We start from the raw sequence: 115343 nt of genomic DNA on the forward strand, positions 1-115343 counted from the left end.
TGAGGTGACCGGCCGTACATCGACCTGAGTGCCGAAGCGCAGCACTCGCGGACCGACCACGCCCGCACCGGGAGCGCTCAGCCGCACCCGACCGGCAACAGCCCGTACCGCGGCCATCAGGAGCGGCACGGTCGCCCCAGCCGGGCGGAGCCGAGCCAGGGCCGTCCGGACCGTCGAGCCGGATGACGGCATGGAAGTGAATTAGTCCCCGCCGCTGGTACTCGGCGACTTTCGCGTACGAGAGCCGGGCGACCTCCCCGAACCGAGCGCGTCAAACCGGCCCGCCGGGCGACCTCCCGCCGCAGCTCCAACCCGAACCGGTGCCAGAGCCCACCGGCGAGCGCGTGCCACAGCACGGCTCCCGCGTAGTCGTAGCAGCGTGGGCAGACCGGTCCCCCGAGACGGGGATCGTCCGCCGGGTGCCGGCCTCGGCATCCGGCCGGGTTGCCGTGCGGACAACGCTCCTCGATCCGACGAGGCCGGCAGACCCGCACATGCCCGTCCCGTTCCCGGCGGGTGTGGACCGGGCCGAAGCCGGGAGCGGTGAGCGTGGCGAACACCTGCGGGTGACCGCCTACCGCCTCCGGCACCTCCTTACCTCCCACGAGACCGGCGCGGACGAGTTGGTACGTGTCCGCCCGGTACACAGCCGAACAGGCCGGGCAGACCGTCGCACGCCGGTTGCCGCACGCGGTGAGCAGCCGCCCTCCATAGACGTCGGAGCTGTAGGAGAGAAGGGCTGCGCCGGTCGTCGCGTCGTAGACGGTTGCCGCGCCGACCAGATGAATCGGGTTGGTACAGCCCCCGAGACGGATGATGTTCCGGCGCCAGGCCGTGAACTCCGAATCCGACGCCTTGCCTACGAGAGCCGCAACGCCCTGCGGAAGCGCAGTGGTCATCGGCGACCACCCCCGCCGCCGAACGCCTGCCCCATCACGGCCGAGATCCCCTCGGGCCGAGTCTTGGCGCTGAAGCGAAGCGTCGGGTCCGTGAGCCAGACGGCCGCCGCGTGCGCGGGGCACAGCCACTGCTCGGTTCCGTCGAATTCGACGAGAATGATCTGTTCCCGTCCGGCGCAGGTCACGACCTGCGCGTCACGCTGCCAGAGTTCGCAGTCGAGGAACGGGGATGCGCGCGAATGGTGCGCGGTGGACAAAGTGTGAGTGCTCCTTTCACTGCTCACGTGGCGGATGGAGTGAATTCCTGACGGGGTCGGGTTTGGCGACTTCGCGCCCCGTCGGGAGCCCGTCGTACGGGCGATCACTGCCGTTCCCCGGGAGGGACCCCGACGACGCCGTCCGATGTACACGTACGACGCCTTGCAGACCGCGGATCACGGCCAGCTCCGCCAGCTCCACCGCACGTACATCCCGTTCTCGGTACTGATCGACACCAAGTACGAGGAGGAGGCACCACCGCCGGCGCCGGAGCTCTACACGGCGCTAACGGGCCTGGGCCACGAACTCCACTTCACGGAGTACGTCCGCACGCGCATGCCCCTACCGGACCAGGCCCAAGCGCTGCGCCTGGCCGACGGGGTCCCTCTGCTCCACGCCATCCGCGTGACCCTCACCGCGTCAGATAGGCCTCTCGCCCTGGAGGAGTTCCACCTTCCCGGGGACGAGCTGGAGTTGTCGTTCCGGCTGTAGCACGGCCCGAGTTGGCTCAGATTTTCTCCACGTCATCAAGGTGACTCGCTCCGCTCCCCGCGAGCGGCCCGCCCCCGGCCGGGCCTGCGCTCCTGCCTCCGTCCCGCTCCAGCCCGGTCGGCACCCGTGCCGCGGCGTAACAGTCGGCCGTCCGACGCCAGAGCTCCACGGCTTTGCGTAGCCGCCTCGGCACGAGCCTCGCTGGCTCTAGTTGCCAAGTGCCGGAACAGTCAGGAGTCGTAGACTGCTCGGCCCCAGCACCTTTACTGTGTAACAGTGACACCACTGAGCGTGCAGGGGGGGTACGTCATCAAGCGCGACGTGCTGAAGGATTTTTCACTCGGACAACGAGTGGCCGAAGACGAAGTCGATGAACTTGCGACCTACTTCGTCGAGACCGAGCAATGGAACCGTGTGTGGCGCGGTGACGTGGACGTGGTCTATGGCCCTAAAGGCTCTGGAAAAAGTGCCATCTACTCAACGCTCGTTTCTCGAGAAGACCAGCTCTTCGATCGCGGAATCCTGATCCGCGCTGCTGAGTCACCCCGTGGAACACCCGCCTTCTCTAGCCTGGTGGAGGATCCTCCGCTCAGCGAAGTTGAGTTCATGAGTCTATGGAAACTCTACTTCTTGGGCCTGATCGCAGATGCTTTCGAAGAGTACTCAGTCAAGGGTGAAGATGCAAAGCGCGTAATTCGACTTCTGAATGATGCGCGACTTCGCCCTGCTGGAAAAATCTCGCTCCGCACGCACGTTAAGAACGCTCTGGATTACGTCCGTAGAATACTGCGACCTACAGAGGTTGAGCCGACTCTTGCGCTCGATCCGGCCACAGGTGGCCTAACTGGCTTGAGTACGCGAATTCAGTTCAGTGAACCTAGCTCTGCAGAGCGAGCCCAGGGCGACATCTACATTGATGAGCTCTACGCCGCAGCAGACCGAGCCCTCGCAGATGATGACGTCGACATCTGGCTCCTCCTCGATCGACTCGACGTAGCATTTGTGGGAAGTCCCGAGTTCGAAAGAAATGCGCTAAGGGCACTCTTCAAGGTCTACTTGGATCTGAACGACCTACAGCACGTCCGTCTCAAAATATTTCTGCGGACTGACATCTGGAAGGCAATTACCAGCTCGGGATTTAGGGAAGCAAGCCACATCACCCGCGAATTGGTATTGAAGTGGGATAGAGGCGCCCTGCTTCAGTTGGTTGCCCAGCGGCTTGTACGCAACCCAGGACTCGTCCAGCACTACAATGTGTCGCCTTCTGACGTGAAAACCGACACCCAGGCGCAGACTGCTCTCTTCAAGAGGGTTTATCCACTCCAAGTTGAAGGCGGCCCGAACAAGCCACAGACCTTCGACTGGTGTCTTAGTCGTACGCGTGACGGTAGTCGGTTGACCGCTCCGCGGGAACTGATCCATTTGCTCACCGAGACGCGTGATGTCCAGATGAAATGGCTGGAAATTGGCGAGGCGGAGCCCGAAGGAGAGCCTCTTTTTCAGCGGGGCGCTCTAAAGGAAGCACTTCCCGCCGTTTCGGATGTTCGCCTAACGAAAACTCTTTACGCTGAATACCCACATCTTCGCAACTACTTGGAAATGCTGGAAGGGCAGAAGACGAATCACAGCGTGCAGAGCCTGACTGCAATCTGGAGAGAATCAGAAGAGAAGGCTAAAGAGGTCGCGCTAAGGCTAGTGGATATCGGCTTCTTCGAGAAGCGGGGAACATTCATCGACCCCGAATTTTGGGTGCCATTCCTGTATCGTCCAGCCTTGAATTTGGTCCAGGGTACAGCCGAAGGCGTGACGATTGAGGTGAATGATGAAATCGAAGAACAAGGTTGAATAACCTCGCCTCGCGCGCTCCCATCCTCTCGACCGAGATCGACAGCACACTCTGTTTGGGCCTACCACGCTACCCATCTGAGCCCTCCCTGGCCGCCGAATCTATAGGCCGTCGCGGGTTGCTGTAGTCGGCAGCCCGATAGCGCGGCCGAGGTCGGTTGGCGCCCCTACAATCTTGGCTGACTGTCGGCGGTTGAGGTTCGTGCCACAACCGTGCCAGATGCAGGGGTCAGCCACGGCAAACATCACCATTCGGTGCGCCGCAGATCATGAGGCCACTGGTGTCCAGAGAACGGCAAGCTCATGGAGTCGGCCGGCTCGGGGTTCACTGAGCAGCAGGGCGGACTGTCAGCTCTTCGAAGGCAGTCGATTCAGACGCGTCATAGTCACTCAGGCCTCCCGCCTCGTTGCTGAACCACAATGGACGTAGCTGGGCACTTAGGTGGTAAGGACCACTCCGTGACAGAAAGAGCAGCTAACTCGATCAGCTCCTCCGTGATTCCTAGCCTGTACAAGGGCGTCTCCGAATATCGCTGCAGCCACTTAATCCGCCTTTTCCTCTCCGCCTCATTAATTTGAACCCAGACGTCCACCACGACGCCTATTCGGGAACTGCTGCTTCCATCTTCAATCCGTAGTCGACGCACGTAAGGAAGGGATGCCGGATCCTGAGCTAGCAATACCAGGCACCATGCTGTTCTGTAATCAAGCGATGGACCGTGATGTTTCACTAATCGATGAGCGCGCCACTGGCTTATCGGTGCCAGCAACCACCGCCACATTGCAATCACGGACTCTTCTCCGTAGGCTCGCCAGCGTGCTTAGCGGGATTTAACTGGCTCGTTCCTCGCGAGCCGAGCTGGACTGCTCTAGTTGCAGTTCACGCTTTCGCTGCTCTTCCTTAAGGTGCTCCACGCATCTCGCGAACAGACGCAGACGGTCCGCTTCAGCCAAGGGAGTTCCGTTCTGGCTCGCGTAATCATCAAGCATAAATTGAGAAGCGTTGTAGTGCTTTTCGATCTCATCTGCGGTGGATTGCAGGTTGTAGCCGCGCTCCCGAAACTTGAAGTATCCCGTAACACCAGCCGAGATGCCGACCAAAGCACTTAGGGCCGAAGTGGCGACAGCGAGAGCTTTGTTACTGCCTTCATTCATGGCGGTGAGCGTCGATGTTACGATCGAACCACTGATGATCACCAGCTGGAATATGTTATGTACACGCCTATTCCGGCTGGCCCCCTTTCGGTATTGGGCGATCAAATCGAGTGATGCTTCGCGGTAGATTCGAAGCCCAGATGGAGAGTCCAGCGGCAGGCGGGCTGCGGCTGTCTGTCGGTCTTGCAAGGCATTACGGAGGGATCCGGCGCGATCAACAATCTTCTTGCGGTTCTTCCAAATGGTCCAGGTTAGGGCAACCCAGAGCCCCAGGACAATTACCAGTCCAGCCCAGCGTGTAAACTCTGGCTTCGATTGCCAAAGTCCAACTACAACCGTGTATCCCAGCAAAAAGGCTAGCGCGATAGCACCGAATAAGCATAGGACGAAAATGCGCTGAAAGGTTCTCGAGGCGCGCAAGTCGTCTTCGATCTCGTCGAAAACTTTTACGCGCTGCCGGTACTCTTCTTGCAGGCTTCTTTCTTCCTCGTCCGTCAACGCAGGAGGAGTGGGTGTAGCTCCTCCGGTCAAGTGCGCGTGCCCCCCTGTACCGCCCTGTCCGTCGGTCACAGCGCCCCCGTACTCCGAATCGCTGATTAGATGCGTTGGGAGAGTACGGATAGTTTCACTGGGTCACAAGGCCGTATTGTCGCTTGAGGGAAAATAAGTAATCGGTGTTGCGGATGTTTCTCAAGTTTTTTACTAGCTGGGAGTATTCACGCCATGTCAAGCCTTTATCTCCTCTTGTCATGGCAGCAGACGCACAGGGGGCGCATGGGGGTGCTCAACAGGCGTGCCCCGTCGGTGTCCAGCCGCTCTGAGACGACCAGGTCTTGGTGCGTCGCGAACTATCTGCGGACAAGCCCGGACCAGCCGCACGGGCCCTCCCGAGTCGTGTGCCGCTCCACTCGCCGCGGAGGGACTGGCCGGCGACATCCGGTAGCGTGGCTGGGGTAGGTGGGGGTGCAGCGAGGCATACGCGTGCCTGGTAGGTCGGCGCACCCGCCGTCGAGGCTGGCTTTCATGGGCTGAGGTTCGTGCCACAACCGTGCCAGATGCAGGGGTTAGCCATGGTCAACACCGGTGCCCCGCGGTTCAGTAGCCGCTCGCTCCCTCGGCCAGCGAAGCCGCAGCTCAGCCCGCAGATCACCCAGCCTCTCTCCTATAGAGGTTGTCCCGCTTGCTCATCGAGCCTAGACGCGCTGGAACTCTGGGCCGGGATTGGGGCTGCTGCAGGGCGGCAACCGCCCTGATGTATGGCCGAAGGCACTGAGTTTGACTCTCCTGCAGGGAAGAGCGATCTGGAGCTGTCCAGATATCACCCCAGTGTGGCGCGGGTAAGTGCCTGACCAACCTCTTCGGTTAATGCCTCATCTTCCTGACGAGCGGCGTCCGTCAGGGTCCTGTAGACCTCGGCGAGTTCGGCGATGCCATGTTCGTCACCCAGGTCGAGGAACAGTTGACCGACATGGAAGCGGACCTCGAGCAGCAGGCGGTCGTCAGGTGACCGGGACCGCAACTCATCCGCGAGTGCCGTGAGGGTCTTGAGGGCCTCTTCCAGGTAACCGAGGTGCCTCTGGCACCGCGCGAGACCGAAGCGGCACCGCACCACGTCTTCGGAGTGCTCCGGACCGAGATCTGCCAGGTCTTGTGCGAGGCGGGCGTACGCCAGCATGGCTTGTGCAATAAACCCCTGTTGAAAGAGCGCTTGCGCGCGTGTGATCCGCACGGCAGTGGAGAGCGACTCGAGCGTCGGACCGGCTGGGTCGGAGAGTGGAGGGAGCAAGTGGGAGGAGGCGGGCGGGGAGGTGGCGAGGGCCTCGTGCGGCGACTCGAGTCGTCTCCGGAATTCGCTGGCGCTGGCCGGACGGTCGCTCGCCCGTTTCGCCAGTCCGGCCATGATGACGGCCTCCAGCGCCGGCGAGACACCGGGACGCAGAAGACTGACCGGCTCCGGCATTTTGTACCGATGATGATGCATGGCTCGGGCGACGTCCACGTCGGGGAAGGGCGTTATGCCGGTGAGCAGTTCGTAGAGCACGCAGGCAAGGGAGTACAGGTCGCTGCGCGGATGGACCTCGCGTCCCTCACACTGCTCAGGCGACATGTAGGCGACGGTGCCCAGGACCCGGTTGTTCTGGGTCAGCCGTGTCTGATCCGTCCTGAACACCTTGGCCACGCCGAAATCCAGCACCACGACTCGGTTACGGTCTGTCAGCATAATATTTGCGGGCTTGAGGTCCCGGTGGATAACGGGGATCGCGTGGGTGTGTTCGAGGACGTCGCAGATCTGGACAGCAAGGGACACGACTTCGTCCTCGGACAAGGGGGGCCCTTCCGCGATGACCTGGGTAAGGTCCCTCCCGAGGACATGCTCCATCACCAGGTAGGCGTCACTTGCGACGGAATCCACGCGTGCGTCGAGGAACGCCGGGATGCCCGGGTGCTTCCAGCCCGCCAGCAGATTGGCCTCAAGCGTGAAGCGCCGGATCAGTTCCCCGGGGTGATGAGGGTCGAGGAGTTCCCGATGGATGCCTTTGACGGCCACTGCTCGCCGTGATCGGCGGTCGTACGCCCGCCAGACCTCCCCCATGGCGCCACGGCCGAGTCGTCGGCGCAGCTCGTAGCGCTCGTCCAGGACCTGCCCCTCACTCCACACCAGGACCGTCGCCCGCCGCTTCCATGTCCGCCAGCAGCTCGCCGGCGAGATCGGCCAGTGTGCCTTCGCCAGGCAGGTACCACCGCCTCGTACCTTGCACTGCCGCAGGCTGTTCAGCCCACTCGGCCATTTCCCAGATCCTTAGCACGAGTCCGGACGGTGAGTAACGTTGGCCGTCCAGCGCCCAGATCAGGGGTTTGCGCGCGTCGTTGACCCAGGCGGCCAGGTACCGCTCAGGGCCCCCGCTGAGCCACTCGCTCACGGCGTCCCGCTCCGTGACGGTGCCCGGACGGTAGATCAGCTGGGCACCATCGTCGATGAGCCGATACTGGACGAGGAGGGGCACTGCGTTGGGACGTCGCCCACGGTTCGGACGCGGCGGAGCGACGAGTCTTCTTCCCGCTCCGTGTCGCAGGGTCTGCAAGACGTCCGAGACGAGGTGTCGGCAACTCTGCTCGTCGCGCAAGATCCTGGTGAGGAAGGCGTGCTGGCCATAGCGAGCGTCCAGGTGGTCGGTCAGAGCGGCAAGGACCTCGGCGGTGCGCTTCACGGCGCCCTGGCCCCGGGCTTCCCAGTCATCCCCCGGCTCATCGATTCCGTCGCCGCCGATCAACTGGAAGACTGCGTGAGCGACCAGCAGTCCGGCTCGGTCGGCGACCACGCGCTCGCGTCCTTCCAGGCCATCGGCCAGGACCGCCAGCTCGTCACGGACATGGCGCAACAGGTTGACGGAGCGCCAGATCTGCAACGCGCCCGGTCGATTGTCGAACAGCCGGGAGTAGAAGCCGCCCGAGCCGCGGCGCCACATGACATCGCCGTCCGCCTGGTACCGGGCGAGCAGAGCGGCATCGGGGTAGGCACAGGTTAGGGCGAGCGCCGCCTCCGCCATGGTGCACCCTGCGGCTGGTGACGGCTCCGGGCCGCCGCGTTTGAGGACGTATGACTTGCCCAGCGACAGGGCGAGGTCCTGACGGATGAGCTCCTGCTGGGGGTCCAGCGCGGCGAAGTCCCGCGCTTCCACGTGGTTCTGCGTGTTGGTCGCTCGAGTGATCCGCTGTGCCAGGTCGTTCGGCGCCCCGTCCAGGCAGATGAGGCGGACCGCGACGAGCGCGTCGGCAAGCGCCTGCGGTTCCCGCTCGTATGCCTGACGGGCGGCGGCTACCGTCTGCGCACCGTTCACGACCCTTGCGTTACCCAATTCCAGTTGAACCGGTTGACCTTGAGCGCGTCGGGCGACATACGTGGTCCGGACAGAGTCGCACAACACCGTGATGCCGTTGTTGAGATACCAGAACTCCTGCGGGGCGTTAAGCAGGCTGTCGACCATGGTCGCGTTGACGTCGGTTGCACCCAGTGGGAAGCGCACGTTCTGATCGAAGAGCCGCATGCCGAACTGCTCGTACCACCCGACCATTTCCTCGGCGCTCACCGTGCCGAGATACGTCTGATAAGGGGTCGAGTTCATGTGCCAGCCGTCCGACAGCGTGGCGGTGATCGTCGCGGGCTCGGGCAAGGACTCCCTCCGTACGATGGCGTGCAAGTCAGGCACGCCCAGGATCCGGAAGTCCAGCAGCTCCCCGAACTGATTGAACGCCGTTACGCCTTCGCGCAACAGGTCGTCTGCCTCAAGCGAGATGCCCTCGTCGCCCAGGACGGCGAAAACCAGGTGGACCCGAAGGGCTGCCTCGCTGAGCAACGCATCGATCCTGGGGACCAATTGTTGGAGCTTCGTGTTGAACTGGTCGTACCGGAAGTCGAGGAGTTGCTGGACACCGTGGAGAAACTGCTGGACGGCGACGCTGTCCAGCCGGGCGGTGCCCTGCTCGCTCCACTTCGCCTGAATCAGCCAGATCTCCGTGGTTGCTGGTGAGACGAACACGGCGTCGATACCTTGGTCGTCCGCTCCGTCGACGACCGCTGCAGCCGCCTCCGCCGCCGTACAGTCCGCGACCAGCTGCACCGCCTTCGCGGCCAGGGTCCGGGAAAGAAAGGCCCTCTCGCGCTGTGCCGGGGATCCGGGCGTGACGTCGGTCATGTCGAGCAGGCCGACGAACTCCCGTAGCAAGGCGGCACGGATCTGCCGGACCTCTAGGGGAGTACCGCGAAGGGCCTCACTCCCGTGTTCCATGGCGTGCTCCTTCTGGAACGCTTCGGCTCCGCGCGGCGCGTTCCTCGGCTCCGCCCGGCCGGCACACTAGCTGACGTACTCCACGAACAAGGGGCTCGCAACCAAACAGCTTCCCTCGGTGGCCGTCGCGGGCAGCAGGGCACTCACCCGGGCATAGCCGATCATGAGTGCGGAGGTGCTGACCTCGGCACTCTCGGCGTCGAGGGCTGTCAGGAGCTCGCGGATGCCGGCCCGGGACAGGGATGTGGCCGGTCCTAGCGGACTGTCGCCGTCCCGTGCGTCGGGGCCGAGCGGACCCTGGGCCTGGGCCAATGCCGCGAGGACGTGCCCAGCCTGCGTGACGAATAGAGTACCGGCACTGTGGCCTCCGCCTTCTAGGTCTGTCAGCGCGGGTCCGTCGATCTGGACGGGGGGACGGCCGCTCAGGTGTCGGGCTGGCCCGTGGAGCAGCAGGCGACGGGTGACGCCAGCTTCGGGAGGACTGGGGGCCGGGTCCACGAACAGCACGAGGTCCTGGTACCTGCCGCGGAGCGTGATCCAGCTCAGCGGGGCCTCGAACTGCACCCAACGGCCGGGAGCAAGGTCAGGCTCCAGGTGTGAAGGCGCGTGCCGCTCCAGCTCCTTCTCCACTCGTTTGAGGTGGCGCAACAGGTCCCGGTCGTGGTCCGGCCCGGGGCTCTCCACGTTGATCCCAGCAATCGATACGCCGGCGTGCAGTTTGATGGTGGGAAGGGCCCGCCGGGGCTCCGGCAGGAACCCGCTCAGCTTGCCCTCGGACAAGTAGACAACCTCGCGCACTGGCGCTGCCCCCCGGCTGTTCCGCTTTTCGGTCTATCAGTCACGCGACTACGGGCTCATCTTGCCATTTCGCACCCACAGCGGCCTCATCGATCGCCCGTGTCCCAAGGACGTAATCAAGCCAGTTGAAACGACCCCTGAAGCGGTAGCCGCCAGCGGGGCGACAGGACAATTCAGACGGCCGCCCGTGCCAGACGCGCGCCAGATCGTGCGGGGAACAACGGGGAATGGCGGAGACTAGGCCGCCGGTCAGTCAGGCCCCCGGCTCGCTCCGCCGCAGGTCAGCCCTGCGACCAGCCATAGAGGAGCCGAGCTTCCCAAGCTGATGTCATACACGGCCTGCCGTTCGTCCGGGCTGCGGCGCTGGGCGCCGGTCCCGGCCGAGCGGCAGGCCATGGAAAGCACCGGAGAGCACCAAGGGGCCCGGTCGTCTGAATGCGGGGACTGCCTCCAGATGAGGCGCAACCGGCGTCCGGGCAGCGGTTCAAGCAGCCGGCGTTTCTCGTCGAGTGGTCATAGGCGCTTCACCCATCGGGCCACGGTGCGCCGCTTCCAGCCCTGCCATGATCAACCGTGCCAGCAGTTCGGCCGCCTCAGGGCGAATGGCTCCCAACTGCACCAACCCATCACCGGAGACGTTGACGTCAGCCGCCAGGCCGGGGAAGTCACAGTCCAGTCCGAGCAGCACCAGTTGCTCGGCTAGAGTCCCAGCGCTTCGCCGAGCGCGGTTCCAGCCGCGGACGTAGGGCACGCCAAGCGAAAGGTCCTCCGCGCACTTGGCCACCACTCCTCGCCGGTCGGTCATGACGTCAGGTCCTTCCCCTGTGCTCATCGGTAGTGTTCTGCGCAGCTTCAGAGACGTCGCGGTCCGCGCCCAGGCCGCATGCCAGCGCCAAGCGCAAGAGCTCCGCGAGGCGTTCGGCCGTGTCGGGGGACACTCGGCCCAGCTCGACGAGGCCGTGCCCGAAAGCGTTCAAATCCGCACGCAGGTAGGGGAAGTCCTTCTCCAGACCTGCGCGTACCAAAACGTCCCGTAGTGCCGTGGTGGCGGTTCGGGCCGCGTACCATCCGTCGCTGTCGAGGGGCGACCACATGGCGAAGTCGTGCCCGCTGGTCGGCTCATCCCGCATCGGTGGTGGTCTCCTCGGGGAGTGCAGCGACCGCCGCATACGGAGTCGGGTACTGCTCGTCGAAGCGGTCGATCCTCGCCAGGAGTTCCGCGGAGGCCACAAGAGCCGTCGCGAGGGCGACCGGGCGCAGCGGGTTGGCGTCCGGCCGGCGCGTCGGCGCGCGGAGCCACTGGTATCGGTCCGCGGAGAGCGGGATGGGTCCAGGCACTACGACGGCGGAACCATGGCCGAGGTACCGGTACGGCGGCGGGGAGGGCGTTTCTCGTCCGAGGAAGTGCGAGAAAGTGTCGCGGCTGTTCGAGCCGAGGAAGAAGCCAACGCGCTGTGCTTTGCGGTCGACGACCGAAGGGCCGAACGGCAAGCCACTGCGCAAGAGCCGGTCGAACATCTCCAGGCCGAGGCGCTGGTCTACGCTCACCACGTCGAAGAGGCGCCCCGTCGCGAGCAGGCAAGGCATCCTCGGATCATCCGCCCAGATCTGCCGGCACTGAGCGGGATCGTCCGCTGCCGCAGACAGCCACTCGATACCGCGCCTGGTCATCCTCTGCATGACGTCTCACCTTCAGTCGGACTACGTTGCGGCCCCGGTGCCGCAGCACTTCCAGACTTCCGGTCCGGCCCCTGGTCAGGGCAGATGACGAGGGGTGACGGGGGATGACGCGTCCACGCGCAATGCGTCACCCCCCGTCCTCCTCTTCTCTTGCAGATGATCTCCGGTTACTGCCTGCACGAAGCGATGACCAGCACGTACATTCAGTAACAGAACCCCGAGTTGTCGCACCGGCATCACGCAGGGAGTGAAAGGCGCCTTGAAGCCGAGCAGTGTCCTCTTACGTGAGGCTCGCACGGGTCGAGGCTGGAGCCAGTCGCGATTGGTAAGGGAACTACGGCAGGCTGCCGCCCAGCGCGGGCACCAACTCCCCTCAGAGGCCAGCGTGAAGCGCCGTATCGCCAGTTGGGAGAACGGCCACAGCGCCCCGGACGACTTCTACGGCCCACTTCTGTGTGACGTCTTCAGCACCAGCGCGGCTGAGCTCGGCTTGAGTCACGGAGAAATCACCGACAGCGCTCTACTTGACGCCGCGTATCCCGCGAGCCCGCATGATGCCATTCGGACGGTCGGCCAGCTGTGGCGTGCCGACCTCAATCAGTACGACCCATTGCTCACCGCGAAGCCGTCCGCGCCCGCATGGAACGAAGCGTCCCTCCGATGGTTGGTCGCCCCCGAGCCCAGCATCCCCCAGCCTCGGACAGAAGGCGCCCGAGTCGGTCTCGGCGACGTGGCAGCCATAAAGACCACGGCGGATATGTTCGCCCAGCTCGACGACCAGTTCGGCGGAGACCACGCCCGTCACTCTGTCATCCAGTACCTCAACAACGATGTGGCCCCACTCCTGCGAGGCCGGTACACCGAGCAGGTAGGACGAGCTCTCTTCTCCACCGTGGCGGAAGCGACTCTCCTCGCCGGCTGGATGTCCTACGACGCCGGTTACCACGGACTCGCGCAGCGGTACTTTCTCCAGGCCCTCCGGTTCGCCCAGGACGCCAACGATCGTCGGCTTGCGGGCAGCATCCTGTCAGCGATGAGCCACCAGGCGACCTTCCTGGGGCGGTACACCGAGGCCGCTACTCTCGCGCGGGCCGCCCTCATGGGCATCTCTCCGGTAGCTACACCGACGTTGCGCGCACAGTTCCATGCAATGGAGGCCCGAGCCCTGGCGCGTACTGGCGATGTCGCCGCCTGCGAGGCTGCCCTGAGCGCGGCGACCAAGGCCCTCGAAAGCCGGAACAACGACGACGAGCCGGAGTGGATCAGCTACTTCGACGAAGCCGAGCTTGCCGCCGAGGCCGCCCATTGCTTCCGTGACGTGAACAGCGCCCGCCGAGCCGTCGCCCACGCCGAGAACGCCATGAGCGGCAGCCACGTACGGAGCGACTTCTTCGCCACCACGGTCTTGGCCGACGCCCACCTTCGGGCCGGAGACGTCGAGGAGGCTTGTCGCGTGGCGCTCGACGCGTTAGATCTCGGAGAGCAACTCAAGTCGGCCCGATGCATCAGCTATCTCGCCGAGTTCCGCCGCAATCTCAGCGCGGCCGGCCGAAGCGGCGCGGCGCATGAGCTTGCAGAGCAGGCCCGCGAACACAGGTTGTGGATTGCTTCGGAGCAGTACAGCTGACCATGCGCTGACGCGAGCATCGTCTGGGCGCCCTCAGAAGGGTTTCCACGCCTCGCGTCCCTCGCCCGTCCGCAGTGACCGCACACGCCGGGCGAACTCGGCGGCAGAACGTTCACTCGTTCCGGCCTGGTGACCGACCCATGCCACCATCATGAGTTCTCGGAGGTCGGCCAAGGTCTCGTAGCCTGGCCAGTTCATGAGGTCGAAGCCGTACCGGTGGACGAACTCCGCGTACTCCGTCTTCGAGTGCCACCCGTATCGGTCGTGGTAGATCGCCGTCAGGATCAGGTCCCACTCGCGTGGAGCAAGCGCGAAGCCGTCCAGGTCGATGAGTACCGCTTGTCCCTCGCGGTGCCGGAGGATGTTCCCGATGTTGGCGTCTCCATGGATCATGCCGAAGGGAAGGACGAAGTCCAGCCGGTCATAGTCCTTGGAGAGCCTGGCCGCTCGCTCCTCCAGAAAGGCCCTGTCTTCCTCGGCCACGCCGTCCAGCCCGTCGAGGGACGCCATCAGCTTGGCCATCGGATCGAAGTACGGCAGGCCGAGCGACTCAGGTTCTTCCAGCCAGTGCAGGCGGCGCAGCAGGTCGGCCAGCTCGCCGAGCGTCGCGTACTCCTCGTTCTCCTGAACGCTCTCCCAGAAGGTGACCACCAGGCCGCCGACGACCACCGGCTGACTCACCGAGGCCGGCACTCGGGCAGCCGGAAAGCTCTCTGCCTCCAGCCATCGGGCCACGTTCACGGCCCGTTCCATCTCCGCCAGCACCGCCGGATCGCATGCGATACGGACGATGACCGGCAACGAGGCCAAGCGGTAGACCGCGTTCGACCCCAGCCGCAGCAACTCGGCGCCACGGGAGTCAAGTCCGGCCGTCTCGCACGCCTCATGGAGGATGGGCGCCAGGCCCTCCGCCGTGAAGTCCGTGCCGCCGTCGACCGGTCCCCCATCGCTGCCCGAGATCATGCTTCGAAGATACGGCCCGGAGTCCCCAGCCGACAGGCGGCCCACGTAATAGGGGCGTAATGATCTTGCTTGGCGCCTGCCTGCTCAGAGCCTCCGGTGCAGTCGGGGCCCCGGCGGAGTCCTGCTCTCACCTGGCCTCCGGAGCCGTGTGGTTGGAGGTGACCACCAGCAAGGACTTCGGGGTGTCCGCGTGTTCGGCCGCTATGTGCAGGGCGACCAGGCCAGGCCTTGGACGTAGGTCGGCCTGCGTCGCAGCCTCCAGCGGTAGGCCGTGCCGTCGACGACGACGAGCCGCGCGCCCTTGCGTCCCAGTGTCATGCCGCAACTCTCCCCCACCGGTACCGAGGATGCCACTGGCACCTCCGCTCCGACGTCCGTGGGAGATTCGCGCGTGCGGACCGTTCGTCCGGTCGCTCTTCCGGGCTCGTAGCCTGGTGTGGTGGAGCGGATTTTGGTGAGTGCCTGTTTGCTGGGCAGGCCCGTGCGTTATGACGGGGGTGCCAAGCCGGTCGGGGACGCGGTCGTCGGGCGGTGGCGGGACGAGGGGCGGGTGGTGGTCTTCTGCCCGGAGGTGTCTGGTGGGCTGCCCGTGCCTCGGCCTGCGGCGGAGATCGTGGGTGGGGACGGGGCTGACGTGCTGGACGGTGTTGCCCGGGTGCTCACCGAGGGTGGGGAGGATGTCAGCCGGCACTTTGTTCGGGGGGCTCGTCTTGCGCTGGAGGCCGCCCGGGGAGCCGGGGTTCGTGTGGCGTTGTTGAAGGAGTCCAGTCCGTCCTGCGGGTCGCTTCGTGTCTATGACGGGCGCTTCGCGGGGGCGCGGGTGCCGGGGCAGGGTGTGACCACGGCGCTGTTGAGGCGGGCGGGGGTGCGGGTCTTCAGCGAGGAGCAGATTCCCGAGGCGGTGGCGTGCCTGCGTGAGCTGGAGGGCTCCGGCGGGTCGCGTTGACCGCAGGCGCCTCCGGTGACGTCAGCGTTCGCCCGGGGGCGTCGCGATCGCCTCCGTCAGGGGCTTGCGGGTCAGGTCCGGGACCTCGCAGTCGGGGGATGCGTAGCCGACGGGGAAGAGGATGTACGGGCGTTCGTTGGCGGGGCGTTCGCAGATTCTGGTGAGGAAGGCCATCGGGTTGGGGGTGTGGGTGAGGGTGCTCAGGCCCATCGTGTGCAGGGCCGTGATGAAGAGGCCGCAGGCGATGCCCACGCTCTCGTTCACGTAGTAGTTCTTGCGCAGCGAGCCGTCCGGCATCGCGGTGCTCTTCTCGGCGAAGCAGACCACGATCCACGGCACGACGTCGAGGAAGCTCTTGTCCGAGTCCGTTTCGAGGCGGGCGAGTGCGGCGCGCCACTCGGGCGGGATGCGGCCGCCCTCGTAGTTCACCCGTTCCTCCGCCTCCGCGGCGACCCGGATGCGGTGTTTGGTCTCGGCGTCGCCGATCACGGCGAACTTCCACGGCTGGAAGTGGGCGCCGGAGGGTGCGGTGTTGGCCGCGGCGATCGCCAGGTCGACGCACTCGCGCGGGACCGGTTCGTCGCTGAAGAAGCGCACACTGCGTCGGCGGTCGACGAAGGAGACGAAGTCCCTGCCCCGGCGGAGCATCTCGGCTTCGTCGTAGCGCTTCGGCCGGTACGGGATGAACGGGTGCGTGTGCTGCCTCACGGGTCTCACCGGTTTCATGGGGCTCACGGGTCTCCTCGTGGACTGGAGCACTTAGGGTGAGGCAGCCTGTGTCGGATGGGCAACAGGGGAGCGAGTCCATTGCCCATTCGGCAGGGAAAGTGGTTTCTCAGTGCCTTTTTGGTGGCAGATCGGCAGGTTCTACGGTGGCGGCACGGCGCGGGCTCGATCAGCTTGACGGGCGGATGTTGCGGCTGCTCCGGGAGCGTCCGCGGGAGGGGCTGCTGGAGGTCGCCCGGCAACTCGGGGTCGCCCGCGGTACGTTGCAGGCGCGGCTCGATCGGCTGGCCGGTGCCGGTGTGGTGACCGGGTACGGGCCGGACGTGGACGTCGCCGCGCTCGGGCACGGGGTGCAGGCGTTCACGACGTTCGAGGTGGACCAGCCGGCCCGTGCGGCCATCGCGGCGCGGCTGCGGGGGGTTCCGCAGATTCTCGAGGCCCATGTCGTGACGGGGCCGGGGGACATCTGGTGCCGTATCGCCGGGACCAGCAACCAGCACGTCCAGCAAGTGATCGACCATGTGCTCGCGGTGCCTGGTGTGCGGCGCAGTACGACGGTCGTCGCGCTGAGTGCGGTCGTTCCGTATCGGGTCCAGCCTCTGATCGATGAGGTGTCCGGTCTGCCGGAGTCCCAAGGGTGACTTGCGGCTCCGTTGTCGGTGGCCGGTGGCAGCATGCGGGCATGAGCGGTATTTCTTCCGACGGGTCTTTCAACTGGCGCGAGTTCCTCGGGCGTTGGCAGGAGGAATGGATGCCCCGGCTCGACCAGGAGGAGGACGGCGGGTCCCGGTCCGTCGTCCTGGGGCGGGACGGGGCCGGGGAGGCTGCGATCGTCGCGGCGGAGGAGCGGCTGGGGCGGCGGTTGCCGCCGTCGTACCGGGAGTTCCTGGCCGTGAGCGACGGGTGGTACGTGGATCAGATGGCCGGCGTGTACCGGCTCGGCGGTGTCGCGGACATCGACTGGTTCGGGGATCCGTACGACATGACGTCCGTGTACGAGGGGTTCCTGGACGACGATCCGTCGCGGGAGGCGGTTCTGCTGGCCGGGATGTGGCGGCGGGCGCTGCGGCTGGAGACGGACTCCGACACGTCGTACGCGCTGCTCGATCCGGGGGACCGGGACGAGGAGGGTGAGTGGGCGCTCTACGTGTACCAGGGCTGGGGCGGTGAGTTCCCGGACCGGTACCCGTCCTTCCGGGCGTACATGGAGGCCATGTACCGCCACTTCCACGCCACCCGCGCCGAGCGGTCCGACTTCGTGAACGCGACCACGCGGGAGCAGGATGCCCGGGTGGAGCGGGCGCGGGTGCTGGTCCTGCGCGGGCGGTACGAGGAGGCCGTGCCGCTGCTGGAGGAGGCGGCCGGGTTCGGGCGGCCACACAGTGCCGATCTGCTGGGCCAGATACGGCACTTCCTGGCTCCGGGCCAGTCCCGGAGCCACGGCGGCCTGGTGGCCGACCGGCGCTACCTGCCGGAGGTGCTGCCCGTGGAGGCCCTCGGGCCGGCTCAGGAGCAGTGGCGGGTGGGCGGTGACGAGCACTGGCTGGGGATGATGGCCGCCCGTGGCGCCGGGCGGGAGGCGGCCGAGGCGGCGCTGGGCGCGGTGCGGGACGGGACCTACCGCTATGCGCCCGCCGGTGCCTGGGGGCGGGCCGTCGGCGAGGCTCGCAAGGCGGCCCGGTGGGGTGCGTGCGACGCGGCGTGGCGGGTACTGCGGGACGCGCTTCCGCGGTGGGAGCAGCCCGGACCGCTGCTCGTCGTTCCGCTCGGGCTGCTCGCCGATCCGGTGCTGGGGCCGCTGGTCACTCCGGAGCGGGGGCGAGAGGTTCTGGCGACGCCTCGGGGCGGGCAGACGGGCCCGGTCCCGGAGCCGGTGCCGGATCTCGATCCGCCGGGGCTCGCGTGGCTGGCGGAGCCCGGCGGGTTCCGTGGGTCGTTCGGTGGTGCGTACCGCTGTGTCTGGGTCGAGGGGGTCGGGCCCGAGCGGCTGCCCGAGCTGATCGGGGAGGACGGTGCGGTGCTGAGCGGTCCCGTGCGGCCGTTGGACGTGGCCCGGTCGGCGCGCAGGCCGCACGAGCGGGAGGACGAGGGCGTGGAACTGTGGGAGGACCGGGCCGTGGTCGCCGTCGGGCGGTCGGAAGGGGCGTGGTCCTTCGCCTTCGACGGGTACGGGCTGCATCACATGAGTCAGCTGTTCCGGTCGCCGGTCGCGGACGCCTCCGCCGGCGGGCGGGCCGTGGTGGTGTGGTGCGAGCCGGGGCACGCGTCCGCCGGGGGCCGGCCGGACGCGTTTCATCTGTCGGTGGCCGAAGGGGGCGAGCAGCTGTACGGGTTCACCCTGTGGGGCGCGGACGTCGAGCGGTCCGGTGCGCTACCCGAGGCGCTGGATCCGGACCGGCTGTTCCGCCCGGGGGACTCCGGGCAGGAGGGGCATCTGCGGGCGCTGAAGGCCCTGCACGGCGAACTCGGGCTCTCCCTGCCCCGCTTCGCGCTCACCCACGGCCGGCTCCCCACCTTCACCACCCGGTCCTGGACGCGGGCGCCCCGGGAGGGCGAGGGGTTCGCGTACCTCGCCTTCCACCGGACTTGGGGGTGACGGTGGGGAATGCCGTGGAGACGCCGGCCGAGACGCCGGCCGGCCGAGGCGTCGACCGGTCCGCGACCGTGCGGACCTCAGGTGCGCGCCAGTACCGTCGCCACCACCTGGCGCAGCATCGCCTCCGGGTCGGGTGCGGGGCCCGGGGAGCGCCAGGCCACGAAGCCGTCGGGGCGGATGAGGACCGCGCCGCCCCGGGTCACTCCGTGGGCCCGCGCCCAGTCGGTCTCCTCGTCGTCCGGGACCAGGTCGGCGCCGGGGGTGCCGCCCACGCGGTACGGCTTCAGCGGGACGCGCAGTGCCGCGGCCACCTCGGTCGCCGCCTCGTGCCAGCCGGTGGGCTGGGCCGCGTCGCTGAGCAGGACGAGGGAGTCCTCGTAGAGGTCCAGGGTGGACAGGCGCTCCTCGCCCCGGCGGAGCCAGAGGTGGGGTGCCCTGCTGCCGGGGGCGCCGGTGAGGTCGAGGCCCTCGGGGACCACCGGGGTCGCCGGGTCGGCGCCGACCACGGCGCCCTGGGGGTAGCGGTAGCCGAGGGCGACGTTGAGGATGCCGCGCTGCGGGCCGCCGGGAGGACCGGCCGGGGCGCCACCAGGAGCACCGGCGGGACCGCCACCCCCGGGCGCACCGCCAGGCGTACCGGCGGGACCGCCACGCCCGGGTGCGCCGCCCGGGCCGCCGCGAGCCGCACCGCCGGGAGCTCCTGACGCGCCGGGACCGCCACCCCCGGGCGCACCGCCAGGCCCACCCGAGCCCCTGCCGCCCCCGGGCGCACCGTCCGGGCCCCCGGCGCCCCCCATCCCCGCCGGCGGCGCGAACCCCGGGTGGCTGTGCTCGACCGAACGATGGGCGGCGCGGGCGCTGGTGGCCTCCGCTACCGGGCGGCGTTCCGTGTCGTAGGTGTCCAGGAGGGGCTCGCCCGCCCAGCCCTCCAGTACCGCCGCCAGCTTCCAGGCGAGGTTGTGGGCGTCCTGGATGCCGGTGTTGGAGCCGAAGGCGCCGGTGGGGGACATCTCGTGGGCGGAGTCGCCGGCGAGCAGGACGCGGCCGGAGCGGTAGCTGCGGGCGACGCGCTGGGCGGCGTGCCAGGGGGCCTTGCCGGTGATCTCGACGTCGAGGTCGGGGTCGCCGACGGCGCGGCGGATGTGGGCGGCGCAGCGCTCGTCGGTGAAGTCCTCCACCGTTTCGCCCTGTTCGGGGTGCCAGGGGGCGTGGAAGACCCAGTTCTCGCGGTTGTCGACGGGCAGGAGGGCGCCGTCGGCGTTCTCGTCGGTCAGGTAGCAGACGATGAAGCGGCGGTCGCCCACGACGTCGGCGAGGCGGCGGGAGCGGAAGGTGATGCTGACGTTGTGAAAGAGGTCGCCGGGGCCGCTCTGGCCGATGCCGAGCTGTTCGCGGACGGGGCTGCGGGGGCCGTCGGCGGCGACCAGGTAGTCGGCGCGGATGGTGGTGTGCTCGCCGGTCTCCCGGCTCTTCACGATCGCCGTCACGCCGTCGGCGTCCGTCTCGAAGGAGAGCAGCTCCGTGCCGAAGCGGAGGTCGCCGCCGAGGTTGACGGCGTGGGTGAGGAGTTCCGGTTCCAGGTCGTTCTGGCTGCACAGGCACCAGGAGCTGGGGCTGAAGCGGGCCAGTCCGTTGCCGGGGTCGATCTGCTTGAACAGCCACTCCCCCGCGTCGCCGACCAGGGTGGGCGTCTGCAGGATGCCGTGGTTGTCGGCCAGGGTGGCGGCGGCCCGGCGGATGTCGGGCTCGGTGCCGGCCACCCGGAAGATCTCCATCGTGCGGACGTTGTTGCCGCGTCCCCGGGGGTGGATGGAGGTGCCGGCGTGGCGTTCGACCAGGGTGTGCCGGACGCCCAGCCGTCCCAGGAACACCGACATCGACAGGCCCACCAGGGACCCGCCGACGACGAGGACCGGGACGCGGTGGGTCCGGCCGGCCCCAGGGGCGGCTCCGGGATCGGTACCGCCGGACCGGTCGGCTCTTTCGTTCATGGTTGCTCGTCCTCCGTTGCGACAGACGTGAGTGACATACGTGGATGAGGGACGTGGGTGACGGACGCACCCCGTGACACACGCGCCCCGCGACAGCCCTGTGTGAGTGACGGGCACGCCCCGCGACAGGTGTGCGCCGGGGCCTTCATGCATGCCCCGTACGGGGCGCCGGGGCCCGCCGCGGCGCAGGCTTCACCCGCTTAACCCTCCTGGTTCGCGGACCCCGCGGGCACGGCTCACGATCGTGCTTACGCGGCCGTCGCGCCCCGCCTGCCCGGTGGGCGCCGCCGACGTTCGCCCCAGTCCACGAGGAAGACCCCGAGAAGAGGTGGGCCGGATGACGGTCTCTCCCGTCGTAGCGACGGATGCCCCGACCACGGATGCCACGGACGCGACGGACGCCATACGCACCACCAGGGCCGTGGCGGCGGACGCGGGCGGCGTGTCGATATCCGCGTTCGACGGATCCCGCGTGCGGGTCGTCCTGATGCTGGACGTCCACGACGGAATGCAGCAGGAGTTCCTGGACGCCTACGAGCGCATCCGCGACCGGGTCGCCGCCGTTCCGGGACACGTCAGCGACCAGCTGTGCCAGTCCCTGGAGAACCCGACCCAGTGGCTGCTGACCAGCGAGTGGGAGAGCGCCGCGCCCTTCCTGGCCTGGGTCAACAGCGATGAGCACCTGGACACCGTCGAGCCGCTGGCGACCTGCGTCCGTGACACCCACTCGCTGCGCTACAGCGTCCTGCGGGAGACCGAGGGCGGGCAGCCGGCGCCCGGTGAGCCGCGCTCGGCGCCCCGGATCGGCGGCAACGTCGTACGGCACGCGCTGACCTTCACCGTACGGCCCGGCAGCGAGGCGGAGACCGCCCGGCTGCTGTCCGAGTACGTGTCGCCCGACGCGCACGTGGACGGTTCCACGCGGCTGCTGCGCACCTCGCTCTTCATGCAGGGCAACCGGATCGTGCGCGCGGTGGAGGTGCGGGGCGACCTGCAGACCGCGCTGCGCCATGTCGCCCGGCAGCCCGGCGTACGGGCGGTCGAGGAGGCCCTCAACCCGTATCTGGAGCAGGACCGGGACCTCGCCGACCCGCAGTCCGCCCGGCGGTTCTTCACCCGGGCCGCCATGCCGGCGGTCCACCACGCGACGTCCGTCCACCACGCGACGTCCGGTGACCGGGCCGGGGCACGCACCGAGCGGCTGGCGCTGCTCTACCCGGTGCGCGCCGGTGCCGGCGGGGAGCTGGCCCGGCTGCTGGCCCGCCAGGACGCGTCCGCCGCGCAGGACCCGGACGGTCCCGTGCTGGCGGCCACCGTCTTCCACCGCGACGACCTCGTCGTACGGCTCGTCGACGTGGCCGGTGACCCGGAGGCCGCGCCCGCCGCCGTCCTGGGCCTGCACGGGCCCGAGGGCGCCGCGGCCGCCGAGCGGCTGCTGGACACGGCCGCGGTCGGCGTCGACGGGTCGCCGGGCGAGGCGGCCACGCTCTCCCGGTTGCTGGGGCGAGTCCGTATGACGCCGCTCACCGACCGGCGTTCCGCCGGTTCCTGAACCACTCCCCCGACCGCGCGGCCGGCGGGCCCGACGGTGTGCCCGCAGGTGCGCGCGGATCCCCCTACCCATGGCTTCTCCCGGCCTCTCCCGGCCTCTTCTCCCCCACTTCCTCCCGTCACCCCGGAGTGAACGACATGACAGACCAGCAGGTACGCATCGTCTCCCTCGGCGACATCGCGCCCAACCGCCGCCGCGGCGGAGACCTCCGCGCCCTTCTCACGCCCACCACCGCCGGGTCGACCAGCGGCTTCATGGGCGTGGCCATCGTGCAGCCCGGCGACCGCATCGCCGAGCACTACCACCCGTACTCCGAGGAGTTCGTGTACGTCACGGAGGGCGCCCTCGAAGTGGACCTGAACGGGGTGCCGCACTCGCTCGCCACCGGACAGGGGCTGCTGATCCCGCAGGACATGCGCCACCGCTTCCGCAACACGGGGGACGTCGAGGCGCGGCTCGTGTTCCACCTGGGGCCCCTGGCCCCGCGGCCGGAGCTGGGCCACGTCGACACGGAGGACGCGCAGGGCAACCCGCTCCCGTGCGACGGGGCGCACGCGCACGCGGGTGGTGCCGGGCACGAGCGGCCCGCCCCGGCGGCCGAGGTGGTGTCATGACCCGGCGCCGGGTCGCCGTCACGGGCATAGGCGTCGTCGCCCCGGGCGGGATCGGCGTGCCCCAGTTCTGGGGGCTGCTGTCCGAAGGCCGTACGGCGACGCGCCGCATCTCCCTCTTCGACCCGGCCGGGTTGCGCTCGCAGATCGCCGCCGAGTGCGACTTCGAGCCGTCCGACCACGGGCTCGGCCTCGCCACCGCCCAACGGTGCGACCGGTACGTGCAGTTCGCGCTCGTCGCCGCCTCCGAGGCGGTCCGGGACGCCAACCTCGACATGAACCGTGAGGACCCCTGGCGGGCCGGTGCCACCCTCGGCACGGCGGTCGGCGGCACCACCCGGCTCGAACACGACTACGTCCTGGTCAGCGAGCGCGGCTCGCGCTGGGACGTCGACGACCGGCGGGCCGAGCCGCACCTGGAGCGCGCGTTCACGCCCGCCACCCTCTCCTCCGCGGTCGCCGAGGAGTTCGGGGTGCGCGGGCCGGTGCAGACCGTGTCCACCGGGTGCACGTCCGGTCTCGACGCGGTCGGTTACGCCTATCACGCGGTCGCCGAGGGGCGGGTCGACGTGTGCCTGGCGGGCGCGGCGGACTCGCCGATATCGCCGATCACCATGGCCTGCTTCGACGCCATCAAGGCGACCTCGCCGAACAACGACGACCCCGCGCACGCCTCCCGGCCCTTCGACGCCGACCGCAACGGCTTCGTCATGGGCGAGGGCGCGGCGGTGCTGGTCCTGGAGGACCTGGAACACGCCCGGGCCCGGGGCGCGGACGTGTACTGCGAGATATCCGGCTACGCCACGTTCGGCAACGCGTACCACATGACCGGGCTCACCAAGGAGGGCCTGGAGATGGCGCGGGCCATCGACACGGCGCTGGACATGGCCGGACTCGACGGCTCGGCGATCGACTACGTCAACGCGCACGGCTCCGGCACCCAGCAGAACGACCGGCACGAGACCGCGGCCGTCAAACGCTCGCTGGGCGCGCACGCCTACAAGACGCCGATGAGCTCGATCAAGTCGATGGTGGGCCACTCGCTCGGCGCGATCGGCTCCATAGAACTGGCCGCGTGCGTCCTGGCGATGGCCCACCAGGTGGTGCCGCCCACGGCCAACTACACGACCCCCGACCCCGAGTGCGACCTGGACTACGTGCCGCGCGAGGCACGGGAGCGGACGCTGCGGCACGTGCTGTCGGTGGGCAGCGGCTTCGGCGGCTTCCAGTCCGCGGTCGTACTGAGCGGCAGCGAAGGAGGGCAGCGATGAGCGGACCAGGACGCACCAAGGGCGGACCCCGGCGCGCGGTCGTCACCGGTCTCGGCGTGGTGTCGCCGCACGGCACGGGTGTCGAGGCGCACTGGAAGGCGGTCGCCGACGGCACCAGCAGTCTCGGGCCCGTCACCCGGGAGGGCTGCGACCACCTGCCGCTGCGGGTCGCGGGCGAGGTGCACGGCTTCGACGCGGCCGACACGGTCGAGGACCGCTTCCTCGTCCAGACCGACCGGTTCACGCACTTCGCGCTGGCCGCCACCCAGCACGCGCTGGCCGACGCCCGGTTCGGCCGGGCCGACGTCGACTCGCCGTTCTCGGTCGGCGTGGTCACCGCGGCGGGTTCGGGCGGCGGCGAGTTCGGGCAGCGGGAGCTGCAGAACCTGTGGGGCCAGGGCTCGCGCCACGTCGGCCCGTACCAGTCGATCGCCTGGTTCTACGCGGCCAGCACCGGCCAGGTCTCCATCCGCAACGACTTCAAGGGTCCCTGCGGGGTCGTGGCCGCCGACGAGGCGGGCGGCCTGGACGCCCTTGCGCACGCGGCGCTGGCGGTGCGCAACGGCACCGACACGGTGGTCTGCGGCGCGACGGAGGCGCCGCTGGCCCCGTACTCGATCGTCTGCCAGCTGGGTTACCCCGAGCTGAGCGCGGCCGCCGAACCCGACCGCGCCTACCGTCCGTTCACCGACGCCGCCTGCGGGTTCGCACCGGCCGAGGGCGGGGCCGTACTCCTCGTGGAGGCGGAGGGCGCGGCCCGGGAGCGGGGCGCGGACGTGCGGGCGACGGTGGCCGGGCACGCGGCGACCTTCACCGGCCCCGGCCGCTGGGAGCGGTCCCGGGAGGGGCTGGCCCGCGCGATCGAGGGCGCCCTGGCCGAGGCGGGCTGCCGGCCCGAGGACGTGGACGTGGTCTTCGCGGACGCCCTCGGGGTCCCGGAGGCCGACCGGGCCGAGGCGCTGGCCCTGGCCGACGCGCTGGGCCCGCATGCCGCCCGGGTGCCGGTCACCGCGCCCAAGACCGGGACCGGGCGGGCGTACTGCGCCGCGCCGGTGCTGGACGTGGCGACGGCGGTGCTCGCGATGGAGCACGGGCTGATCCCGCCGACCCCGCACGTGGTCGACGTGTGCCACGACCTGGACGTGGTGACCGGCCGGGCCCGTCCCGCCGAGCCGCGCACGGCCCTGGTGCTGGCGCGCGGGCTCATGGGGTCCAACTCGGCGCTCGTCCTGCGCCGGGGCGCCGTACCGCCCGCGGGCCACTGACCGACGGACTGGCCGACGGACCGGCCGACGGACTGTCCGACGGCCCGTCCCGGACCACCGGCATCCCGCACCGGCGATCCACCACCGATCACCGACCCCCGACCGTCACGGAGGACGTCCGTGACCGTCCACCCGAGTCAAGGAGGACACCATGACCGACCAACTGGACTACCAGGTGACCGTCGAGGAGCTGTCGGCGCTGATGAAGCGCACCGCCGGCGTCCACGTCGACCCGGTCACCCTCCGGCAGCAGGCCGACGACGGCTTCGACACCTTCGGCCTGGACTCCCTCGGCCTGCTGGGCATCGTGGCCGAGCTGGAGAAGCGGTACGGCCTGGGCCTGCCCGAGCAGGCCGAGCGCTGCAAGACGCCCGCCGATTTCCTCGCGCTGGTCAACGGCGCCCTGAAGACGGGAGTGTGACATGGCAGGGCACACCGACAACGAGATCACCATCGCCGCCCCGATGGAGCTGGTCTGGAACATGACCAACGACATCGAGAACTGGCCCAGGCTGTTCAGCGAGTACGCCTCCGTGGAGGTGCTCGACCGCGACGAGGACAAGGTCACCTTCCGGCTGACCATGCACCCGGACGCCGACGGCAAGGTGTGGAGCTGGGTCTCCGAGCGGGTCGCCGACCCGGTCACCCGCACCGTCCGCGCCCAGCGGGTCGAGACCGGCCCCTTCCAGTACATGAACATCGTCTGGGAGTACGCGGAGACCGCCGAGGGCACCGTCATGCGCTGGACGCAGGACTTCGCGATGAAGCCGGACGCGCCCGTGGACGACGCCTGGATGACGGACAACATCAACCGCAACTCCCGTACGCAGATGGCGCTGATCCGGGACCGGATCGAGCAGGCGGCGGGTGAGCGGCGCACGGCGTCGGTGCTCGCCGACTGACACGTACGGACGACGGCGAAGGGCAGCACCCTCATGCACCACACACTGATCGTCGCCCGGATGGCGCCGGGCGCGGCACCGGACATCGCGAAGGTGTTCGCGGAGTCCGACAGCGGCGAACTGCCGCACCTGGTGGGCGTCAACCGGCGCAGCCTCTTCGAGTTCGGTGACGGCGTGTACCTGCACCTCATCGAGAGCGACGAGGACCCGGCGCCCGCCATCGGCAGGCTGACCGGGCACCCCGAGTTCCGCCAGGTCAGCGAGCGGCTCGAGCCGTACGTCTCGGCGTACGACCCGGCGACCTGGCGCGGTCCTAAGGACGCGATGGCGCGCTGCTTCTACCGCTGGGAGCGGACGCCCGCGGGCTGAGGCACCGTCTGCCGACGGCCCCACCGGCTGACGGCACTTCCTCCCCGCACACGTCGGGGTCACCGGGCGGAAACCGGGTGACCCCGACGAAGACGTTCCGGAAGGCCGATCGGTTGCCCCCAGCAATCGAATGCCGGCGTGAGAAGGGACACTGCGGAAACGGTGATGATTTCGCACGTGCGTCCGCTTGGATCTTGGGGGTACAACAGCACACCGGAGTCCGCCGTGCGTGCCCCGACGACCAGAAGAGAGGACGCACACCGTGGGCCGATCCACCGCCCGCCGAGCCGGCCGAAGAACCGGGCAGGACGGTGCCGGGCACAGATCCCGCTCGCGCAGACGCAGACGCCGCGGCCCCGTCCGGGCGGTGCCGGCGTTCGTCGCCCTGGGGGCCGTGCTGCTCGGGGCGGGAGCCGCCGTCGCGTACTGGCGGGACACCCGGCCCCCGGTGACGGACGACCAGGTGGCCGACGTCACGGACGCCCTGGACGCCTCGACGGGAAGGCCGTCGGCTTCCTCCTCCCCCTCTGCGTCCGCCTCGCCGAAGGTCTCCGCGTCGCCCTCGGCCTCGCCCTCCGCCTCCGCTTCCCCCTCCACCATCGCCATTCCGGCGACCGGTCCCGGCACCTTCGTCACCGCCCAGGCCGACGGCACGACCGTGGGCACCGGCAGTCGCGTGCGCCGCTACAAGGTCCTGGTCGAGGAGGGCATCGACGTCCGGCCGAGCGCCGCCGCCGCCGAGATATCCGACGTGCTCGCCGACGACCGCGGCTGGACCCAGGACGGGACCAACTCCTTCCGGCTGGTCAGCAGCGGTTCGTACGACTTCGTGGTGAAGATCGCCACGCCGGGCACCGTGGACCGGATCTGCGGCGCGGCGGGCCTGCTCACCCGGGGCGAGGTCAACTGCAGCGTCGGCACGGACGTCGTGGTGAACCTCAAGCGCTGGGTGCTGGGTTCCCCGGAGTTCGACGGCCCGATCCACGAGTACCGGGCTCTGATCGTCAACCACGAGGTCGGTCACCGCATCGGCCACGGCCACGAGACGTGCCCCGGCGCCGGCCGGCCCGCGCCGGCGATGATGCAGCAGATCAAGGGCCTCAAGGGGTGCGTGGCCAACGCCTGGCCGTACGACGAGGACGGCGACTACCTGGGCGGCCCGTCGGTGCCCTGAGCCGTCGGCGGGGCCTGTTCGGCGGACGGTTCGCGGGACAGGCCGCGGAGACGAGGGCGATGATCGCTCCATGACCACCACACCGCGCTTCGATCCCCGTACCCTGCTGGCCGAGAGCCGGCTCGGTGTCCTGGCGACGATCAAGTCGGACGGCCGCCCGCAGCTCTCCCCCGTGATGCCCGCCTACGACCCGGAGGCCGACGTCATCCGGGTGTCGACGCGCGAGGGACTCGCCAAGACGGCGAACCTGCGCCGGGACCCGCGGGCCACGCTGGAGGTGACCGCCCCGGACGGCAGGTCCTGGGCCACCGCCGAGGGCGTCGCCACCCTCACCGGGCCGGGCACCGACCCGCACGGGCCGGAGGTCGAGGCGCTGGTGGAGTACTACCGCGCCGCGTCCGGGGAGCACCCGGACTGGGACGAGTACCGGGCGACGATGGTGTCCGACCGCCGGGTGCTGCTCACCATCACGGTCGAGCGCGTGTACGGCGCCGACATCGGCTGACCGGGACGGGGCCGGGGACCGGGGCCGAACCGGGACCGGCGTCGCGGCGGGCCTCTCCCGGGTTCCGCAAGTTCCGTGCCGGAGCGGTGATTGATCCGCCCGCCGTTTCCGTACCTCCTGGCGTACCGCTACGCGCGCGAGCACGAACACGGGCACGCGTGCGCGTCCCTCGCGTCGCCCCTGGAGGCACCATGCGCCTGTCCCGCAGCAGGATCGGAGTCGTCGTCCTGTTCGGTGCGATGGCCCTGACCCTCACCGCGCTGGCCTTCCCGGCCGTGCTCGGTCTGGACAAGCCCGACGGCAACCAGAGCCGGGTGGTGGCCAGTACGAAGTTCGGTCCGCTCACCGAGGCGGACCGCGACTTCGTGGTCAAGGTCCGCGCCGCCGGGCTGTGGGAGTACCCGCTGGGCGAGATGGTGATGGAGCGCGGTACGACGAAGGCGATGAAGACGGCCGGTGAGCACCTGGTCGTCGGGCACGCCGGTCTCGACGCGATGTGCCGCGAGATCTCCCCCGAGTTGGGCATCACGCTGCCCAACCGGGCCTCTCCGCAGCAGGAGGGGTTCGTGGCGACGGTGGACGCCAAGAGCGGCAAGGAGTTCGACTCGGCGGCGGTCAACATCATGCGGGTGACGCACGGCCAGATCTTCCCGGCGATCGCGAAGATCCGCGCGTCCACGAAGAACACCCTCGTGCGACAGCTGGCGGATCTCGCCAACGACACCGTGCTGGACCACATCACGGTGCTGGAGAAGACCGGGCTGGTCGAGTACGACCAGGTCACCTTCAACCAGACCGGCCCGGCGAAGCTGCCCCGGGAGAAGGTCACCCCGCCCCCGCCGCAGCCGGGCGAGCAGGTGCTGGTACTCAAGCCGCGCCCCGACCTGAACGTGAACACCGCCTCCCCGACGCCCACTCCGGCCCCGGCGGCCTCCTGAGTCCGGGAGCACCGCCGGGCGCGCACCGTCGGCCCCGCGGGTCCGGGCGCCGCCGCGCGAGCACGACCGGCCTGCCGAGTCCGGCGTCCCGCACCGGCACCATCACGACCGCGTCACGACCAAAGGCGCGGGGAACGGGCCCCGGCGCCCGCGCGTTCTTAGGGGTTGGCGGCCGACGGAGTCCGCCGGGCCATGACCATCCGGTGCCGGGACCGGTGGTGGGCGGGCCGTCCCCTCCTCCTGCCCTCGCCCTCCCGGGGCCGACGACAGGAAGAGCGGGACCATGACCGCTTCCGGACCGGGCAGCGGCGACACCCCGGACCAGCCGGACGGCACGCCGTCCGTGCCCGAATACGTCTGGCGGCTGTTCCTGGAGGACGACGAGCGCGCCATCCGGGCGTCCGCCCCCAGGGAGCCGGCCGCACGGGACCGGTTCCCCGGCCGGCAGCCGGAGCCCCCCGCCGGCCGGCCCGGCCGCCCGGGCCCCTCCCCCTCCCACTCCCCCTCCCCGCGCGCCTCCGACACGGTCGGCGAGGCGTGGCGTCCGGAGGACCGGTGGGCGGGTCATGCCTGGCGCGAGCTGGACGGCCGGGCCCGGGTGCGGCGGGCCGGCCGGGTGCTCGGCACGGCCGCCGCGGTCGCCCTCGGCCTGACCGCGTGGTCGCAGCTGACCACCGGCCCGGTCACCCCGGGCAGCGGCCCCGCCGAAACGATCGGGCAGCGGCTGGAGGAGAGCCCCGCCCTGCCCTCGGCGGGCTCGGGAACGGGCTCCGGCGCCGGCTCTCCCACGGACTCTCTCGCGGAGTCCCTCGCCCCGACCGAGTCGGCCGCCGCGAGCCCCGCCGTCTTCGACCCCGCACCCTCCGCGATACCCCGGGCACCCGCCTCCTCCTGAACAAACAGCCTCCTGGACACTGCAACGAGCCGGTGCTGCAGTGGTTCCCGTCCTTCGGCCCGATGCGGTTCGCGGCGGGCGACGCGTCCGCGCGGACACGGCGCTGTGGGGGCACCTCGGGCCGGGACTGGTCTGGGTGGCCGGGTTCAGCGCGGTGGGGCTGGTCGTCTTCAGGTTCCGGACGCGCGAGCGCACCCGCCGACGCCGAGCGGGTGCGCTCGCCCGCGGGCGTCAGGCGCTGCGCCTGCGGGACGCCGTCTTCTTGGCGGTGCTCCTGCCCGTGCTCTTGGCGGTCTCCTTGGCCGCGCTGCGGCCGGCGGCCTTCTTGGCGGCGCCCTTGGCCGCCGTCTTCTTCGCGGACGCGGACGTGGACGCGGACGTGCGGGACTTGGCCGTCGACTTCTTCGGCTCCGCCTTCTTCGCCGCCGTCTTCTTCGCGGCAGTGGAGGTCGACTTCTTGCCGCCGGTCTCCTTGGGGGCCCGGCGGGACGAGGTCTTGCGCTGCTGCAGCGGTCTGACCTCGGCCTCCTCGGCCGGCGCGGTCTCCTCGCCGTCCCGGGACTCGCGGGCCGCCCGCACGCTGTTCTCCAGCGCGGCCATCAGGTCGAGCACCTTCCCGGGTGCCGCCTCCTCGCGCGCCTCCGGGGGACGCTCGCCGGCGGCCTTGGCGGCGACGACCTCCTCGACGGCCTCGCGGTACTCGTCGTGCAGGTCGTCCAGGTCGATCTCGCCGAGCGTGTCCATGAGGGCGTCCGCGAGGTCCAGTTCCTGGTCACGCACGGTGACGCCGCCCTCCGGCGCGACGCCCTCGGGGGCCCGCACCTCGTCCGGCCACAGCAGGCCGTGCATCGCGATGGCGTCGCCGACGACCCGGAGCATGCCGAGGCGCTCCCGGCCGCGCAGGGCGAACTTGGCGATCGCGACCCGGTTGCTGCGCTTGAGCGCCTCGCGCAGCAGCGTGTACGGCTTGGCGGCGGGGGCGCCGCTCGCCGCGAGGTAGTAGGCCGAGCCCATCTGGAGCGGGTCGATGCGGTCCTCGGGCACGAAGGCCACGATCTCGATCGTGCGGGCCGTCGGGATGGGAAGCTGGGACAGGTCCTCGTCGGTGATCGGGATCATCGAGCCGTCGGCGTCCTCGTAGGCCTTGCCGATCTCGGCCTGGGTGACCTCGCGGTCCTCCAGTTCGCACACCTTGCGGTAGCGGATCCGGCCGCCGTCCTCCGTGTGGATCTGGCGGAAGGAGACCGCGTGGCTCTCGGTCGCGTTCACCAGTTTGATCGGGATGCTGACCAGGCCGAAGGAGATGGCGCCGTTCCAGATGGATCGCACGTGCAGCACCGTTCCTTTCGGGCGCTTCAAGGCGTTTTGTCCGTGTTCTATGAGATTCTCATGGTATGGCGCCGATGACGGAAGTGGAGGGGCGGCGGGTGGCCCTCAGCAACCTGGACAAGGTGCTGTATCCCGCGGCCGGCCTCACCAAGGGCGAGCTGCTGCACTACTACGCGACGACCGCCCCGGTGCTGCTGCCGCACCTGCGCGACCGTCCGGTCTCCTTCCTGCGGTACCCGGACGGCCCGGACGGCCAGGTGTTCTTCACCAAGAACGTGCCGCCGGGTACGCCCGACTGGGTCACCACGGCCGAGGTGCCCCGCTCGGAGGGCCCGGCGCGGATGGTGCTGGTGCAGGACCTGGCGAGCCTGATGTGGGCGGCGAACCTGGTGACCGAGTTCCACACCCATCAGTGGACCGCGGACGATCCCGGGGAGGCCGACCGGCTGGTGTTCGACCTGGACCCCGGAGCGCCCGCGACCGTGGTGCAGTGCTGCGAGGTGGCGCTGTGGCTGCGGGAGCGGCTGGCGGCGGACGGTGTCGAGGCGTACGCCAAGACCTCGGGGGCCAAGGGGCTGCACCTGCTGGCAGGGGTGCGGGGGTCGTCCTCGGAGCGGGTGTCGGAGTACGCGAAGGCGCTGGCGGTGGAGGCGGAACGGGCGCTGCCGAAGCTGGTGGTACACCGGATGACGCGCAGCCTGCGGCCGGGGAAGGTGTTCGTGGACTGGAGCCAGAACGCGGCCCGCAAGACCACGGCCGCCCCCTACACCGTGCGGGCCCGCGACGTGCCGGCCGTGTCCACCCCGGTGACGTGGGAGGAGGTCGCCGGGTGCGGGCGGGCGGAGCAGTTCGTGTTCCGGCCGGGAGACGTCGGACCGCGGGTGGAGGACTTCGGGGACCTGCTGGCGCCGCTGTTCGACCGGCGGCGGGCGGCGAAGCTGCCCTGACGCCCGGCGCCGGTCACAGGCGGGCCCAGGTGGCGCGGTCGCGGGCCATGGCGTGCAGGGCCTCCACGTCGGCCGGTTTCAGCATCCCGCCCGTCCGGGCCAGCTCGGGCAGCTCCCGGTCGGTGAGGACGCGCACGGAGCGGGGCGGGGCGGTGACGCTCACGTGGGCCGGTTCGACGAGGACGAGGACGGGGCGCACCTGTGCCGTCAGGGCGTAGGAGGCCCGGTCGGCGTCGGCGCGGACCCGGCGCAGCAGGGGAAGCGGTGCGCGGCGGCCCGGCGTCACCAGGGGGTCGTCGATCCGCACCCGCTGTCTGCGGGCGGGCAGCGCGTGGAGGGCGAAGAGGCCGCCGGGCCCGATCAGCAGGTGGTGGAGGCGGTCGCCGCCGGGCAGCGGGAGGGAGTGCAGGGTGTGCCAGCCGGCGCCGTCGAGGCGGTCGAGTGCCTCCCCCGTCGCCTGCTCGGCGGCGAGCGCGCGGCGGCGTGGGTCGGGACGCAGCCGGTGCGCCGGTCCGGGTTCGCGCTCCAGGGCGACCAGGAGGGCCTCGCCGGGACGGTTGGGGGCGAGGTCGTCGTCCGGGTGGAGGGTGAGCCGGGCCAGTTCGGCCGGGGTCGGGACCGGGGGCGGGCCGACGGCCACCTGGCCGGTGAGGAAGGGGGCCAGGGCCTGCAGGACGTCGTCCCTGCGGTCGTCGCTCAGCAGGTTGACGCGGGCCGCCTCACGGTCGTACCAGGCGACGTTCCCGCCGTCCGGGAGACAGACGTAGAGCCGTTCCCGGCCGTGCCGCCGACTCGGTACCACGCGCAGTCCGTCCACGCACAACACCCCCTTCCATGGGACCAGGAGGGGTGCTGCCGGGGCAAGAACCCGGCTGCGTTCGGGTGGAGTCGGGCAGGCCCTGGGCGGGACTGGGGAGGTGCCTTCGCGTACCCGTGGAAAGGTCCGGACGTGCCGGCTCCGGACCGGCCGTGGACGAGATCGTGCCCGGGCCGCGGAGGGGCGGGCACGAGTTCGGGCAGGCGGCCGGGCTGCTGGAGTTCGCCGTGGTGCGGGACGAGTTCGACCTCGTGCAGACGCTGCTGCGGCTGCCCGGCACGGCCCGGACGAGGGCGTCGAGCACCCTGTGTGCCCCCTCCCCGACGGCCCTGTGGACGGCACCCGGCTCGCCGGGGTGATCCGGCTGGCCCGGGCGGCGGGCGAGGCGCTGGACGGAGGCCGGAAGGTCCTCGTCCGCTGCGGTCACGGCCACGACCGCTCCGGACTCGTCGTGGCGCACACCCTGATGCGCCGGGGCCGCAGCGCCGAGGACGCGATCCGGGTGATCCGGTCCCGGCGCTCGCCGTGGGCGCTGCACGACGACCGGTTCGTGGCGTAGCTGCGGGCGGGTCTGCGCACCGTGCGGCAGCCGGAGGAGGTGGCCGAGTGGCCCGGCGGGCCCGCCCGCACGCAAAATGGCCTTCCGTACGAGAACGCGTACGGCGACGCCCGCGGCCGCGCGGCCGAGCCGACGCCGGCCGCCGTTCACCGATCGCCGGTCCCCGACCCCAGGAGTGCAGTGCTCCCGAGCCGCCGCGGGCTCCCCGCCCGCGTCCCCGCCGCCCTCGCGCTGCTCCTGGCGACCACGGCCGCCGCCGGCGCGCTGGCCGCCTGCGGGGACACCGGCGGTCTGCGCGCCGCCGGGGCGACGCCCGCCGCGCGGAATCCGGCCCGGCTCTGGCCCGGGCTGACGCCGGCGTCCAGTCCGGCGTACGACATCGGCGAGGTGGAGCACGCGGTGGTCGAGGGCGTCGCCGTCCCCGGCGGCGACATCCGCAGGGCGGACCCGGTGGCCGCGGTGCGGGCCGAGATCGCCGCGCACCCGGACGACTACGCGGCCGCGAAGGCGCCGTACCACGAGACGTCCGTGCGGATGGCGGACTGCGGCACGGACGGATCCGGGGAGGGCCGCTGCCCGGTGCTGCGGCCGTATTACCGCGACCTGACCGGCGACGGGCGCCCCGAGATGACGCTGGGGTTCCGGCTGCTGCCGGCGAAGCTGACCGCCGTGCGCGTCTACACCGTCGAGAAGGACCGGCTCGTGCGGGTCATGTCCTACGAGGACGCGGTGAGCGCGGTCGAGCTGGCCGGGCGGACGGTGATCGTGCGCTCGCCCTCGGAGGTGGCCGGCTACGAGTACCGCCTGCAGTGGACCTGGGACGCCGATCAGCGGGCCATGCTGCTGACCAGCGACGAGATGCTGCGCACCGACGACGGCGGACGGCACACGAAGCGGCCGTCCACGTCGCCGTCCCCCTCGGCCACCGCCTCGCCGTCCTCCGGTTCGTCGCCCTCCGCCTCGCCGTCCTCCGCCTCGCCGTCCTCCGGTTCGTCGTCCCCGGCGAGCGCCCGGTGAGGCTCGCCCTTCCCCGGTGGGCCGGACCTCTCGCGGTGCGGGCGGCCGTGTTCATCACCGTGATGTGCTGCGCGCTCGCCGCGCTGCTCGGCGTCCTGGTGCACGTCTCGGTGGCGGACCGGACCGTCGGGCAGGCGCGTGAGGTGGCCCTGTCCCGGCTGCGGGACGCCACGGAGGCCTACGAGGCGGGGGACCCGCTGCGCCGCGGGGCCGGCATCGATCCGCCGGGGCTGCCGCGTCGGCTGCGCGAGCTGGCCGTGTCGGGGCGGCGCGGCACGATGGTCGCCGACTACGAGGGGCGCCCCACGATGTGGGCGGCCGGCCCCGCCGACGGCGGCCGGGCGCTGGCGGTGCGGGTCGACCACTCCCAGGGCCAGGCCACCATCGACGGTCTGGACGGCACGCTGGTGTGGGCGTCGGCGCTGGCGATCGGGGCGACGCTGCTGGTCGGCGCGTTCGCGGTGACGCGGGTGACGCGCCGGCTGCACACGACGGCGCGGGTGGCGCGGCGGATCAGCGCCGGGGACCTCGACGCCCGGGTCGGCGATCCGCGCGCGCAGGATCCGACGCGCCCGCAGGACGAGGTGGCGTCGGTCGCCGCCGCGCTGGACTCCATGGCGGCGTCGCTGCAGGGCAAGCTGCTGGCCGAGCAGCGCTTCACCGCCGACGTGGCGCACGAGCTGCGCACCCCGCTCACCGGCCTGCACGCGGCGGCCGAGCTGCTGCCGCCGGGCCGCCCCACCGAGCTGGTGCGGGACCGGGTGGCGGCGCTGCGCACGCTGACCGAGGACCTGCTGGAGATCTCCCGCCTGGAGAGCGGGCGGGAGCGGCCGGCGACGGAGCCGGAGGAGCTGGGCGCGCTGGCCCGGCGGGTGGTGCGGGGCTCGGGCACCGGCACCCGTGTGGACGTCGTACGCGACGCGCGGGTGGAGACCGACCGGCGGCGCCTGGAGCGGGTGCTGGGCAACCTGGTCGCGAACGCGCACCGGCACGGGCGGGCACCGGTGGTGCTGACCGTGGACGGCGCGGTCATCACCGTGCGGGACCACGGGGACGGCTATCCGGAGTACCTCCTCGCGCACGGGCCGCAGCGCTTTCGCACCGAGGGCGGGACCAAGGGGCACGGTCTGGGGCTGACGATCGCCCTGGGGCAGGCCGAGGTGCTGGGCGCGCGGCTGGAGTTCACCAACCCGCCGGACGGCGGGGCGCTGGCCCGGCTGACGCTGCCTCAGCAGCCCTGACCACGGCACTTTCCCCGATGGCTCAGTGCGGCGGGCGGTGCGTCCGGGGCGCTCCTAATGTGGCGGTTAGTGACCCGAAGACGCCTGAAGACGGCGGAAGACGCCTGAAGTCGGCGAAAGACGACGGAAGACGCCTGAAGGCACCTGAAAACCCGTTCGCTCCCGGGAGGTACTCCCATGTCGCTCCTGTCCGCACCGGCCTCGCGCTCTCCCTTGGTCCGCGGCCTCGCCACCGCCCTCGCGGCCGGCGCGCTCGCCACCGCCGTCGCCGTCACGCCCGCCGTCGCGAACGACGACAGGGGCGGCGGCGAGACGTCCTCCACGTCCGGCGTCACCGGCGGGGGAAACGGCGGCGACGCGTGGGGCGGGGGCGACGGCCGCCAGGAGCAGGGCCGCTACCGGGGCGTCGTGACGGCGAGCCGGCTGGCGCTGCACACCTCGCCGGCCCGCGGTTCGGACGTCATCCGCTACGCCCGCCGGGGCGAGGTCGTCTCCATCTACTGCAAGACGCCCGGCAGCAACGTGCAGGGCAACCCCCTCTGGTACCTCCTCACGGACGGCACCTGGGCCTGGGGCGCGGCCCGTTACATCGACAACATCGGCCCCGCGCCGCGCTGGTGCTGAGCAAGACGGCGCGCAGACCACACCATTTGGGTAAGTTCCGGACATGACCAAGGCCGGAACCGGAACCGGACTCACCGTGGCACAGGCGGACACTCCCGCTCCCGTCGCCCGACTCCCCCGGCGCCGGGGCGTCGAACTCGCGCTGATCCTGATGGCCGTCCTGCTGTCGGTGTTCGGCTACTGCAACGTCGGTCTCGCGCAGCACGACGCCCTCCCGCCCGGCGCCGCCGGTTACGGCGCCGGGCTCGGGGTGCTCGCGCTCCTCGCCCATCTGGCGGTACGACTGCGCGCCCCGTACGCCGACCCGCTGCTGCTGCCCATCGGCGTGCTGCTCAACGGCCTGGGCCTGGTGCTGATCTACCGGCTCGACCTGGAGACGCCGGGCGACCGGGCGGCCCCGACCCAGCTGGTGTGGTCCACGCTGGGCGTCGCCCTGTTCATCGTGGTCGTCCTGCTCCTGCGCGACCACCGCGTCCTGCAGCGCTACGCCTACGTGTGCGTGGCCGCCGCGCTCGCCCTGCTCACCGTGCCGATCTTCTTCCCGGCGGTGAACGGCGCCCGCATCTGGATCCGGATCGAGGGCTTCTCCATCCAGCCCGGCGAGTTCGCGAAGGTGCTGCTCGCGGTGTTCTTCGCCGCGTACCTGGCCGCCAACCGCAGCGCGCTGGCGTACGCGGGGCGCCGGGTGTGGCGGCTGCAGCTGCCCACCGGGCGCGTGCTCGGCCCGATCGTGGCGGTGTGGCTGGTCAGCGTCGGCGTCCTGGTCCTGGAGCGGGACCTGGGCACCTCGCTCCTCTTCTTCGGCCTGTTCGTGGTCCTGCTCTACGTCGCCACCGGCCGCACCGGCTGGATCGCCGTCGGCCTGCTGCTGGCCTCGCTGGGCGCGGTGGCCGTGGGCTGGCTGGAGCCGCACGTGCACAGCCGGGTGGAGGACTGGCTGCACCCCTTCGCGTCCATCGAGGCGGGCCGGGGCCCCAACCAGCTCGCCCAGTCCCTCTTCGCCTTCGCGGCGGGCGGGGTGACCGGCACGGGTCTCGGGCTCGGGCACTCCGTGCTGATCGGTTTCGCCGTCAAGTCGGACTTCATCCTGGCGACGGCCGGGGAGGAGCTGGGCTTCCTCGGACTGACCGCGGTGTTCCTGCTGTACGGGCTGCTGGTGGAGCGCGGCTACCGGGCGGGCCTGGGCGCCCGCGACCCCTTCGGGCGGCTGCTGGCGGTCGGGCTCTCCTCGATCGTGGCGCTCCAGGTGTTCGTCATCGCGGGCGGGGTGACCGGGCTGATCCCGTTGACCGGCATGGCGATGCCGTTCCTGGCGCAGGGCGGGTCCTCGGTCGTCACCAACTGGGCGATCGTGGCCCTGCTGATCCGGGTGAGCCACGCGGCCCGGCGCGGGACGCCCTCGTGACCCGGAACATCCGGCACGCGGCCGTCTTCTGCGCGCTGCTGCTGGTCGCGCTGGTGGTCAACGCGGCCCGGGTGCAGATCGTGCAGAAGCCGGAGTACGACGACAACCCGGCCAACCGCCGCCCCGACATCGCCCGCTACCAGCAGCCGCGCGGCGACATCCTGGTCGGCGGCAGGGCCGTCACCGGCTCCCGGGACACCGGCGAGCACCTGCGCTTCGAGCGGACCTACGCCGACGGCCCGATGTACGCGCCGATCACCGGCTTCGCCTCGCAGGCGTACGGGACGACGCTCCTGGAGCACGCCGAGGACGGCCTGCTGTCCGGCGCCGACCCGATGCTCGCGCCGCTCCCGCTGTGGAACGACGTCACGGGCGCCCACAACCCTGGCGGCGACGTGGTGACGACGATCGACGGGGCCGCGCAGCGGGCGGCGTACGAGGGGCTCGGCGGGCGCAAGGGGGCGGTGGCCGCGATCGAGCCGGCCACGGGCCGCGTCCTAGCCCTGGTCTCCACGCCCTCCTACGACCCCCAGGTGCTGTCCGGCAACAGCGCGGCCGCCACCCGCGCCTGGAACCGGCTGAACGCCGACCCGGACAAGCCGATGCTCAACCGGGCGGTGAGCCGGACCTATCCGCCGGGTTCGACGTTCAAGGTGGTCACCGCCGCGGCGGCGCTGGACGCGGGCGTGGTCCGCGACCTGGACGCGCCGACCCGCTCCCCCGACCCGTACACCCTGCCGGGGACGCGGACGAAGCTCACCAACGAGGCCGACGGGTGCCGGAACGCCTCGCTGCGGGAGGCGTTCGAGTGGTCCTGCAACACGGTGTTCGCCAAGCTCGGCGTGGACGTGGGCGTGCGCGGCATGACGGCGATGGCGGAGGCCTTCGGCTTCAACGACGACGGGCTGCGGGTCCCCTTCCCGGTCGCGCGGAGCACCTTCGACACGACGGTGGACCGGGCGCAGCTCGGCCTGTCGTCGATCGGGCAGTACAACACCCGGGCGACTCCGCTGCAGATGGCGATGGTGGCGGCGGCTGTGGCGGGCGGCGGCCAGGTGCGCTCGCCGTACCTGGTGGAGCGGACGCTGCGGGCGGGCGGCAGCCTGGTGGCGGCGGCCGGGTCGCGTCCTTCCCGGGAGGTGATGCGGCCCTCGACGGCGGCCCTGCTCAAGGAGCTGATGACGGGCGTCGTGGACAACGGCACCGGCTCGAAGGCCGCGATCCCGGGGGCCACCGTGGGCGGCAAGACCGGCACCGCCCAGCACGGCGTCGGCAACTCGGGCTCGCCGTACGCGTGGTTCGTCTCCTGGGCGCGAGGCGACGGGGACATGGAGCCGAAAGTCGCGGTGGCGGTGGTGGTCGAGGGCTCGGCGGCGGACCGGGAGGGCGTCAGCGGGGGCGGGCTGGCGGCGCCGATCGCCCGGGCGGTGATGGAGGCGGTGCTCGCTGGATGAGACGGGGGTACCACCTCCCGAGCCGCCCGACCTAACGTTCGGTCCATGACTGACGACGCCGTGTACGAACTCGCCCAGGTCAACATCGCCCGCCTCAAGGCCCCCCTGGACTCACCGCAGTTGAAGGACTTCGTGGACGCGCTCGACCCGGTGAACGCGTCCGCCGACGCGGCGGACGGCTTCGTCTGGCGTCTGCAGAGCGAGGGCGGCGACGCGACCGACATCCCGGTCTTCGGGGACTCCTGGCTGATCGTCAACCTGACGGTGTGGCGGGACGCGAACGCACTGACGGCGTTCATGTACCAGGGGCGGCACCGGGAGATGCTGGCGCGGCGCCGGGAGTGGTTCGACAGGCCGACGGAGGCCGTCACGACCCTGTGGTGGGTGCCGGCGGGCCACCGCCCGACGGTCGCGGAGGCGGAGTCCCGGCTGCTCCACCTGCGCACCCACGGGCCGACACCGTACGCCTTCACGCTGCGGACGTCCTACCCGGCGGGGGCGTCGGCGCCCCTGCTCGGCGACGTACCGGAGGGGCTGGGCTGCTCGCTCTGAGAACCTGAGCAGGTCTCACTTCTTTACTCGCAGTCAACAAGTTGCGCGCAGGGGATTGACGAGCTTGCTGACAAGCAGTCTCATAAGACGCAGCACGCTGGAGTGACCGCGGGTAACACGATCCGTTCGACGAGGTGGGACACAGCCATGACGACCCTGACGGAAGCCGACGCGCTCGAGGGCCTGCGCGACGCGCTCGGCCTGCTCAAGGACCGGGAGCAGGTGGCCGAACGGCTGCTCGACTCGTCCGCCAAGCACTCCTTCGACCCGGACAAGGAGCTGGACTGGGACGCGCCGTTCGAGGACGGCAAGTGGTTCTGGCCGCCGGAGCTGGTGTCGCTGTACGACACCCCGCTGTGGCGGCGGATGAGCGAGGAGCAGCGCATCCTCCTCTCCCAGCACGAGGCCGCCGCGCTCGCCTCGCTCGGCATCTGGTTCGAGCTGATCCTGATGCAGCTCCTGGTCCGGCACATCTACGACAAGGCGGCGACGAGCGCCCACGTGCGCTACGCGCTGACCGAGATCGAGGACGAGTGCCGGCACTCGAAGATGTTCGCCCGGCTGATATCCCGCGGCGAGACGCCCTGGTACCCGGTGAGCCCGGTCCACCAGCACCTCGGCCGCCTCTTCAAGACGATCTCCACCACGCCCGGCTCCTTCACCGCCACGCTGCTCGGCGAGGAGGTCCTGGACTGGATGCAGCGGCTGACCTTCCCGGACGAGCGGGTCCAGCCGCTGATCCGGGGCGTCACGCGCATCCACGTCGTCGAGGAGGCCCGGCACGTGCGCTACGCCCGCGAGGAGCTGCGCCGGCAGATGGTGACGGCACCGAAGTGGTCGCAGGAGTTCACCCGGGTCACCTCCGGCGAGTTCGCCCGCGTCTTCTCCGTCGCCTTCATCAACCCGGAGGTGTACACGAACGTCGGCCTGGACAAGCGCGAGGCCCTGGCCCAGGTCAAGGCGAGCGGCCACCGCAAGGAGATCATGCAGACCGGCGCGAAGCGCCTGACCGACTTCCTGGACGACATCGGCGTCCTGCGCGGCGTCGGCCGGAAGCTGTGGCGGTCCTCGGGGCTGCTCGCGTAAGCCCCTCGGCCGCCCCCGCGACGCCGGGCCACGCGGTTACCCTGCGGACATGAATCCGCAGGCCTCCACCCCCGCCTACCGCCGCCTCAGCGTCGAGGAGCGCCGCCTCCAGTTGCTGGACGCGGCGCTCGCCCTCTTCGCGCACCGGCCCCCGGAGGAGGTCTCCCTGGACGACGTGGCCGAGCAGGCCGGGGTCTCCCGGCCGCTGGTGTACCGGTACTTCCCCGGCGGCAAGCAGCAGTTGTACGAGGCCGCGCTCGGCTCCGCCGCCGACGAGCTCCGCCTGTGCTTCGACGAGCCCCGCGTGGGACCGCTGCTGGCCCGGCTCTCCCGCGCCCTGGACCGCTACCTCGCCTTCGTCGACGAGCACGACACCGGCTTCAGCGCCCTGCTGCGCGGCGGCAGCGTGGTCGAGACCTCGCAGACCTCGGGCATCGTCGACGGCGTACGCCGGGCCGCCGCCGACCACATCATGAGCCACCTGGACGTCGCCGACCCCGGACCCCGGCTGCGCATGACGGTCCGGATGTGGATCACTGCGGTGGAGGCGGCCTCACTGATCTGGCTGGACGAGGACAAGCAGCCGCCCCTCGACGAACTGCGGGAGTGGCTGGTGGAGCAGTTCCTCGCCGTGCTGACGGTCACCGCCCGCCGCGACCCGCAGACCGCGACCCTGGTCGAGGCGCTGTCGGCGGACCTCTGAGACCGGACCCCGGTCGCCGGCCCGGGCGCCGGCCGCCGGCACCGGTGCGCCGATCGCCGACACTGGTCCCGTGAAGAGCGAAGACACCCCCTTCGAGGGCGGCCCCATGGACGGACGCGTACTGCCCGTCCTGGTCGGGATGACCGGGCACCCGCCGAAGACGTACCGCATCCCCGTACCGGACCCGGACGGCGGCCCGGCCACCGTGCTCGTGTACCGGAGGGAGCCCCGGGACCCCCGGGGCGGACTCCGGTTCGCCCGGTGGAAGTACACGTACGACCCCTCGGGCAGGAAGGGCTCCGGCCGGAAGTGGCCCTGGTCGAAACCGGACCGCCCGGCGGCCGCCGATCCAGACGCCACGCCGCACGGCAAGCCGGACGACGCGGACGGGTGACCCCGTTGCGCCGGTCCGCGCACACTCGGCGCGCGAAGCCCGCGGACCCGCCACATGCTCGCCGTGCGAAGCGGACCCACCGCCTCGCACGGGAGGTGATGATGTGTCAGGAAGGCTTACGCGTCTGGCGTGTACGGCGGCACTCGCGGCCGGGATCGTCCTCGCGCCCGTGTCCGCCGCCGCCGAACCGGCACCCGCGACGACCGACGACCGCACCGTGGCGGACCTGCTGACGGACCTTCAGCGGCTGTACCGGGAGGCGGAGCGGGCCACCGAGACCTACAACGGCACCGAGGAGCGGCTGCGGAAGCAGCGTGCCGAGGTGCGGCGGCTGGACGCCGAGCTGGCGCGGGCCCGCACGTCCCTGCACGACAGCCGCGGCGCGGCCGGGCGGCTGGCCCGGCAGCAGTACCAGAACCGCAGCGACCTCTCCCCCTACCTGCGGCTGCTGCTGGCCCGCGACCCGCAGCACGCGATCGACCAGGGTCGTGTGATCGGCCGGCTGGCCCGGGAGCGGGTCGAGACGGTGGGCCGCCTGGCGGGCGACGAGAAGAAGGCCGAGGAGCTGGCCCGGCGCTCGCGCGAGGCGCTGGCCCGGCAGGCCTCCCTCGCCGAACGCCAGGCGAAGGAACGGGACGGCGTGCGCGACCGTCTGCGCGCCGTCGAGGAGCTGCTCGCCTCGCTCACCCCCGAGCAGCTGGCCGCGCTGGCGGAGCTGGAGAAGAGCGGGATCGCCGAGCAGCAGGAGCGCTTCCTGGCGTCCGGCGCGCTCGGCGACGACGCCAAACCGTCCGCCGAGGGCGACCGGGCGGTGCGCTTCGCGGTGGAGCAGCTCGGCAAGCCGTACGAGTGGGGCGCCGAGGGCCCGGCGTCGTACGACTGCTCCGGGCTGACCTCGGTGGCCTGGGAGCGGGCCGGGACCCCGATCCCGCGGACCAGCCAGGAGCAGTGGGCGCGGCTGGAGCACGTGCCGCTGGACCGGCTGCGCCCCGGTGACCTGGTCGTGTACTTCCCGGAGGCCACCCACGTGGCGCTGTACCTCGGCGACGGCATGGTCGTCCAGGCACCCCGACCCGGCGCCGAGGTCAAGGTGTCGCCGATCGCCGCCAACCCGGTGCTCGGCGCCGTACGCCCCGACCCCGGCGAAGAGCCCGTACGGCGCTACACGCCACCGAGGCTCCCCGCGGGGGCGGCGGACGGGTCGGACGAGGGGTACGCGGCCGCTTACGCTCCCGCGGCGCCCGAGACCTCGGCCAGGTAGCCCTCGGTCTTCGCCGGGTCGTAGAAGAAGTTCTCGAAGTCCGACGGGTCGTTGAAGCCGTTGGCGAAGCGGTCGGCGATGGGCTGGAGCTGCGTCGCCGCGCCGAACAGGTTGAGGATGTGCTCCGGCGGCGGGGCCAGCATGGTGTTGGTCCACTTGGTGACGTGCTGGGCGGTCTCCCAGTAGCGGTCGAACGTCTGCTGCATCCAGGCCTCGTCGAACTCCTTGTCCCCGTGCTCGATGATCGACGCGAGGTAGGAGGCGGCACACTTGGAGGCGGAGTTGGAGCCCTGGCCGGTGATCGGGTCGTTGGCGACGACCACGTCGGCGACACCGAGGACCGCGCCGCCGCCGGGGAGGCGGCCGACGGGGTTGCGGACGGTCGGGGCGTAGCGGCCGGCGAGGGTGCCGCCGGCGTCGGTCAGTTCGACCTTGGTGGCCCGCGCGTACTCCCAGGGGAGGAACTTCTCCATGAGTTCCAGGGTCAGGGAGAGGTGCTCCGAGGGGTCCTTGACGTCCTTGAAGGCGTCGAGCGGGCCGCCGGGTATGCCCTCCCAGAACAGGATGTCGGCGCGGCCCGAGGTGGTGAACGTCGGCATGATGAACATCTCGCCGACGCCGGGCACCAGGTTGCAGCGCACGGCCTCCGTGTCCGGGTGCTCGGGGCGCGGGCCCATCCCGTGGACGTAGGCGACGGCGAGGGCGCGCTGCGGCTCGCTGTACGGGGAGCGGGAGGCGTCGCGGCCGAACATCTGGACCAGCTCGCCCTTGCCCGCGGAGACCAGGACGAGGTCGTAGGCGCGGGAGAAGTAGTCGAGGTCGCCGACGGCCGCGCCGTGGATGACCAGCTGGCCGCCGCGCTGCGCGAAGGTCTCCATCCAGCCGGCCATCTTCACCCGCTGGTCGACCGACTGCGCGAAGCCGTCGAGCCGGCCCAGCCAGTCGATCGCGCGCTGCGAGGGACCCGGATCGAAGGAGCCGGGGGCCGCCACCGAGACGCCGAGCCCCTCGATCTTCGGGGCCTGGGACTCCCAGAAGTTCAGCTGGAGATCGCGCTCGTGCTGGAGCGCCGTGTGGAACATGCACTGCGTCGACATGACCCGGCCGGTGCGGATCTCGTCCGCGGTCCGGTTGGACATCAGGGTGACCTCGTAGCCGTGCGACTGCAGGCCGAGGGCGAGCTGGAGACCGGACTGGCCGGCTCCGACGACGAGTATCTTCCGCATGCGGTTCTTCCGCCTCCTACTCGGGGTTCGTCTACTCGGGTGTTTCGTCGAGCGCGTGGCCCACGAGGGACAGAAGGGTCTCGATGACCGAGATCCGGCGGCGCGCATCCATGATCATTACAGGTACGTGCGCCGGGATCGTCAACGCCTCCCGCACGTCCTCCGCCTCGAACAGCTCACTGCCGTCGAAGTGGTTGACCGCGACGACGTACGGCAGTCCGCAGCTCTCGAAGTAGTCGAGGGCCGGCCAGCAGTCCTTCAGACGCCGGGTGTCGGCCAGCACGACGGCGCCGATCGCGCCGCGCACCAGGTCGTCCCACATGAACCAGAACCGCTGCTGGCCCGGGGTGCCGAACAGGTAGAGCACCAGGTCGTCGTCGAGCGTGATGCGGCCGAAGTCCATGGCCACGGTGGTGGTGAGCTTGCCCGGGGTGGCGGTGAGGTCGTCGGTCTCCTCGCTCGCCTCGGTCATCAGCGCCTCCGTCTGCAGGGGCGTGATCTCCGAGACGGCGGTGACCAGCGTGGTCTTGCCCACGCCGAACCCTCCCGCGACGACGATCTTCGTGGCGACCGGAGCGCGGGTGGGATCCGTCTGCCAGGGCTGCACGGGCCCGTCGGTGTCGACGAGCGGGGGGACGCCGAACGCGGCGGCGTCAGAGACGACGGAGTCCACTGAGCACCCTTTCGAGCAGAGCGCGGTCCGGGCGGCCCGTGCCGTGGCCGGTCCCGGTGCCGTACACACGGATCTTTCCCTGGTCCGCCAGGTCGCTGATGAGGACGCGGACCACGCCGAGCGGCATCTTCAGCAGCGCGGCGATCTCGGCCACCGTACGCATGCGGCGGCACAGTTCGACGATGGCCCGCATCTCCGGCATCACGCGGGAGGTGAGGCCGCCGTTGGTCAGTTCCTTGCGCTCCTCGGCGGCTTCGAGCGCGGCGGTGCCGGCCGTGGCGCCGACGAACGTCTCGACGAGCAGGACGTGGCCGAAGCGGGTGCGGCCGCCGGTGAGCGAGTAGGGGCGTACGCGGGCGGGTTTGCGATCGGCGCCGCGCACGGGGAGGCTGCCCCGGCCGTTCTTGCCGGGTTTTCCGGGACTGCTGCTCATCGGGCGCTCCCCGTCGGCTCGGACGACTCGGACGACTCGGACTCCAGGGACTTGCGCAGTTCGCTGCGGAGTTCGGGGGTCAGGACGTGGCCGGCGCGGCCGACGAAGAGCGCCATGTGGTACGCGACGACGCTCATGTCGCACTCCGCGGAGCCGTGCACGCCGAGCAGCGAGCCGTCGCTGATCGACATGACGAACAGGCTGCCCTCGTCCATGGCGACCATCGTGTGCTTCACCGTGCCGAAGTCCATCAGCCGGGCGGCGCCGACGGTCAGGCTGCCCACGCCGGAGACGACGGTGGCGAGGTCGGCGGCGGAGCCCCGCGGTCCCGAGCGGGTGGTCTCGCGGGCCTGCCTGGCCTCCTCGTTGCGGCCGGGGTCGGAGGACAGGAGCAGGAGCCCGTCGGAGGAGACGACGGCGACCGACCGGATGCCGGGCACCTCCTCGACGAGGTTGGTCAGCAGCCAGTGGAGATTGCGGGCTTCACTGCTCAGTCCGAAGGTACTGGGCGCGGTCAACTGCTTGCCTCCTCGACAGTGCCCCCCGTGGTTTCTTCGGTTGTGTCCGCCGCGGCGTCCGGCACTCGGTTCTGTCCGGTGCGATCGGCGATCTCCGCCTCGACGTCCCGGCGGCCGGCCTCCGCCCCCCGGCGGAATCCGCCCAGGCGCCGGCGGAGCGCGTCGGCGTCGACGGAACCCGACGTGCGCGGGCGCGGCACCGCGGCGGGGGTGGTGAGTTTCGGGGTCCGCTTGGGCAGGCCCTTGTCGGTGACGGGGTCGGCGTGCGGTTCGGGCCGGCGGGGCTCCGGTTCGGGGGCGGCCGCGTCCGGTGCGTCCGGGGTGGCCGATCCGTCCGGGGTGGCCGGTCCGTCCCCGATGCCCAGCCCGTCCGAGGTGTCCGGCGCGTCCGGCGTTCGAGCCGCGGCTTCGTCCGGTGTGCGGTCGTGGGCGTCGGGGCCGATGGCGAACGGGTCGCGGCCGGGCTCCGGCCGCGTCTCCGGCTCCGCGAGGGCCGGGAGGAAGAGCGCCATCGTGGCGTCGTCGGGGAGATCGCTGCCGGGGGCGGCCCCGGTCGCCGGGAGTGCCGCCTCCCGCCCGGGCTGCGCCGGGGCGTCCCCGTCGGCGGACCCCGGGGCCGAGGTCTCGCGTCCGTGGCGCTCCCGGGTCGCGGTGTCCGGACCGGCGGCCGGCCGGCTCGCGGCCTCCTCGTGCGCGGACTCCGGGCCGGGATCCGCCTGGCTCGGGGCCTGCCCGCTCGTCGTTGCCGAGTCCGCGGCCTCCCGGCTCCGGGACTCGGGGCGCTCCGGCCCCGGTCCGGCGGCGCCGGGCGCGGGCGCGTCCGAGTCGGGTTCCGTGTGCGGCGTGTCCGGGACCGGTTCGCCGGAGGACGCGTCCGTGTCCACCCCGGCACGGCGTACGGCCGCCTCCGCCGAGGCCACCAACGGGTCGGTGCCGGGTTGCGCGTCGGGACCGGCGTCCTTCGGGGCGTCCGGGTCCGCCTGTTCCGACTTCTCCGCCCGCCCGTGCAGGACGTTGGAGTTGGCCTCCGCGTCGGCGCCGGGCAGGGTGAAGGAGCCGGTGCCGTCGGAGACCGGCACGGTCGGGGCCAGCGCGGCCGGCGGGGCCGCCGCGAGCAGGGGGGCCGGGAGCACGACGACGGCCGCGACCCCGCCCTGCTTCTGCTCCCGCAGCCGTACCCGCGCCCCGTGCCGGTGGGCGAGCCGGGCGACGACGTAGAGGCCGAGACCGAGACCGTCCTCGCCCTCCTCGCCCTCCCGCTCGTACGGCGCCTCCGGGTCGAAGTCGGTGAGGCGGGCGTTGAGCCGCTGGAGGCGTTCGGTGGCCATGCCGATGCCCTCGTCCTGGACGGAGAGCATCACCTCGCCGTTCTCCAGCAGCCATCCGGAGACCTCGACGGGCAGGTCCGGCGGCGAGAAGGAGGTGGCGTTCTCCAGGAGCTCGGCGAGCAGGTGGGAGAGGTCGTCGGCGGCGAAACCGGCCACGTGGGCGTGCGGCGGCAGCGCGGCGATGCGTACCCGCTCGTACCGCTCGATCTCGCTGACCGCGGCCCGGACCACGTCGACCAGCGGCACCGGCGTGGCGCTGTGCTGGACGTGCTCGGTGCCGGCCAGGACCAGGAGGTTCTCGCTGTGCCGGCGCATGACCGTGGCGAAGTGGTCGAGCTTGAACAGGGTGGCGAGCCGGTCCGGGTCCTGCTCGCGCTCCTCCAGGCTCTCGATGACCGCGAGTTGGCGCTCGACCAGGCCGAGGGTGCGCAGCGCGAGGTTGACGAAGGTGGAGCCGATGCTCTTGCGCACCACCTCCAGCCGGGCGGCGGACTCGGCGAGTTCGGCGCGCAGTTCCTCGCGGGCGTCGGCCATCTTCTGCCGCTGGCCGACCAGGTGCTTGCGGTCGGACTCCAGCGTGGCGACCCGCCCCGCGAGCGTGGCGGCGTGCGCGTGCAGGGCGTTGACCGAGCGGACGACCTGGGCGAACTCGTCGTTGCGGCCGGTGAAGGCGACCGGCTCCTCGGCCGTCGGGTCCTCCGCGCCGGCGAGCCGGGCCGAGCCGCGGCGCAGGACCGACAGCGGGCGGGTGAGGGTGCGGGCCAGGGCGGTGGCGATGCCGACCGCGAGCAGGATCAGGGCGCCGAGGACGGCGATCCGGATCTCCAGCGCGGTGACGTCGTCGTCGCGCAGCTGCTCCAGGGCCTTGACGCGCTTCTCGTACAGGGCGGCCTCGGCGCCGCGCATCGCGTCGACGCGGGCGGAGAGCGCGGCGTTCAGCCGCTTGGTGCTGGTGCGCAGGTCGCCGTCGGAGAGCGTCGGCTCGTCGGTGAGGCCGGCGAGGTACTTCTCGGCGGAGTTGACGTCGGGTCCGGCGACGGTCGCGTCGAAGCTGCTCCGCGCCTCCTTGGGGGCGCCCTCGCGGAAGTCGGCGAGGGCGGCGTCGGAGCGGACCCGGGCCTGCTGGGCGGCGGCGGAGAGCGCGTCGCGCTGTTCGGCGTCGGCGTCCGAGGTGGTCGACGTCTCGGTGGGCAGGCCGGTGATCGGGTCGATGACGGTCTGGGTGGTGCTGGGCACGCTCAGGGCCGCGAGCAGCAGTCCCCGGGTGGCGGCGGCCTGCTGGACTGCGGTGTCCAGTTCGGCGAGGGCGTAGGCGCCGGAGCCCGCGCGCGGCGGCATCTCCTCACCCAGCTTCTCGGCCAGGGCGTGGAGTTCGGTGATCGCCTCGGAGTACGCCTCGTGGGCTTCCAGGGCGGTGCTCTTGCCGGTGAGTGCGGCCCGGCGCAGCGCGGCGACGGCGTCGAGGTCCTCGCGCAGGGAGGCGGGCGTGTCGGGGTCGGCGCGCAGTTCCTCGACCTGGCGGTCGACGCGGGCGCTGCGCTGCTCGGAGGGCGCCTTGGACTCGGGGCGGCCGGCCGCGATGTACGGGGTGACCTCGTCGCGTTCGTCGGCGAGGGAGTGGGCGAGGGTGAGCGCGCCCTGGGTCTGCTCGGCGAGCGTCACCAGTTCCTGGGAGTCGTGCAGTTGGCCGGAGGCGGCCACGACCGACGGTGCTCCGGCCCCGGCGACGGCGGCTGCCACGACCGCCACCGCGACGATCAGGCGGTTGCGTACGTGGGTCGGGCGACCCTTGCCGACGGGGGCCTGCGGCGGCGGAGGGGTGGAGGTTCCGGCGGTGCCGGAGGTGTGCTCCGCGCTCCCCGCGGGGGCCGTCTGCTTGCCTGTGCGACGAGGCCGCGTCTTCTGCACCGGTGCTCGCATTCCTGACTCGTGTACCCGTGGGCCCGGGTGGCGCTCCGTCAACTGGCCGGCCGGGGGCGCGGGCACCCTCCGCCGGACGTCGGCACGTTCCCCGGCCGGCAGCGCGTCGGGCGGGGAGACCGTGTGAGCGGGGCAGGCCCCCCACCGGTTCCCGACCCTCCCAGTGCCGGTGGGCGGTGAGCGCGCATCATCCGACCCGCCACCCGAAGGAGTGAACCCCGGAGGGGAGTTGGGGGGCAAGTTCCGCTGGCTCGTGCCGCACGGTCGCGCGGCGAGCCGGTTGGACGTCTGCGACGGGCGGTGGCACTATGTGCCGCCGCGTGCCGCCGGAGAATGGAATTCCCTCCCAAATCCGGCGCCTGACCTGCGTCGCCTCGCCGATTCCGGGAGAAGTCGAGGAAGGTGCCAGCCTTTGGCGAACGCTGTGAAGGGGTCGTGCAGACTGGCCGGATGCGTACGGAACTCGTCTCGGAACCAGGCCTCGCCGACCGGCCCAACGAGGACTTCGCGAGCGTCGGACTACCGGCCTCGGGGCAAGGTGGTTCACTCGTCGTGCTGGACGGTGTGACCCCGCCGCGGACCGCGACGGGGTGTCTGCATTCCGTGCCCTGGTTCACGGCGCGCCTGGGTGGAGCGCTGACCGAACTGACCGTTTCACTCCCGGATCTCCCCCTCGCCGACGCCCTGTCCCGCGCCCTCGCTCGTACCGCGGCGGCACACGCGGAAACCTGTGACCTTTCTCACCCGCGTACGCCGCAGGCGACCGTGGTCCTCGCCCGCTGGTCCCCGGCCGCGGTCGAGTACCTGGTCCTGTCCGACTCCGCCCTGCTCCTGGAGGCCCCCGACGGCACCCTCACGGCCGTCCTGGACGACCGGCTGGCCCGGCTGCCCCGCTCGGCCCTGGCGACCGACGCGATGGTCGACGCCCGCCTGCGCAACAAGGAGGGCGGCTTCTTCACGGCGGCGGCCGATCCCGGGGTGGCGGCGCGGGCCGTGACGGGGACGCTGCCGCGCGAGGGGGTGCGGTCGCTGGCGGCGCTGACGGACGGGGCCGCGCGGTGGGTGGACACGTTCGGGCAGGGCGACTGGGCGGACTGCCTGGCGCTGGTCCGCAAGCAGGGTGCGCAGGCGCTGGTGGACCGGGTGCGGGAGCTGGAGCGCGCGGACGCGGCCGGCGACCGGGCGTTCCTCGGGCGCGGCAAGACGCACGACGACGCGACGGTGGTCTACGCCGAGCTGTGAGAGGGACGGAGCGCGCCGGTGCCACTTCTCCCTCCCCGGTTGAGGCCGGTGCTACTTCTCCATGCCGCGGTTGAGTTCGTGCAGCAGCCGGGCCAGTTCGGTCACCTCGCGCGGGTCCCAGTCGGCGAGCCGGCGGGCGTACCGGGCGCGGCGGGCCTCCCGGACCCGGCCGACCCGCTCCTGGCCCTCGGGGGTGAGTTTGACCAGCCAGGCCCGCCCGTCGGCGGGGTCGGGCTCGCGGGCGACGAGGCCGAGTTCCTCCAGGGCGCGCAGCTGGCGGGACATCGTGGCCTTGCCGACGCCGATGAAGGCGGCGAGGTCGGTGGCGCGCTGGCCGCCGCACTCACCGAGCCGGACCAGCAGGCCGTACGCCGACGACTCCAGGTCGGGGTGGACCTCCCGGGCCATCTCGCCCTGGTTGGCCCGGGCCCGTCGCAGCAGGACGGTCATCTCCCGCTCCAGGGCCAGGAACTCCGGTTGGTTCACACCACTGCCGGACAGGTGGGATTCAGCTCCGCGACCGCCGCCGTTCCCGTCTTCGTGCACGTCAGCCCCTGCCTCGATTTTCCGGTCCTGAAAGTTTCCGCCACCGGCCGCCATCGCCGCAGCTCGCCAAGTATTTCGCAGGCTTAGACCAACGGCGGCTCCCGGTCCTCTTCCACCCGCCGTTTCTACGTGCGTAGAGTCTTCACCGGACCTCCGGATGGCATGCGCACGCCAGTCCCGTGCCCTCCAGGGGTTCTCCCCACTCGCGCATCCCCCACCGAGCACCACCGAGCCATCGGAGGCACGTCATGCTCGTGCACAGATCCGGATCGGCCCGCGGGCGGCGGTTCGCCGTCACCGGGATCCTGCTCGCCGCGTTCTCCCTCGTGTTCACGCTTCCCGCCGACGCCTCGTCGTCCGCGGACGTCCCGCCGCGCGGCTCCGCCCACATGGGCATGGGCGTCGCGGCCCACGACGGCGAACACGGCACCCCCGTCCCGGGCCGCGCGGTCCAGACGGAGGGCGTCGACGTCTCCAGCCACCAGGGCAACGTCGCCTGGTCGACCCTGTGGAACAGCGGCGTCAAGTGGGCCTACGCCAAGGCCACCGAGGGGACGTACTACACCAACCCCTACTTCGCCCAGCAGTACAACGGCTCCTACAACGTCGGCATGATCCGCGGCGCGTACCACTTCGCCACCCCGGACACGACGAGCGGCGCCACCCAGGCCAACTACTTCGTCGACCACGGCGGCGGCTGGTCCCGGGACGGCAAGACCCTGCCGGGCGCGCTCGACATCGAGTGGAACCCGTACGGCGCCACCTGCTACGGCAAGTCGCAGAGCGGGATGGTCTCCTGGATCCGCGACTTCCTGAACACCTACAAGGCCCGTACCGGCCGGGACGCCGTGATCTACACGGCGACCAGCTGGTGGACCCAGTGCACCGGCAACTACGGCGGCTTCGCCTCGAACAACCCGCTCTGGATCGCCCGGTACGCCTCGACGGTGGGCACGCTGCCGGCCGGCTGGGGCTACTACACGATGTGGCAGTACACGTCGTCCGGTCCGACGGTCGGCGACCACAACAAGTTCAACGGCGCGCTGGACCGCGTCCAGGCGCTCGCGAACGGCTGACGGGCCCCATGGCACAGGGAAGGCCCGGGTTCCTCTCCGGAACCCGGGCCTTCCCCCCTTTCTCATCCGGTCGCGTCCGTCACGCCGCGACCGGAACCTCCGGCTGCGCACCGCTGGTCGCCGGTGCGAGCGCCAGTTCCAGCACCTGGCGGACGTCGGTGACGGCGTGGACGTCGAGCTTGTCCAGCACCTGGGCCGGGACGTCGTCCAGGTCGGGTTCGTTGCGCTTGGGGATGATCACCGTGGTGATCCCGGCCCGGTGCGCGGCGAGCAGCTTCTGCTTCACCCCGCCGATCGGCAGCACGCGCCCGGTCAGCGAGACCTCGCCGGTCATCGCCACGTCGGTGCGCACCAGCCGGCCGGACAGCAGCGAGGCGAGGGCGGTGGTCATGGTGACGCCGGCGCTCGGGCCGTCCTTGGGGACCGCGCCCGCCGGGAAGTGGATGTGGACTCCCCGGTCCTTCAGGTCGCCGACCGGCAGTTCCAGCTCGGCGCCGTGGCTGCGCAGGAAGCTCAGCGCGATCTGCGCCGACTCCTTCATCACGTCGCCCAGCTGACCGGTCAGGGTCAGCCCGGCCGCGCCCGTCTCCGGGTCGGCGAGCGACGCCTCGACGTAGAGGACGTCGCCGCCCGCGCCGGTGACCGCGAGGCCGGTGGCCACGCCGGGCACCGCGGTGCGCCGCTCGGCCGGGTCCTGGGCGGACTCGGGCACGTGGTGCGGCCGCCCGATCAGGCCGCGCAGGTCGGCGTCGGTGACGGTGAACGGCAGCTCCCGCTCGCCCAGCTCGTGCTGGGCCGCCACCTTGCGCAGCAGCCGCGCGATCGACCGTTCCAGGGTGCGCACGCCCGCCTCGCGGGTGTACTCGCCGGCCAGCTTGCGCAGCGCGCCCTCGTCGACGGTGACCTCGTCGGCGTCGAGTCCGGCCCGCTCCAGCTGGCGCGGGAGCAGGTGGTCACGGGCGATGACGACCTTCTCGTCCTCGGTGTAGCCGTCGAGGCGGACCAGCTCCATGCGGTCGAGCAGGGCCTCCGGGATGGCCTCCAGGACGTTGGCGGTGGCGAGGAAGACCACGTCGGACAGGTCCAGCTCGACCTCCAGGTAGTGGTCCCGGAAGGTGTGGTTCTGGGCCGGGTCCAGGACCTCCAGCAGGGCCGCGGCCGGGTCGCCCCGGAAGTCGGAGCCCACCTTGTCGATCTCGTCGAGCAGGACGACCGGGTTCATGGACCCCGCCTCCTTGATCGCCCGCACGATCCGGCCGGGCAGCGCGCCGACGTAGGTACGCCGGTGGCCGCGGATCTCGGCCTCGTCGCGGACGCCGCCGAGGGCGACGCGGACGAACTTGCGGCCCATCGCGTGGGCGACGGACTCGCCGAGCGAGGTCTTGCCGACGCCGGGCGGGCCCACCAGGGCAAGCACGGCACCGCCGCGCCGGCCGCCGACGACGCCGAGGCCCCGGTCGCCGCGCCGCTTGCGCACGGCCAGGTACTCGGTGATGCGCTCCTTCACGTCCTCCAGGCCCGCGTGCTCGGCGTCGAGCACGGACTGGGCGCCGCGGATGTCGTAGGCGTCCTCGGTGCGCTCGTTCCAGGGCATCTCCAGGACCGTGTCGAGCCAGGTGCGGATCCAGGAGCCCTCGGGCGACTGGTCGGAGGACCGCTCCAGCTTGTCGACCTCCTTGAGCGCGGCCTCGCGGACCTTCTCCGGCAGGTCGGCGGCCTCGACGCGGGCGCGGTAGTCGTCGGACTCCTCGCCCTCCTGCTCGCCGTTGATCTCGCGCAGCTCCTTGCGTACGGCTTCGAGCTGGCGGCGCAGCAGGAACTCCCGCTGCTGCTTGTCGACGCCCTCCTGGACGTCCTTGGCGATGGTCTCGGCGACGTCCTGCTCGGCGAGGTGGTCGCGCAGCTGCTGGGTGGCGAGCTTGAGGCGGGCGACCGGGTCGGTGGTCTCGAGCAGCTCGACCTTCTGCTCGGTGCTGAGGAAGGGCGAGTAGCCGGAGTTGTCGGCGAGCGCGGACACGTCGTCGATGGCCTGGACGCGGTCGACGACCTGCCATGCACCGCGCTTGCGCAGCCACGCGGTGGCGAGCGCCTTGTACTCCTTCACCAGCTCGACGACCTGTCCGGGCAGCGGATCGGGGACGGTCTCGTCGACGCGGGTGCCCTCGACCCAGAGCGCGGCGCCGGGGCCGGTGGTGCCGGCGCCGATCCGCACCCGGCCCCGGCCGCGGATCAGGGCGCCGGGGTCGCCGTCGGCCAGGCGGCCGACCTGCTCGACCGTGCCGAGGACGCCGGTGGCGGCGTGGGTGCCGTCGATGCGCGGGACGAGGAGGACGCGGGGCTTGCCGGGTTCGGACCTCGCGGCGGCCTGGGCGGCCTCCACCGCGGCCCGTACCTCGGCGTCGCTCAGGTCCAGGGGGACGACCATTCCGGGCAGGACCACTTCGTCGTCGAGCGGCAGCACGGGCAGGGTGAGCGGTGTGAAGGCGGCGGACTCAGCAGCCATGATCTCCCCTTCGGCAGTCAAGTTGAGTTACATCGACTCAATGAAAGGGAGTCCGTGATTGTTCCCCACGGGGTGTTCGCTCTGAGCGATCAAAACTCCGGGCCCGTGCACGCCGGGCACCCTGTCGGGTCAGCATCGCCGGACCGTCCGGCATTCCGCCGCCCGCCGAGTGCCAGGATGGGCCGATGCCCCTCCCTAACCACGACTTCCCCGAGGCCCCCGAGGTGCTGGACCGGCGCGACGGTCCGTACGGCGAGGTGGTCCTGCGCCGGCACGGGACACTGCTGCAGATCATCGCGAACGGCTGCTTCCTGATGGACACCTCCGACGGACGTTCGGAGCGGCGCCTGATCGACGCGGCGGCCGACGCCCTGGCCGCCGCCGGCGGGCGGACCGCACCGCACCTGCTGGTCGGCGGACTCGGCGTCGGCTTCTCCCTCGTCCACGCGGCCGCCGATCCCCGCTGGGGCCGGATCGCGGTGGTCGAACGCGAGGGCGCCATCATCGACTGGCACCGCACCGGACCGCTGGCCGCGCTCTCCGCCGGCGCCCTGGACGACCCCCGCACGGAGATCGTCGAGGCGGACCTGGTCGACTACGTCAATGAGACTTCCGACACGTACGACGCCCTGTGCCTGGACATCGACAACGGCCCCGGCTGGACCGTCACCGAGGGCAACGACGGGCTGTACGCGCCGTCCGGACTGGCGGGCTGCGCGCGGCTGTTGAGGCCCGGCGGGGTGCTCGCCGTGTGGTCCGCGCAGCCCTCTCCGGAATTCGAAGAAACCTTGCGTAATGCCGGTTTCCAGCAGGTGCGTACCGAAGAGATCCCCGTTGCCCGGGGCGTTCCGGACGTCGTGCACATCGGCGTCGGGCCTGGATAGCAAAGGCGCGGTGACTCCCCGTACGCTGCTGCCCTGACGCGGATCATTCAAGCGTCAAGCGCAGTCATGGGATCACCCCACGGATTCCGGAAAGCACACCTCAGGGGCGGGCGATGGAGCAGACACAGACCTCCCACAACGGCACGGCCACCCAGGGCGCCCAGCGCCGGGTCCTGGTGGTCGAGGACGATCAGACGATCGTGGACGCCATCGCGACCCGCCTGCGCGCCGAGGGTTTCCTGGTGCAGACGGCGGGCGACGGTCCGTCCGCCGTCGACACGGCCGAGGCGTGGCAGCCCGACCTGCTGATCCTCGACATCATGCTGCCCGGCTTCGACGGCCTGGAGGTCTGCCGCCGCGTGCAGGCCCAGCGGCCGGTGCCGGTGCTGATGCTCACCGCGCGCGACGACGAGACGGACATGCTGGTCGGCCTCGGCGTCGGCGCCGACGACTACATGACCAAGCCGTTCTCGATGCGCGAGCTGGCCGCCCGCGTGCACGTGCTGCTGCGGCGGGTCGAGCGCGCCGTGGTGGCCGCCTCCACCCCGCGCAGCGGCATCCTGCGCCTGGGCGAGCTGGAGATCGACCACGCGCAGCGCCGGGTGCGGGTGCGCAGCGAGGACGTCCACCTCACGCCGACCGAGTTCGACCTGCTGGTCTGCCTGGCCAACACCCCGCGCGCCGTGCTCTCCCGCGAGCAGCTCCTCGCCGAGGTGTGGGACTGGGCGGACGCCTCCGGCACCCGGACCGTGGACAGCCACATCAAGGCGCTGCGCCGGAAGATCGGCGCCGAGCGCATCCGCACCGTGCACGGCGTGGGCTACGCGCTGGAGACGCCGACGCCATGAGCCGGGGACGGGAAGCCGCACGGAGGAACCCCGGCCCCCGGAGAACCGGGGATCTCTGGGGTGGCGTACGCCCGTTCTCGATCAAGACCAAGCTGGGCGCGCTGGTCGTCACGTCCGTGCTGATCACCACCGGCCTGTCGGTGATAGCGGTGCACACCAAGACGGAGTTGCGCTTCATCACGGTGTTCTCGATGATCGCCACGCTGTTGATCACGCAGTTCGTGGCGCACTCGCTGACCGCGCCGCTGGACGAGATGAACGCCGTCGCCCGGTCCATCTCGCACGGCGACTACACCCGGCGGGTAAGTGAGAACCGCCGCGACGAGCTGGGCGCCCTGGCCGTCACCATCAACCGCATGGCCGACGACCTGGAGGCCCAGGACCTCCAGCGCAAGGAGCTGGTGGCAAACGTCTCGCACGAGCTGCGCACCCCCATCGCGGGCCTGCGGGCGGTGCTGGAGAACATCGTCGACGGGGTCACCGAGGCCGACCCGGAGACCATGCGCACGGCGCTCGGGCAGACCGAGCGGCTCGGCCGGCTGGTGGAGACGCTCCTCGACCTCTCCCGCCTGGACAACGGCGTCATACCGCTGCGCAAGCGGCGCTTCGAGGTGTGGCCGTACCTCGCGGGCGTGCTGAAGGAGGCCAACATGGTGGCGTCGGCACGCGCGGGCATCGCCTCCGGCTCCGGCAGCCACACCCGCACCGACGTCCATCTGGCCCTCGACGTCTTCCCCGGCGACCTGACCGCGCACGCGGATCCCGAGCGCATCCACCAGGTGGTCGCCAACCTCATCGACAACGCCGTCAAGCACAGCCCGCCGCACGGCCGGGTCACCGTCCGGGCCCGGCGCGGCGAGCTGCCCGAGTCGCTGGAGCTGGAGGTGCTCGACGAGGGGCCGGGCATCCCCCGCTCGGAGTGGCGCCGGGTGTTCGAGCGGTTCAACCGGGGTTCGGTGTCGCGGCCGCACGGTCCGGGCAGCGACGGAGGCACCGGTCTGGGCCTCGCGATCGCGCGCTGGGCGGTGGATCTGCACGGCGGCCGGATCCGAGTGGCCGAATCCGAGCGGGGCTGCCGGATTCTCATCACTCTTCCGGGCCTGCCGTCGCGGTCCGGTTGACGTAGGGTTCGAAGCGGAGCGTCAAGATCCACGGCATCCGCGCTGGCGGACACGTGTGATCAGCCACAGGCCCGCGTTTTCGAGGCGCCGGGCCTCGGTCTCCCGATCCCTCACACAGCGGAACCTCGCTTGTTTCCCGCCATTTCCAGCGCCGAAACGCGGTCTGTGATGTGACTTACGCGACGATGAACGGGCCCGGTCTGACCTTCGGGGTCGGCAAGGCGTAGCCTTGATTCCCGCTGTCCACCATCTTGTGAAGCGGAAGAGGGCGGTTCTCGCCGTGTCGCCACAGTCCCCCAGTAACTCGAGCATCTCGACCGACACCGACCAAGCGGGCACCGCGGGAAAGAACCCCGCGGCCGCGTTCGGTGCCAATGAGTGGCTCGTCGACGAGATCTATCAGCAGTACCTCCAGGACCCGAACTCCGTGGACCGAGCCTGGTGGGACTTCTTCGCCGACTACAAGCCCGGAGCGGCGGCCCAGCCGGCCTCCGGCGCGGTGACCACGGACTCCGGCAGCACGCCGCAGGCCGCGCCCGCCCCGCAGGCGCAGGCCTCCGCCCCCGCCCAGCCGAAGGCGGCCGCCCCGGCTCCCGCGAAGCCGGCCGCGCAGCCCGCCGCCGCGCCCGCCGCTCCGGCGGCGAAGCCCGCCGCCGCCCCGGCCAAGCCCGCCGCCAAGCCGCAGGCGAAGGCCGCCGCGCCCGCCAAGGACGCCGACGCCGCCGCCGAGGGCCCCGAGCTGGTGACCCTGCGCGGCCCGGCCGCCGCGGTCGCGAAGAACATGAACGCCTCGCTGGAGCTGCCCACGGCCACGTCCGTGCGCGCGGTCCCGGTGAAGCTGCTGTTCGACAACCGCATCGTCATCAACAACCACCTCAAGCGTGCCCGGGGCGGGAAGATCTCCTTCACGCACCTGATCGGCTACGCGATGGTGCAGGCCATCAAGGCCATGCCGTCGATGAACCACTCGTTCGGCGAGAAGGACGGCAAGCCGACCCTGGTCAAGCCGGCCCACATCAACCTCGGCCTCGCCATCGACCTGGTCAAGCCCAACGGCGACCGCCAGCTGGTCGTCGCGGCGATCAAGAAGGCCGAGACGCTGAACTTCTTCGAGTTCTGGCAGGCCTACGAGGACATCGTCCGTCGCGCCCGCGACAACAAGCTGACGATGGACGACTTCACCGGCGTCACGGTCTCCCTGACCAACCCCGGCGGCCTCGGCACCGTCCACTCCGTGCCGCGCCTGATGCCCGGTCAGTCGGTCATCCTGGGCGTCGGCTCCATGGACTACCCGGCGGAGTTCCAGGGCACCAGCCAGGACACCCTGAACAAGCTCGGCATCTCGAAGGTCATGACGCTCACGTCGACCTACGACCACCGGGTCATCCAGGGCGCCGCCTCCGGCGAGTTCCTGCGCCAGGTCGCCAACCTGCTGCTCGGCGAGAACGGCTTCTACGACGACATCTTCAAGGCGCTGCGCATCCCCTACGAGCCGGTCCGCTGGCTCAAGGACATCGACGCCTCGCACGACGACGACGTCACCAAGGCCGCCCGCGTCTTCGAGCTGATCCACTCCTACCGGGTCCGCGGTCACGTCATGGCCGACACCGACCCGCTGGAGTACCAGCAGCGCAAGCACCCCGACCTGGACATCACCGAGCACGGGCTCACCCTGTGGGACCTGGAGCGCGAGTTCGCGGTCGGCGGCTTCGCCGGCAAGTCCCTGATGAAGCTGCGCGACATCCTCGGCGTGCTGCGCGACTCGTACTGCCGCACCACCGGCGTCGAGTTCATGCACATCCAGGACCCGAAGCAGCGCAAGTGGATCCAGGACCGCATCGAGCGCTCGCACACCAAGCCGGAGCGCGAGGAGCAGCTGCGCATCCTGCGCCGCCTGAACGCCGCCGAGGCCTTCGAGACGTTCCTCCAGACCAAGTACGTCGGTCAGAAGCGGTTCTCCCTGGAGGGCGGCGAGTCCGTCATCCCGCTGCTCGACGCGGTCATCGACTCGGCGGCCGAGTCCCGCCTGGACGAGGTCGTCATCGGCATGGCCCACCGCGGCCGGCTGAACGTCCTGGCCAACGTGGTCGGCAAGTCGTACGCGCAGATCTTCCGCGAGTTCGAGGGCAATCTCGACCCGAAGTCGATGCACGGCTCCGGCGACGTGAAGTACCACCTGGGCGCCGAGGGCACCTTCACCGGCCTGGACGGCGAGCAGATCAAGGTCTCGCTGGTCGCCAACCCCTCGCACCTGGAGGCGGTCGACCCGGTCCTGGAGGGCGTCGCCCGCGCCAAGCAGGACATCATCAACAAGGGCGGCACGGACTTCACCGTCCTGCCGGTGGCGATCCACGGCGACGCGGCCTTCGCGGGCCAGGGCGTGGTGGCCGAGACCCTGAACATGTCGCAGCTGCGCGGCTACCGCACCGGCGGCACGGTCCACGTCGTCATCAACAACCAGGTCGGCTTCACCGCCGCCCCGGAGTCCTCGCGCTCCTCGATGTACGCCACCGACGTGGCCCGCATGATCGAGGCCCCGATCTTCCACGTGAACGGCGACGACCCGGAGGCCGTGGTCCGCGTCGCGCGGCTCGCCTTCGAGTTCCGTCAGGCGTTCAACAAGGACGTGGTGATCGACCTCATCTGCTACCGCCGCCGCGGTCACAACGAGTCGGACAACCCGGCCTTCACCCAGCCGCTGATGTACGACCTGATCGACAAGAAGCGCTCGGTGCGCAAGCTCTACACCGAGTCCCTCATCGGTCGCGGCGACATCACCCTGGAGGAGGCCGAGCAGGCGCTCCAGGACTACCAGGGCCAGCTGGAGAAGGTCTTCACCGAGGTCCGCGAGGCCGTCTCCCAGCCGTCCGCCGCGGAGCCCTCGGACCCGCAGGCCGAGTTCCCGGTCGCCGTGAACACCGCGGTCAGCGCCGAGACGGTCAAGCGGATCGCCGAGTCCCAGGTCAACATCCCCGACCACGTCACCATCCACCCGCGCCTGCTGCCGCAGCTGCAGCGCCGCGCGGCGATGGTCGAGGACGGCACGATCGACTGGGGCATGGGCGAGACCCTCGCCGTCGGCTCCCTCCTACTGGAGGGCGTCCCGGTCCGGCTGTCCGGCCAGGACTCGCAGCGCGGCACCTTCGGCCAGCGGCACGCGGTGGTCATCGACCGCGAGACGGGCGACGAGTTCACGCCGCTGCTGTACCTGTCCGAGGACCAGGCCCGGTACAACGTCTACAACTCGCTGCTCTCCGAGTACGCCGTGATGGGCTTCGAGTACGGCTACTCGCTGGCCCGCCCCGACGCGCTGGTGATGTGGGAGGCGCAGTTCGGCGACTTCGTCAACGGCGCCCAGACGGTCGTGGACGAGTTCATCTCGTCGGCCGAGCAGAAGTGGAACCAGACCTCCGGCGTCACCCTCCTGCTGCCGCACGGCTACGAGGGCCAGGGACCGGACCACTCCTCGGCCCGCATCGAGCGCTTCCTCCAGCTCTGCGCGCAGAACAACATGACGGTCGCGATGCCGACCCTGCCGTCGAACTACTTCCACCTCCTGCGGTGGCAGGTGCACAACCCGCACCACAAGCCGCTGGTGGTCTTCACCCCGAAGTCGATGCTGCGCCTGAAGGCCGCGTCCTCGAAGGCGGAGGAGTTCACGACGGGCCAGTTCCGCCCGGTCATCGGCGACGACTCGGTCGACCCGGCCGCCGTCAAGAAGGTCGTCTTCACCGCCGGCAAGGTCTACTACGACCTCGACGCCGAGCGGAAGAAGCGCGGCGTCACGGACACGGCCATCATCCGCATCGAGCGCCTGTACCCGCTGCCGGGTGCCGAGCTCCAGGCGGAGATCGCCAAGTACCCGAACGCCGAGAAGTACCTGTGGGCCCAGGAGGAGCCGGCGAACCAGGGTGCCTGGCCGTTCATCGCCCTCAACCTGATCGACCACCTGGACCTGGCGGTCGGCGCCGACGTCCCGCACGGCGAGCGCCTGCGCCGCATCTCGCGGCCGCACGGCTCGTCCCCGGCCGTCGGTTCCGCCAAGCGGCACCAGGCCGAGCAGGAGCAGCTGGTGCGCGAGGTGTTCGAGGCGTGAGCCACTGACACCGCCCACGGCCACCACACCGTGCAGGGCCCGGCTCCGGAACTCTCCGGGGCCGGGCCCTTCGGCGTTCCGGACCCCGCGGGGGCCGGTCAGGTCCGCTGGGGTTCGAAGTCCCAGAACGGGCGCTGCCGGGCACGGGCCGCCAGGGTGCGCGGGTGCCGGGGGCCGAGGACGGCGGCCAGCCCCTCCAGGGCCCGCCGCTCGACGGCGTCGGCCTGCCCGCTCGGCCCGTACACGCGCAGTTCGGCCGCGAGGGCCACGCCCACGGCCAGCGTGAGGGGGTGGGCGGCGCCGAGGACGCGCGCCGCCGTGCCGGCCGTGTCCCGGCTCAGGGTGAGGGCTCGGTCCGTGTCTCCGGCCTCCCCGTGCAGCATCGCCGCGTTGAGCGCGCAGCCCAGCGTCCAGGGGTGGTCGGGCCCGACGGCGACGGCCATGTCTGCCAGCGAGGCGTCGGCGAGGGCCGGTGCGCCTTCGCCCTCGCCCGCCCGGTGCAGCAGCAGGGCATGGTTGGCGCGGGCTCCGGCCGCGTAGGGGTGGCCGGCGGTGAGCGTCTCCTCGTAACGGCCGACGACGCGCTCGCTCAGCACACGGGCCAGATCGAGGTCACCCTGCTCCCGGGCGAGGCAGCTCCGGCCGGCGAGCAGCATCAGCACCAGGGGATCGCTGTCGCCGAGAACCCGCTCCGCCAGCTCCAACGCCTGGCCGGCGTGGTGCGCCGCCTCGTCGGTGTCGCCCACCGCGTAGCGGCACAGGGCGAGGTTGTGCGCGGCGAGCAGGGTCTGCCTGCTGTGGGCGCCCAGCGCCTCGCGGACCAGCCGCCAGTTGGCGTCCTGCCGCGACACGGCCTCCTCGTGGCGGCCGAGCAGCCGGAGGTCGACGGCGCAGGCGGTCTCCGAACCCAGCGTCCACGGGTGCCGGTCGCCGAGTAGCCGGCGGCGCTCCCGCAGGGTGGGCAGGTCGACGTTCAGGGCGTCCTCGTAGCGGCCCAGCAGCCGCAGCGAGACGCCCACGTTGTTCTGGGCGTTCAGGGTGCGGGTGTCCTGGTCGCCGAGGAGTTCGCGGTACGTGCGGTGCACCCGCTCCGAGATCTCCAGTGCCTCCGCGTAGTGCCCGAGGCCGCGCAGGTCCGCGGCCAGTCCGCCGAGGGCCCGCAGCAGACCCGGGTCGCGTTCCCCGCGCTGCTCGCTCAGCTGCCGGACGGCCGCCCGCTCGATCTCCATCGTCCGGTGGAAGTCGCCGGCCGCGCGCAGCAGGTTGGCGTAGTGGTGGGCCAGTTCCCAGACGAGGGGGTGCTGGTCGCCGAGCAGCGAACGCCAGATCCGGGTGGCGTGGCCGCCGAGCCGGACGCCCGCCCCGTACTCGCCCGACAGATACAGGTAGCGCAGGCAGTCGAGGACGAGGGTCTGCACGGCCTCGTCGGTGGTCGCGAGGACGTCGGCGTACTTGAGGTGCGGCACGATCTCGGCGTATCCGGGCCACTGTTCGGGGGCCGAGGGCCGGCCGCGGTCCGCCGCGGCCAGGGCCCGCCGTACGACGTCGACGAGTTCGCGGCGGACCTCTTCCCGCATCGCGTTGTGTGCCATCTGGTGGACGACCCGGTGCACGTACAGGTACTCGCGCTCCGGTTGCTCCGGGTCCGGCTCCACCCGGACGACGGAGTGCCGTCGCAGCTCGCCGACGGCGCGTTCCCACAGCCGGGGGTCGGTCAGCAGTCCGGCGACGGAGTCGGGCAGCCCGTCGTGCGGCATGTTCCTGAGCAGGTGAACGGGGACGAGGCCGGGGGCGAAGAAGGTGCACAGCCGGAGCAGGACGACGGACTCCGGAGCGGTCTCGCGCAGCTCGGCCAGGAGGATGGACCAGGCGGTCCGGAAGGCCGGCGGGAAGTCTTCGGCCACGGTTCGCGCATCGCCCTCGGCGCCGTCGCCGTCCGCCAGCAGGGCCAGGTACGCGTCCACCGAGCGGTCCGAGTCGCTCAGCCAGCCCACCGTCTGGGCGAGAAGCAGCGGCAGGTCGCCCAGGGCCTCGGCGAGCCGGTCGGCCTCGGACGGGGTCGGACCGGACGTGCGGCGGCGGATGAAGGCGATCGACTCGGCACGGGTGTACACGGGGACTTCCAGCAGACCGGTGCCGTAGCGGGCCCACTCCGGGTTCCGCGACGTGACGAGAACGTGCCCCGGGCCCGTCGGCACCAGGTTCTCGATCTCCTCGGGCTCGTCGGCACCGTCCAGAATCAGCAGCCACCGGGAGTACGGCTCGCCGCGGCGCAGCGCGTCCCGTACCGCGCGCAGTCGTTCCCCGTACTCCTGGCCGGTCCGCAGACCCAGCCGGGGGGCGAGTTCGGCCAGCTGGCGGCGGCAGTCGGCCCGGTCCCGCGCGTTGACCCACCACACCACGTCGTACTCGGGTCCGATCCGGTGCGCGTACTCGGTGGCGAGCTGTGTCTTGCCCACACCGGACATGCCGTGCAGCGTCAGCGTCCCCGGCCCCGTACCGCCCAGCAGGTCGTGGATCTGGTCCAGCAGGGCCTCACGGCCGGTGAACCGGGTGTTGCGGCGCGGTACGGCGCCCCACACGTCCGGCGTGCCCGCCGGGAACCGCGGCGCGGTCCGTGCCCGCTCCGGGTCCTCGGCCACCGGCTCGGAGGACAGGCCGAGCCGGTCCAGCAGGCGCCGCTCGGCCTCCTCGGCCCGCAGACCGTGCAGTGCGGCGGGCGCCAGCAGGGAGACCTCCGACGGGAGCGGATCGCCGGTGACCGACACGGCCGCGAACCGGGACGGGTCGGGGGCCACGACCTCCCGCAGGGCCGCGTTCCACTCCTCGGGCGGATGCGTGCCGTGGCCGAAGTAGGGGGTGTTCAGGACGAGCAGGGCACGCCCGGGCCCCAGGGTCAGGTCGCGCAGCAGGGCCGCCGGTGGGACGTCGGCCGGGGCGCCCCGGCGCAGCGGCGCCACCCGCACCCCTCGCCGCTCCAGCCGGTCCCCGATCCAGGCCGCCCAGGCGCGGTCGAGTCCGGCGAAGCTGATCGTGACCGTCTGCCGGTCCGGGGCGGGTCGCATGGTGGCCGGGGGCTGGTGCGGCGGGCGCGCCCGTGCGACGGACCGCGGCCTGGGTCCGCCGGGGATCCGCACCGCCGCTTCGGCGCCGGCCGCGCGTATCTCACTGCGCAGCTCCGCCTTGCGGACCGGCACGCCCCACTGGTTGGTGACGGTCAGCCACAGTGAGGCGGGCCCGGGGTCCGTGCCCGCGGAGACCCGGAACCGGGCGGGGCCGTAGGTGCCGCCGAAGCGGTGCAGGACGACGTTCGGTTCGTCCAGGGCGGAGCATGCGAAGTGCGGGGCGCCGTCCAGAGTGACGGTGAAGGTGAACTCCTCCTCGGGGTAGGGCCACTGGGCCGGTGTGCCGTCCGGGGCGGGCAGGGGGCCGCGCAGATCGACGGTGACGAGGTAGTCGGCCCCGGCCGCCGCCTGCCGGGGCCACGCGACGACGGGCTCGATCAGCAGCGGGGGTTGCCCGGACGGCCGTCCGGCGGCGCTCACTGGCGGCCTCCCCCCTCGGTGCCGAGCGCGTCCACCGCGGTGAGCCGCAGCGCCGTCCTCGGATGCCCGTAGTAGTGGAACATGAACGCGTACAGGAGCCGCAGTACCCGTTTCTGGCCCACGACGTCGACTTGCCCGTCATCGTTGCGGACCCGCGGCATCTCCGCCAGGGACCCGAACTCCTCCAGTGCCCGCGCCCGGAAGCCCCGCAGCGTCCGCGCCACCGGGCGGCGCGGGTGCTCGGCGACCTCGCGCACCAGGCGCCGTGCCATCGCCCGGGCCTCCAGGTCACCGACCTTCCCGGAGCTGACGATGCAGCCGCCCGCACCCTTGCGCAGGAAGAGTTCCGCGAACCCGCGCAACGCCTCCTCCCCCTGGGCCCGGTTGTCCACGAACCGGCCGGAGTCGCAGGCGTTGAGGCAGACCAGCGAGCGGTCCCGACGCAGCGCCGACATCGGTTCGCCGTTCAGCTCGGCCCAGGTCCGGTCCCCGAGCGTGAGGCCCGGCACGGTGTCGCCGTAGGTGCCGTGACAGCCCAGGTAGACCAGCCCGGTGCGGTCGTCCTGGGTGTCGAGGTCGCTGAGGAAGGGCGTCATGAGCCGGTGCAGCCGGTGCGCGTACGACGTGAAGAGGCGGCCGTCGTCCGCCATGTCCTGGTGGAGGTAGCCGAGCACGCGCCCGTGGCAGTCGCCGGAATCGGCGGGCAGGCCGTCCTGGCCCGGATCACGCACGGTGGTCCAGCGGGCGACGGCGACCAACGCGCCCAGCGGGCCGCCCACCAGGTCCAGCGCGGCGTCCCCGGGGACAAGGAGCAGCTCCCAGGGCAGGTCGTACCCGGTGTCGTCCCACACGACCAGGTGCAGGTCGTCGCCGTGCCGGGCGCGGATCCTGTTGATCCAGTGGGCGAGTTCGTGCTGGTTCTCCGACCACAGGTGAATGCCCCGCAGCACCTCCGAGGGGTAGTGCCCCTCCCCGTCCTGCCGCAGCCGGGCGAGGCTGACGGCGGGAGCGGGGCGGCGGGTGGGACCGGCCGCGCAGTTCACCGACAGGTCGCCGCACCAGCCCTGCAGCCGGTAGCCCGGCAGCCCGTCGGCCCCGTCGGCGCGCAGGACGCGCAGCACGGCGAAGCCGTCCTCCAGGCGCGCGCCGGGCCGTGCGTCGGTTCCGCCGAGCCCGGCGGGCGGCTCCTGCGTCCGGCGCAGGTTCAGCACCGACGCGGCGGGGCGGCGGGTCACGGCCTTCAGTCCCGGCAGGGCCGCACGGAGCCCGGCGGTGCCGTTGCCCGGGAGTCTGCGGGACCCATGGCGCGGCTCACTCACCGGCGGCCTCCGCCCCGGACCCGTGCCGGCCGTCGACGACGATCGCCCCGAGCCGGTCGGCGAGGACGTACGGCAGGTCGCCGTACGGTTCCCGGCCCGGGTCGACGACCGCCACGTGCAGCCGCGTCCGGTCCATGGTCCCGATCCGGGCGGCGGCCTCCACCGCGTCCTCGACCCCCGTGGCGGCCACCTCCCCGGCGGGCCGTCCGGTGTGACTGACCCGCAGGGGTACGTTGCCGCGGCCGTCGGTCACGACCACCAGCCACGCCTCCGCCGGCCCGGTGCCCGGCCGGCGGAACAGCCTGCGCAGCGCCTGCGCCGCCAGTTCGACGCCGTGGGCGAGGGGCGTCGCCCGCCCGGCCCGGCGGTACAGCGCTCCCGGCACCCGGGGGTCCAGAACGCTGCGGGCCGTGAAGGAGCCCGCGCGCAGTTCGTCGGCCGCGTCCGCCGCGCCGACCTCGATCACCTGGACCGTGGCCCGGCTCGTGTACGCCCACTGCAGGAAGGGCGCGAGGACCTGCTGCCAGTGTCCGTCGTCCCCGGTCCCGTCCCGGCAGGTGTGGTCCAGGAGCAGTACCAGAACCCGTTCGGGGGCGGCGGCGCGCACGTTGCCGTGCAGGTCGACGGGTGAGACGGTGAACCGGTCGGTGCGCCGGGCCCGTTGGTGGACGGCTGCCTCGCGCACCGTGCGGACGTGGGCGATGTCCCGCAGGTCCGTGGCCCGGCGGGTGCCGATCACGATGCCCCGGGTGGCGACGGGCCCGGTGGTGCGCCGCCGGGGGCCGCTCAGCGGCACGGCGTCCCGCACGGCGGCCGGTTCGTCCTCCGGGTAGGGGTTTCCCGCGGCCGGGGAGGGAGCGACGCCGGGTGCGGTGCCGATTCCCTCGGCGGGTCCGGTGTCCAGCAGCCCCCGGTCGCCGTCACGTGTCCGGGGCCCGCCGTGCCCGCCGGCGCCGCCACGTTCCGGGAGGGTGCCGGGCGGGCCCGGCGCTCCCGGTTCCGGACCGGGCGGCTCCGGGTCGCTCTCCGGGCGGTCCGGCGCGCTCTGCGGCACGGCCACACCGATGAGCCGGGCCGCGGCGTCGCTGTGCTCGGCCGAGGCCGACGGGCGGCCGTCCAGCGCCGCGAGGGTACGGGCGAGCCGCAGGAGGGCCAGCTGCCGGCGGACCCCGGCGTCGGGTCCGAGCAGCTCCCGCGCCCGGCCGATCGCCGCGTCGCCGACGGGCACAGGCCGGACGCCTCGGTGCACCGCCGCACGCCAGGTGTCCGGCAGCCCGGCGAGCAGTGCCTCCCGTACCTCACCCGCCTCCGGTGCCGCGAGCGCCTCGCCGGGGCCGGGCGGTCGCAGCCCCGCCATCGACAGCCGCAGGGCGAACCGGTCCAGCAGGTGCCGGCTCACCCGTCCCACGTCGGCGCCGCGGCAGACGGCCAGCCAGCGGGCCCGGGGCCGGACCGTCCGGTGCGGCCCAGCGCGTGCGACGGTCACGACGTCGGCGCCGAGCAGTTGCACCGCGGCGCGCATCCCGGCCACGCTCAGCCGCGCCAGGTCGGGCACCACGACCAACGGCGGCGCACCGTCGGCGTCGTCCCCCTCGACCAGGGGGCCGGGTTCGGTGAGGACGGTGATGCCGTGCTCGCCGCCGCGGATCCTGGTGCGGGTCCACAGGTCCTCGTCCCGGTCCGCGGCGCCCAGCACGAGCGGCGGGCGCGCCGGTTCGGCGGCTCCGGCGAGTACGGCGCCGAACATCCGGGCGACCGGATCGACGAGCCGGGGGTCCAGGTCGAGGAGCAGCACCCCGGAAAGGGCGGGCTCGGCCGCCGCGCAGACCAGGGCGAGACCGAGCCGGTGCGCCGGGTCGTCGTACGGCACCGCGCCGGTGGCGGCGGTGCCGTCCACCGGTGGCCGGCTCGGCGACGCGGGCGGGAGGTGGGGGAGGCCGGGGTCGGCTGCCATCTCGGTCAGGCCTCGAAGAGGTCCTGGAGGCGGGCCTCGTCGCTCTCCCAGTCGAAGGTGTCGCCGTGCACCACTTCCGGGCGCCGGTGCCGCAACGCCATCGGCAGGACCCGCCGCAGATGCGCGGGGGTCACCCGGTCCGCGCCCTCCAGGGCGGCCAGTGCCCGGGCCGCCAGCACGGCCACGATCTCTCCGCGCTGGCCCACCGCCTCGGTCCGTTCCGCCGCCCGTGCGCACAGCTCCAGGACCCGGTCGGGGACGTCGACGTCGCCGACCCTGCGCCGGGCGGCCGTCAGCCGCTCCCGGGTGCGCGCGTCGTCCCGCCGTGCGGCGGACAGCCACGCGGAGTCCTCGCGTCCCAGCTCCTGCTCGAAGTCGAGCACCGTGCGCAGCAGCAGGTGTCGGGCGGTCGCGCCCAGGGTCTCGGCGGTGACCATCAGTCCGAAGCGGTCGAGCAGTTGGGGTCGCAGGCCGCCTTCTTCGGGGTTCATGGTGCCGACCAGCCCGAACGACAGGTGCTTGGCGGTGTCCAGCCCCTCGCGCTGCACGGACAGGTACCCGGTGGCGGCGACGTCCAGGATGATGTCGACGAGGTGGTCGTCGAGGAGGTTGACCTCGTCGACGTAGAGCAGCCCCTTGTCCGCCGCGTCCTCCAGCAGCCCGGGTTGCGGTCGTGGCTCGCCGCGGATGAGCGCGTCCAGGTCCCAGCCGCCCACGACGCGGTCGTCGGTCGCGTTGATGGGCAGGGTGACCGGCAGTTCGCCGTGGGCCATCAGGGCGAAGGCCCGTACGAGCGTCGACTTGGCCGTGCCACGCGGTCCCGCCATGAGCACGCCGCCGATACGGGGGACGACGTGGTGGAGCTCCAGTGCCAGCTTCAGCTCTTCCTGGGCCACGACGCGGGAGTACGGCAGGATGCGCGGGCCCGGCACCACGCGGTTCACGAACCGGCCCCGTCCGCCGTGCCGGTCGCCTGGCCGTCGGGGGCGGGACCGGGGGCGGGGGCCGGATCGGGGGCGGGGGCGGCCGGGGCTGGGGCGGTCTGCCAGCGGAGGGTGATCTGGAGCTGGGCCTCGGCCCCGCTCTTGACGAGGGTGGCCACCCCGGCGTCGATCTTGATCGCGAGCTGCATCTCGATCTCGTCCGGCCGCAGCCCCTCCTGGAGCTCACCGAAGCGCCGTACGGCCTGGGCGGCGCACCTGCGGGCCAGGTCCAGCCCGTCGGTGTAGACGTCCCGTGCCACCCGGACGACCCGCTGTCCGGCGCCGTCCCGGGTCACCTCGTCGCCGAAAACGAGGCCGAGCCCGTCGACGGCGGACGGGTCGACCTGCGCGTCGACCTCGACCGGTATGGGCCCGTCCGCGCCCGCGGGCACGGGTCCCAATAAGATCACCACACGTTCCCCCTGGCCCAACTCGCTTGTGTTACAGGTGTGTTGAGTGGACCCGTGTTCTTCCCCGGGGCGCGGGGGGTTATGCGCCCCGGGCCGACGGACGTGACCTTCCGGTCCCGTCCTCCGCGCCGTCAGGTGGTCTGGGGCTCGAAGTCCCAGTACGGGCGGTTGCGGGAACGGGCGGAGACGGTGTGCGTGTGCTTGCTGCCCAGGGTCGCGTCGAGGTCGGACAGTGCTTCCTGCTCGACCTTCTCCGCCTGCTGGCGGTCCCGCAGGCCGCGCAGGTCGGCCGCGTACGCGATACGGGTGGACAGCGTGAGCGGGTGGGTGCGACCGAGCGACTCGATGGCCCGCGCCACCGAGTCCCGGCTGAGCTCGGCGGCACCCTCGGTGTCGCCCACCAGGTTCCGCAGCGCGGAGGCGTTCAGGGCGCAGCCGAGTGTCCAGGGGTGACCCTCGCCGACGGCCTGCGTCATCTCGGCCAGCGCCTGCTCCACGAGGACGTGACCGTGCTCCCGTTCGCCGACGTTGCGCAGGATCAGGGCCTGGTTGGCGCGGGACCCGGCGATGAACGGGTGCCCGGCGGGAAGCATCATCTCGTAACGGGCCACGACTGCCTCGCTGAGCTCCCGCGCCTGGTCGATGTCGCCGTGTTCACGGGCGTAGCAGCTCTGGCCCGTCGCGAAGATCAGCGTCAGCGGATGGGTCTCGCCCAGCACCCGCTCACCCCGCTCCAGAACGCTGCTGAGCATCGCCCCCGGTTCCTCGCCGCGAGGGGCCCGCTCACCGAGGCGGTACCGGCACAGCGCCAGGTTGTACTCGGCCTTGAGGGTTTGCGGGTTGTCCGGGCCCATGACGAGGCGGTTCTCACGCACGTTCTTCGCCTGGAGGGACTCGGCGTCGGCGTAGCGCCCCAGCAGACGGAGATCGATGGCGTACGTGATCTCGGAACTGAGCGCCCACGGATGGCGGGCGCGCAGCAGTTGCCGACGCGCCTCCATGGTGCTCCGGTCGGTTTCCAGCGTCTCCTCGTAGCGGCCGAGCAGGCGCAGGGAGACGCCCAGGTTGTTCTGCGCGTTCAGGGTCCTGGAGTCCTGGTCGCCGAGGAGTTCGCGGTAGGCCGCCAGGACCCACTGGGAGAGTTCCAGGGCCTCGTCGTAGCGGGCCAGGCCGCGCAGGTCGCCGCCGAGGCCCGCGGCGGCGCGCAGGTGGTCCAGGTCCTGCGGCCCGCGTTCCTCCCTGAGGTGCTCGACCGCGTCGCGGCTGAGGGACTCGGTGCGGGCGTAGTCGCCCATGGCGCGCAGCAGGTTGGTGTAGTGGTAGGTCAGCTCCCAGATGCGCGCGTGGGTCGGACCGAGGAGGCGGCGCCAGGCGGTGAGGGCGCGCTCGCCGAGTTTGATGCCGGCCCGGTACTCGCCGGAGAAGTACATGTAGCGCAGGCAGTTCAGGACCAGGCGCTGGACCTTCGCGTCCTTGCTCTTGAGGACGTCCGCGTACTTGAGGTGCGGCACGATCTCGGCGTAACCGGGCCACAGCCGGGTCTCGGTCGGCCGGCCCGGGTCGGCCGCGGCGAGGGCCCGCCGTACGACGTCGATGAACTCGCTCCGGTCGGCGTCCGGCATGTCCTTGTGCACGATCTGGTGGACCATGCGGTGCAGGTAGAGCGACTCCCCGGCGGAGACCGGTTCGTCCAGGGACGCCTCGTGGGACTCCAGCCGGACCACCGAGTAGGTGCGCAGCTGGTTGATCGCCTTGTTCCACAGCAGCGGGTCGTTGAGCAGTCCGGCGAGCTGCTCGGGCAGCTCGTCGACGGGCATCTCCTTCAGCAGGCGCACGGGGATGAAACCCGGTGCGAAGAAGGTGCACAGGCGCAGGAGGTCGACGGACTCCGGGACGGTCTCCCGGAGCTTGTTCAGCAGTATCGACCAGGCGGTCTGGAAGGCCAGCGGGAAGTCCGCCGACACCTTGACCACATCGCTGTCGATACCGCCTTCGAGCAGGGCGATGTACTCGTCGACCGACAGGTCGGAGTCGTTGAGCCAGCCGGCCGTCTGGTCGAGCAGCAGCGGCAGGTCGCCCAGCGCCTCCGCCAGTTGGTCGGCCTCGGCCTCGGACAGGCGGGGGGCGCGGCGGCGGATGAACGCGACCGACTCGTCGCGGGGATAGACCCGGACCTCGAGCAGCTTGCTGTTGTGCTCGCTCCACTCGGGGTTGCGCGAGGTGACGATGACGTGGCCGGGGCCGGTCGGCAGCAGGTCCCAGATCTGCTCCGGCTCGTCCGCCCCGTCGAGGATCAGCAGCCACCGCGAGTACGGCTCCCCGCGGCGGAGCGCGTCGCGCACGGCTCGCAGCCGCTCGCCGTACTCCTGACCGGTCCGCAGGCCCAGTTTCGGTGCCAGCTCGGCCAGTTGCCGCCGGTAGGTGACGCGCTTCTCCGCGTTCACCCACCAGACCACGTCGTACTCCGAACCGAACCGGTGCGCGTACTCGGCGGCGAACTGGGTCTTGCCCACACCGGACATGCCGTGCAGGGTGAGCACGCCGGCGCCGGGCTCGGCGCTCTGCAGGAGGTGGTAGGCCTCGTTGAACAGCGGCTCGCGGCCGGTGAAGCGGGTGTTGCGCCGTGGTACCACGCCCCACACGTCCGGCATCGCGGCCGGGAACCGCGGCCCGCGCCGTGACTCCGCCGTGCCCTCGGCGGGTGCGTCGGGCGGCAGGTCGAGCCGGTCGAGCAGGCGGCGCTCCGCCTCCTCGGCGCCCATGTTGGTCAGCGCGACCGGTGCCAGTACGGCAGCGGCGGCCGGGACCGCCGCCGTGGTGACCGACACGGCGGCGAAACGGGACGGGTCGGGGGCGACGATCTCGCGCAGGGCCGCGTTCCACTCCTCGTGGGTGCGCGGTCCGAGCTGGAAGTACCACTCGCTGACGATGATGAGGACCCGGCCCTCGGCGAGCGTCAGGTCGCGCAGCAGGTCCACCAGAGGGACGTCGGCCGGAGAGTCCCAGCGCAGCGGCACCACCCGTACGCCGCGCCGCTCCAGCCGGTCCCCGATCCAGGCCGCCCAGGCCCGGTTGAAGCCTGCGAAGTGGATCGTGACCGTCTGCCTGGCGGTCCCCCTCTCGGCCGTCTCGACCGGCTTGCGAGCTCCAGACATGCAGTGGCCTCCAGCACGTAGTACCGCAAAATCCTAGGACTCCGGAGCGTCGCGCGTAAGTCCGCCGACCGACGGCAACACCCCCTGTACGGACGATCTTTCCGTACCCGGCCCGCGGTGTACGGGCATTCATCCGTTAGAGGGCGGGAGCGCGGACGCGTGACGCTGGGCCCACAGTGCGCGCGCGGAGGCCACGTACGCCTGTGCGCGTGCGACGTGGCCCCTGGGTGCGGGGTGTTCGGCCATCCGTTCGTGGGTGGCGGCCATCTCGTCGACGAACCGGCGCCCGCGCACCGTGAGGTCGGGCGAGCCGACGAGGGCGGGCAGGGCGGCCCCGACCTGGGCGCGGTAGCGCGCGTGCTGGGCCCAGGCCCAGTCCCGGTCCGGCAGCCCGCCGACGAGCGCCCGGCGCTGGTAGAACGCGGCCATCGCGAGGTGGGAGTACGTGCCCTGGAGCAGGCCGTCGTAGGGCCGGGGATCGGTGCGCCAGGGGGCGAAGTACCGCGCCGCGGGACCGGCCCGGTGGAGTGTCACCAGGTCGCTGAGGGCGGCGAGTTTCGCGTGCTGCAGTTCGTGGACGAGGGTGGCGGCGAGGGTCACGGCGTCGGGCGGGGTGCTGCTGAGGAGGGCGCCGAACGCCTCACGGCGCGTGGCGCTGCAACTGCCGCGGCCGGTGCCGACGTCGGGCGGCGTCTCCAGCGGGACGAGGCAGCGCAGCAGCGTGCCGGCCTCGGCGAGGCGTTGAGCGCCGCCCGAGCGGAGCGCGAGGGCCGTGCCGGACCAGGCCTGGAGCCACCTCTTGCGCTCCGCGTCGTCGAGGGCGAGCGGGGTGCGCAGGTTGCCGTGGCTGGGGCCGTCGGGCAGTTCGCGGTACGGGTCGAGGTCGTCGAGCGGCAGCGGCGGAGCGGTCCGGGTGAGGCCGGGGAGGGCGTGTGCGGGCGTCCAGGCGAGGGCGCCTGACCAGGCGCCGACTCCGCTCTCCAGGTGGACGGTCACGTCGGGGGCGTCGGCCTGACGCAGGACCAGGCGGCCCTCGGTGCAGGTGACGTCGACGGGTACGTCCCCGGACCGTGCCGTGTGCAGCGCGCCGAGCGACGGGAGGGCGAGGACTCCGGCGCGGGCCGTGAGCCGGGTGCGGAAGGGGATGCCCGCCCCGGCTGCGACGACCGCGGCGATCGCGCTGAAGTGCGCGAGGTCGCGCCGCAGCCGTCGCGCCCGCTCTCCGTGCGCCGGCCCGGGTGCGGCGTCGAGGCCCCGCAGACAGGAACGCGCCCAGGGTCCGGTGAGCGGGTGGAAGAGCCGGGCACGCGCCGGGTTGGCGAACCACTCGTCCGCCGCCGCGAGCCGGTCCGCCTCCGACAGCAGCGCCCAGTCCTCGCGCAGTCTCGCCTTCTGGGCACCGGTGCAGACGGATCGCTCGGCCGCCTCTGCCGCGTCGAGCACGGCTCGCAGCAGCAGCAACCGCCGCGTGTCCTGGTCCCGCACCAGGAGCGCCAGCGTGTCGGGGCCGCCTTCGGTCCGGGCGAGTTCGAGAAGCGCCCGCTCGGGAACCACCGGAAACATCACCAGGCGCCCCCTCCGGTCGAGACCGTCCCGGCGCGGGCCGAGCCGCTCGCGACCGGCCGTGCGGAAGCCCCGCCGGCCGGAACGTGACCGGCCGGCGCCCCACCGGCCGGCGCCCCACCGGCCGACGCCGGAGGGACCGGAGTCGGAGCGGTTGGTTCCGCCGGTTCAGGGGGTTCGGGCGACTCGCCCGTGGCGGGTGCGGCTTCGGCTGGGACCGGTGCGGCTCCGGTTGGTTCGGCTTCGGTTGGTTCGGCTCCGGTTGGTTCGGCTCCGGTCCCGGCCGGGCCGGTCCCCGCCTGGCCGCTCCCGCCGTGGCCGGTCCGGGGCTGGTCCGTCGCGGAGAGACCCGCCGCCCCGGGCGGACCTGCCCCGGGCAGCCACCTCGCGGACGAGTCGCCCGTAGCCGCCGCACTCGCCGCACTCGTGGCCGCGGCGAGCCGCGAGGACACGTGGCGGATGAAGCGCTGGAGGTCCGCGCAGTACACCGACGGGTTCCTGAAACCGTGCCCGGCGCGGTAACGGTGCGCGTAGTGCCCGCCTCCGCAGACCCGCAACAGCGGGCAGGCCCGGCACTGTTCCGCGAGCGAGGCGGGGCCCGCCTGCCGGGCGGCCACGCCCGGGTGCCGCAGCGCATCGTCGAACGTGTGGCGGAACACGTCCAGGCCGGTCCGCGCGGCGCCGGGATAGGCCGACTTGAGCGAGTCGACCTGCTCGATCGACCCGTCGGTCTCCACCACGACCGCGTCGAACGGCGCGAGCCCCAGCGCCTCGGTGGCCGCGGGCAGACCCAGCAGAAGCGCCACGCACTCCTCGAAGAGCCGCACCCGGACCTCACGCCGCCCGGCGGACCACCAGCGGTCGAAGACGGCGCACAGCCAGTCGCCGTACCGTACGCCGGTCCGGCCGGGCGGCGGCGCGGACCAGTTTCCGTGCGGCAGCAACAGGTCCAGCGCGGGCGGGCGCAGACCGAGCAGCGACTCGTAGGTCTCGACCGGGTCCAGCGTCGGGTCGACGACGGTCAGCAGACCCGCGTACGCCTCCGGGTAGCGCTCGGCGGCCAGGCGGGCCCCCCGTGCCGCGGCGGGCCAGGACGGGCGGCCCGCGTGGTCCACCCGCCGTCGGTTGTGGACGGCGGTGCCTCCGTCGAGGCTGATGCCGACCCGGACGCCCGCGTCGGCCAGCACGGCGAGGCGTTCCTCGGTGAGCAGGGTGGCGTTGGTCTGCACGGTGGCGTGGACCTGACACCCAGGCGGGACCAGCTCCCGCACCCGCCCGGCGAGCGCGGCGAGCGGAGCGGCCCCCGCGAGCAGCGGTTCGCCTCCGTGCAGCACCAGGGCCAGGTCGCGCAGCGCGTGCCGGGCGGCGTGCTCGGCGATGCGGGTGGCGGTGCGGTCCAGCACGGCGGGGGAGGCGGCGGCGGGACGGTCGCGCCAGCTGCTGTCGGGGCCCTCGTAGAGGTAGCAGTAGGTGCACGCGAGGTTGCAGCGGCCGTGCATCTTGACGATGAACTGACGGAAGGGAAAGGGACCTTCGGGACCGGGCCGCAGGCCGGAAACGGCGGGGGCCGGACCGGTCATGGCTTGTTCCGACACTCCAGCACCCCCCATGCCGTAACGGTCCGGCCGGTGCCGCCGCGAGTCGGCGCCACGGCCCCGTGCCGCACGGAGCCGCATTCCCGGCGCGGCGGGTGCCCGAAACTCGACGCCGCGGAAGTTGTCCTATTCACATATCTTCAGGCGCCAAGATGACCGCGGCCTCCGGGCCGGAGGAAACAGAAGGATCAGGAGCCAGCAAGAACCAGAAGGAATCAGAAGGAATCAGAAGGAGTTGTCGAAGCCCCACAGCATCTCGCTCGGCTCCGCGGCGCGCGCCCTCAGTTCCCCCAGCACCTCGCGCAGCACCGGATGCTCGATGGTGCCCAGCCGTGCGAGGTCCAGTTCCAGCAGGTCCGGCAGTGGCTCCCCCGCCGGCTCCCCGGCGCCCGTGAGCGCCTGCTCCGCCCCGGCCTCGTCCTGTGCGTCCATCCCCGTTCCTCTCCTCCGCCATGCAGCTCCGCTGCCCCTTCGGACCAGGTCTGCGGCCCTCGCGTCCGGCTTCCCCGGCGCCCGCCTCACTGCAGGTCGGCGAGCCGCTGCGCCGTCTGCCGCGCGGTCGGCTCCCCCGTGGCCAGCCGGTCGTCCGGCAACCGGTCCCACTGCGCCCGCGCCGCCGCGTAGGCGTCCCGGGCCGCGCGGGGCCGGCCGGCCGCCTCGAAGGACATACCCCGCCAGTGGTGCGCCTGTGCGGCGAGCTCCACGGCTTCTTGGCGCCGGCGCTCGGTTTCGGCCTCCTCCTCGGCCCGGCGGGCCGACTCGCCGGCCGCCCGGAAGGCGTCGACCGCCACGTCCAGGCGCGCCGCGCGGCCGAGACTCTGGAACGCCTCGAACTGGACCTGCCCCAGCTCCAGTCGGCAGCGCGTCGCCAGCAACGGGTCCTCCGCGTCGGCCGCGGCGAGCCCGAAGAGGTGCTCCGCCTCCCTGAGGTCGACCCGGTCGCCGCGCGCCTGGTACCGGAGCATGAGCGCCTGTCCGAGGAGCAGCAGCCGGTGGGCGACGCGCGGACTGCCCGCCGGGGTCTCCATCCGGCAGTCCCGCAACACCCGTATCGCACGGGACAGCTGGTCCTGGCGCCGGTGGGCGGGCTCCAGCGTGGCCAGCCGGAGCAGTACGCTCCCCCACTCGGCGAGCACGTCCGCGTGCGCGGGCGCGTCCCGTGACATCCAGTGCGCCGCCTGCGCGAAACGGTCGGCTGCCCCGTGCAGTTCGGGCGGCTCCCCCGACTCGGCGTAGCGTGCGAGGGCCACTCGCCCGGCGCGGACCAGCAACGCCGCGCGCTGTGCCTGTTCGCGTACGCCGCCGAGGGCCTCGTCGGTCCGGGACTGGGCCTCGTCCAGCGGGCCGCCCGCCGCCAGCAGCGCGTCGACCAGGTCGATCAGCACCCGGACGCGGTCGCGGACGGACTCGGCGGTGTCCTGTTCCGGACCGGAGTCCAGCCCCCGGCGCAGCGACCGCGCCGACTGCTCCGCGTACAGCCTGGCCTGGACCGGGTCCGCAGTCACCTCCGACAGACGCAGCAGGGTACGGCCGTGCGCCAGGAGCAGCTCGGCGGGGCGGTCGCTCCGGTCGGGCCAGGCGTCGGCGAACGCCTCTAGCATGCCGACGGCACTCTGCAGGAGCGCGCTGTCGCCGCCCAGGCGCCACTGGGTCTCCAGGGAGGCGACCCGTTCCAGGGTGAGCCGCAGCGCCTCCCCCTCGTCCAGGCCGGGTGCCGCGCACGCGACCGCGTACTCCCGGTCGGCGCGGCGCAGCAGGTCGAGCGCGCCGGACCGGTCTCCGCGCCGTCGCGCGTCGGTGGCGGCGGCGTGCAGCACGCGCGCGAGGACGGCGCGTTCGCGCAGGGCGTGCGGAGGCGCTGCGGCCCGTTCGGCGGCCCGGGTGGCCTCCCGCAGCAGCGCGGCGCCGCCCTGCACCTCCCACAGCCGCAGGGTGCAGCGTGCGTACTCGCCCCACAGCTCGGGGTCGGCGCCGGCCGGCCGTTCCTGCTCGGTGGCGCCGCGCAGCAGCTGCACGGCGTCGATGACGTCCTGGACCATGCCCTCGCCGTCGAACCGGGCGAGCAGGGCGCGTGCACGCACGACCGCCTGGTGCGTGGGCCGCTCCTCGGTGATCCGCGGGCCGGTCCGGCCGTCGTACGTCGCGAACTGCTCGGGCAACGGCATGAACCGCTCCAGGATCCTGGCCGCGACCTCCGCGAAGGGCTGCGGGACCGGGGCCGCACCGCCGTCGCGGCCGTTCTCTCCCGGGTACCCGGGTTCGGCGCCGGGGGCGTGCGGGCGTCCGGGCCCGTCGTCGCCGAGCTGGGCGAGCGCGAGCGCCGGGAAGTTGGGGCCGCCCTTGCCGAAGTGCTGCTCGATGTACTCCGAGCAGTGCTTGAGGACCAGCATGGCCTCGTCCCGCCCGAGCCGGGACAGCAGGGCCTCGCGGACCTCGGGGTCGATGTCGTACCACTGGGAGCCGTCCTCGCCGTGGTCCGCACGGGCCCGGGTGACCAGGCCGCCGACCAGCACCTCGGCAAGTTCGGACGGGCCGGACCCGGGCAGCATCGTCCGCTGGACCAGCTGCATCACCGGGAGGCAGAGCGGGGTCGCCGCGAGATAGACGGCCAGGCGCGCGGCGGCCGGCGACGCTCCGGCGCTGAACCTGCTGACCCGTTCCAGCGGCGTGCGGCGGCGGTCCGGGCGGGCCGCGGGGGCGGCCGGCTGGTCGGCACGCACCCAGCCCACGGCGCCCGGGACCGGTCCGGCACCGGACAGCAGACGCGCCCACGAGCCGAGGGCCACGGGTTCCGGAGGCAGTACGGGGACGGCCAGCGCGCCCCTGCGAGCCTCGGCGGAGGCGCCGGACGCGGTGCGCACCCGCAGCACGGCACCGCCGCCCAGGGTGTCCCCGCGCGACAGGGCGCCGAAGGTGACGGGCAGCCGGGTGCGGTTCCACATGCGCTGCGGCAGCGGCTGGAGTACGGCGACGGGGCCCTGCCGGGACAGGTGGTGGAGCAGCCGGTGGGCGTGGCCGCTGTGCCACAGCGGGCCGGCGCAGTCGCTGACCAGGACGACGATCCGGCGTCCGGTCGGATCGCTGAGCCGGTCGGCGGCGTGCAGCGGCGCACCGAGCGGGTCGGCGCTGCGGCTGACGGCCGGCTCCCCGTCCGGACCCTGGTGCAGGTGGCTGACCTGGACGTCCGAGAAGGCTCCCAGCCGGCTGAAGATCTGGGCGAGTTCGGCGAACAGCCGGCCCCACACCCGCATCGAGGAGGAGGCGTCCAGCACCAGTTGCAGCCGGGCGTCGCGGCGGGACAGGTGTCGGCGCACGGGAAGGATCAGTCCGCCGGCCCGGGCGCTCACCTCCGCTGTGGCGACCTCGTCCAGTTCGGACCGCAGCGGTGTGGCCGGACTCCGGTAGCCCTGCAAGGGGCGCAGGGAACGCTGGAGTTCGAGCGGCGCGGGCAGCACGGGCGCGGCGGGCACGCCCACCGGCAGCGCGCGGGCCCGGCCGGCTCCCCGCACCCCGGGTCCTTCACCGGGGGGCAGCGGGTAGAGGGCCACCCGCCGGGCGGCCGGAGCCTCGGGCTGCTCGGGCGCGGGTGCCCGGGTCGCGCCCGGTGGCAGTGCGACGGGCCCGACGGGCGGCCCGATCACCGGGGGCGCGAGGAGGGGGCCCGGGACGGGAGGAGCGTCCGCGGCGTCGTCGGACCGGGTCCACCGGGCCAGCCAGAGCGCGTCGCAGAGCTGCTCGGCGTCGGGGTCCATGCCGATCTCCCGCAGCCGCAGGACGAGTCGGGCGAGCGGGTCGTCGGCGTGCGCTCCCCCGGGGCCCCCGTCCACGGGCACGGCGGCGTGCGCTCCCTCAGGGCCTTCGCCCGCAGGCACGGCGGCGTGCGCTCCCCCGGAGCCCTCACCCGCGGGCACGGCGGCGTGCCCTGCGCCGGGACCCTCGTCGCCGGGGGTGCCTCGGTGGCCGGGACCGTGACGCGCCGTCTCGTCGGGCATCGCGTCACCTCGGGCGATCGAGCCGCTGGATGAGCAGGTCGGCCAGGCGGTCGCGGCTGGGCGTGGCGGCGGCGTCGGTGAGATAGATCGCGTTGAGCAACTGGTCCGTGGCCAGCAGCTCGCTGCGGGACCGCTCCAGGAACCGGGTGACCAGGTCGTCGCCCGCGCGGGCCGCCTCGTCGCCCAGGTGGGCCCGGACGAAGGTGGCGAGCCGGTTGTGGTCCGGGCGGCCGAGCTCCAGGTGGATGCAGCGCCGCATCAGCGGGGCCGGGAAGTCGCGTTCTCCGTTGCTGGTGAGCACCACGAAGGGGAAGGCGCGGCAGCGCACGCGGCCGTCGCGCACCGGCACCTTCACACCGTCCGCGGTGAGCACCTCGGCGGTGCGGTCCGGCAGCCGGTCCGCGATGCGTTCCAGCTCGGGGATGGCGAACTCGCCTTCCTCCAGTACGTTCAGGAGGTCGTTGGGCAGGTCGATGTCGCTCTTGTCCAGCTCGTCGATGAGCAGGACGCGTGGCTTGTCGGAGGGCAGCAGGGCGGTGCCGAGGGGACCGAGCCGGATGTAGCCGCCGATGCCCTCGACCGCGCCCGGCGCCCCTGATCCGGGGGCGTGGTCCGCCTGCGCCGCGATCTGCACGTCCTGCAGGCGCGCGATGGCGTCGTAGTGGTAGAGGCCGTCCTGGAGTTCGGAGCGGCTGACGATGGACCAGCGCAGTACGTTGCCCAGGCCCAGTTCGTACGCCACCGAGTGGGCCAGTGTGCTCTTGCCCGCGCCGGGACTGCCGGTGACGAGGAGCGGCCGGCGCAGGTACAGCGCGGCGTTGATCATCTCGAGTTCCTCGGCGCCCGGCCGGTGCAGTTCGGCCAGGTGCCGGTGGGCGCCGAGCCTGCGGTCCTGCGACCCGTCGCCGGACCCCGCCGCGTCCCGGCTGGTGAAGTCCCGCCACGGCGGCGGGGCGGGAAGCCGGTCCAGGCCGTCGTGGGGTTCGCCGGCGCCCCGGTAGATGAGCCACTCGCTGGATTCGGTCATGATCCAATCCTCGTCGTCACTCGTCCGGGCGCGCGGTCGTCGCGGGGGCGTCCATCACGGTATCGATCCTGAACGGGACTGGTAAGAGGCACATCACCCAACGGGTGCCTCGGCAAAGGGACTTGAAACGCCAGGGCGGGCCGCCGACGGGGGCACGCGCGGGCCGCGGTCACGGTGCCTCCAGCAGGTCACCGGTGCCGGGCAGGGGCTGGTGCGGATCGTCGTACAACAGCGCTATGCCGTGCGCCCAGAAGGTCTCGGGCCGTCCCGATCTCAGTTTGAAGCGCAGGTCGCGCACGGCCTCGGGCAGTCGGTGGGCGCCGACGGGGCCCGCGATCTGGTCCAGGGTGCCGCGGTGGAACTCGCCGCAGACCGCCTCCGGCAGCCCGTGCCTACGGCGCCACAGCGCCACGCCGAAACCGCCGCGCACCAGCCGGGCGAGCCCCTCGGTGTCGCCCTCGCGGCCGTTGGGGTCCAAGCGGCACAGCACCGGGACCGTGCCGTGCGACAGGCCCCGCAACTCCTCGACCGGCGGTACCGGCTTGCGCAGGCCGTCGTCGCAGTCGAGGACCGCGGCGGTCACGGGGTGCGCGTGCAGCCAGCGCCAGCGGGCTCTGCGTTCCTCGTCGATGTCCAGCCGGTAGTCGCCGTTCGAGGCGGCCGCCGACTGCGCGCCGGCTGCGCCGGTCCCACGCCTCCCGCCGGCTCCGCCGATTCCGCCGGCTCCGTCGATCTCCCCGTGCCCCCCGTGGCCCCCTTGATCCCCGTGGTCGCCATAGCCGCCGTGGTCGCCGTGGTCGCCGGACTCGGCGTACCCGCCGTGGTCGCCGTTCTCCGTCAACTGGTCGCGGTCGGAGCAGCGCAGGACGACCGGGCGCTGGGTGCCGAGTCGCTCCTCCTCGGGGCCGAGCCGCCATTCGTCCACGTCGAGTGCCAGCAGCGAGTGCTCCGTCGCCACCTGCAGGACCGCCGGCCGGCCCGGCGTGTCGCACTGCCGGAACGCCTCCTTGAGGGGCGCGGACAGGTGGGTGGCGAGGTCGGCCAGCGGGACGCGCTGGACCTCCTCGAGACGCTTCGCCTCACCGTCGGCGCGCACGACGAAGACCGACCAGTCGCAGCGGTCCGGCTCCCAGCCCCGCCGCACGATCTCGAGCAGCACGGACGACTGCCCGGCCGCCGCCCCTCCCGGACCACCGGCGGGCGCTCCGGTACGCCGGGTGTCCGCCGCCGGGGCCGGCCCGCGCGCCTCCAGCCTGGTCTTCCGCCGTTCGACGAGGGCGGTCCGGCGGCCGGGGCCGAGCCGCTGGGCTGCCTGCCGCACCCCTGCCCACAGGGCGTCTTCGGCGGCCGGCGTGCTGGACGCGACGAACGGGCGGTCGGCGGTCATGGCGTGCACCGCGTAGTCGAGCACCAGGTACAGGGCGCCGTCGTCGCGCGCGTACTCGTACAGGGCACCGAGTCCGTCGCGCCAGCCGCGCGGGGCGGGCAGCGGAGCCGGGGCTTCGAAGTCCGGCAGCGAGTCGAGGAGGTCCAGCAGGGAACGGGTGCTGGCCGGGGGCGGCAGATCCGCGAGACGCCCGAGCAACTGGACGCGCTCGTCGGGGCTCAGCGTCCGGCCGGGCCGGGCACCGAGCTGGCTCTGCACGTCGGCCCAGGTGTGACGGCGGGCGTCCGGATGACGCTGCCGGTCACGGTGGTAGCGGTCGTGGGCGTGCACCACCGCCTGGTACAGGTCGTCGGCTTCCGTCTTCAGCTCACCGGAGGGCGCGGGCAGCGTCCGCAGTTGTTCGAGCCCGGTGGAGGTGCCCCCGCGCCCATGGCCGGCGCGCGACTTCAGTACGCCGATGACCTCGCCGCGCTCCGGATCGATCACGGGGCCGCCGGAGACACCGTCCGGCAGGTCGTTGTCCCCGAGCCGCATCTGGACGTCCGTGGTCCAGCCGCCCATGGTGCCCTGCACGGTGAGGGTGCCGTCGAGCATGGTCAGCCGCCCGTCGACCACCGTCCAGCCCGCGTACAGGACCTTGCCCTCGCCGAAGTAGGCCGCCGGGCGCTCGGAGAGGTACACGCACTCGTGGTCGACGGGCTCGCTCAGTCGCACCAGCGCGAGGTCGGGGGCGGGCCAGCTGCCGGGCACGGGTCCGGCGCCCTCGGGCAGCGCCGCCGCCACGTGGCCCGAGACCGCGGACATGCCGCGGCCCGGTGCGGGCTCGTACACCACCACGACCTCGTCCCCCTCACCGCCGCATGCCACGTGTGCGCAGGTCAGAACCCAGCTCGGCGCCACGAAGTAGCCACTGCCGAGGAACGTTCCGGGTTCGTCCAGGGCATACCCGGCGTCCGGTCGATGAATGCGGACGGTCGCCGCCATGACGAGGCCACGCAGCGCACGGCGGGCCGCGTCGTGGGCCCCCGGTGCGCCGGGGGCGCGTCCGTGCGTCATCCCCCGCTCCCGGAAACGGCGTCACCGGCCCCGCCGTGCCCCGGAGCGCGGGCGGACGCGTCGGCCGTGGCGTCCGGGGGCTCACCACCCGGAGCGCCGTCGCGGGGCTCACCGTCCGGGGCGCCGCCGTCGGGGGGCTCAGCGTCCGGGGCGCGGGCGTCGGGCGCCAGCGGGTCGGGCGGACCGCCGTTCCAGGTGAGGGTGACCGAGATGCCCGTCTTGGCCTCACCGTCGGCGAGGAGCCCCACGACCTTGCCGGCCTTGGCCGTCAGCTCGATGCCGAACTGGACGCTCACCTCGTCCGGCCGCACCGCGCGCAACGGTTCCGCCAGCGAGCGCGCGACGCCGGTGACGAGCGCGCTCAGGCTCTCTGCACTCGCCTCGATCCGCTCGGTGAAGCCCGTGTCGCTGAACGACAGCTGCCCGGACGGTGCCGGCAGCTCCCCCGCGCCCGAGATCCGGGCCCAGACCGGTGTGCCGTCCGGCAGCACGATGCGCGCGACGCGCGTCGCTTCCTGTCCCATGCGTTGCCCCCGTCCCCGCGCCCCCGCGACGGCCCCGGAAGGCACGGCCCCGTGGACGCCTATCCTTGTGCTGTCTTTTCACAACCGACGGAAAGACCCCATCTCTCCACCCCGCAGGCACAGGTTTCTTCCCGCACGGGAGGCTCTCAACCCTGCGAAGACCCGACGGAGCACGATCCATGTACTTCACCGACCGCGGCATCGAGGAGCTGGAGAAGCGGCGCGGCGAGGAGGAGATCACCTTCGAGTGGCTCGCCGAGCAGCTGCGTACGTTCGTCGACCTGAACCCCGACTTCGAAGTCCCGGTGGAGCGCCTGGCCACGTGGCTGGCACGGCTGGACGACGAGGACGAGGACGAGTAGCACGCCGGGAGACGAAGAGAGCAGGGGCGCACGGGCGCCGAGAAGGAGCGCGTAGGGGCGGGCGGGCTCCCGGCGCCGCCGGACCGCACGGCGGACCCGCCTCGGCTGCACGGCGGCGCCCGGAACGGTCGTGGCGGCGGAACCGTCAGGTGCGCCCGGAGAGGGCGTGGGCCACGCCGAGCGCGCCGTGTCCTAGCAGCAGCGCCCCCGCCACGGTCCAGCCTCCGCTGTGGCGCCGCAGGCCCCAGACGGTGAGCGGCAGGCCCACCGCCATCTGGGCCAGGGCCGGCGCACGGCCCCCATGGCCAACCGTCCGGGTCAGCCGGCCGGCCAGGCGGCTCCCGTCCAGGGTCGGGCGGCGTCCGGCGGCGGTCGGGAGGGTTCCCTCGGCGGGGCGGCGTCCGGCGGTCCCGGTCCGGCGCACGCCGGGCAGGGCTCGGGCGGCCGCACCCAGACGCTCGGCGCCTTCGCCGGGGTCGAGCCCGGCGGGGAGGCTGATCCCCGCGCGCGTGAGCACCGCGAGCAGTCCGCGCAGCCTGGACCGCGCACCGGCACCGGCCGCTCCGGGTTCGCGATCGGCGTCCGGGTCGGGCCGGGTCAGCCGGTCCAGAGACTGCACGTCCAGGACCGGGTCGAGACCGAGCCGGGCGGCGAAGGTGCGCATCGCCTCGTCCTCGCCGGCCGGCGTGCCGTTCGCGAGCCACACGTAGCCCACCGGGCGGCGGAAGCCGGACGCGAGGGTGTACCCGGCCCGGTCGGCGTCCCACCACAGGGCGAGTACGGGCCAGGGGGCGCCGACGGCGAGTGCCGCGGCCCAGCCGGTGACGACACGGTCGACCGGTTCGCCGCCGTCCCGCCAGGGCCCGCCCTCCGGCACGATCACGCTCCAGCCCTCGCCGGCCCGGAGCAACGGCATCCGCTCGCCCAGCAGCGGGGCGACGGCCGCGACGGCGTCCGGCTCGGCGCGGCAGAGCAGCAGGGCACCGGGAGCGAGACCACGCTCGAACTTTTCCGTCGACACGGCTTCAAACTAGGGCGATTCGACCCGCCCGGCCCCTTTTTGATCACCAGAACGGGTGTCTTGACTTTTCCCTTCCGCGATATATCGTGAATTGCGGAGGACGCGATATGGCGCGTTCGGTCGAGGAGGTCGTCACCATGTCCGAGTGGTCCGTCGCGGAGCCCAGGAAGCTCACCTTCGACGAGTCCGTGGACCGGCTCCACGTACGCATCGTCGGTGGAACAGTGAACGTGGTGGGCACGGACGAAGGTTCCGCCCGTCTGGAGGTCTCCGAGATCGAAGGACCACCTCTGATCGTGACCCACCGGGACGGCGTGCTGACGGTGGCGTACGAGGACCTGCCCTGGAAGGGCTTCCTCAAGTGGCTGGACCGCAAGGGCTGGCGCCGCAGCGCGGTGGTCTCCCTGGCGGTGCCGACCGGCACCCGCGTGGAGGTGGGCGCGGTCAGCGCCGCGGCCGTGGTTTCCGGCCTGGACGGCCCCGCCGAGGTGAGGGGCGTCTCCGGTGACACCACGCTGGTGAGCCTGGCCGGCCCGGTCCGCGCCGACACCGTCTCGGGGAACGTGGAGGCCCAGGCCCTCACCGGCGACCTCCGCTTCAACTCCGTGTCCGGCGACCTGACGGTGGTGGAGGCGGGCTCTTCCGTGCGGGCCGACTCGGTGAGCGGGTCGATGATCGTCGATCTGGACCCGGCCGGCGGGCCCACGGACATCAGCCTGAACAGCGTCTCGGGCGAGATCGCCATCCGCCTGCCCCAGCCGGCCGACGCACGGGTCGAGGCGAACACGGCCAGCGGCACGGTCAGCAGCGCCTTCGAGGACCTCCGGGTGGGCGGCCAGTGGGGGGCCAAGCGCATCACCGGCCGGCTCGGCGCGGGCAACGGCCGGCTGAGGGCCACCACGGTCTCCGGCTCGATCGCCCTGCTCCGCCGTCCGGCGACGGAGGACACACCGGGGGAGCCGGAGCCACAGGACACCGGCCCGGTGGACCACGTACAGAGCGACTCGGGGGACAATTCCGCTTCCGTCCGGGACCAGGGCGCCACCGGTGCCCCTTCCGACGGCACGACCGACAAGAAGGTGCTCTGACATGCCCCCCGTCTTCGCCCACGGCCGACTCCGCCTCTACCTCCTCAAGCTCCTGGACGAGGCCCCGCGCCACGGTTACGAGGTGATCCGGCTCCTCGAAGAGCGCTTCCAGGGCCTCTACGCCCCCTCCGCGGGCACGGTGTACCCGCGCCTGGCCAAGCTGGAGGCGGAGGGCCTGGTCACCCACACCACCGAGGGCGGCCGCAAGGTGTACGCCATCACGGACGCGGGCCGCGCCGAGCTCTCCGACCGCAGCGGGGAGCTGGCCGACCTGGAGCTGGAGATCCGGGAGTCGGTCGCCGAGCTGGCCGCCGAGATCCGGGCCGACGTGCGGGGCGCGGCCGGCGATCTGCGGCGGGAGATGCGGGCCGCGGCCACCGCCGCCCGCCGGGGCACCGGATCCGGGACTCACGAGGAGTGGAGCGGCTCGGCGGGCGGTGCCGGGGACGTCGACGAGAAGGAGGCGTGGCGGGCCGCCAAGGAGGAGATGCGGCGGGTCAAGCAGGAGTGGAAGGAGCAGGCCCGTCGCGCCAAGGACGAGAGCCGCCGCGCCCGTGACGAGGCGCAGCGGGCCCGGCGCCAGGCCAAGGAGGCCCAGGAGCGGGCCCGGGCCCAGGCGCAGGAGGAGGTCCAGCGCATCGCCCAGCGCGTGCAGGAGCAGGTGCAGGACCACTTCTCGCGGGGCGACTGGCCGACGGGACTGCGCGAGGGCCTGAGCGAACTGGCCAAGGAGGTCGGCGACTTCGGAAAGGACTTCGGGAAGGAGTTCGGCAAGGACTGGGGCTTCGGCCGCCCCGACTCCGCCCGCACCGACTCCGGGGGCTCCGGCTCGCGGACCGACCGCTCCCCCGGCGCCGAGTACTCCGTCACGCCGGAGGACTTCCCCGCCGGGTACGCCCCGAGCTGGGCCCACGAGGACGCCGCGGAGTCCACCGGCGACCCGGCGCGCGACCTGGACCGGCTGCTCGACCGCTTCCGGGACGACATCCGCGACGCCGCCCGGGACCACGGCGTGACGGCCGACCAGTTGCGCGAGAGCCGCCGCCGCCTGTCGGAGGCCGCGGCGCACATCGGGGCGATCCTCCGGGCACCGAAGAGCTGAGCCGAGTCGCGGCGCCCCGCAATTCCCTTCGGGAGCGCCGCGCACCGGCAGACGACCGATCGCTGCGATCGCAGCGATCGCACCGAAGTGAAGCGCCGGTCAGGCGCAGGCCTCGCCCGCTCCGTCGCCCAGCACCCTGGTCAGCGACTCGTGGGTGACCCCATGACCGGCGAGCACCTCGGCCGGCACACCGGGGCGCAGGACCAGGGCGAGGAGGAGGTGCTCGTCACCGATGTGCCGGTCCCTCCGGGCGACGGCGACCCGGAGGGCTTTCTCCAGGACGTCCTTGGCACCTCGGCTGAAGCTGCGGTGCCCAGACCACCAACGCCTGTCCTTCCGGTCGCCGGACATCGCACCGACGCCATGCGCCTCTTCCACCCGGGCGACGATCTCGGAGACGTCGATCCCCAGTCCGGCAAGGGCCTCCGTCTCGGCCTGGGACAGACCGGCCCGGCGCCGCGCGTCCCGCAGCTCCTGCCGTACCGCGTCTTGGTGCTCACCGGCGCCGAGCGCCGCCAGCGCGAAGGAGGCGCGGCTGCCCTCCCGGTCCAGCAGGGCGAGCAGCAGGTGCTCGGGCTCGACGGTCCCCGCCCCCGCCGCTTCGGCGTGTTCGACGGCCCCCTGCACGACCGCCCGGGCGTCCTTCGTGAATCGCTCGAACATCAATGCCTCCCGTACTTCTTGTGCACGGCCTGCCTGCTGACTCCCAGCTCCGTGGCGATCTCCTGCCACGACCACCCCTGATGGCGCGCACTGCGCACCTGTACGGCCTCCAGCTGCTCCACGAGCTTCCGGAGTGCGGCGACGGCCCGCAGCCCGATCCGGGGGTCGCGGTCACCCGCACGCGTGGCGAGATCCGTTGCTTCACTCATGCAGTCAACTTAGGTTGACAATCGGCGAATGTCAACCGTGGTTGACACCTGAGGGAGCGGCTGCGGCACACGCGAACGGCGGGCCCGGAGCACCGGACCCGCCGCAGGCGGAGGAAGACGTCGGAGGACGGGGCGTTGGAGGACGGGACTCAGGAGTTGCTGAGCACGATCTTGCCGAACTGCTCCCCGGAAGCCATCCGCTCGAACCCCTCACGGGCCCGGTCCATCGGGAGCACCTCGTCGATGACGGGTCGCACACCGGTGGCGGCGCAGAAGGACAGCAGGTCCTCCAGCTCGTCCTTGGAGCCCATCGTGGAGCCGACGACCTTGAGCTCCAGGAAGAAGATCCGGGTCAGCTCGGCGTGGGAGGGCCGGTCGCCGCTGGTGGCACCGGAGATGACCAGCGTGCCGCCGGGCCGCAGCGACTTGACGGAGTGCGACCACGTGGCGGCGCCCACGGTCTCGATCACGGCGTCCACCCGCTGCGGCAACCGCGCACCGGTCTCCACGGCTTCCACCGCGCCCAGCTCCAGGGCCCGCTTGCGCTTGGCCTCGTCCCGGCTCGTTGCGAAGACCCGCAGCCCCGCGGCCTTGCCGAGGACGATCGCGGCCGTGGCGACCCCGCCGCCGGCGCCCTGCACCAGCACGGAGTCACCGGGACGCACCCCGGCGTTGGTGAACAGCATCCGGTACGCCGTCAGCCAGGCGGTCGGCAGACAGGCGGCCTCCTCGAAGGAGAGCTCCTTGGGCTTGGGCAGGATGTTCCAGGTCGGCACGGCGACCCGCTCGGCGAACGTCCCCGGGTAGCGCTCGGTCAGGATGGAGCGGGGCTCCTTGGGGCCGACCCCGTGGCCGGTCTGGCCGATCACGGAGTGCAGGACGACCTCGTTGCCGTCCGCGTCGACCCCGGCGGCGTCGCAGCCGAGGATCATCGGCAGCCGGTCCTCGGGGAGGCCGACGCCGCGCAGGGACCACAGGTCGTGATGGTTGAGGGAGGCGGCCCTGACATCGACGACACTCCAGCCGGGCCGGGCCTCGGGAGCCGGAAGCTCTCCCAACTCCAGGCCGGCCAACGGCTGGTCGCGGTCGATTCGGGCGGCGTAGACAGCGAACATGACCTTGACGATAGGTTCCCCGCCGCCCAACGGGAACCGCAGCCCCGTGTGACACACCCCCTCTTGCCAGCCGCCCTCCCCCAACTGCGGGCAGTCGTGCCGCTGGGCGGCGCGGGTGGGTGCTGAGGGCACCTCCCGGGCCGTTCGGGCACTGGGAGAGGCACCCGCCCGCCGCCGGACAGAGCCCCCACCCCCGCACAGCCCAGCCCAGCCCAAGCGCACCCGCGCTGCCACGACACCGACACCCCACCGGCCCCGCACCCGCACCCGCACCCGCACCCGCACCAAAAGCCGAGCGGCCCCGCCCACCAAGGACGAGGCCGCTCACCACACCGCAGGGATCACACCGAAGGCGTCCGCCGTCACCGGCGCGCAACCCCCTCCGCCCGAGCCGCCGCGGCCACCGCCGCCGTCACGGCCGGCGCCACCCGCTCGTCGAACGGCGACGGAATCACGTAGTCCGCGGCAAGGTCGTCGCCCACCACGGAGGCCAGCGCCTCCGCCGCCGCGAGCTTCATGCCCTCGGTGATCCGCGACGCCCGCACCTGCAGCGCGCCCGCGAAGATGCCCGGGAACGCGAGCACGTTGTTGATCTGGTTCGGGAAGTCCGAGCGCCCCGTCGCGACGACCGCCGCGTACTTGTGGGCGACCTCCGGATGGACCTCGGGGTTCGGGTTGGCCATCGCGAAGACGAACGCGCCCTTCGCCATCGAGGCCACCGCCGGCTCCGGCACCGTACCGCCGGAGACGCCGATGAAGACGTCGGCGCCCGCGAGGGCCGCCTCCAGCGAGCCGGACAGCCCGGCCTTGTTGGTGAAGGAGGCCAGTTCCTGCTTGACCGGCGTCAGGTCGTCCCGGTCGGCCGAGACGACGCCCTTGCGGTCGGCGACCGCGACGTCCCCGATGCCGGCCTCCACGAGCATCTTGGCGATGGCGACCCCGGCCGCGCCCGCGCCCGAGATCACCGCCCGCAGCTCGCCCAGCGTCCGCCCGCTCAGCCGCGCCGCGTTCCGCAGCGCCGCCAGCGTCACGACGGCCGTGCCGTGCTGGTCGTCGTGGAAGACCGGGATGTCCAGGCGCTCCTGGAGCTTGCGCTCGATCTCGAAGCACCGCGGTGCCGAGATGTCCTCGAGGTTGACGCCGCCGAAGGAGGGCGCGAGCCGCACCACGGTCTCGACGATCTCGTCGGCGTCCGTGCAGTTCAGGGCGATCGGGACCGCGTCCACACCGCCGAACTGCTTGAAGAGGATGGCCTTGCCCTCCATCACGGGAAGGGAGGCCTCGGGCCCGATGTCCCCGAGCCCCAGCACCGCCGTACCGTCCGTCACGACGGCGACGACCGACGACTTCCAGGTGTAGTCGTGGACGAGGTCGGGCTGCTCGGCGATCGCGCTGCACACTTTCGCGACGCCGGGCGTGTACGCCAGGGACAGGTCTTCCTTGTCGCGGACCGGCACGGTGGCCTGCACGGCCATCTTGCCGCCGCGGTGCAGCGCGAACGCGGGGTCGAAGGAGTCGAGCGGCTCGGCGCCCTCCCCTTGCTCCGCACCTGCGTCGCTGTCGCTGCGAGGATTGACGATCTCCGCTGCCACTTTGTCTTACCCCTTAAGAGTTCATGGATTGAGGGTTTGTCCACTCCTGGTGAGGAATGGGCGGGCACCGCACAGGGAGATGGCTGTCCGGGCCACGAGGCCCCTGCGCGACGGGCGCGCCGCACACGCGCCCTGAGCCCCTGATGAGGGGTGTAAAGAACCTTCTTACCCGACGGACGGCCCTCGCGACGAGTCCGATAAGCGCAAGCTCACATGCCGGACCCCGAACGCCGCATGTCGGTGACATGGCTCATAGCCACGGTTCCGGACAACCTCTCGGAACCTCTTGACAGACGCGCAAGCACCACGTTCAACGACCTTGATCACTCGCCATCCATGTTCGGATAACGAGAAATTCCGTAGATCTTCCGGCCGGAAGGGCAGATTCCCGCAAAGGTTCGGTCGTTATGTACCGACCTGATGCGGTTCGGGGGGTGACCCGTTATCCGATTTTGACATGACGGTCCCCCTGAATGGCCGAGTCCGAATGGCAAGATGCCGTAATCGCACGAGGTCGCGGCACTCGAAGGTGTGTGCTCTCGTCGCCTCACGATGCCGGCCGGCCCCCGGCCGGCGTTCCGTCCCACCGGAACCCACCCGTCCCCATCGGCTACTCCCTCATCCGCCGGAGGAACCACCATGACCGCACGCTCCACCCGTCGTACGACCGCCGCGCACTCCCGGCTAGCAGCGGTCGGTGCGATCGCGGTCGCAGGCGCACTGCTGCTCACCGGATGCGGCGACCAGACCGAGAGCAGCGGCTCCGGCAGCAGCGACAACCAGTCCTCGGGCGGCGCCCCGCTGGCCGACAAGCTGCCGCAGTCGATCCGCGACAAGGGCGTCGTCAAGGTCGGCTCCGACATCGCGTACGCGCCGGTCGAGTTCAAGGACGACTCCGGCAAGACCGTCGGTATCGACCCCGACCTCGCGGACGCCCTGGGCAAGCAGCTCGGCGTGAAGTTCGAGTTCGAGAACGGCACCTTCGACACGCTGATCACCGGCCTGCGATCCAAGCGGTACGACATCGCCATGTCCGCGATGACCGACACCAAGGACCGCCAGGAGGGCATCGACGCCGACACCGGCAAGAAGGTCGGCCAGGGCGTCGACTTCGTCGACTACTTCACCGCCGGCGTCTCGATCTACACCAAGAAGGGCGAGGACCAGGGCATCAAGACCTGGTCCGACCTGTGCGGCAAGAAGCTCGTGCTCCAGCGCGGCACGGTCTCCGAGGATCTCGCCAAGGCCGAGAACGAGAAGTGCCCGGCCGGCAAGAAGATCTCCATGGAGGCCTTCGACAACGACCAGCAGGCCCAGACCCGCCTGCGCGCGGGCGGCGCGGACGCCGGTTCGTCCGACTTCCCGGTCGCGGCGTACGCCGTGAAGACCTCCGGCGGCGGCAAGGACTTCCAGCTCGTCGGCGAGCAGGTCGAGGCGGCCCCGTACGGCATCGCGGTCGCCAAGGACAACACGCAGCTGCGCGACGCCCTGAAGGCGGCGCTGGACGCGGTGATCGCCAACGGCGAGTACAAGAAGATCATGGACAAGTGGGGCGTGGCGGAAGGCGCCGTCACCAAGGCCACCGTCAACGGCGGCAAGTGACCGCGCGGCGGGCGCTGAAAGGCAACGTCAGTGACTGTTGACATCGACAAGACGGCGGGCGGCCCGCCCGGCACCCCGCCGACCCGGCCGGAGGCCATCAAGGCCATCCCGGTGCGGCACTACGGGCGGTACGTCTCCGCGGTGGTCGCGATCGCGCTGCTGGCCGCGGTCGTGTACGCGTTCTCCCAGGGCAAGATCAACTGGGGTGCGATCCCGGACTACTTCTTCGACGACCGTGTCCTGACCGGCATGGGCAAGACACTGCTGATCACCGTCCTCGCGATGCTGATCGGCATCGTCGGCGGCATCCTGCTGGCGGTGATGCGGCTGTCGAAGAACCCGGTGACCTCGTCCATCGCGTGGTTCTACATCTGGTTCTTCCGCGGCACGCCGGTCCTGGTGCAGCTGGTCGTCTGGTTCAACCTCGGCCTGGTCTTCGAGTACATCAACCTCGGACCGTTCTACCGCGACGAGTGGTCGGACTTCATGACGCCGTTCCTGACGGCGCTGCTCGGCCTCGGCCTCAACGAGGCGGCGTACATGGCGGAGATCTGCCGCGCCGGTCTGCTCGCGGTCGACGAGGGCCAGACCGAGGCGGCGCACGCGCTCGGCATGAGCCACACCAAGACGCTGCGCCGGATCGTGGTCCCGCAGGCGATGCGCGTGATCGTGCCGCCGACGGGCAACGAGGTCATCAACATGCTGAAGACGACCTCGCTGGTGTCGGTCGTCCAGTACGCCGAGTTGTTCAGAGTCGCCCAGGACATCGGCCAGACCTCGGGCGCCCCGGCCGAGATGCTGTTCCTCGCGGCGGCCTGGTACCTGCTGCTGACCTCGGTCTTCAGCGTCGGCCAGTACTACCTGGAGCGCTACTACGCCCGCGGCTCCAGCCGCAGCCTGCCGCCCACCCCGATGCAGAAGATCAGGGCGAACCTGTTCTCCCTGTCGAACCGCTCCAGCACGACGGGAGGTGCGGCATGACCGCCATGGTCAAGGCCGAGGGCGTCCACAAGTCCTTCGGTGCCGTCGAGGTCCTCAAGGGCATCGACCTGGAGGTGAAGCAGGGCGAGGTGTTCTGCCTCATCGGCCCCTCCGGCTCCGGCAAGTCCACCTTCCTCAGGTGTATCAACCACCTCGAGAAGATCAACGCCGGGCGTCTCTACGTCGACGGCGAGCTGGTCGGCTACCGCCAGAAGGGCGACAAGCTCTACGAGCTGAAGGACAGCGAGGTCGCCCTCAAGCGCCGGGACATCGGCATGGTCTTCCAGCGCTTCAACCTGTTCCCGCACATGACGGCCCTGGAGAACGTCATGGAGGCGCCGGTCCAGGTGAAGGGCATGGGCAAGTCCCAGGCCCGGGAGCGCGCGCGGGCTCTGCTGGAGCGGGTGGGCCTGGGCGACAAGGCCGGCAACTACCCCTCGCAGCTCTCCGGCGGCCAGCAGCAGCGCGTCGCCATCGCGCGGGCCCTGGCGATGGACCCGAAGCTGATGCTGTTCGACGAGCCGACCTCGGCGCTCGACCCGGAGCTGGTCGGCGACGTCCTCGACGTCATGCGCGACCTCGCCGAGTCCGGCATGACGATGGTCGTCGTCACCCACGAGATGGGCTTCGCCCGCGAGGTCGGCGACAGCCTGGTCTTCATGGACAACGGCGTGGTGGTCGAGTCGGGCAACCCCCGCGACGTCCTGACCGACCCGCAGCACGAGCGGACGAAGGCGTTCCTGTCCAAGGTCCTCTGAGACCAGGTGCGCACCAGGGGCGGTACGGATCTCCCGTACCGCCCCTGGCCGCTTTCAGCGGCTCACTTCACGGCCAGCAGCAGGGTGTCCGACGGCGAGCACCACACCGGGCGCGCCTCGCCGAAGCCCTTGTCGCGCAGTACGCGCGCGTGCCACGCCGCCGGGGGCATGTCCCCGTCGGCGTGTTCGCCGTAGATCTCGAAGCGGCGGGCGGTGGGCCCGGCGAGCACGGGGTCCTTGCCGGCGAGCTGCCACCACTCGGACCAGTCCAGGGCGCCCTCGCCCTTGGCGGCGTCCATCCGTGAGTGCCGCTGGGCGCGCTCGGCCGCGTTGATCCGGGGCGTCGTGTCGTCGATCATGTGGTCCGCGTTCATGAAGACACCACCGTCGCGGACCAGCCCCGCGACCCGACCGTAGAGATCCGCGAGGGGTTCGGCGTGGAACCAGTGCAGGGCCGTGGCGGTCAGCACCGCGTCGTACGCGTCGTACGGCAGCTTCGCCGGCCAGTCGGGGTCCTTGAGGTCGGCGGTGACGAAGGAGACCCGGTCGTCGTCCGCGAAGGTGCCCTCGGCGATGGCGAGGAGCGCCGGGTCGAGGTCCACGCCGGTGCTGGTGGCCTGCGGGAACCGGGCGAGCAGCCGGGCCGTGATGGTGCCGGTGCCGCAGGCCAGGTCGAGGACGCGCGGCGCGGGGCCGACGAGCGCCTCGACCATGTCGAGCATGATCCGGAACCGTTCCTCGCGGTCCGGCATGTACCACTCCTGCTGCCGGTCCCAGCTCTCCTGCCAGGCCTGCCAGTCGGCACCCGCCGCCGCGGCCGTCGTTGTGGTCACCGTGGTCGCCGTAGTCGTCGTGGCGTCCGCGTCCGTCATCGAGCCCCTCCATGCCTGCGTCACGTAATACCCTGGAAGCACGATCAGCCATTACTGGCCGCAGGCACGACCCTAGAGCCCCTTCGTAAGGACTACAAGTGGAACTGGCCTATTACTCGGATTACGCCGTACGTCTCGTCAACACCGAGGAACCCTCGCGGGGCCAGGACTCCCTGACCTCGGTGGAGGCCGTCCGCGAACTCTTCGGCGCCAACCAGTCGGCGGCCCGCCGCGCGTCCGACGCCGACGTGACGCGGTTCCGCTCGGTCCGGGGACGGCTGCGCGCGGTCTTCGAGGCGGCCGACGGCGGCGACGAGACCCTCGCCGTGGACCTGCTGAACTCACTGCTCCTGGAGTTCCCGGTGAGCCCGCAGATCTCCGGGCACGACCAGCGCGCGGAGGACGGCAGCCCGCTGTGGCACATGCACCTGGCGGACCACCCCTCCAACGCGACGGCCGGTTTCGCGGCCATCGCCGCGATGGGCCTGGCCTTCCACCTCACCGAGTACGGCGTCGACCGGCTGGGCCTGTGCGAGGCGGCCCCGTGCCGCAACGCCTACCTGGACACCTCGACCAACCGCTCCCGGCGCTACTGCTCCGACCGCTGCGCCACCCGCGCCAACGTGGCGGCCTACCGCGCCCGCAAGCGCCTGGAGGCCGACCGGTCGGCCAGCACCGGCCTGACCGCCGACAGCGCCCAGCGGACCACGGAGAACGGCGAGCGCTGACCCGCCCGCGGCCGGTACCGGAACCGGACCCTGCCCAGGACGAGGTCCTGCGGCACGACCCCGTAGTCGGTGCTGTCCCCGCCGGCGAAGGCGTTGTCCCCGAGCACCCACCAGCCCGTCCCGCGCCGTTCGGCCGCCCGCTTGACCACGAGCAGGTCCTGCTGGAAGGGGTGGCGCAGCACCACCACGTCCCCCGGCCGGACCCGCGCCCCCCAGTGCACCAGCAGCACGTCGCCGTGGTGCAGCGTGGGCACCATCGACGGCCCGGTCACCTCGGCCGGCCCGAAGGGCAGCGCCCCTCTGGCGCGCTCGGTCTCCTGCGACAGTTGCTCCGGCATCACCCGGCACCTCCCCGGTCTTTCCTCCACCAGTCTCAGTCTCACCCCGGACTTTTGTCCTAAGCCCACGGGGGCACTCGCGAAATCGGGTCTCCCAGGGAGTAATGTCCCCCCTGAGAAGACGATCACGAGGAAGGAACGCTTCATGCTTTCCCGCCTGTTTGCCCCCAAGGTCACGGTCAGCGCCCACTGCGACCTGCCCTGCGGCGTGTACGACCCGGCCCAGGCCCGCATCGAGGCGGAGTCGGTGAAGGCCGTCCAGGAGAAGATGGCCGGCAACGACGACCCGCACTTCCAGACGCGCGCCACGGTCATCAAGGAGCAGCGCGCCGAGCTCGCGAAGCACCACGTCTCCGTGCTGTGGAGCGACTACTTCAAGCCCCCGCACTTCGAGAAGTACCCGGAGCTGCACCAGCTGGTCAACGACACCCTGAAGGCCCTGTCGGCCGCCAAGGGCTCGAAGGACCCGGCGACCGGTCAGAAGGCCCTGGACTACATCGCCCAGATCGACAAGATCTTCTGGGAGACCAAGAAGGCCTGACGAAGGTCCACGCCCCGGGGCCGGCGATCGGTGCACCATCGCAGGCCGCAGGAGACCCCGAAGGGGCCCGGCCGTATCCCGGCCGGGCCCCTTCCGGTTGCCCCGGGGCAGGCGTCCTCTCCGCCCGGTGCCCGGTCGCTCCCTCAGGGCGTCTCCGCGGTCGCCCCTCGGCGGTGTCGCACCGGTTCGGTCGGCGCCCCGCCCTCGGCGGTCCGGGCGTTCGGCTCGGAACATGCCGTGCACTTCGGGTTGTGGCACGGACCGGGGGCCCACGTCGGGACCCACGCGCCCAGCGTCTTGTGGCGCCGGACGACTGCTTCGACTGGCTGTCCGCACTGGGGACAGACGTACGTGTCGCTGTCCATACCCCCAGGCTAGGCCGAATGGCGGCTCAGCGCTTCCGGTGGTACGTGCGGATTGAGCGCGGTTGAGCGATCAACGGATCCGGGGCTCGCGCCACATGGGCCACATCCGGGGGCCGTCCGGCAGATCGAGGGCCCGTCCCGTGAACTCGAAGCCGAGGCGTTCGTACAGCACCTTTCCCCGGGCGCTGCTCGCCTCCAGGTAGGCGGGCAGGCCCTCGCGGTCGCAGCGGTCCAGGACGCTCTCGATCAACGCGGTGCCCAGCCCCTCGCCCTGCCGTTCGGGGACGACACCGATCATCCACAGGTACTCGTGGGCGCGGCCCGAGGGGTGGATGCCGTCCGTCAGCCGGGCTATCGACTCCACGCGCTCGTTCTCCGGGTCGACGGCCTCGCGGATCCGCGCGGGTATGTCCTCGCCCTCGTCCCCGGACCCGTCGTCCGGTTCGTCACCCGCATGCCCGTCGGCCGGTACGGACAGCCACAGCGCGCAGGCGGCACCGTCCTCGGTGAGGTCGATGCGCCCGTCGGCGAGGACGGCGTCGGTGAACGCGGCCATGAGCCGGTGGTGCGTCCGGCGACGGTACTCCTGGCCCGGGAAGACCCAACTGCTCACCGGATCGTTCTGGAAGGCCTCGTCCAGCAGCCGGACGACCAGCGCCCGGTCGTCCTCGCCCGCCGTCCGGATCAGCACACCCATACCCAGCCCCTTCGACTCAACTTCGCTCGCACGTACGGCGGTTGAGCCTATCCGGTGACTCCGCGCGCCCGGCCGGAGAGACAGGAGGCGGGCCCCGCACACCGTGGGGAAGTGCGGGACCCGCCGGTCCGGAGCCGGCGGCGGTGCGGCCGTACGTCGGTCAGGTGCCGTACGGCCCTGCACGGGCTCCGGGGTCTTGCGCGGCCGGGTGGCCGTCAGGTGCTGCGCCGGGTCACGAACTCGGCCAGCGCGAGCAGACCGCCCGCCGCCTCCGGGTCGGGTACGGCACGGGCCAGCTCCTGCATGGCCCTCGCCATCCGGTCGGCCGCCTGGGCCTGCGCCCAGTCCCGGCCGCCCGCCCGCTCCACGGCCAGGGCGGTGCGCTCCAGGTCCTCCTTGTCCTTGTCGTACGGCGCCGCGTACAGCTCGGCGAGTTCGGCTGCGGCCGGGGAGCCGGAGGTGAGGGCGGCGACCACCGGCAGCGACTTCTTGCGGGCGGCCAGGTCCGCACCGGCCGGCTTGCCGGTGTGGCGCGGGTCGCCCCATATGCCGATGACGTCGTCGATGAGCTGGAAGGCCAGCCCGGCCTCGCGGCCGAAGGCGTCCAGGGCCTCGACGTCCTCCGCGGCGGCACCCGCGTACAGCGCGCCGAGGGCACAGGCGCAGCCCAGCAGTGCCCCCGTCTTCGCCTCGGCCATGGCGAGCGTCTCGTCGAGGGTGACCTGGCCCGGCGGACGCCCTTCCATGGCCGTGTCCGCGTGCTGGCCCTCGCACAGCTCCATGACGCAGTCCGCGAGCCGGGCGGCCGCCGCCGCGGACGCCGGGTGCGGGTCCGCGGCGAGCAGCCGCAGGGCGAGCGCCTGAAGGGCGTCCCCGGCCAGGATCGCGTCGGCGTCGCCGAACACGGCCCACGCGGTCGGCCGGTGACGGCGGGTGGCGTCCCGGTCCATCACGTCGTCGTGCAGCAGGGTGAAGTTGTGGACCAGTTCCACCGCTGCCGCGGCCCGGCCGGCCGCCGCACGGGCCGCCGGCCCGCCGAGCGCGGTCGCCGCGGTGAGGACGAGCGCGGGGCGGATCGCCTTTCCCGCGTTGCCCGTCGCGGGCGTGCCGTCCGCGTGCTGCCAGCCGAAGTGGTAGAGCGCGATCCGGCGCATCCGGTCGGGCAGCGAGGCGATGGCGGAGCGCAGTTCGGGGTCGACCGACGCGCGTGACTCCCTCAGGAGCACGGCCGCCTCGTGTCCTTCCGCCACCGGCCCCTGCCCCTGCCCCCCTGACGACTCCCCCGGCTCGTTGTCCCGCTGTGTGCCGATGGGTCCGTGCGTTTCCGGCGTTCCGGTGGAACGGCGCGTCACGGTGGCACCGCTCCCGATCTCCGTCATGGACTCACCTTCCCCCTGGGCCCGTCCGTACCCCCGGGGTGTACCCGCCCCGAGGGGCGGGAACACGGCGTTGCGGACAGTGGCGTCACTGCCAGCGGCCGATCTCGACGTTCTCCAGGACGCCGAGCGCGTCCGGCACGAGGACCGCGGCCGAGTAGTAGGTCGTGACCAGGTACTTGATGACGGCCTGTTCGTTGATGCCCATGAAACGCACCGACAGACTCGGCTCGATCTCGTCGGGGATGCCGGTGGCCCGCAGACCGATGACGCCCTGGTCCTGCTCGCCGGTACGCATCGCGATGATCGAGGACGTGCGGGCCTCGGTGACCGGGATCTTGTTGCACGGGTAGATCGGCACACCGCGCCAGGTCGGGATGCGGTTCCCGGCGATGTCGATCGTCTCCGGGACGAGTCCGCGCTTGTTCAGCTCGCGGCCGATGGCGGCGATGGCCCGCGGGTGGGCGAGGAGCAGCTTGGTGCCGCGCCGGCGGCTGAGCAGTTCGTCGAGGTCGTCCGGGCCGGGCACGCCGTCGTGCGGCTGGATGCGCTGGTCGTACTCGCAGTTGTGCAGCAGGCCGAACTCACGGTTGTTGATGAGTTCGTGCTCCTGACGCTCCTTCAGCGCCTCGACCGTCAGCCGGATCTGCTGCTCGGTCTGGTTCATCGGCTGGTTGTACAGGTCGGCCACGCGCGAGTGGATGCGCAGCACCGTCTGGGCGACGCTCAGTTCGTACTCGCGGGGCCGGGCCTCGTAGTCGACGAAGGTGTGCGGGATGTCCGGCTCGCCGCTGTGACCGGCGGAGAGGTCGATCTCCTTCTCACCGTGCTTGTTGGTGCGCTGCTCCGGGATCGCGCGCCGCTGCTCCAGGTGCTCGCGCAGGGAGTCGGCGCGCTCCGCCACCTGCTCCACCTCCTGGCGGGGCAGCACGAGCACCGTGCAGGCGGTCACCGTGCGGGCGGTGTACTCCCAGATGGCGTCCCCGTCGAGCAGCGCCTGGTCGCCGAAGTAGGCGCCGTCGGCGAGAACGCCGAGCACCGCGTCGTCGCCGTAGGGACCGGTACCGACCTTCTCGACCTTGCCGTGCGCCAGCAGGTAGACCTCGTCGGCACGGCCGCCGAACGAGGCGATCACCTCACCGGGACCGAACTCCCGCTGCTCGCAGCGCTGCGCGAGCTCCGACAGGACCTCCTCGTCCTCGTACGAGCGCAGGGCCGGCAGCTCACCCAGCTCGGCGGGGATGACCTCGACGCGGTCTCCGGTCTTCACGAACGTCACGCGGCCGTCGCCGACGGCGAAGGTCAGACGCCGGTTCACCCGGTACGTGCCGCCCTGAATGTCCACCCAGGGGAGCGTGCGCAGCAGCCAGCGCGAGCTGATCTCCTGCATCTGAGGAACGGATTTGGTGGTGGTGGCCAGGTTCCGCGCGGCCGCCGTGCCGAGGCTCTGCTGCGGCCTGGTCTGCTCGGTGCGGACCTCTTCGCCTACCGACATAAGGAATTGCCCTCCCGGTCATGCCGGACGACTGCGCCCGGCATCGATGTGCGTGGACCAGCCTTCCTCACGGAGCGTGCCGGTGCTATTACACGAAAGAGCGGGAATGGATCACGCGCGGCCGGGGCAGATATGGGGGCTTGTTCGGCGTCCGGGTGACAAGTCCGGCGCGGAGCCGCCCACTTCGGCGGCTCCGCGCCGGGACGGGAGTGTCCGAAACCGCTCGCACACGGGCCGAACACGGAACGGCCGGAGCGAACAAGCAATAGGAGGCACTCCGTTTCGGTACAAGCTCCGTACGAGGCGGTCGCGTCGGGCGGTCGTCGCGCAGCGCGAAGGAGCCGGCCGTGGCCTCACCCATGTCCGCGAGCAGTTTCCTCAAGGCACTGAAGGCCGAGGGCCTCACCGTCGTCGAGGTCGGTGACTGGCGGGAGCACAACCGCAACCACAAGGGGCCCTGGGGGCCCGTGCACGGTGTGATGATCCACCACACGGCCACCAGCGGCAGCGCGCGGACGGTGGACGTCTGCCGCAAGGGCCACGAGACTCTGTCCGGCCCGCTGTGCCACGGGGTCGTCACCAAGGACGGCCGGGTCCATCTGGTCGGGTACGGCCGCGCCAACCACGCCGGCCCGGGCGACGACGACGTCCTGCGCGCGGTGATCGCCCAGAAGGCGCTGCCCCGGGACAACGAGGCAGGCACCGACGGCAACCGGCACTTCTACGGCTTCGAGTGCGAAAACCTCGGCGACGGCGACGATCCGTGGCCGGCGGCGCAACTGGAGGCGATCGAGCGGGCCGCCGCGGCCGTGTGCCGCCACCACGGCTGGAACGAGCGGTCCGTCATCGGCCACCTGGAGTGGCAGCCGGGGAAGGTGGATCCGCGCGGGTTCACGATGGACTCCATGCGGGAGCGGATCCGCGACCGGCTGAAGTGACCGAGGACCGCCCGAAGTGGTCCGGGACCGGCCGACGCGAGGCGTTCGCCGCGGCCGAACCCGGGGACCGGCGGACGCGAGGTGTTCGCCGCGCGCGGTGGCGTGACAATGGCGGGGTGACCGGCACCGACACCCGCGACCTCGCCGCCCTGCGGCCCCGTCTGCCCTCTCCCCTGCGGGAGGTGGCGGACGGACGCTTCGAGCGGCACGGTGTCCGGTTGCTGCTCAAGCGGGACGATCTGATCCACCCCGAACTGGTCGGCAACAAATGGCGCAAACTGGCGCCGAATCTCGCCGCGGCGGACGGCCGTACGGTCGTCACGTTCGGCGGCGCCTACTCCAACCACCTGCGGGCCACGGCTGCCGCCGGGCGCCTGCTGGGGCTGCCCACGGTGGGTGTCGTCCGCGGTCAGGAACTGGCGGACCTGCCGCTCAACCCCTCGCTGGCCCGGTGCGCAGCCGACGGCATGCGGCTGCGCTTCGTCGACCGCTCGACGTACCGCCGCAAGGCCGAACCGGAGACCCTGGCCGCCCTGCTGCGCGCGGTGGAGGCCGAGGACGCCGTCGTCGTCCCCGAGGGCGGCAGCAACGCCCGGGCCGTCCGCGGCTGCCGCGCCCTGGGCGAGGAGCTGGGCGAACACGCCGACGTGGCCGCCCTCGCCTGCGGCACCGGCGGCACGCTGGCGGGGCTGGCCGCCGGGCTCCCTCCGGGGCGGCGGGCCCTCGGCATACCCGTGCTCAAGGGCGGTTTCCTGGAGGACGACATACGGCGGCTCCAGCAACGCGCGTTCGGCGGGCACCGCGGCACCTGGAGCCTGGACGACCGCTTCCACCACGGCGGCTACGCCCGCACGACGCCCGGCCTCGACGCCTTCGCCGAGGACTTCGAGCAGCGCCACGGCCTGGCAGTCGAGCGCGTCTACGTCGCCAAGCTGCTGTACGCCCTGCTCGCGCTCACCGAGGAGGGCGCCTTCCCGCGCGGGACGACCCTGGCGGCGGTCGTCACCGGCCGCCCCTTTCCCTAGGGCCTGCCCCTTCCCCCAGCGCCTGCCCGGGCCGGAGCGCCGGCTCATGTGGTCTCCCGGTAGGCCGCCGCCTCCTCCAGGTCCAGCCGGCGCAGCAGCGTCCGGAGCATCTCGTCGTCGATGTAGCGGCCGTCCCGCAGGCGGACGAAGACCTCTCGCTCGGCGCTGATCATCTCCCGGGAGAGCCGCCGGTAGGTGTCGTCGACGGTCTCGCCCGTGACCGGATTGACCTGGCCGAGCCGTTCCCAGACGGCGTTGCGACGGCGCTCCAGCACCGTGCGGAGGCGGTCGGCGAGGGGGGCCGGCAGCGTGTTGCGCTCGTCGGCGAGCAGGTCGTCCAGGCGCTGTTCGGCGACCCGCGAGGCCTGCGCCTGGGCGTTGGCCTCCGCCAGCGTCTCGGCCCGCACGTCGTGCGCGGGGAACTTCAGCAGGCGGATCAGCGGCGGCAGGCTGACACCCTGGACGACCAGCGTGCCGATGACGGTGGTGAAGGTCAGGAACAGGATGAGGTTGCGCTCCGGAAACGGCTCGCCGCCGTGCACGGTCATCGGGATGGAGAAGGCGATGGCCAGGGAGACCACGCCCCGCATCCCGGCCCAGCCGATCACGAACGGCCCCTTCCAGGAGAGGTCGCCCTCGCGCGCGCGTACGCGTGCCGACAGCCGGGGCAGGAAGGTCGCCGGATACACCCACACGAACCGCGCCACGGCGACCACCAGGAAGAGGGCGAGCGCGTACCAGGCGGCGTCGGTCCCCTCGTACTCCCCCAGGCCCTTGAGGACGACCGGCAGCTGGAGTCCGATGAGGGCGAACACGGCCGACTCCAGGACGAACGCCACCATCTTCCACACCGCCTCCTCCTGGAGCCGGGTGGCGAAATCCACCTCCCACGCGCGGTGGCCCAGATAGAGCGCGACGACGACCACCGCGAGCACCCCCGAGGCGTGCACCTGTTCGGCGACCGCGTAGGCGACGAACGGGATCAGCAGGGAGAGCGTGTTCTGCAGCAGCGCCTCCGTGAGGTGGGTGCGCAGCCAGTGCAGGGGCACCATCAGCACCAGCCCGACGCCGACGCCGCCCACCGCCGCGATCAGGAACTCGCCGATGCCGCCGGCCCAGGTGGCGCCCTCGCCGACGGCCGCCGCGAGCGCCACCTTGAAGGCGGTGATCGCGGTGGCGTCGTTCACCAGGGACTCGCCCTGCAGGATCGTGGTGATGCGGGAGGGCAGCCCCACCCGGCGGGCGACCGCCGTGGCCGCGACGGCGTCCGGCGGCGCCACGACCGCGCCGAGCACCAGGGCCGCGGTCAGCGGCAGGCCCGGCACGATGAGGTAGGCCGCGCCGCCGACGACGAAGGTGGCGAACAGGACGTAGCCCACGGACAGCAGCGCGACGGGCCGGGCCTGTGCCCGCAGGTCGAGGTAGGAGCTGTCGGTGGCCGCCGTGTAAAGCAGCGGGGGCAGCAGCAGGGGCAGCACGATGTGCGGGTCGAGGGTGTAGTCGGGCACACCCGGGACGTAGCTCACCGCCAGGCCCGCCGCGACCAGCAGCAGCGGCACCGGCACCGGCACCCGCCGTCCCGCCGCGGCGACCGCGGCGCTGCCGGCCACCAGCAACAGCAGCGGCATCACGTCCATCGTCCTCGCCCGCCCTCGTTCTTCCGCGCGGTCTCCCGCACAGCCGTCGTAACCTGGCAATCATGAAACAGTGCACGCACGCCGACGCGCTGCCGCACCCGGAACCCGAGCCGTGCGGCGAGACCTGCCCGGAGTGTCTGGCCGAGGGCACGGACCCGGTGCAGTTGAGGCTGTGTCTCAGCTGCGGCCATGTCGGCTGCTGCGACTCCTCGCCGAACCGGCACGCGACGGCGCACTACAAGGAGACCGGACATCCGGTGATGCGGACCTTCGAGCCCGGGGAGAGCTGGCGTTGGTGCTTCGTCGATCACGTCCTCGTGTGACCTCCGCCGGGGACGGTTCGAACGTCTGACGTCTGGGTACGTCAACCCGGCGCGCGCTCTTCCGATTTGGGCCCGCCAACCCCCTAGCCACTGTGCGTGTTCGCGTGTTTACTATGAGTGACAGCACGGGGTTGGGGTCCTGGGGACAGGAAACTTCGGAGCGCGATAACGTCACCGCTGAACCATGCATCGCGTTGTCCGAGGGGGCGTCCCTCGGCCCTGCAACGCTTGTACCACCTTGGAGGTGAGGGTGTCCCAGATCGCAGGCGAGCCCGCGACCCAGGACTTCGTCGAAGTCCGGCTGCCGGCCGCGGGTGCCTACCTGTCGGTGCTGCGTACGGCGACGGCCGGCCTCGCAGCTCGTTTGGACTTCACCCTCGACGAGATCGAGGACCTGCGCATCGCAGTCGACGAGGCCTGCGCGATCCTGCTCCAGCAGGCCGTGCCCGGCTCGGTGCTCAGTTGTGTCTTCCGCCTCGTCGACGACTCGCTCGAGGTCACCGTCTCGGCGCCGACCACGGACGGCCACGCCCCCTCGCGGGACACGTTCGCCTGGACGGTGCTCTCCGCCCTCGCGGGCAAGGTCTCCTCCGCCGTGGACGAGGACAACACCGTTTCGATCAGCCTCTACAAACAGCGCGGCGCGGGACCCGGGCCGACGTGAGGGACGGGGACGGGCCGGTGCGGGACGAAGAGCGCGGTACACGGGAGCTGCCGGCCGAGGGCACACGTTCTGAGAACGAGGCGCGACGCACGGCGGACGGCATCGACGGCATCCCCGAGCAGGCCCGGCCGCATCCGGAGGACGAGACCTCGCCCGAGGCCGTCGTTCCGGGCGACGGGCAGCGGACCGGGGGGACCCCCGTCCGGCCCGTCCGAGCGGAGGCGCGGGCTCGGGAAAGGGCGACGGGCGGGACGATGAGCGAGCACGAGCGACACGCCGACGGCCACGCGCCGGGTGCACGGGGCACGCAGGGCACACGGCACGACCCGCAGGACCGCAGCGGGGCGCGCCTGCTGTTCGCCGAGCTGCGCACGCTGGAGAAGGAGAGCCCGGAGTACGCGGAGCTGCGCAATCGGCTGGTCCGCATGCACCTGCCGCTCGTCGAGCACCTCGCGCGCCGCTTCCGCAACCGCGGCGAGCCCCTGGACGACCTCACCCAGGTCGCCACCATCGGCCTGATCAAGTCGGTCGACCGCTTCGACCCGGACCGCGGGGTGGAGTTCTCCACGTACGCGACGCCCACGGTCGTCGGTGAGATCAAGCGGCACTTCCGGGACAAGGGCTGGGCGGTGCGCGTCCCGCGCCGGCTCCAGGAGCTGCGGCTGGCCCTGACGACGGCCACGGCGGAGCTCTCCCAGCTGCACGGCCGCTCCCCCACGGTCCACGAACTCGCCGAGAAGCTGTCGATCTCGGAGGAGGAGGTCCTGGAGGGCCTGGAGTCGGCCAACGCGTACTCCACGCTGTCCCTGGACGTCCCGGACACCGACGACGAGTCCCCGGCGGTCGCCGACACCCTCGGCGCCGAGGACGAGGCGCTGGAAGGGGTGGAGTACCGGGAGTCGCTCAAGCCGCTGCTCGAGGACCTCCCGCCGCGGGAGAAGCGCATCCTGCTGCTGCGCTTCTTCGGCAACATGACCCAGTCCCAGATCGCGCAGGAGGTCGGGATCTCGCAGATGCACGTGTCCCGGCTGCTGGCCCGCACGCTGGCACAGCTGCGGGAGAAGCTGCTGGTCGAGGAGTAGCAGCCGGCCGGCGGTCGCCCTACGGCCGCTTGCCGGCGTTGCCCGGTCCCCGGATGCCGAGGGCCAGGGTGGTCTCGGGGTTGATGAGCAGGTACAGCGCGGTGAGCGCCGCGACACCGAGCACGGCGCCCGCCGGGACGGCGAAACTGTCGGCCCCCGCCATGTTGTAGGCGACGGGCAGCGCCATGATCTGCGTGATCACGGCCGGGCCCCGGCTCCACCCCCGCAGGCGGAGCAGTCCGCGGGCGGCGAGCAGCGGCAGCAGGGCGAGGACGATCAGGGTGACGCCGCCGGTGACGGCCGAGGTGCGGTCGTCGGGGTGTCCGGTGAGGCCTCCCACGAGCATCCAGGCGCCGCCGACGACGAGCGCCAGGCCCTCCAGCCCGGCGATCGCGGCGGCGGCGGTCACCCGGGCGGGGCGAGGCTCTGCCTCCTCGGCGACTGCGGAGACGGGGTCGGGGGTCTGCTCACTGCTCACCCCTGCAGGGTAGCCGTCGGCCCGCCTCCGCCCGCGCCCGCCCGGGTGTCGGGCGTATCACGCGCGGCGGGCCCGGGTGGCGATCTTCACTCCGGTCTGGGCCGAGTACCGCCCGGTAGGTACGCTGCACACCATGCGTGCACTTCTCGTGGTCAATCCGGCGGCAACCACTACGAGTGCGCGTACGCGCGACGTGCTGATCCACGCGCTGGCGAGCGAGATGAAGCTGGAGGCGGTCACCACCGAGTACCGCGGCCACGCGCGCGACCTCGGACGGCAGGCGGCACAGAGCGACGACGTCGACCTGGTGGTGGCCCTCGGCGGCGACGGCACGGTGAACGAGGTCGTCAACGGCCTCCTGCACGCGGGCCCCGACCCGGAGCACCTGCCCGGTCTCGCCGTGGTCCCGGGCGGTTCCACCAACGTCTTCGCCCGCGCCCTCGGCCTGCCCAACCACGCGGTGGAGGCCACCGGAGCGCTGCTGGACGCGCTGCGCGAGGGCAGCGAGCGGACCGTCGGTCTCGGCCTGGCATCCGGTACGCCGGGCACCGAGGACGAGGCGGTCCCGGCCCGCTGGTTCACCTTCAACGCCGGACTGGGCTTCGACGCCGGCGTGGTCGGCCGCGTCGAGCAGCACCGTGAGCGCGGCAGGAAGTCGACACACGCCCTCTACGTCCGTCAGGTGGTGCGCCAGCTCATCGGCGAGCCGCACCGCCGCAGCGGGACGATCACACTGGAGCGGCCGGGCGAGGACCCGGTCACCGATCTGGTGCTGTCCATAGTCTCGAACACCTGTCCCTGGACGTTCCTCGGCAACCGCCCGATCTACGCCTCTCCCCAGGCCTCGTTCGACACCGCGCTCGACGTCTTCGGCCTCAGCCGGCTGTCGACGGCCGCGGTTGCCCGGTATGGCACCCAGTTGCTCACTTCGTCCCCCGAGCGCGGGCCGCGCGGTCGGCACGCGGTCTCCCTGCACGATCTGACCGAGTTCACCTTGCATTCGAAGGTGCCCCTGCCCCTTCAGATGGACGGTGACCACCTGGGGTTGCGTACCAGCGTGACGTTCACAGGCGTACGCCGTGCACTGCGTGTGATTGTGTGAGCAGAAGGGGCGAAAGTCCTTTCACTCGAACGTTTAGACCAGGATCCACCCCATGGAAGTACGGCTGTGACCTAGTCGACACCGAAGAATCAAAAAAAACTTTCCGGAAGGGGTTGTATCCGCCGCCGAGGTTTGCGAGTCTCTTCTTGGCGATCGGGACAGCCCGCAAGACCGGCATCCACAGATCACCGGAACCCCTCTTCAAACCACAGGACCACGCCAGGGAACCTGGCGGTAGGCCCTTCCCTTGTTGAGGGATTCGTGAAAGCGTTCACATTCACAAGCATCCCAGCATGTATTACCAAGGAGAGGTAGCAGCCATGGACTGGCGTCACCGCGCCGTTTGCCGCGAGGAAGACCCCGAGCTCTTCTTCCCCATCGGCAACACCGGTCCCGCGCTGCTGCAGATCGAGGAAGCCAAGGCCGTCTGCCGTCGCTGCCCCGTCATGGAGCAGTGCCTGCAGTGGGCGCTCGAGTCCGGTCAGGACTCCGGCGTCTGGGGTGGTCTCAGCGAGGACGAGCGCCGCGCAATGAAGCGCCGTGCCGCCCGCAACCGGGCTCGTCAGGCCTCCGCCTGACAACCCACCCCTACTGACAGCCTCAGCTTGGCGGCGCGTACAGCGAGTACGCATCCCCCGCTCCCGAGCCGCAGCGCGCAGTACCCCCGATGCGCATCGGACGATGTAGCGCACGAGCACAGGCCTCGGACCTTCACGGGTCCGGGGCTTTTTGCTGTGCCCACCACCCGGCTGTGCCCGTCGTGTGACGGCTGCTACTTCCCGGCCGGCACCGGGATGTCGAGGATCACCCGCGTGCCCCGCTCCGAGGCCGGGACCATGTCGAAGGTGCCGCCCAGCTCACCCTCCACCAGGGTGCGGACGATCTGCAGACCGAGGTTGCCGGAGCGGTGCGGGTCGAAGTTTTCGGGCAGGCCCACGCCGTCGTCCTGGACGGTGACCAGGAGCCGGGCCTCCTTGGTCGTACCGCCGCGGACCGCCGAGACCTCGACCGTGCCGGTGTCGTTGTCCCGGAAGCCGTGCTCCAGGGCGTTCTGCAGCACCTCGGTCAGCACCATGGAGAGCGGGGTGGCGACCTCGGCGTCGAGGATGCCGAAGCGGCCGGTGCGCCGGCCGGTGACCCTGCCCGGGGAGATCTCGGCCACCATCGCCAGCACCCGGTCGGCGATCTCGTCGAACTCCACGCGCTCGTCCAGGTTCTGGGAGAGCGTCTCGTGCACGATCGCGATCGAGCCGACCCGGCGCACGGCCTCCTCCAGCGCCTCGCGACCCCGGTCGGACTCGATGCGCCGGGCCTGCAGGCGCAGCAGGGCCGCCACCGTCTGGAGGTTGTTCTTCACCCGGTGGTGGATCTCCCGGATGGTGGCGTCCTTGGTGATCAACTCGCGCTCGCGACGGCGCAGTTCCGTCACATCGCGCAGGAGGACGAGCGAACCGATGCGGGTGCCCTTGGGTTTGAGCGGGATGGCGCGGAACTGGATCACCCCGTCGTGCGCCTCGATCTCGAACTCGCGCGGCGCCCAGCCGCTGGCGACCTTGGCGAGCGCCTCGTCCACCGGTCCGCGGGAGGGGGCCAGTTCGGCGGTGGTCCGGCCCAGGTGCTGGCCCACCAGGTCGGCTGCCAGGCCCATGCGGTGGTAGGCCGACAGCGCGTTCGGGGAGGCGTACTGGACGATGCCGTCGCCGTCGACCCGGACCAGGCCGTCGCCGACGCGGGGCGAGGCGTCCATGTCGACCTGCTGGTTCTCGAACGGGAAGGCGCCGGCCGCGATCATCTGGGCCAGGTCCGAGGCGCTCTGCAGGTAGGTCAGCTCCAGCCGGCTCGGGGTGCGCACGGTGAGCAGGTTGGTGTTGCGGGCGATGACCCCGAGGACGCGGCCCTGGCGGCGTACGGGGATGGACTCGACGCGGACGGGGACCTCCTCGCGCCACTCCGGGTCGCCCTCGCGCACGATGCGGCCCTCGTCCAGGGCGGCGTCCAGCATGGGGCGCCGGCCACGCGGGACCAGGTGGCCGACCATGTCGTCCTGGTACGAGGTGGGGCCGGTGTTGGGCCGCATCTGGGCGACCGAGACGTAGCGCGTGCCGTCGCGGGTGGGGACCCACAGGACCAGGTCGGCGAAGGAGAGGTCGGACAGCAGCTGCCACTCCGAGACCAGCAGATGGAGCCACTCGAGGTCGGAGTCGTCGAGCGCGGTGTGCTGGCGTACGAGTTCGTTCATGGAGGGCACGGGGCTGAGCGTACCTGGCGGTACGGACGGCGACGGAAACCAGCCACGGTCCACGGCTCCCCCGCCCTCGCCTCCGACCCGGCCCGGACGGCCCCCGGAAACACCCGCGGGCCGCGGCGCCTGAGAGGGACCCTCAACCCTCCCGGCACCGCAGCCCGGAGCAACATCGGCCGTGGGGTGTGCGGTCCCGGTCGGCCGAAGGATGAGGAGCCGGGGCAGTCAGGGCAGAGAGCTCCGGTTCCTCGGTCCGTCCTCCTGTGCGGGGAGGACGGAAGCCCGACGATCACCTTGCGTGAGTGACACGGTCAGTGTCTCAGCGACCATTCTGGACTAGACCACTTACCGTGTCCATGCGGTGGACGTTGTTTGTTGTCGATGGCTCGTACCGACTGCATCCCTGCCGGGCAGCCGCCAGAAGCCTAACCCTGTTGGCTCAACCACGGGGCCAGACCGCCAGGGCAATTTCCGCGAGCGCTTCCAGTTCCGCCCGGGTCGCGCCGTCGCGCGCCTGCTGCGACATGCCCTGGATCATCGCGCCGGTGTACCGGGCGAGGGCCGCGGCGTCGGTGTCCGGCGGCAGCACTCCCCGGTCCACGTCGGCCGCGATCCGGCTCTCGATCGCCGCGATGTTGGCGTTGCGCCGCTCCCGCAGGGACTCCTCGACCTCGGCGGTCGAGCAGTTGGCGGCCGCGTGGACGACGAGGCAGCCGTGCGGCCGGCCGGGGGCCGTGTACTCGGCGGCGGCCTCGCGCAGCATCCGCTCTATGCCCGCACGCGCGGTCGGCTCCTCGGCGAGGGCGCGGTCGCCGAACGAGCCGTACCGCACCCCGTACTCCCGGACGACCTCCTCGAACAGCGAGCGCTTGTCGCCGAAGGCGGCGTACAGGCTCGGGGCACCGATGTCCATGACCCGGGTCAGGTCGGAGACGGACGTGGCCTCGTAGCCGTGCTCCCAGAACGCCAGCAGCGCCGCCTCCAGTGCCGTCGCCCGGTCGAAGGAGCGGGGGCGCCCGCGAGCCCTGCGCGCTCCGCTCCGAGCAGGGGCTTCGGATCGTTCGGTCTTCTCGCCGCTCACCATGGAGTGCATTTTATAGCGTCCACTAGATAAAAGCCTCCCGGCTGCTGTACGGTCATTTCTGTAACGACCACTAGCGAAAGCGAAGGGGGCGCCGGCATGGGCGCGCTTGCAGGCAGGACGGCACTCGTCACGGGGGCCGGCAGGGGCATCGGGCGGGGCATCGCGGAGCGCCTGGGCCGGGACGGCGCCCGGGTCGCGGTGCACTACGGGAGCAACGAGGCGGCGGCGAAGGACACGGTCGCCGCGATCGAGGCGGCCGGCGGATCGGCGTTCACGATCCGGGCGGACCTGCGCGCCCCCGGCGCCGCCGAGACCTTGTGGGAGGAGTTCGACAGACACGCCGACGGCCTGGACGTCCTGGTGAACAACGCGGGAATCGGCAACACGCGCCCCATCGGGGAGATAGGGGAGGCGGAGTACGACGCGGTCTTCACGGTCAACGTGAAGGCGCCGTTCTTCATCCTCAAGCACGGCATGGCGCGGCTGCGCGACGGCGGCCGGGTCGTCAACGTCTCGTCGGGCCTGGCCCGCACGGCCGTGATGCCGGACAACATGGCGTACGCGATGACGAAGGGCGCGCTGGACGTGCTCTCGCGCGACCTCTCCAAGGTGCTGGGCACCCGCCGCATCACGGTGAACTCGGTGGCACCCGGCATCATCGACACGGACAACACGGCGGCGCTGCTGTACGGCAGCCCCGACGGCTGGGAGCGGGCGGCGGCGCTCTCGGCGCTGGGCGGAGTGGGGACGCCGGCCGAGGTGGCCGACGTGGTCGCGTTCCTCGCCTCGCGGGAGGGCCGGTGGGTCACGGGAAGCTGGGTGGACGCCACGGGAGGTTCCCTGACCTGACGCCACCGCCCGGACACCGCCACCCACCTGACCGTTTCGGCGCGACCGCGGGGCCCCACTCTGTTAGATTGGTCTAAACCACATAGCCAGTCCCGGACCCCGGGTGAGTCCTCTCTTCGAAACGGCAGGCCAGCGTGGAAGTTGTCATCGTTCCCGATGCCAGGGCGGGCGGCGAGCTCATAGCCGAAGCCATGGCGCAGCTGCTCCGGCGCAAGCCCGACGCCCTGCTCGGGGTGGCCACCGGCTCGACGCCGCTGCCCGTGTACGAGGCGCTGGCGGCCAAGGTGCGCTCGGGTGCCGTGGAGACCGCGCGGACCCGGATCGCCCAGCTCGACGAGTACGTGGGGCTGCCCGCGGAGCACCCGGAGTCCTACCGTTCGGTGCTGCGGCGCGAGGTGCTCGAACCGCTGGGCATCGGCATGGACGCGTTCATGGGCCCCGACGGGACGGCCGCGGACGTGCAGGGCGCGTGCGAGGCCTACGACCGGGCGCTGAGCGGGGCCGGCGGGGTCGACCTCCAGCTGCTGGGCATCGGCACCGACGGGCACATCGGCTTCAACGAGCCGTGCTCCTCGCTCGCCTCGCGGACGCGTATCAAGACCCTGACCGAGCAGACCCGCGTCGACAACGCGCGCTTCTTCGACGGCGACATCGAGCAGGTGCCGCACCACGTGATCACCCAGGGCATCGGCACCATCCTGGAGGCGCGGCACGTGGTGCTGCTCGCCACCGGCGAGGGCAAGGCCGACGCGGTCGCCGCGAGCGTCGAGGGCCCGGTCGCGGCGGTGTGCCCGGCCTCCGCCCTGCAGCTGCATCCGCACGCCACGGTCGTCGTCGACGAGGCCGCCGCGTCCAAGCTGAAGCTCGCCGACTACTTCCGGCACACCTACGCCCACAAGCCGGACTGGCAGGGCATCTGACCCGGCCCGTCCCCGCACCACAGGGGCGGACACCCACGCGCGCGGAAGGCGCCGGATCCCGTCACAGGGCCCCGGCGCCTTCGTCGTACCCGCACCACCACCGGCACGGCGCCCCCATCCCGGCGACACCGCCCCGGGTACCGGCACCCGGACCCGTACTCCCGTCACCACCGGCGCGCACCCGCACCCGCGCGGCGACGGCCTGCCTCGCCCACCGTCCGGGCTCGCGCGCCCGCCCTTCGCCAAAAGGCCGTGCGCGGCCACGCACACCGAAGGCGCCGGCCCGTCAGGGGACCGGCGCCTTCCGTGCGGCGGCGGGTGGTCGTCAGACGCCGGCGATGGCCTCGGCCGCCGCCCGGCCGCAGACGCGCGCCGCGCCGTGGGTGGCCAGGTGGAGGGCGCCGCGGGCCTGCGCGCGCGGGACGCCCATTTCGACGACGATCGTGTCCGGGCGGGCCGCCAGCAGGACGTCGAGGGCGGCCGCCATCCAGGGGTGCCGGTGCTCGTCGCGCACGACGGCGACGATGCGCCGGGAGCCCGCCGCGGCCAGTGCCTCGCGACCCGCGTCGGCACCGTTGAAGCTGCCGGTCTCGGTTCCCGGGAGCAGGCGGCCCAGCTCGGCGGCCACGCCCCAGGGGGTCTCGTCGCCCACCGCGATGTTCGCCACCGGGGTGAACGCGGCGACGTACGCCGGCTCGGTGAGCGGCGCGGACTCCCCCGCGACGGTGATCCGCAGCGCGCGGCGGGCGGCACGCAGGCCGACGTCGCCGTCCGCGGTGTCCGAAGCCCCCTGGCCCGGCCGGTTCGCCGTGGTCCAGCGGGCCAGCGCCCTGACCCGCTCCGCCGCGTCGGCCAGGCGCTCCTCGGGGAGTTCGCCCGCGCGGACCGCCCCGACCAGCGCGTCGCTCAGCCGCCGTACGGTGCCCTCGTCGGACAGGCCGCCGCCCACGCAGATCGCGTCGGCGCCGGCCGCGATGGCCAGGACGGTGCCGCGTTCGATGCCGTAGGTGCCGGCGATCGCCTTCATCTCGATGCCGTCGGTGACGATGAGCCCGTCGTAGCCCATCTCGCCCCGGAGCAGGTCGGTCAGGATGCGGCGGGACAACGTTGCCGGAAGGTCCGGGTCCAGGGCCGGGACCAGGATGTGGGCGCTCATCACCGCGCGGGTGCCGGCCGCGACGGCCGCGCGGAACGGGACCAGGTCGCGTTCGGCGAGCACGTCGGCGTCCACGTCGATGCGCGGCATGGCGTGGTGGGAGTCGATGCCCGTGTCGCCGTGGCCCGGGAAGTGCTTGGTGCAGGTGGCCACGCCGGCGGACTGCATGCCGGTGACGTAGGCCGCGGTGTGCCGGGCGACCAGGTCGGTGTCGGCGCCGAAGGAGCGTACGCCGATGACCGGGTTGTCCGGGTTGGAGTTCACGTCGGCGGACGGCGCCCAGTTGAAGTCGACGCCCGCGGCGGCGAGCCGTCGGCCCAGTTCCGCGGCGACCGCCCGGGTGAGCCCGACGTCGTCCACCGCGCCGAGGGCGTGGTTGC

At 71.9% G+C, this 115343-nt stretch carries 98 protein-coding genes and 3 pseudogenes (2 of these 101 only partly in view); 52 read left to right on the top strand and 49 right to left on the bottom strand.

The genetic code is table 11. The features are described 5' to 3' along the window. Window positions 1-899, bottom strand: a pseudogene (locus NI25_RS12580) (replication initiator) (it extends 471 nt beyond the left edge of the window). Next, a complete protein-coding gene (locus NI25_RS12585; protein WP_061442537.1) occupies window positions 896-1156 on the bottom strand; it encodes a hypothetical protein in 261 nt (86 codons plus the stop codon). Before NI25_RS12585 ends, NI25_RS12580 begins: the two are co-directional and overlap by 4 nt. 145 nt (window positions 1157-1301) lie before the next feature. On the opposite strand from NI25_RS12585, the gene NI25_RS12590 reads away from it, so the two are divergent. Further along, on the top strand, window positions 1302-1649 hold the full coding sequence (locus NI25_RS12590; RefSeq protein WP_233520722.1) for a UTRA domain-containing protein: 348 nt from the start codon (window positions 1302-1304) through the stop codon (window positions 1647-1649). Between the two features lie 276 nt (window positions 1650-1925). Further along, on the top strand, window positions 1926-3494 hold the full coding sequence (locus tag NI25_RS39240) for a P-loop ATPase, Sll1717 family (protein WP_148315123.1): 1569 nt from the start codon (window positions 1926-1928) through the stop codon (window positions 3492-3494). Window positions 3495-4325: 831 nt separating this feature from the next. Here the strand turns inward: NI25_RS39240 and NI25_RS39070 are convergent. From NI25_RS39070 to NI25_RS12615, 7 genes are all read right to left on the bottom strand, one after another. Continuing rightward, entirely contained in the window at window positions 4326-5219 is an 894-nt protein-coding gene (locus NI25_RS39070) for a DUF4231 domain-containing protein (protein WP_158508442.1), read from the bottom strand. Between the two features lie 748 nt (window positions 5220-5967). Further along, window positions 5968-7308, bottom strand: coding sequence for a serine/threonine-protein kinase (locus tag NI25_RS12595; RefSeq protein WP_061442538.1), 1341 nt, complete (start codon window positions 7306-7308; stop codon window positions 5968-5970). After that, entirely contained in the window at window positions 7298-9436 is a 2139-nt protein-coding gene (locus tag NI25_RS12600) for an AIPR family protein (RefSeq protein ID WP_061442539.1), read from the bottom strand. The genes NI25_RS12595 and NI25_RS12600 overlap by 11 nt, the downstream gene beginning before the upstream one ends. Window positions 9437-9502: 66 nt before the next feature. Further along, window positions 9503-10234, bottom strand: coding sequence for an SAVMC3_10250 family protein (locus tag NI25_RS12605; protein ID WP_061442540.1), 732 nt, complete (start codon window positions 10232-10234; stop codon window positions 9503-9505). 484 nt (window positions 10235-10718) lie between these two features. Next, a complete protein-coding gene (locus NI25_RS37565; RefSeq protein WP_078884601.1) occupies window positions 10719-11039 on the bottom strand; it encodes a hypothetical protein in 321 nt (106 codons plus the stop codon). Window positions 11040-11043: 4 nt separating this feature from the next. Beyond that, complete coding sequence (locus NI25_RS12610; RefSeq protein ID WP_061442541.1) at window positions 11044-11364, bottom strand: hypothetical protein; 321 nt, start codon at window positions 11362-11364, stop codon at window positions 11044-11046. Further along, complete coding sequence (locus NI25_RS12615; RefSeq protein WP_078884602.1) at window positions 11354-11914, bottom strand: bifunctional DNA primase/polymerase; 561 nt, start codon at window positions 11912-11914, stop codon at window positions 11354-11356. The genes NI25_RS12610 and NI25_RS12615 overlap by 11 nt, the downstream gene beginning before the upstream one ends. 385 nt (window positions 11915-12299) lie before the next feature. Between NI25_RS12615 and NI25_RS12620 the strand changes: the two genes are divergently transcribed. Next, complete coding sequence (locus NI25_RS12620; protein ID WP_199560898.1) at window positions 12300-13541, top strand: hypothetical protein; 1242 nt, start codon at window positions 12300-12302, stop codon at window positions 13539-13541. A 33-nt stretch (window positions 13542-13574) separates the two neighbouring features. On the opposite strand, the gene NI25_RS12625 is transcribed toward NI25_RS12620, so the two are convergent. Continuing rightward, the gene (locus tag NI25_RS12625) at window positions 13575-14504 is read right to left on the bottom strand and encodes a phosphotransferase family protein (RefSeq protein ID WP_061442543.1); all 930 of its coding nucleotides are present in this window, start codon (window positions 14502-14504) and stop codon (window positions 13575-13577) included. Window positions 14505-14943: 439 nt separating this feature from the next. Here NI25_RS12625 and NI25_RS12630 point away from each other — a divergent pair, with 439 nt between their 5' ends. Next, on the top strand, window positions 14944-15450 hold the full coding sequence (locus tag NI25_RS12630; protein ID WP_061446892.1) for a DUF523 domain-containing protein: 507 nt from the start codon (window positions 14944-14946) through the stop codon (window positions 15448-15450). A gap of 21 nt (window positions 15451-15471) precedes the next feature. Here NI25_RS12630 and NI25_RS12635 read toward each other — a convergent pair whose 3' ends face one another. Beyond that, the gene (locus NI25_RS12635; RefSeq protein WP_061442544.1) at window positions 15472-16158 is read right to left on the bottom strand and encodes a nitroreductase family protein; all 687 of its coding nucleotides are present in this window, start codon (window positions 16156-16158) and stop codon (window positions 15472-15474) included. Between the two features lie 164 nt (window positions 16159-16322). On the opposite strand from NI25_RS12635, the gene NI25_RS12640 reads away from it, so the two are divergent. Both NI25_RS12640 and NI25_RS12645 read left to right on the top strand, forming a co-directional pair. Next, window positions 16323-16817 carry an Lrp/AsnC family transcriptional regulator gene (locus tag NI25_RS12640; protein ID WP_078884603.1) on the top strand — a complete coding sequence of 165 codons (495 nt, stop codon included), beginning with the start codon at window positions 16323-16325 and terminating at the stop codon, window positions 16815-16817. A gap of 41 nt (window positions 16818-16858) precedes the next feature. Continuing rightward, a complete protein-coding gene (locus NI25_RS12645; RefSeq protein ID WP_061446894.1) occupies window positions 16859-18772 on the top strand; it encodes an SMI1/KNR4 family protein in 1914 nt (637 codons plus the stop codon). A 77-nt stretch (window positions 18773-18849) separates the two neighbouring features. On the opposite strand, the gene NI25_RS12650 is transcribed toward NI25_RS12645, so the two are convergent. Next, the gene (locus tag NI25_RS12650) at window positions 18850-20763 is read right to left on the bottom strand and encodes an FAD-dependent oxidoreductase (protein WP_061442545.1); all 1914 of its coding nucleotides are present in this window, start codon (window positions 20761-20763) and stop codon (window positions 18850-18852) included. A 337-nt stretch (window positions 20764-21100) separates the two neighbouring features. Between NI25_RS12650 and NI25_RS12655 the strand changes: the two genes are divergently transcribed. The 11 genes from NI25_RS12655 (at window position 21101) to NI25_RS12705 (ending at window position 30245) form a co-directional block, all read left to right on the top strand. After that, window positions 21101-22315 carry a SchA/CurD-like domain-containing protein gene (locus tag NI25_RS12655; RefSeq protein WP_078884605.1) on the top strand — a complete coding sequence of 405 codons (1215 nt, stop codon included), beginning with the start codon at window positions 21101-21103 and terminating at the stop codon, window positions 22313-22315. A 137-nt stretch (window positions 22316-22452) separates the two neighbouring features. Next, window positions 22453-22929 (top strand): cupin domain-containing protein, encoded by a 477-nt coding sequence (locus NI25_RS12660; protein ID WP_061442546.1) that lies wholly within the window; start codon window positions 22453-22455, stop codon window positions 22927-22929. Next, a complete protein-coding gene (locus NI25_RS12665; RefSeq protein ID WP_061442547.1) occupies window positions 22926-24197 on the top strand; it encodes a beta-ketoacyl-[acyl-carrier-protein] synthase family protein in 1272 nt (423 codons plus the stop codon). The genes NI25_RS12660 and NI25_RS12665 overlap by 4 nt, the downstream gene beginning before the upstream one ends. Then, entirely contained in the window at window positions 24194-25462 is a 1269-nt protein-coding gene (locus NI25_RS12670) for a ketosynthase chain-length factor (protein ID WP_061442548.1), read from the top strand. Before NI25_RS12665 ends, NI25_RS12670 begins: the two co-directional genes overlap by 4 nt. Window positions 25463-25613: 151 nt before the next feature. Continuing rightward, window positions 25614-25883 carry an acyl carrier protein gene (locus tag NI25_RS12675; protein WP_019326889.1) on the top strand — a complete coding sequence of 90 codons (270 nt, stop codon included), beginning with the start codon at window positions 25614-25616 and terminating at the stop codon, window positions 25881-25883. Window position 25884: 1 nt separating this feature from the next. After that, complete coding sequence (locus NI25_RS12680; RefSeq protein WP_061442549.1) at window positions 25885-26364, top strand: SRPBCC family protein; 480 nt, start codon at window positions 25885-25887, stop codon at window positions 26362-26364. Between the two features lie 33 nt (window positions 26365-26397). Beyond that, window positions 26398-26733 (top strand): TcmI family type II polyketide cyclase, encoded by a 336-nt coding sequence (locus tag NI25_RS12685; RefSeq protein ID WP_061442550.1) that lies wholly within the window; start codon window positions 26398-26400, stop codon window positions 26731-26733. Between the two features lie 262 nt (window positions 26734-26995). Next, the gene (locus NI25_RS12690) at window positions 26996-27907 is read left to right on the top strand and encodes a DUF3152 domain-containing protein (RefSeq protein ID WP_061442551.1); all 912 of its coding nucleotides are present in this window, start codon (window positions 26996-26998) and stop codon (window positions 27905-27907) included. A gap of 70 nt (window positions 27908-27977) precedes the next feature. Then, a complete protein-coding gene (locus NI25_RS12695) occupies window positions 27978-28412 on the top strand; it encodes a PPOX class F420-dependent oxidoreductase (RefSeq protein WP_061442552.1) in 435 nt (144 codons plus the stop codon). Window positions 28413-28603: 191 nt separating this feature from the next. Next, window positions 28604-29350, top strand: coding sequence for a DUF4142 domain-containing protein (locus tag NI25_RS12700; RefSeq protein ID WP_061442553.1), 747 nt, complete (start codon window positions 28604-28606; stop codon window positions 29348-29350). Between the two features lie 283 nt (window positions 29351-29633). Next, complete coding sequence (locus tag NI25_RS12705; protein ID WP_061442554.1) at window positions 29634-30245, top strand: hypothetical protein; 612 nt, start codon at window positions 29634-29636, stop codon at window positions 30243-30245. A gap of 231 nt (window positions 30246-30476) precedes the next feature. Here NI25_RS12705 and NI25_RS12710 read toward each other — a convergent pair whose 3' ends face one another. Next, window positions 30477-31574 (bottom strand): Ku protein, encoded by a 1098-nt coding sequence (locus NI25_RS12710; protein ID WP_061446896.1) that lies wholly within the window; start codon window positions 31572-31574, stop codon window positions 30477-30479. A 65-nt stretch (window positions 31575-31639) separates the two neighbouring features. Between NI25_RS12710 and ligD the strand changes: the two genes are divergently transcribed. After that, on the top strand, window positions 31640-32521 hold the full coding sequence (ligD, locus tag NI25_RS12715; RefSeq protein ID WP_061442555.1) for a non-homologous end-joining DNA ligase: 882 nt from the start codon (window positions 31640-31642) through the stop codon (window positions 32519-32521). A 13-nt stretch (window positions 32522-32534) separates the two neighbouring features. On the opposite strand, the gene NI25_RS12720 is transcribed toward ligD, so the two are convergent. After that, window positions 32535-33338: a nuclease-related domain-containing protein gene (locus NI25_RS12720; protein WP_061442556.1), complete on the bottom strand. Its 804-nt coding sequence runs from the start codon at window positions 33336-33338 to the stop codon at window positions 32535-32537. Between the two features lie 132 nt (window positions 33339-33470). Here NI25_RS12720 and NI25_RS12725 point away from each other — a divergent pair. The 11 genes and pseudogenes from NI25_RS12725 (at window position 33471) to NI25_RS12775 (ending at window position 43634) form a co-directional block, all read left to right on the top strand. Continuing rightward, window positions 33471-33897, top strand: a pseudogene (locus NI25_RS12725) (protein-tyrosine phosphatase family protein). A gap of 180 nt (window positions 33898-34077) precedes the next feature. Continuing rightward, window positions 34078-34914: a hypothetical protein gene (locus NI25_RS12730; protein WP_061442557.1), complete on the top strand. Its 837-nt coding sequence runs from the start codon at window positions 34078-34080 to the stop codon at window positions 34912-34914. Further along, window positions 34911-36155, top strand: a complete 1245-nt coding sequence (locus NI25_RS12735; RefSeq protein WP_061442558.1) for an ATP-binding protein — start codon at window positions 34911-34913, stop codon at window positions 36153-36155. Before NI25_RS12730 ends, NI25_RS12735 begins: the two co-directional genes overlap by 4 nt. 177 nt (window positions 36156-36332) lie before the next feature. Beyond that, the gene (locus tag NI25_RS12740) at window positions 36333-36779 is read left to right on the top strand and encodes an SH3 domain-containing protein (RefSeq protein ID WP_061442559.1); all 447 of its coding nucleotides are present in this window, start codon (window positions 36333-36335) and stop codon (window positions 36777-36779) included. Window positions 36780-36822: 43 nt separating this feature from the next. Continuing rightward, window positions 36823-38184, top strand: coding sequence for an FtsW/RodA/SpoVE family cell cycle protein (locus NI25_RS12745; RefSeq protein WP_061442560.1), 1362 nt, complete (start codon window positions 36823-36825; stop codon window positions 38182-38184). Beyond that, on the top strand, window positions 38181-39638 hold the full coding sequence (locus NI25_RS12750) for a penicillin-binding transpeptidase domain-containing protein (RefSeq protein ID WP_061442561.1): 1458 nt from the start codon (window positions 38181-38183) through the stop codon (window positions 39636-39638). Before NI25_RS12745 ends, NI25_RS12750 begins: the two co-directional genes overlap by 4 nt. A 45-nt stretch (window positions 39639-39683) precedes the next feature. Continuing rightward, window positions 39684-40190, top strand: a complete 507-nt coding sequence (locus tag NI25_RS12755; RefSeq protein ID WP_107071712.1) for a DUF3291 domain-containing protein — start codon at window positions 39684-39686, stop codon at window positions 40188-40190. A 147-nt stretch (window positions 40191-40337) separates the two neighbouring features. Continuing rightward, window positions 40338-41276 (top strand): AurF N-oxygenase family protein, encoded by a 939-nt coding sequence (locus tag NI25_RS12760; protein WP_061442562.1) that lies wholly within the window; start codon window positions 40338-40340, stop codon window positions 41274-41276. A 49-nt stretch (window positions 41277-41325) separates the two neighbouring features. After that, complete coding sequence (locus NI25_RS12765) at window positions 41326-41979, top strand: TetR/AcrR family transcriptional regulator (RefSeq protein WP_061442563.1); 654 nt, start codon at window positions 41326-41328, stop codon at window positions 41977-41979. 70 nt (window positions 41980-42049) lie between these two features. Further along, the gene (locus tag NI25_RS12770; RefSeq protein ID WP_061442564.1) at window positions 42050-42373 is read left to right on the top strand and encodes a hypothetical protein; all 324 of its coding nucleotides are present in this window, start codon (window positions 42050-42052) and stop codon (window positions 42371-42373) included. A 103-nt stretch (window positions 42374-42476) separates the two neighbouring features. Beyond that, window positions 42477-43634: a C40 family peptidase gene (locus NI25_RS12775; RefSeq protein ID WP_061442565.1), complete on the top strand. Its 1158-nt coding sequence runs from the start codon at window positions 42477-42479 to the stop codon at window positions 43632-43634. Here the strand turns inward: NI25_RS12775 and NI25_RS12780 are convergent. From NI25_RS12780 to NI25_RS12800, 5 genes are read right to left on the bottom strand one after another with little or no spacing between them, the layout of a single operon-like run. Then, entirely contained in the window at window positions 43598-44860 is a 1263-nt protein-coding gene (locus NI25_RS12780; RefSeq protein WP_061442566.1) for a styrene monooxygenase/indole monooxygenase family protein, read from the bottom strand. The two genes, NI25_RS12775 and NI25_RS12780, sit on opposite strands and share 37 nt — an antisense overlap. Before the next feature lie 31 nt (window positions 44861-44891). Beyond that, window positions 44892-45533 (bottom strand): GTP-binding protein, encoded by a 642-nt coding sequence (locus NI25_RS12785; protein WP_061442567.1) that lies wholly within the window; start codon window positions 45531-45533, stop codon window positions 44892-44894. Beyond that, complete coding sequence (locus NI25_RS12790) at window positions 45514-45966, bottom strand: DUF742 domain-containing protein (protein WP_061442568.1); 453 nt, start codon at window positions 45964-45966, stop codon at window positions 45514-45516. Before NI25_RS12790 ends, NI25_RS12785 begins: the two co-directional genes overlap by 20 nt. Then, window positions 45963-46484 (bottom strand): roadblock/LC7 domain-containing protein, encoded by a 522-nt coding sequence (locus tag NI25_RS12795; protein WP_061442569.1) that lies wholly within the window; start codon window positions 46482-46484, stop codon window positions 45963-45965. Before NI25_RS12795 ends, NI25_RS12790 begins: the two co-directional genes overlap by 4 nt. Beyond that, window positions 46481-49720 (bottom strand): nitrate- and nitrite sensing domain-containing protein, encoded by a 3240-nt coding sequence (locus NI25_RS12800; protein ID WP_078884606.1) that lies wholly within the window; start codon window positions 49718-49720, stop codon window positions 46481-46483. Before NI25_RS12800 ends, NI25_RS12795 begins: the two co-directional genes overlap by 4 nt. A gap of 462 nt (window positions 49721-50182) precedes the next feature. Here NI25_RS12800 and NI25_RS12805 point away from each other — a divergent pair, with 462 nt between their 5' ends. Next, window positions 50183-50974, top strand: coding sequence for a protein phosphatase 2C domain-containing protein (locus NI25_RS12805; RefSeq protein ID WP_061442571.1), 792 nt, complete (start codon window positions 50183-50185; stop codon window positions 50972-50974). Between the two features lie 51 nt (window positions 50975-51025). Here the strand turns inward: NI25_RS12805 and NI25_RS12810 are convergent, their stop codons facing one another. Next, on the bottom strand, window positions 51026-51520 hold the full coding sequence (locus NI25_RS12810) for a MarR family winged helix-turn-helix transcriptional regulator (RefSeq protein WP_061442572.1): 495 nt from the start codon (window positions 51518-51520) through the stop codon (window positions 51026-51028). A gap of 248 nt (window positions 51521-51768) precedes the next feature. Here NI25_RS12810 and NI25_RS12815 point away from each other — a divergent pair, with 248 nt between their 5' ends. Further along, window positions 51769-52596 carry a lysozyme gene (locus NI25_RS12815; protein ID WP_061442573.1) on the top strand — a complete coding sequence of 276 codons (828 nt, stop codon included), beginning with the start codon at window positions 51769-51771 and terminating at the stop codon, window positions 52594-52596. 79 nt (window positions 52597-52675) lie between these two features. On the opposite strand, the gene lon is transcribed toward NI25_RS12815, so the two are convergent. Continuing rightward, on the bottom strand, window positions 52676-55099 hold the full coding sequence (lon, locus tag NI25_RS12820) for an endopeptidase La (RefSeq protein ID WP_061442574.1): 2424 nt from the start codon (window positions 55097-55099) through the stop codon (window positions 52676-52678). 185 nt (window positions 55100-55284) lie between these two features. Here lon and NI25_RS12825 point away from each other — a divergent pair, with 185 nt between their 5' ends. The 4 genes from NI25_RS12825 (at window position 55285) to NI25_RS12840 (ending at window position 62048) form a co-directional block, all read left to right on the top strand. Then, entirely contained in the window at window positions 55285-55983 is a 699-nt protein-coding gene (locus tag NI25_RS12825) for a hypothetical protein (RefSeq protein WP_061442575.1), read from the top strand. A 113-nt stretch (window positions 55984-56096) separates the two neighbouring features. Continuing rightward, window positions 56097-56831: a response regulator transcription factor gene (locus NI25_RS12830; RefSeq protein WP_003973686.1), complete on the top strand. Its 735-nt coding sequence runs from the start codon at window positions 56097-56099 to the stop codon at window positions 56829-56831. Then, window positions 56828-57952: a HAMP domain-containing sensor histidine kinase gene (locus NI25_RS12835; RefSeq protein ID WP_061442576.1), complete on the top strand. Its 1125-nt coding sequence runs from the start codon at window positions 56828-56830 to the stop codon at window positions 57950-57952. The genes NI25_RS12830 and NI25_RS12835 overlap by 4 nt, the downstream gene beginning before the upstream one ends. A gap of 280 nt (window positions 57953-58232) precedes the next feature. Beyond that, a complete protein-coding gene (locus tag NI25_RS12840; RefSeq protein WP_061442577.1) occupies window positions 58233-62048 on the top strand; it encodes a multifunctional oxoglutarate decarboxylase/oxoglutarate dehydrogenase thiamine pyrophosphate-binding subunit/dihydrolipoyllysine-residue succinyltransferase subunit in 3816 nt (1271 codons plus the stop codon). 98 nt (window positions 62049-62146) lie between these two features. On the opposite strand, the gene fxsT (NI25_RS12845) is transcribed toward NI25_RS12840, so the two are convergent. The 13 genes and pseudogenes from fxsT (NI25_RS12845) to NI25_RS12905 form a co-directional block, all read right to left on the bottom strand. Continuing rightward, a complete protein-coding gene (gene fxsT / locus NI25_RS12845) occupies window positions 62147-65593 on the bottom strand; it encodes an FxSxx-COOH system tetratricopeptide repeat protein (protein ID WP_061442578.1) in 3447 nt (1148 codons plus the stop codon). Continuing rightward, window positions 65590-66912 (bottom strand): CHAT domain-containing protein, encoded by a 1323-nt coding sequence (locus NI25_RS12850; RefSeq protein WP_233520723.1) that lies wholly within the window; start codon window positions 66910-66912, stop codon window positions 65590-65592. Before NI25_RS12850 ends, fxsT (NI25_RS12845) begins: the two co-directional genes overlap by 4 nt. After that, window positions 66905-68866: a hypothetical protein gene (locus NI25_RS12855; protein ID WP_061442579.1), complete on the bottom strand. Its 1962-nt coding sequence runs from the start codon at window positions 68864-68866 to the stop codon at window positions 66905-66907. The genes NI25_RS12850 and NI25_RS12855 overlap by 8 nt, the downstream gene beginning before the upstream one ends. A 5-nt stretch (window positions 68867-68871) precedes the next feature. Further along, entirely contained in the window at window positions 68872-69810 is a 939-nt protein-coding gene (locus tag NI25_RS12860; protein WP_233520724.1) for an AAA family ATPase, read from the bottom strand. Further along, window positions 69807-70259, bottom strand: a complete 453-nt coding sequence (locus tag NI25_RS12865; RefSeq protein WP_061442580.1) for a CU044_2847 family protein — start codon at window positions 70257-70259, stop codon at window positions 69807-69809. Before NI25_RS12865 ends, NI25_RS12860 begins: the two co-directional genes overlap by 4 nt. A gap of 131 nt (window positions 70260-70390) precedes the next feature. Then, window positions 70391-73414 carry an FxSxx-COOH system tetratricopeptide repeat protein gene (gene fxsT, locus NI25_RS12870; protein ID WP_061442581.1) on the bottom strand — a complete coding sequence of 1008 codons (3024 nt, stop codon included), beginning with the start codon at window positions 73412-73414 and terminating at the stop codon, window positions 70391-70393. A 129-nt stretch (window positions 73415-73543) separates the two neighbouring features. Continuing rightward, entirely contained in the window at window positions 73544-74977 is a 1434-nt protein-coding gene (locus tag NI25_RS12875) for an aKG-HExxH-type peptide beta-hydroxylase (protein WP_061442582.1), read from the bottom strand. Between the two features lie 410 nt (window positions 74978-75387). After that, a pseudogene (locus NI25_RS12880) lies at window positions 75388-76557 on the bottom strand (FxsB family cyclophane-forming radical SAM/SPASM peptide maturase); the annotation flags it as partial. 240 nt (window positions 76558-76797) lie between these two features. After that, the gene (gene fxsA / locus NI25_RS12885; protein ID WP_061442584.1) at window positions 76798-77004 is read right to left on the bottom strand and encodes an FxSxx-COOH cyclophane-containing RiPP peptide; all 207 of its coding nucleotides are present in this window, start codon (window positions 77002-77004) and stop codon (window positions 76798-76800) included. A gap of 86 nt (window positions 77005-77090) precedes the next feature. After that, a complete protein-coding gene (locus NI25_RS12890; RefSeq protein ID WP_061446900.1) occupies window positions 77091-80324 on the bottom strand; it encodes an SAV_2336 N-terminal domain-related protein in 3234 nt (1077 codons plus the stop codon). 244 nt (window positions 80325-80568) lie between these two features. Continuing rightward, on the bottom strand, window positions 80569-81591 hold the full coding sequence (locus NI25_RS12895) for an AAA family ATPase (RefSeq protein ID WP_061442585.1): 1023 nt from the start codon (window positions 81589-81591) through the stop codon (window positions 80569-80571). 169 nt (window positions 81592-81760) lie between these two features. Further along, complete coding sequence (locus tag NI25_RS12900; RefSeq protein WP_061442586.1) at window positions 81761-84034, bottom strand: trypsin-like peptidase domain-containing protein; 2274 nt, start codon at window positions 84032-84034, stop codon at window positions 81761-81763. Next, window positions 84031-84558 carry a CU044_2847 family protein gene (locus NI25_RS12905; protein ID WP_061442587.1) on the bottom strand — a complete coding sequence of 176 codons (528 nt, stop codon included), beginning with the start codon at window positions 84556-84558 and terminating at the stop codon, window positions 84031-84033. Before NI25_RS12905 ends, NI25_RS12900 begins: the two co-directional genes overlap by 4 nt. Window positions 84559-84737: 179 nt before the next feature. Between NI25_RS12905 and NI25_RS12910 the strand changes: the two genes are divergently transcribed. Further along, window positions 84738-84920 (top strand): DUF6104 family protein, encoded by a 183-nt coding sequence (locus NI25_RS12910; protein WP_014176503.1) that lies wholly within the window; start codon window positions 84738-84740, stop codon window positions 84918-84920. A gap of 145 nt (window positions 84921-85065) precedes the next feature. On the opposite strand, the gene NI25_RS12915 is transcribed toward NI25_RS12910, so the two are convergent. Continuing rightward, window positions 85066-85941 carry a hypothetical protein gene (locus NI25_RS12915; RefSeq protein ID WP_061442588.1) on the bottom strand — a complete coding sequence of 292 codons (876 nt, stop codon included), beginning with the start codon at window positions 85939-85941 and terminating at the stop codon, window positions 85066-85068. A gap of 137 nt (window positions 85942-86078) precedes the next feature. On the opposite strand from NI25_RS12915, the gene NI25_RS12920 reads away from it, so the two are divergent. Continuing rightward, window positions 86079-87029 carry a DUF4097 family beta strand repeat-containing protein gene (locus NI25_RS12920; RefSeq protein WP_158508475.1) on the top strand — a complete coding sequence of 317 codons (951 nt, stop codon included), beginning with the start codon at window positions 86079-86081 and terminating at the stop codon, window positions 87027-87029. Between the two features lies 1 nt (window position 87030). After that, window positions 87031-88131: a PadR family transcriptional regulator gene (locus tag NI25_RS12925; protein WP_061442590.1), complete on the top strand. Its 1101-nt coding sequence runs from the start codon at window positions 87031-87033 to the stop codon at window positions 88129-88131. Between the two features lie 99 nt (window positions 88132-88230). Here the strand turns inward: NI25_RS12925 and NI25_RS12930 are convergent, their stop codons facing one another. The 4 genes from NI25_RS12930 to NI25_RS12945 all read right to left on the bottom strand — a co-directional run bounded on the left by NI25_RS12930 (window position 88231) and on the right by NI25_RS12945 (window position 91710). Then, window positions 88231-88794, bottom strand: a complete 564-nt coding sequence (locus tag NI25_RS12930) for a Clp protease N-terminal domain-containing protein (RefSeq protein ID WP_061442591.1) — start codon at window positions 88792-88794, stop codon at window positions 88231-88233. Further along, complete coding sequence (locus tag NI25_RS12935) at window positions 88794-89003, bottom strand: helix-turn-helix domain-containing protein (protein ID WP_061442592.1); 210 nt, start codon at window positions 89001-89003, stop codon at window positions 88794-88796. The genes NI25_RS12930 and NI25_RS12935 overlap by 1 nt, the downstream gene beginning before the upstream one ends. 149 nt (window positions 89004-89152) lie before the next feature. Further along, window positions 89153-90118, bottom strand: a complete 966-nt coding sequence (locus tag NI25_RS12940; RefSeq protein ID WP_061442593.1) for a zinc-binding dehydrogenase — start codon at window positions 90116-90118, stop codon at window positions 89153-89155. A gap of 362 nt (window positions 90119-90480) precedes the next feature. Further along, entirely contained in the window at window positions 90481-91710 is a 1230-nt protein-coding gene (locus tag NI25_RS12945; RefSeq protein WP_061442594.1) for an NAD(P)-dependent malic enzyme, read from the bottom strand. Between the two features lie 639 nt (window positions 91711-92349). On the opposite strand from NI25_RS12945, the gene NI25_RS12950 reads away from it, so the two are divergent. From NI25_RS12950 to NI25_RS12960, 3 genes are read left to right on the top strand one after another with little or no spacing between them, the layout of a single operon-like run. Then, a complete protein-coding gene (locus tag NI25_RS12950) occupies window positions 92350-93312 on the top strand; it encodes an ABC transporter substrate-binding protein (protein WP_061442595.1) in 963 nt (320 codons plus the stop codon). A 30-nt stretch (window positions 93313-93342) separates the two neighbouring features. Next, window positions 93343-94293 (top strand): amino acid ABC transporter permease, encoded by a 951-nt coding sequence (locus tag NI25_RS12955; RefSeq protein WP_061442596.1) that lies wholly within the window; start codon window positions 93343-93345, stop codon window positions 94291-94293. Then, a complete protein-coding gene (locus tag NI25_RS12960) occupies window positions 94290-95051 on the top strand; it encodes an amino acid ABC transporter ATP-binding protein (RefSeq protein ID WP_061442597.1) in 762 nt (253 codons plus the stop codon). The genes NI25_RS12955 and NI25_RS12960 overlap by 4 nt, the downstream gene beginning before the upstream one ends. Before the next feature lie 62 nt (window positions 95052-95113). Here NI25_RS12960 and NI25_RS12965 read toward each other — a convergent pair whose 3' ends face one another. Then, on the bottom strand, window positions 95114-95923 hold the full coding sequence (locus NI25_RS12965; RefSeq protein WP_061442598.1) for a class I SAM-dependent methyltransferase: 810 nt from the start codon (window positions 95921-95923) through the stop codon (window positions 95114-95116). A 98-nt stretch (window positions 95924-96021) separates the two neighbouring features. Here NI25_RS12965 and NI25_RS12970 point away from each other — a divergent pair, with 98 nt between their 5' ends. Next, on the top strand, window positions 96022-96651 hold the full coding sequence (locus tag NI25_RS12970; protein WP_061442599.1) for a CGNR zinc finger domain-containing protein: 630 nt from the start codon (window positions 96022-96024) through the stop codon (window positions 96649-96651). Here the strand turns inward: NI25_RS12970 and sodX are convergent. After that, window positions 96555-96989 (bottom strand): nickel-type superoxide dismutase maturation protease, encoded by a 435-nt coding sequence (gene sodX / locus NI25_RS12975; RefSeq protein ID WP_061442600.1) that lies wholly within the window; start codon window positions 96987-96989, stop codon window positions 96555-96557. The two genes, NI25_RS12970 and sodX, sit on opposite strands and share 97 nt — an antisense overlap. 145 nt (window positions 96990-97134) lie before the next feature. On the opposite strand from sodX, the gene sodN reads away from it, so the two are divergent. Beyond that, a complete protein-coding gene (sodN, locus tag NI25_RS12980) occupies window positions 97135-97530 on the top strand; it encodes a superoxide dismutase, Ni (protein WP_003973716.1) in 396 nt (131 codons plus the stop codon). A gap of 435 nt (window positions 97531-97965) precedes the next feature. On the opposite strand, the gene NI25_RS12990 is transcribed toward sodN, so the two are convergent. The 3 genes from NI25_RS12990 to NI25_RS13000 all read right to left on the bottom strand — a co-directional run bounded on the left by NI25_RS12990 (window position 97966) and on the right by NI25_RS13000 (window position 101463). Further along, entirely contained in the window at window positions 97966-98592 is a 627-nt protein-coding gene (locus tag NI25_RS12990) for a GNAT family N-acetyltransferase (protein WP_061442602.1), read from the bottom strand. 215 nt (window positions 98593-98807) lie between these two features. Beyond that, a complete protein-coding gene (locus NI25_RS12995; RefSeq protein WP_061442603.1) occupies window positions 98808-99971 on the bottom strand; it encodes a family 2 encapsulin nanocompartment cargo protein polyprenyl transferase in 1164 nt (387 codons plus the stop codon). Window positions 99972-100056: 85 nt separating this feature from the next. Further along, window positions 100057-101463 carry a family 2B encapsulin nanocompartment shell protein gene (locus NI25_RS13000; protein ID WP_061442604.1) on the bottom strand — a complete coding sequence of 469 codons (1407 nt, stop codon included), beginning with the start codon at window positions 101461-101463 and terminating at the stop codon, window positions 100057-100059. Window positions 101464-101822: 359 nt separating this feature from the next. On the opposite strand from NI25_RS13000, the gene NI25_RS13005 reads away from it, so the two are divergent. After that, window positions 101823-102401, top strand: a complete 579-nt coding sequence (locus NI25_RS13005) for an N-acetylmuramoyl-L-alanine amidase (protein ID WP_061442605.1) — start codon at window positions 101823-101825, stop codon at window positions 102399-102401. A 116-nt stretch (window positions 102402-102517) separates the two neighbouring features. Then, the gene (locus NI25_RS13010; protein WP_061442606.1) at window positions 102518-103426 is read left to right on the top strand and encodes a 1-aminocyclopropane-1-carboxylate deaminase/D-cysteine desulfhydrase; all 909 of its coding nucleotides are present in this window, start codon (window positions 102518-102520) and stop codon (window positions 103424-103426) included. A 44-nt stretch (window positions 103427-103470) separates the two neighbouring features. Here NI25_RS13010 and NI25_RS13015 read toward each other — a convergent pair whose 3' ends face one another. After that, window positions 103471-105063 (bottom strand): Na+/H+ antiporter, encoded by a 1593-nt coding sequence (locus NI25_RS13015; protein WP_061442607.1) that lies wholly within the window; start codon window positions 105061-105063, stop codon window positions 103471-103473. Window positions 105064-105125: 62 nt separating this feature from the next. On the opposite strand from NI25_RS13015, the gene NI25_RS13020 reads away from it, so the two are divergent. The 3 genes from NI25_RS13020 to NI25_RS13030 all read left to right on the top strand — a co-directional run bounded on the left by NI25_RS13020 (window position 105126) and on the right by NI25_RS13030 (window position 107132). Next, on the top strand, window positions 105126-105386 hold the full coding sequence (locus NI25_RS13020) for a UBP-type zinc finger domain-containing protein (protein ID WP_061442608.1): 261 nt from the start codon (window positions 105126-105128) through the stop codon (window positions 105384-105386). A gap of 250 nt (window positions 105387-105636) precedes the next feature. Continuing rightward, window positions 105637-106050: a hypothetical protein gene (locus NI25_RS13025; protein ID WP_061442609.1), complete on the top strand. Its 414-nt coding sequence runs from the start codon at window positions 105637-105639 to the stop codon at window positions 106048-106050. After that, entirely contained in the window at window positions 106047-107132 is a 1086-nt protein-coding gene (locus tag NI25_RS13030; RefSeq protein ID WP_061442610.1) for an RNA polymerase sigma factor SigF, read from the top strand. Before NI25_RS13025 ends, NI25_RS13030 begins: the two co-directional genes overlap by 4 nt. Window positions 107133-107151: 19 nt before the next feature. On the opposite strand, the gene NI25_RS13035 is transcribed toward NI25_RS13030, so the two are convergent. After that, window positions 107152-107610 (bottom strand): hypothetical protein, encoded by a 459-nt coding sequence (locus NI25_RS13035; protein ID WP_061442611.1) that lies wholly within the window; start codon window positions 107608-107610, stop codon window positions 107152-107154. A 133-nt stretch (window positions 107611-107743) separates the two neighbouring features. On the opposite strand from NI25_RS13035, the gene NI25_RS13040 reads away from it, so the two are divergent. Together NI25_RS13040 and NI25_RS13045 are read left to right on the top strand one after the other, a co-directional pair. After that, on the top strand, window positions 107744-108712 hold the full coding sequence (locus tag NI25_RS13040; protein WP_061446901.1) for a diacylglycerol/lipid kinase family protein: 969 nt from the start codon (window positions 107744-107746) through the stop codon (window positions 108710-108712). 320 nt (window positions 108713-109032) lie between these two features. Then, complete coding sequence (locus NI25_RS13045) at window positions 109033-109290, top strand: WhiB family transcriptional regulator (protein ID WP_003973730.1); 258 nt, start codon at window positions 109033-109035, stop codon at window positions 109288-109290. Window positions 109291-109484: 194 nt separating this feature from the next. On the opposite strand, the gene NI25_RS13050 is transcribed toward NI25_RS13045, so the two are convergent. Further along, window positions 109485-110960, bottom strand: a complete 1476-nt coding sequence (locus NI25_RS13050; RefSeq protein ID WP_061442612.1) for a sensor histidine kinase — start codon at window positions 110958-110960, stop codon at window positions 109485-109487. A 433-nt stretch (window positions 110961-111393) separates the two neighbouring features. After that, window positions 111394-112038, bottom strand: a complete 645-nt coding sequence (locus NI25_RS13055) for a TetR/AcrR family transcriptional regulator (protein WP_061446902.1) — start codon at window positions 112036-112038, stop codon at window positions 111394-111396. 96 nt (window positions 112039-112134) lie between these two features. Here NI25_RS13055 and NI25_RS13060 point away from each other — a divergent pair, with 96 nt between their 5' ends. Continuing rightward, window positions 112135-112887, top strand: coding sequence for an SDR family oxidoreductase (locus tag NI25_RS13060; protein WP_061442613.1), 753 nt, complete (start codon window positions 112135-112137; stop codon window positions 112885-112887). A gap of 134 nt (window positions 112888-113021) precedes the next feature. Next, complete coding sequence (nagB, locus tag NI25_RS13065; RefSeq protein WP_061442614.1) at window positions 113022-113807, top strand: glucosamine-6-phosphate deaminase; 786 nt, start codon at window positions 113022-113024, stop codon at window positions 113805-113807. A 325-nt stretch (window positions 113808-114132) separates the two neighbouring features. On the opposite strand, the gene NI25_RS13070 is transcribed toward nagB, so the two are convergent. Beyond that, window positions 114133-115343: the 3' portion of a glycoside hydrolase family 3 protein gene (locus tag NI25_RS13070; RefSeq protein ID WP_061442615.1), read on the bottom strand. The gene runs 280 nt beyond the window's last position; 1211 of the gene's 1491 nt are visible here — the last part of the coding sequence; its start codon lies beyond the right edge, outside the window; it ends in the stop codon at window positions 114133-114135.

It is taken from the genome of Streptomyces sp. CCM_MD2014 (genome assembly GCF_000772045.1).
Classification (GTDB): Bacteria; Actinomycetota; Actinomycetes; order Streptomycetales; family Streptomycetaceae; genus Streptomyces; species Streptomyces salinarius.

Coding starts and splice junctions, on each gene's coding strand:
- NI25_RS13040 (WP_061446901.1), top strand. CDS start 107,744: ATGCGTGCACTTCTCGTGGTCAATCCGGCGGCAACCACTACGAGTGCG.
- NI25_RS13060 (WP_061442613.1), top strand. CDS start 112,135: ATGGGCGCGCTTGCAGGCAGGACGGCACTCGTCACGGGGGCCGGCAGG.
- NI25_RS12695 (WP_061442552.1), top strand. CDS start 27,978: ATGACCACCACACCGCGCTTCGATCCCCGTACCCTGCTGGCCGAGAGC.
- NI25_RS12675 (WP_019326889.1), top strand. CDS start 25,614: ATGACCGACCAACTGGACTACCAGGTGACCGTCGAGGAGCTGTCGGCG.
- NI25_RS12895 (WP_061442585.1), bottom strand. CDS start 81,591: ATGACCGAATCCAGCGAGTGGCTCATCTACCGGGGCGCCGGCGAACCC.
- NI25_RS12610 (WP_061442541.1), bottom strand. CDS start 11,364: ATGCGGGATGAGCCGACCAGCGGGCACGACTTCGCCATGTGGTCGCCC.
- NI25_RS12960 (WP_061442597.1), top strand. CDS start 94,290: ATGACCGCCATGGTCAAGGCCGAGGGCGTCCACAAGTCCTTCGGTGCC.
- NI25_RS12875 (WP_061442582.1), bottom strand. CDS start 74,977: ATGTTTCCGGTGGTTCCCGAGCGGGCGCTTCTCGAACTCGCCCGGACC.
- NI25_RS13000 (WP_061442604.1), bottom strand. CDS start 101,463: ATGTCGGTAGGCGAAGAGGTCCGCACCGAGCAGACCAGGCCGCAGCAG.
- NI25_RS12940 (WP_061442593.1), bottom strand. CDS start 90,118: ATGTTCGCTGTCTACGCCGCCCGAATCGACCGCGACCAGCCGTTGGCC.
- NI25_RS12780 (WP_061442566.1), bottom strand. CDS start 44,860: ATGCGGAAGATACTCGTCGTCGGAGCCGGCCAGTCCGGTCTCCAGCTC.
- NI25_RS12590 (WP_233520722.1), top strand. CDS start 1,302: ATGTACACGTACGACGCCTTGCAGACCGCGGATCACGGCCAGCTCCGC.
- NI25_RS12740 (WP_061442559.1), top strand. CDS start 36,333: ATGTCGCTCCTGTCCGCACCGGCCTCGCGCTCTCCCTTGGTCCGCGGC.
- NI25_RS12910 (WP_014176503.1), top strand. CDS start 84,738: ATGTACTTCACCGACCGCGGCATCGAGGAGCTGGAGAAGCGGCGCGGC.
- NI25_RS12765 (WP_061442563.1), top strand. CDS start 41,326: ATGAATCCGCAGGCCTCCACCCCCGCCTACCGCCGCCTCAGCGTCGAG.
- NI25_RS13055 (WP_061446902.1), bottom strand. CDS start 112,038: ATGGTGAGCGGCGAGAAGACCGAACGATCCGAAGCCCCTGCTCGGAGC.
- NI25_RS12685 (WP_061442550.1), top strand. CDS start 26,398: ATGCACCACACACTGATCGTCGCCCGGATGGCGCCGGGCGCGGCACCG.
- NI25_RS12950 (WP_061442595.1), top strand. CDS start 92,350: ATGACCGCACGCTCCACCCGTCGTACGACCGCCGCGCACTCCCGGCTA.
- ligD (WP_061442555.1), top strand. CDS start 31,640: ATGGCGCCGATGACGGAAGTGGAGGGGCGGCGGGTGGCCCTCAGCAAC.
- NI25_RS12930 (WP_061442591.1), bottom strand. CDS start 88,794: ATGTTCGAGCGATTCACGAAGGACGCCCGGGCGGTCGTGCAGGGGGCC.
- NI25_RS13020 (WP_061442608.1), top strand. CDS start 105,126: ATGAAACAGTGCACGCACGCCGACGCGCTGCCGCACCCGGAACCCGAG.
- sodN (WP_003973716.1), top strand. CDS start 97,135: ATGCTTTCCCGCCTGTTTGCCCCCAAGGTCACGGTCAGCGCCCACTGC.
- NI25_RS12665 (WP_061442547.1), top strand. CDS start 22,926: ATGACCCGGCGCCGGGTCGCCGTCACGGGCATAGGCGTCGTCGCCCCG.
- NI25_RS12670 (WP_061442548.1), top strand. CDS start 24,194: ATGAGCGGACCAGGACGCACCAAGGGCGGACCCCGGCGCGCGGTCGTC.
- NI25_RS12965 (WP_061442598.1), bottom strand. CDS start 95,923: ATGACGGACGCGGACGCCACGACGACTACGGCGACCACGGTGACCACA.
- NI25_RS13015 (WP_061442607.1), bottom strand. CDS start 105,063: ATGGACGTGATGCCGCTGCTGTTGCTGGTGGCCGGCAGCGCCGCGGTC.
- fxsA (WP_061442584.1), bottom strand. CDS start 77,004: ATGGACGCACAGGACGAGGCCGGGGCGGAGCAGGCGCTCACGGGCGCC.
- NI25_RS12600 (WP_061442539.1), bottom strand. CDS start 9,436: ATGGAACACGGGAGTGAGGCCCTTCGCGGTACTCCCCTAGAGGTCCGG.
- NI25_RS12615 (WP_078884602.1), bottom strand. CDS start 11,914: ATGCAGAGGATGACCAGGCGCGGTATCGAGTGGCTGTCTGCGGCAGCG.
- NI25_RS12650 (WP_061442545.1), bottom strand. CDS start 20,763: ATGAACGAAAGAGCCGACCGGTCCGGCGGTACCGATCCCGGAGCCGCC.
- NI25_RS12760 (WP_061442562.1), top strand. CDS start 40,338: ATGACGACCCTGACGGAAGCCGACGCGCTCGAGGGCCTGCGCGACGCG.
- NI25_RS12900 (WP_061442586.1), bottom strand. CDS start 84,034: ATGACGCACGGACGCGCCCCCGGCGCACCGGGGGCCCACGACGCGGCC.
- NI25_RS12920 (WP_158508475.1), top strand. CDS start 86,079: ATGTCCGAGTGGTCCGTCGCGGAGCCCAGGAAGCTCACCTTCGACGAG.
- NI25_RS12830 (WP_003973686.1), top strand. CDS start 56,097: ATGGAGCAGACACAGACCTCCCACAACGGCACGGCCACCCAGGGCGCC.
- NI25_RS12995 (WP_061442603.1), bottom strand. CDS start 99,971: ATGACGGAGATCGGGAGCGGTGCCACCGTGACGCGCCGTTCCACCGGA.
- NI25_RS12855 (WP_061442579.1), bottom strand. CDS start 68,866: ATGGCAGCCGACCCCGGCCTCCCCCACCTCCCGCCCGCGTCGCCGAGC.
- NI25_RS12745 (WP_061442560.1), top strand. CDS start 36,823: ATGACCAAGGCCGGAACCGGAACCGGACTCACCGTGGCACAGGCGGAC.
- NI25_RS12935 (WP_061442592.1), bottom strand. CDS start 89,003: ATGAGTGAAGCAACGGATCTCGCCACGCGTGCGGGTGACCGCGACCCC.
- sodX (WP_061442600.1), bottom strand. CDS start 96,989: ATGCCGGAGCAACTGTCGCAGGAGACCGAGCGCGCCAGAGGGGCGCTG.
- NI25_RS12835 (WP_061442576.1), top strand. CDS start 56,828: ATGAGCCGGGGACGGGAAGCCGCACGGAGGAACCCCGGCCCCCGGAGA.
- NI25_RS12890 (WP_061446900.1), bottom strand. CDS start 80,324: ATGGACCCCGACGCCGAGCAGCTCTGCGACGCGCTCTGGCTGGCCCGG.
- NI25_RS12925 (WP_061442590.1), top strand. CDS start 87,031: ATGCCCCCCGTCTTCGCCCACGGCCGACTCCGCCTCTACCTCCTCAAG.
- NI25_RS12705 (WP_061442554.1), top strand. CDS start 29,634: ATGACCGCTTCCGGACCGGGCAGCGGCGACACCCCGGACCAGCCGGAC.
- NI25_RS12755 (WP_107071712.1), top strand. CDS start 39,684: ATGACTGACGACGCCGTGTACGAACTCGCCCAGGTCAACATCGCCCGC.
- NI25_RS12805 (WP_061442571.1), top strand. CDS start 50,183: ATGCGTACGGAACTCGTCTCGGAACCAGGCCTCGCCGACCGGCCCAAC.
- NI25_RS12680 (WP_061442549.1), top strand. CDS start 25,885: ATGGCAGGGCACACCGACAACGAGATCACCATCGCCGCCCCGATGGAG.
- NI25_RS12790 (WP_061442568.1), bottom strand. CDS start 45,966: ATGAGCAGCAGTCCCGGAAAACCCGGCAAGAACGGCCGGGGCAGCCTC.
- NI25_RS12825 (WP_061442575.1), top strand. CDS start 55,285: ATGCCCCTCCCTAACCACGACTTCCCCGAGGCCCCCGAGGTGCTGGAC.
- NI25_RS13005 (WP_061442605.1), top strand. CDS start 101,823: ATGTCCGCGAGCAGTTTCCTCAAGGCACTGAAGGCCGAGGGCCTCACC.
- fxsT (WP_061442581.1), bottom strand. CDS start 73,414: ATGTCTGGAGCTCGCAAGCCGGTCGAGACGGCCGAGAGGGGGACCGCC.
- NI25_RS12655 (WP_078884605.1), top strand. CDS start 21,101: ATGACGGTCTCTCCCGTCGTAGCGACGGATGCCCCGACCACGGATGCC.
- NI25_RS12990 (WP_061442602.1), bottom strand. CDS start 98,592: ATGGGTGTGCTGATCCGGACGGCGGGCGAGGACGACCGGGCGCTGGTC.
- NI25_RS12905 (WP_061442587.1), bottom strand. CDS start 84,558: ATGGGACAGGAAGCGACGCGCGTCGCGCGCATCGTGCTGCCGGACGGC.
- NI25_RS12645 (WP_061446894.1), top strand. CDS start 16,859: ATGAGCGGTATTTCTTCCGACGGGTCTTTCAACTGGCGCGAGTTCCTC.
- NI25_RS12660 (WP_061442546.1), top strand. CDS start 22,453: ATGACAGACCAGCAGGTACGCATCGTCTCCCTCGGCGACATCGCGCCC.
- NI25_RS12625 (WP_061442543.1), bottom strand. CDS start 14,504: ATGATCTCGGGCAGCGATGGGGGACCGGTCGACGGCGGCACGGACTTC.
- NI25_RS37565 (WP_078884601.1), bottom strand. CDS start 11,039: ATGACCGACCGGCGAGGAGTGGTGGCCAAGTGCGCGGAGGACCTTTCG.
- lon (WP_061442574.1), bottom strand. CDS start 55,099: ATGGCTGCTGAGTCCGCCGCCTTCACACCGCTCACCCTGCCCGTGCTG.
- NI25_RS13045 (WP_003973730.1), top strand. CDS start 109,033: ATGGACTGGCGTCACCGCGCCGTTTGCCGCGAGGAAGACCCCGAGCTC.
- NI25_RS12815 (WP_061442573.1), top strand. CDS start 51,769: ATGCTCGTGCACAGATCCGGATCGGCCCGCGGGCGGCGGTTCGCCGTC.
- NI25_RS12700 (WP_061442553.1), top strand. CDS start 28,604: ATGCGCCTGTCCCGCAGCAGGATCGGAGTCGTCGTCCTGTTCGGTGCG.